The organism is Curtobacterium sp. NPDC088465, from assembly GCF_044753165.1.
GTDB lineage: Bacteria > Actinomycetota > Actinomycetes > Actinomycetales > Microbacteriaceae > Curtobacterium.
This window is the reverse complement of the sequence record NZ_JBIVMR010000001.1, coordinates 173,015-287,665: the sequence shown is the minus strand read 5'-3', so window position 1 is coordinate 287,665 and position 114,651 is coordinate 173,015. Positions and strand designations below refer to the sequence as shown.

Genomic DNA, 114,651 nt, shown 5'->3' with positions numbered 1-114,651 from the left:
CGTGATCCGCGCGCTGTTCTCGCGCTCCCAGGCGGTCATCCCCGCGAGCGCCGTCTACCCGGAGGGCACCACCACCGAGCAGGTGAACCAGCAGGACGAGGCCGACATGCGGTCGTCGCAGCAGTCCGCCGTCGCCGCCGCGCTCATCCACCAGGGCCACGACCTGCCGACCGAGCTCCGGGTCGGGACGGTGCAGGAGGGCTCCGCCGCGGACGGCACCATCCGCGAGGGCGACGTCATCACGGCCTTCGACGGGGAGCAGCTGACCGAGAACGTCGACGCCGGGTCGCTCCGCGCGGCGGTCGCGGAGCACGGGACCTCGTCGCCGGCGACCGTGACGCTGCTGCGCGACGGGAAGCGCGAGCAGGTCGAGGTCACCCCCCGCGAGGAGCAGGGGACCCCGCTCCTCGGGGTCGGCGTCACCGAACGGTACGACTTCCCCTTCGACGTGAAGATCGCGCTGCAGGACGTCGGCGGCCCGTCCGCCGGCATGATGTTCGCGCTCGGGATCATCGACGAGCTGACGCCGGGCGAGCTCAACGGCGGGAAGCACGTCGCGGGCACCGGCACGATCACCGCGGACGGCGAGGTCGGCCCGATCGGTGGCATCCGGCAGAAGCTCTACGGCGCGAAGGACGCCGGTGCGACCGTGTTCCTGGCGCCGGCCGACAACTGCGACGAGGTCGTCGGCCACGTGCCGGACGGACTCGACGTCTACAAGGTCGCCACGCTCGACCAGGCGGTCACCGACCTCGAGACGATCGCCGCGGGGAAGAGCACCGCCGGGCTCGCACGCTGCGGCTCCTGACCCGGCCACCCGCACGGCGCGACGTGCGCGCTCGACGCGATCCGCGCCTCCCGGCCGACCGGCCTGGAGGCTCGGCTCGCCTTCCTGAGTCCCCGTACAGTTTCACTGTCGGTCCGGACCAATAGGATCGGAGCACTGACGGCCCGGCGCGCCGGGCCCGCCGGTCCGACACGTCTGGAGCACATCAAGTGACGACAACCTCGTCCACCTCGGGCACTGCTGGGCGGCGTTCGCCGCGGGTCCCGATCGTGGTCACGATCATCGTGCTGGCCGCACTGGTGATCGGCTTCTTCATCTTCGCCAGCCTGTACACCGACTACGCGTGGTTCGCGCAGCTCGGGTTCCAGCAGGTCCTCACCACGCGTTGGATCGCGGGCACGCTCATGTTCGTGGCCGGGTTCCTCGGCATGGCGGTCCCGGTCTACGTGAGCATCGCGCTCGCCTTCCGCTTCCGCCCGGTCTACGCCAAGCTCAACTCGCAGCTCGACCGCTACCAGCAGGTCATCGAGCCCCTGCGCCGCGCGGTCATGATCGGCATCCCGGTCGTCCTCGGCCTGTTCGCCGGGCTCGCGACCGCCGGTCGCTGGAGCATGGTGCTCGAGTACTTCAACCGGACCCCGTTCGGCCAGAAGGACCCGCAGTTCGGGCTGGACATCGGGTTCTACGTGTTCGAGCTGCCGTTCTGGCGCTCGATCGTGGCGTACTCGTCGGCCGTCGTCCTCATCGCCGGCATCGCCGCGCTCGCCGCGACCTACCTCTACGGCGCGCTGCGCTTCGGCGGGCGCGAGGTCCGCATCTCGAAGGCCGCGCGCGTCCAGCTCGCCGTCACCGCAGCGGTCTACGTGGCGCTTCAGGCCGTCAGCCTGTGGCTCGACCAGTACGCCGCGCTGACGAAGGACAACCCGCTCATCACGGGTGCGCAGTACACCGACGTCAACGCCGTCATCCCGGGGCGCGAGATCATGGCGGGCATCGCGGCGATCGTCGCAATCCTCTTCATCGTCACCGCCGTCATCGGCCGCTGGCGCATCTCGATCGTCGGCACCGGGCTGCTGCTCGTCGCGGCGATCGTCATCGGCGGCATCTACCCCTGGATCGTCCAGCGCATCCAGGTGAAGCCGTCGGAGCGGACCTACGAGTCGGCCTTCATCGAGCGCAACATCAAGGCCACCCGCGACGCGTACGGCGTGAGCGGGGTGCAGGAGCAGAACTACGACGCCACGACCGAGGCGAGCTCCGGCGCGCTGGCGCAGGACGCCCAGACCACGGCGAACATCCGTCTGATCGACCCGAAGATCGTCTCGGACACGTTCAGCCAGCTGCAGCAGTACCGGCAGTACTACCAGTTCCCCGACCAGCTGGACGTCGACCGCTACGACATCGACGGCCAGACCGAGGACACCGTCATCGCGGTCCGCGACATCGACCTCGACGGGCTCAGCTCGCAGGCGAACACCCAGTACAACCGGACGTTCGTCTACACCCACGGCTTCGGCGTCACCGCGGCCTACGGCAACCAGCGCGCGAGCGACGGCAAGCCGGTGTTCCTCGAGTCCGGCATCCCGTCGAACGGGCAGCTCGGCAACTACCAGGAGCGTGTCTACTTCGGTGAGACCTCGCCGCCGTACTCCATCGTGGGCGGACCCGAGGGCTCGAAGAACATCGAGCTCGACTACCCGGCCGGCTCCGACGACAGCGACGGCGGCAACGCCACGACGACGTACCAGGGCAACGGCGGACCGAGCCTCGGTGGGTTCTTCAACCGCCTCGTCTACGCGGCGAAGTTCCAGTCGGAGCAGATCCTGCTGTCGGACGCGGTGAACCGCGACTCGCAGATCCTGTACGACCGCGACCCGATCCAGCGCGTGCAGAAGGTCGCTCCGTACCTGAAGCTCGACAGTGACGCGTACCCGGCGATCGTCGACCACCGTATCCAGTGGATCGTCGACGGCTACACGACGAGCGACGCCTACCCGTACTCCCAGAGCCAGAGCCTGTCGGACACGGTCGCCGGGACCGACTCGTCGGCGTTCCGCACGGACCAGGTGAACTACATCCGCAACTCGGTGAAGGCCACCGTCGACGCGTACACCGGCAAGGTGACGCTCTACGCGTGGGACACCGAGGACCCGGTGCTCAAGACGTGGCAGAAGATCTTCCCCACGTCGACGCAGCCGGTCTCGCAGATGAGCGCGGAACTCCTCGACCACGTGCGCTACCCGACCGACCTGTTCAAGGTGCAGCGCTCGATCCTCGGCACGTACCACGTGACGAACGCGAACTCGTTCTACTCGGGTGACGACGCGTGGAACACCCCGCAGGAGACCACCACGGGCACGACCGACTCCGAGGCCAACTCGGACACGGTGTCGCAGACGACGACGAACGCCCTCGGTACCAGGACCACGGCGTCGCAGGGCAACCTGCAGGACCCGTACTACCTGACGATGAAGGTGCCGGGGCAGGACACCGCCTACTCGCTGTACACGACCTACATCCCGCAGCAGTCGGCCGGAGCGAACAACCGCAACGTGCTGACCGGGTACCTGGCGGTGGACTCCGACGCGGGTGGTGCCGGCAAGGGCGAGAAGGCGTCGAACTACGGCAAGCTCACGCTGCTGACGATGCCGAAGACGGACAACATCCCGGGTCCGGCGCAGGTGCAGAGCCTCTTCAACGGTGACACCACCGTGTCGCAGGAGCTGAACATCCTGAAGCGGGGCAACTCGACCGTGAAGCAGGGCAACCTGCTGACGCTGCCGGTCGGCGGTGGGTTCCTCTACGTCCAGCCCGTCTACGTCCAGTCGACCTCGAGTGGCTCGTACCCGCTGCTGCAGAAGGTGCTCGTGGCCTTCGGCGACAAGATCGCGTTCGAGGACACCCTCGACCAGGCGCTCAACGAGCTGTTCGACGGTGACTCCGGTGCTGCCGCCGGTGACCAGGGCGCGGCGAACGGGTCGGGTTCGACCGGTTCGTCGGACTCGGGTTCGTCGGGCTCGGGTTCGTCGGGCGCAGGCTCGGCCGACTCGGGTTCGGGATCGTCCGACTCCTCGGGTGGCTCCGGTTCGTCGTCCGGAGGTTCCTCCTCCGGCGGCTCGGGCGGCTCGTCGAGCGACACCGGCAACCAGGCGCTCGACCGGGCCCTGGCCGACGCGCGCAGCGCGCTGCAGGACCGCCAGAAGGCCTACGCCGACAACGACCTGGTCGCTGCGGCCGAGGCGGACAAGCGCCTGCAGGACGCCATCGAGGCCGCGACCGAAGCCGAGAACGGCAACTGACACGCCGTGGCGGGGCACTCGATTTGTGCCCCGCCACCGGGGTGTGTAGGCTATTGGATGTGCCGCGGGGTGGAGCAGTTCGGTAGCTCGCTGGGCTCATAACCCAGAGGTCGTAGGTTCAAATCCTGCCCCCGCAACCAAGCGTCACAAGAAGGCCCCGGTCCACTCGGACCGGGGCCTTCGTCGTTCGCACCTCGCACGTGCGAGGCCTGCTGGTCGTGCACGGCGTGCTGGTCGTGCTGGTCGTGCTCGTCGTCCTCGCTGCTGCGTTCAGCGAGGACGTGCCGCGGCTACGCTCGGGCCATGGCAACCCTCACCGTCGCCGCCGCGCAGTTCGCTCCCGTCGACGACACGGCGGCCAACCTCCGCACCGTGCAGGCCGCTGCCGAGGACGCCGCCGCGCGCGGGGTCGACCTGCTCGTGACGCCCGAGTACACGTCGTACTTCAGCGCCGAGATCGACGACCGGTTCGTCGCCGCCGCCGAGCCGCTCGACGGGCCCTTCGTGACCGGGCTCCGGGCGATTGCGCGACAGCACGCCATCGCGCTCGTCGTGGGTGTGGCCGAGACCGCGGGGACGCCGGGACGGTTCCGGAACACCCTGGTCGCGGTGCTGCCCGACGGATCGATCGCGGCGACGTACCGGAAGGTGCACCTGTACGACGCGTTCGGGTCGAAGGAGTCCGACCGCATCGAGTCGGGTGATGCCGACCAGCTGCCGGTGTTCGAGCTCGGCGGGGTCCGCATCGGCCTCGAGACCTGCTACGACCTGCGTTTCCCCGAGGTCACCCGGCGCCTGGCCGCACCCGAGGTCGGCGCAGCCGACGCGGTGGTCCTGCCGGCCGAGTGGGTGCGCGGCCCCGGGAAGGAACACCACTGGCGCACACTGCTGACCGCCCGTGCGATCGAGAACACGGTCTGGGTCGTCGGGGTCGGTCAGACCGGGCCGATCGGTATCGGCGACTCCGTGGTGATCGACCCCGCCGGTGTCGCGGTCGCCGCCGGCGGAGCCCAGCCCGGCACCGTCGTCGCGACGATCGACACCGCGACCACCGAGGCGGTCCGTGCGGTCAACCCCTCGCTCGCGCTCCGTCGGTTCGACGTGCGCCCGCGCTGAGCGCACGCCCCGCACGGGCACGGACTGTGCCCACGCCCACGCCCGCGCCGCACAGGCTGCGCCCGCCCGCGCCTCTGCCGCACGTCTGTCTCCCCGAGCGGGCGGAACCGGCATCGCGGCGCGAGCTCCGCCCTCGATTCCGCCCGCTCGCACCCCCTGGTGCAGTCGTGGTCGCCCTCTGCTGCGAGCGGACGAACAGCGCGGACCAGCGCACGACGGCGAACGGGCGGAACCGGGAGGGCCGCGTGTCGAAGGATGCAGGAACGACCCGCTCGCGGGGACAGCCGGCGTCGGCCGGTGTCGGCACGACGAGCTGCGCTCCCCGGACGGGCGGAAACGGCGGCTCAGTGCGGGAAGACGTGCAGAGAACGCCCGCTCGCGGTGGCTGAGGGACCGGGTGGCCGGCGCTCGTCGAACGGGCGGAAACGGCGGCTGGGTGCGCCGAGACGTGCAGAAGAGGCCCGCTTGCGGTGGCTGGGGGACCGGGTGGCCGGCGCTCGCCGGACGGGCGGAAACGGCGGCTCCGTGCGGCGAGACGAGCAGAGAAGGCCCGCTCGCGGTGACTAAGGGACCGAGTGGCCGGGTGGCCGGGTGGCCGGGTGACCGGCGCTCGTCGAACGGGCGGAAACGGTGGCTCGGTGCGCCGAGACGTGCAGAAGAGGCCCGCTCGCGGTGGCTGGGGGACCGGGTGGCCGGGTGACCGGCGCTCGTCGGACGGGCGGAAACGGCGGCTCAGTGCGGCGAGACGAGCAGAGAAGGCCCGCTCGCGGTGACCGGGTGACCAGCGCTCACCGAGCGGGCGGTAACGGCGGCTCGGTGCGGCGAGAAGTGCAGAAGAGGCCCGCTCGGCTGGCCAGCGCGGGACGACGGCTGCGGACGTGCACGTCGGGTGCGGCGCGCCGGAGCACGGGGTGCGCCGTGGGGGAGGGTGGGGGCGCCTCCGGGTCAGCGGGTCGGGCCGAGGGCTGCGAGGCGGCTGACGGCCTCGGACAGGACGTCGCGGCGCTTGCAGAACGCGAAGCGCACGAGCGACCGGTAGCCCGCCGCGCGCTCCGGTCGGACGAACGCCGACACGGGGACGCCGACGACCCCGGCGAGTCCGGGGAGCCGCAGGCAGAACTCCCGGGCGTCGTCGTACCCGAGCGGTGCGGTGTCCGCGAGGACGAAGTACCCACCGTCCGGGTGCATCACCTCGAAGCCCGACGCGCGGAGTCCACCCGCGAGCAGTTCGTGCTTCTCGGACAGCTCCCGCGCGATGCCGTGGAACACCTCGTCGGGCAGACGGAGCCCGGCTGCGACCGCGGGCTGGAAGGGAGCCCCGTTCACGAACGTCAGGTACTGCTTGACCGAGACGACGGCCTCGACGAGTGCGGGTGCCGCCGTGAGCCAGCCGATCTTCCAGCCGGTGGTGCTGAAGGTCTTGCCAGCGCTGGAGATCGTGATCGTCCGGTCCGCTGCACCGGGCAGGGTCGCGACGGGGACGTGCGGTGCGCCGAAGGTGAGGTGCTCGTACACCTCGTCGGTGACGACCAGGGCGTCGTGCCGCTCGGCGAGCTCGAGGACGGTGGCCAGGACCTCGCGGGGGAGGACCCGCCCGGTCGGGTTGTGCGGTGTGTTCACCAGCACGACCCGCGTGCGGTCGGTGAACGCGGCACGCAGGGTGTCCTCGTCCGGCAGGAAGTCCGGTGCCGTCAGGGGAACCGTGACGTGGGTGCCGCCGGCGAGACGGATCAGCGCCCCGTACGCGTCGTAGAAGGGCTCGAAGGTGACGACCTCGTCGCCCGGCTCGACGAACGCGAGCAGCGTCGCGGCGAGGGCCTCGGTCGCGCCGGCGGTGACGAGGACCTCGCGGTCCGGGTCGACCGTCAGCCCGTACCAGTGCGCCTGGTGCTCGGCGATCGCTTCCCGGAGCTCCGGCGCCCCGCGGCCGGGCGGGTACTGGTTCACACCGCGGCGGATCGCGTCGGCCGCGGCGTCGAGCACCTCGACCGGGCCGTCCTGGTCGGGGAAGCCCTGGCCGAGGTTGACGGCGCCGGTGGCGGCAGCGAGCGCGCTCATCTCGGCGAAGACGGTCGGCGCAGGGACGCCGTCGGGACCGAGCAGCATCGCTCCCTCGGCAGCTCGGAGCCAGGGTCCGGTGCGGTGCATGGTGGTCCCTCCGGTGCGCGCGGCGCGGGTCGACGGCCTGGAGGCCCCAACCTAGTCGGACGGATCGGCAGTGCGCGTCCTGCGGGTCACCCGGCGCCGCGAGACCGGGAACGCGTCCACAGCCCACGCATAAGATCGCCATAGGTCGCTTGCAGCGCCAGCAGGAGCACCGCTCAGGTGGGTCCGGAAGACTGCACGAGCTTGAAAGGAGCACGTCCAGCATGACCGACACCACGCCACACGGCCAGGGCGACGACAACCGCCCCGAGGAAACCGACCACCGGGCCGCAGCCGAGGACGCCTCGCGCGCCACCTCCGGCGAGGGCACGTCGACGCAGGACGTCTCCGGACAGCCCGCCGACCGCCGTACGGACCACGACCACACCGACGTCATCGACGACGCCCACGGGGCCGAGACCGACGTCATCGCTGCGGGGACCGACACCACGACGGACCGCTACACCGCGCCCTACCCGACCATCGACCGCGACCGCGACGGCAGCGATGCCGGGCAGCAGGCCAGCCCCTACGGCTCCGACAACGCTCACCACGGGCGGGGCGACGACCGGTACGGGCACAGCCAGTACGGCCAGGGTCAGAGCCAGTACGGCCAAGGCCAGTACGGCCAGGACCAGGACCAGGGCCAGTACGGCCAGGGCCAGTACGGACAGAGCCAGTACGGCCAGGGCCAGTACGGCCAGGACCAGAGCCAGTACGGCCAGAGCCAGTACGGCCAGGACCAGAACCAGTACGGCCAGAGCCAGAACCAGTACGGCCAGAGCCAGAACCAGTACGGCCAGAGCCAGTACGGCCAGGACGGCCAGAGCCAGTACGGCCAGACCCAGAACCCGACCCCGTACGGTCAGGACCAGTACGGCCGCTCCCAGGGCCAGCCCCGCTACGGCGAGTACGCCCAGGGCACGCCGCAGGTCGGCTCGCAGTACGGCGCACCGCAGAGCGCCTCGTACCCCGGCTCCGCCCAGGCCCCCTCGTCCGCCAGCGCCTTCGGCGACGTGGACGGCTCGAACCAGCGCAACGGCCACTACTTCGGCGGCGCTGCCGCGGGTGCGGCGACCGGGACCGCCGCGGGTGCCGCAACGGGCACGACCGCGAACGGGAAGGGCGGCCGCAACAAGCTCGTCCTGCCGATCGTCGCGGGTCTGGTGCTCGCCGGCCTGGTGGGCGGCGGCGCCGGTTGGGCGGCCGGTGCAGCCCAGGGCGGCGGCACCACCGTGATCGGCTCCGGCTCGTCGCAGAACGGCGGCAACCTCACGGTCAACGACTACAACAACGCCACCGTCGTGACCGCGGTCGCCGCGCAGGCGACGCCGTCCGTCGTCACGATCAACGTCTCCTCGGGCTCCGCGGGCGGCACCGGCTCCGGTGTCTTCTTCACGAAGGACGGGTACATCGTCACGAACACCCACGTGGTGACCCTCGACGGTGACAGCTCGAACGGCACGATCACGGTCACGACGTCCGACGGCAGGATCTACCCGGCGAAGCTCGTCGGCACCGACCCGACGGTCGACCTCGCGGTCATCAAGATCGACGCGACCGGCACCAAGCCGATCTCCTTCGCGAACTCCTCCGAGCTCAACGTCGGTGACACCGCCGTCGCGATCGGCGCGCCGCTCGGCCTGTCGAACACCGTCACCGACGGCATCGTCTCGACCCTGAACCGCAGCATCCAGGTCGCCTCGAGCGCCCCCAGCCAGGGCGGCGACTCGAACGAGGGCGGCAACGGCGACAGCCCGTTCGAGTTCCCGGGCAACGGCGGATCCTCCACCAAGACGACCGTCTCGCTGCCGGTCATCCAGACCGACGCGTCGATCAACCCCGGCAACTCGGGCGGCGCCTTGCTCGACTCGAAGGGCAAGCTGATCGGCATCAACGTCGCGATCGCGAGCGCGGGCAGCTCCCAGTCCTCCGACGCACAGTCGGGCAGCATCGGGGTCGGCTTCGCCATCCCGGCGAACCTGGTCCAGCGCGTCGCGAACGAGATCCGTGAGAACGGGTCCGCGACGCACGGTCTGCTCGGCGCGACGGTCGGCGACGCCTCCGAGGACGCGAACGCCACGCAGATGGGTGCGCTCATCAAGTCGGTGTCGTCCGGCGGAGCGGCGGCGGACGCCGGCCTGCAGAAGGGCGACGTCGTGACGAAGATCGGCTCGGCATCGGTGGCGGACGCCACCGACCTGACCGCGCAGGTCCGCTTCTTCGCCGGCGGTGCGAAGACGACGATCACCTACGTCCGCGACGGTCAGACGCGCGAGGCCGACGTCACGCTCGGGACCTACAAGAGCTGACGCGACCAGCGACGGACGGGAGGCGCGGTGCCGGCTGGCACCGCGCCTCCCGTCCGTCGTCCGGCCACGCCGCGGCTCGTGGTGCGGTCCGCCGGTCGGCGCCCTGGCGGGTCCGACGCAGGTGGGTGCTCCGGCCGCTTGATAGGCTCATGGCTGCTCTCCGGGGCGGTACCGGTCCACGGTGCGCTCCGCGCGTCAGCCACGACCCCGAGGACCGCATGCAGACAGACGGACAGCCCCTGCCGGGGGTCTCGTACGTGATGCCGGTGCTCAACGAGGTCACCGAGGTCCGTGCCGCGGTCGGGAGCCTGCTGGAGCAGGACTACGAGGGTCCGTTCGAGGTGATCCTCGCGCTCGGACCGTCGATCGACGGGACGAACGAACTCGTCGCCGAGATGAGCGCCGCCGATCCTCGTGTCCGGGCCATCGAGAACCCCGTCGGCTCCACACCCGCCGGGCTCAACGTCGCCATCCGAGCATCGGTGCACCCGATCGTGATCAGGGTCGACGCCCACTCGGTGCTGCCGTCGGACTACACCCGGATCGCCGTCCGCGTGCTGCTCGAGTCGGGTGCGGACAACGTCGGTGGCATCATGCACGCCGAGGGCCGCACGCCGTTCGAGCGTGCCGTCGCCCTCGCCTACGGCAGCCGGGTCGGCCTCGGTGGGACACCGCACCACGTCGGTGGCAAGGCCGGTCCGGCCGAGACCGCCTACCTCGGGGTGTTCCGACGCGACCGGCTGTTCGAGGTCGGACTCTTCGACGAGGGCATCAAGCGCGGCCAGGACTGGGAACTCAACCGGCGGTTGCGCCAGACCGGTGGCACGGTGTGGTTCACCCCGGAACTCGTGGTGACCTACCGGCCGCGGCCGAGCCTCCGACGACTGGTGCGCCAGTTCGTCGCGACGGGCCTGTGGCGCGGCGAGCTCGCCCGACGCTTCCCGGCGAACAACGGCCTGCGGTACTTCGCGCCCCCGGCGATGGTCGTGGCGATGGCGCTCGGGATCGTCGCCGGACTCGTCGGCATCGTCGGTGCCGTGCTCGGGTCGCCCGTCGTCTGGGCGGCGCTGGGCTTCGTCGTCCCCGCCGTCTACCTGCTCTTCGTCGTGCTCGGCGCCGTCCTCGTGGCGCGGCGTTCCGGGCTGCCCACGATGCTCTGGCTGATCGTCGTGCTGCCCTGCATCCACGTCGGTTGGGGCATCGGTTTCATCATCGGGTTCCTGACCCGGACCTCCGAGCTGACCACGCACACGGGACGGTGACCTGACCCCTTGACCGACGACACCACCGGCCGCGGCAGCGCCCGCCCGACCTCGATCGCCGAACTCCGTGCGGTCGCCCAACCCGACGAGGTCCGCTCGCGGGCGAACGCCGAGCACTGGACGGCGTCGCTCTACCTGCGCGACGTGTCGCCGTACCTGACCTGGGTGCTGCTCAGGACGCGGGTCTCGGCGAACCAGGTGACCGGCCTGATGATCCTGGTGGGGTGGAGCGTCGCCGCCGCGCTGCTGATCCCGGGCATCTGGGGTGCACTGCTCGCACTCGTGCTCGGTCAGCTGCAGATGCTCGTGGACTGCTGTGACGGTGAGGTCGCCCGGTGGCGCGGCACCCGGTCGCCCGCCGGGGTGTTCCTCGACAAGGTCGGGCACTACACGACCGAGGGACTCATCCCGATCGCGCTCGGCGTCCGCGCCGCGACCTGGCCGGTCCACGGCGCGGACTGGATGTGGACGACGATCGGGTGCGCGCTCGGCCTGGTGATCGTGCTCAACAAGGCGCTCAACGACATGGTCCACGTCGCCCGCGCGAACGCCGGGCTCGAGAAGCTCGTCGACCGCCGGGACGCCGGCACGGCCCCGTCCGGGCGGCGCTTGGCGACGCTCCGTCGCTTCGCACGCTTCCTGCCCTTCCACCGCCTGTACCACTCGGTCGAGCTGACCATCCTGGCGTTCGTGTTCGCACTGCTCGGGCTCGTCGTCGGCAGCCCGCTGGTCGACCGGGTCCTGGTCGGGGCGCTGTTGCCGCTCGCCGTCCTCGCCACGGCCGGTCACTTCGTCGCCATCATCTCGTCGAAGCGGGTGCGGGCATGACCTCGGGAGCGACGACGGGCGCCACACCGGATGCGTTGCCCGGGACCCAGCGACGGACCGCCGTCCCGCACCGGCAGCGCCCGCGCATCGCCGTCGTGAGCCTGTCCCAGGGCACCCGTCCGGACGACCTCCGCCGTGGGCTGACGAGCGTGCTCGCGCAGCAGGACGTCGAGCTCGACGTCGTGTGCGTCGGCAACGGCTGGGAGCCGACGGGGTTGCCCGAGGGCGTCCGTGCGCTCGCACTGCCCGAGAACGTCGGGATCCCCGCCGGTCGCAACGCCGGAGCAGCAGTCGTCGACGGCGACTACGTGTTCTTCCTCGACGACGACGCGTCGATCCCGTCGCCGACCTTCCTGCGTGACGCCGTGGCACTGCTCGAACGCGACCCGTCGCTCGGCCTGGTGCAACCGCGGGTGGTCGACCCGACCGGATCGGCGAACCCCCGTCGCTGGGTGCCGCGCATCCGCAAGGGCGCTGCGACCGACTCGTCGCCGGTCTTCTCGGTGTGGGAGGGGGCCGTGCTCCTGCCGATGGACGTCCACCGCGCCGTCGGCGGGTGGGGTGCACCGTACTTCTACGCGCACGAGGGCATCGAGCTGGCGTGGCGTGTGTGGGACGCCGGTCGACGCGCCTGGTACGCCGGTGACCTGGTCGCGCACCACCCGGCGATCGACCCCGCCCGGCACACCGAGTACGTCCGGCTGAACGCCCGCAACCGCGTGTTCCTGGCACGCCGCAACCTGCCGGCGGCACTGCGACCCGTCTACGTCGGGTCGTGGGCCGCGATCCAGGTGGCGCGCTGGTGGCGACACCCCGTGCGCCTGCGGACGTGGTTCGCGGGGATCCGGGAGGGCTGGACGGCGGACTGCGGACCGTCGCGGCCCATGGGGTGGTTGACCATCGCCCGGATGACGCTGGCCGGTCGGCCACCCGTCGTCTGACACCGCCGCCCGGACGTCCCGGCGCCCCGACCGGGTGTCCGCGGTCGAGCACCCCGTCGCTGCCCGCACCACACCCTTCGTCACTGCCGTCGTCGCCGAGCACACCGCCCAGCAACCGCCCGTAGCCTGAGGACCACCATGCCGATCACCAAGGACGTCCGGACCGCGATCCGTCTCGCCCGCCGCCTGCTGCGTGCCCGTCAGAACCGGCGGGAGCTCGCCCGCCGGCTCCCGGAGGTCCCGGAGCTCGCACCGCGCTCGATCGAGGTCGCGGTCTACTTCGCCGACGGCAAGGTGAACATGTACCAGCTCCGGCAGTGGTACGCGCCGTTGGCGGAACTCGCCCGCGAGCACCCCGTCGCGATCATCTCCCGCAGCCCCGGCACGATGACGACCCTGCTCGACGAGTCGCCCGTCCCGGCGGTGTACGCCCGCCAGGTCGTCGACCTCGAGCGGTTCGTCGAGGAGCAGGCACCGAAGATCGTCCTGTACGTCAACCAGAACGCCCGCAACTTCCAGATGATGCGGTACGGGCGCATGTGGCACGTCTTCGTCAACCACGGCGAGAGCGACAAGATGTACATGACCACCAACCAGTTCAAGGCGTACGACTACGCCCTGATCGCGGGAGACGCCGCCCGGGACCGCCTGCGTGCCGCCCTGTGGGACTACGACGTGGACCACCGCACCATCGCCATCGGACGCCCGCAGGCCGACCACTTCGCCGGCGCGGTGCCGTACCCCCACGACGACCGGACCGTGGTGCTCTACGCGCCCACGTGGGAGGGCGACCGCGCCGCCGCCGCGTACGGCTCGATCGCGTCGCACGGGGTCGAGCTCGCCGAGCGCCTGCTCGCGACCGGTCGACACCGGCTGGTGTACCGGCCGCACCCGCGCAGCGGCGTGCTCGACCAGGACTACCGTGCTGCCCACGAGCGCATCGTCGCCGCGATCACCGCCGCGAACGCCGCCGACCCGTCTGCGCACCACGTGTACGACGACGGCCCGCAGCTCGGGTGGCAACTGGCGGACGCGGACGTCGCCGTGACCGACATCAGCGCGATGATCTACGACCGACTGGCCGTCGGCAAGCCGCTGCTCGTGACGCGTCCGGCGGCACCCGAGGCCGACGTGGACGAGCGCGGGTACCTCGGCGCCGCGAACTGGCTGCTCGCCGAGGACGCCGCCGACGTGGTCGCGCGGGTGGACGCCGCCGCGAACGACGCCGAGGAGCTCGCGACGCTGCAGCACTGGGTCGAGCGGTACTTCGGCGACACCACACCCGGCGTCGCGACGCGCCGGCTGCACGCTGCTGTCGACCGTCTCGTGGCGCGCTGGCACGAGGTCGCCCGGGAGCGCGGCGAGGGCTGACCCTGCGGTCGTCACGACGCGAGGCCGACCAGACGGTCGCCCACGAGTGACATCCGCCACAGGTACTCGGAACGGTCCGGGCGCCGCCACCGGACGACCACGATGCCGGTCTGCGCGGGGTCGGCGCCGAACACCGCGATCGACAGGGATCGACCCGGGTCGAGACGGTTGACCGCCAGCGGCGGGCAGTACCCGCTGCCGAGGTGCGTGAGGGAGATCGCGTGGAGCGGCTCCGGCCCGGTGTTCACCAGGTCGTAGCGACGTGGTGCCCAGGATCGGTCGACGGTGAACGGGACTGCGTAGGCCGTGGGTGGGTGGTGCATGCGGGCCACGGTAGGGGGAGGGGCCGACGTCGGGAGCCCGGGGGAGCGCGCTGGTGCCTCGGCCTGTGGACGAGGGGACGGCGGGGCCCGGGTGTGGAGGAGCGGAGCTCAGGCCCCGTGGTCGGCCGCGTACCGCGCCAGGGCTGCCTCGATCGTGTCGTCGAGCTGCAGACGCCCCTTGTCGAGGTAGAGCCCCCGGTCGCAGAAGCGACGCAGGTCCTTGTCGTTGTGCGAGACGAAGAACAGCGTCCGGCCCCCGGCCAGCAGCTCCTCGATGCGCTTGTAGCACTTCTCGCGGAAGCTCTTGTCACCCACCGCCAGGACCTCGTCCACCAGGATCACCGGTTCGTCCAACCGCGAGATCACCGCGAACGCGATGCGCACCTTCATGCCGCTCGACAGGTGCTTGTAGGGGGTGTCGACGAAGTCGCCGATCTCGGCGAAGTCGATGATCTCGTCGAAGGCGTCCCGGATCTCGGCCCGGGACATCCCGTGCAGACCCGCTGTCAGGTACACGTTGTCCCGGACGGTGAGGTCGCCGACGAAGCCGCCGGTGATCTCGATGAGCGGAGCGACACCCGCGTCGACACGGACCCGTCCCTCGTCCGGCAGCATGACCTGCGCGACGAGCTTGAGCAGGGTCGACTTCCCCTGACCGTTGCGTCCGACGACGCCGATGGCCTCGCCCGGTCGGACGTCGAACGACACGTTGCGGAGCGCCCAGAACTCGTCCGCGCGCTTGCGGCGGTTGCTCCCGGCGAACAGGTCCTTGAAGCTCCGGCTCGCGCGGCGGTTGCGCTTGAACCGGATGCCGGCGTCGCGCACGGAGATCACGGGCGCCACGCTCGTGGACGGCGCGGTCCGGTCGGTCGCGGTCATCACAGCTCCTTCAGGACGCGGTGCTCGCTCCGGCGGAACACGACGAGACCGACGGCGAGGACCACGGCGGTGACCACCACCGACACGCCGACCTCGAGCCAGTCGAGCTGGCCGGGGAAGAACGCGGAGCGGTACAGGCCGAAGATGCCGCTGAGCGGGTTCAGTGCGGCGATGTCGTGCAGCCGGTCGGGCAGAGCCTGCGTGCCGTAGATGATCGGCGACGCGTAGAACAGGAACCGCAGGACGAGCTTCACGGCGCGTTCCAGGTCACGGAAGAAGACGACCAGGGGTGCGACGATCAGCCCGATCCCGTAGACCAGGGCGCACTGCAGCACGATGGCCAGCGGGTACAGCGCCAGTTCCCAGTGCAGGTGCGCACCGGCGGCGATCGCGAAGACCGCGAGCACCGGCAGGCTCAGCAGGAACTCGATGCCCTTCGAGGCGTTCACCCGGGCGACCCAGATGCTCCGGGGGATCGTCGTCGACCGGATCAGCTTCGCCTCCTTCGTGAAGGCCCGCGTCGAGTCCGACACCGCTCCGGTGAACCACATCCACGGCAGCAACGCCGACAGCAGGAAGACGATGTACGGTTCCTCGCCCACCGATCCCCGGTGGAAGACCTGGGTGAAGACGAACCAGTAGATCGCCGACATCACCAGCGGGTCGAGGATCGACCACAGGTACCCGAGCGCGGACGTCGAGTACCGGACGCGCAGGTCCCGCACGGTCAGCAGCCAGAGTGCCTGGCGGTACCGCCGACCGGCGCTCCGGGACGACGTCGATGCGGTCGTCGCGGGCGCGGTCGGCGCACTCGCTGTGGTCACGCGGCTTCCCTCCGGGCGGAACCGCCGAGGGGGTCCTGACGGTGGTTCAGGCGAACAGGTCGTTCGCGCGCTGGAGGTCCTCGGCGAAGTCGATCTCGACCGCGTACAGGTCGGAGATGTCGATCGGCGACCAGCGTAGCCCGTCCTCGGCGATGGCAGCCTCGATGCCGCCCTCGAAGTACTCCTGGTCGTCGACGCGGCCGAGCTGGCGGATGAGCGCCTGCTTGTCGCGCGAGGAGACGTAGTTGATGCCCACGGCCTCGCCCAGTCCGCCCACGACCCGCTTCGAGAGCTCCTTGATGCAGCCGTCCGCGTCGACCGTGTACTTGACCTCCTCGTCGGAGACCTTCTCGGTGTTGACGCTGACGAACGAGCGGTCCTGGTCCATCATGTCCGCGGCACGGACGAGGGCGCGCGGGTCGAAGACGACGTCGCCGTTCATCCACAGGACGCCGCTCTTGCCGGTCGCCTTGAGCGCGCGCAGCAGGCTCTTCGACGTGTTCGTCGAGTCGTAGGACTCGTTGTAGACGAAGTTCGCCTCGGGGAACGCCTCGACGATGTACTCGGACTTGTAGCCGACGACGATCGTGACGCGGGCGCTCGAGCCGAAGGCGGCTCGGATGTTGTCGAACTGCTGCTGCATGATGGTGCGGCCGTCGCTGAGTTCGGTCAGCGGCTTCGGCAGGCTCCGACCGAGTCGGCTGCCCATCCCCGCTGCGAGGATGACGATCTGCGTGGTCATGCTGGTCCCTTCTGGTGTCCGCCCGCGCGCCGCGTGGGGCACGGGCGGGCCTCGTCGAGTGTGCCCGCTCCGGGTCCGAGTTCGCCGTGAGCGTGCGCTTCCTGCACCTTCGTGCGGGGGACGAGCGGCCACGGGCGCCCGTCCGGGCAGGTTTCCATGTGGTGAACACTCCGTCGTGCCCTGGTGAATGATACGGAACGAGTGCGCTCCGGGGTACACCCCCGCGTGCTTCGTGCTCATTTCGTGATCCTGTGACCGGTTCGGTACCGAGGCCCTCGCGGACGCGCCGCCGGTCGGGGTCGGCCGCGTCCGGCGCGTTGGTACGGTGGGGCGGTGGCTGCAGCTGATGACGACGACGTGTACGCGACGTCCGACGCCGCCTGGCTGGCGGACGCGGACGGACCGTCCGGTGACGCGGCCGACGACGACACGGGGGACGAGGATGCGCGCGACGACGCCTCCGATGATGACGAGATGACCGACGACACGACGGGTGCGGCCGTCGCGGTCGGCCACGACGAAGGTGCACCCGACCAGGGCGCCGACCCGGAGACCGCCGTCGCCGCGCGACCGGCAGCTGCTGCGACGAGCGCACCCGCCACCGCTGCTGCGGCGACCGGCGCACCGACGGCCACAGCCGCCGCGTCGGACCGCACTCCCCGCAAGGGCAAGGGCAAGGGCAAGGGCAAGGGGCGTGCCGCACGACCCTCGGGCCCCGCGACGCCCGCACAGCCCACCGACACGACCGCCACCGGCTCCGGCGCGGCCGGGGACGACGCGTCGAGCACGGGGACGACCCAGCGTGCGGGCACGCCGAAGACCGCTGCGGCCGGCTCCACGGCGAAGGAGAAGCGCGCTCCCGGACGCCAGCCGACCGCCACCGCCGCCGCGACGCAGACCGCACAGGCGCAGCAGCCCGTCGTGCTCCGCGCGAGCGGCCTCGTGAAGCGGTACGGCCAGACCCTCGCCGCGGACGAGGTCGACCTCGAGATCCGCCAGGGTTCGATCTTCGGCGTCGTCGGACCGAACGGCGCCGGCAAGACCACCACGCTCTCGATGGTCACCGGTCTCCTCCGGCCCGACGCGGGCACCGTGACCGTCCTCGACCACGACGTCTGGTCCGACCCGACGGCGGCCAAGCGCGCCCTCGGTGTGCTGCCCGACCGGCTCCGGCTGTTCGACCGGCTCACCGGCGCGCAGCTGCTGCACTACTCGGCCACGCTCCGTGGGCTCGACGGTGCGACCGCACGGAAGCGCAGCACCGACCTGGCCGAGGCGTTCGGTCTCGGCGAGGCGCTCGGGCGCCAGGTCGCCGACTACTCGGTCGGCATGGCGAAGAAGATCGCGCTCGCCGCGACCCTGATCCACTCGCCGCGCGTCCTCGTGCTCGACGAGCCGTTCGAGTCGGTCGACCCGGTGAGCGCGGCGACGATCACGGACATCCTGCGGCGGTACACCCGCGGCGGCGGCACCGTGGTGCTCTCCAGCCACTCCATGGAGCTCGTGCAGCGCACGTGCGACTCCGTCGCGATCATCGTCGGCGGCAAGGTCCTCGCCTCCGGCACGATGGCGCAGGTCCGCGGGCGCAAGAGCCTCGAGGACAAGTTCGTCGAACTCGCGGGCGGCCGCGTCGTGGCAGAGAGCATGGAATGGTTGCACAGCTTCTCCGACTGAGGGTCGACCTGCTCGCGGGCGAGGTCCGTGGGGGAGCCCGACGGTCGGTCCTCGTGGTGCTCGGGTCCCTGCTCGGCCTGGTCGCCGCCGTGGTGGTGGCCGGCGAGCTCCTCGCGCTGCGGCAGGCACCCGTCGAGGTCGCGCGGTCGGTCGCGGTCCCCGTCGGCACGTTCGTCGCCCTCGCACTCACGCTGGTGCCGCTCGTCGTCGGCCGCAGCGACCAGTTCGACCCGCGCCGCTTCGCCGTGTACGGGATCGACCGCCGTCACCTCGCCGTCGGTCTCGGCGTCGCCGGACTCGTGGGCGTCCCGGTGCTCGCCGTCGCGGTCGTCGCGGTCGGGCAGGTCGGAGCGTGGTCGCGCAGCGGCGGCACCGCGGTGCTGGCCGTCGTCGCCGCACTGCTCGGCACCCTGACCTGCGCCCTGCTGCTGCGGGTCGGCAGCGCCGTCGGTGCGACCTTCGTCGGACCGCACCGGTCGCGCGACGCCGGCTGGCTCGCCGCCCTCGTGATCGTCGTGCTGGGACTGCCGGTGGCGTCGCTGCTGTTCCGCAGCGACTGGCTCGACCCCGCCAGCACCGAGCTCCAGCGGATCGCCGACGTCGCCGGGTGGACGCCGTGGGGTGCCGCCTGGGCGGTCCCGGCGGACGTGGCGAGCGGTCGCGTCGGCGAGGGGCTCCTGAAGCTGCTGGTCGCCCTGGTCACCGTCGCACTGCTCGCGTGGGCCTGGTGGGCGCTGGTCGGCGCCGCACTCGAGGCCGCGGACGGACGCGCCGGCACCCGCCGCTACCGCGGGCTCGGCTGGTTCGCCGGCCTGGGCTCGACGCCGGTCGGCGCGGTCGCCGCTCGGGCGCTGACGTACTGGGGCCGTGACCCGCGCTACCGGATGTCCTACCTGGTCATCCTGTTCGTGCCGCTCGTGGTGCTCCCGCTCGGGGTCGCCGGCGTGCCGTGGCACTGGACCGCGCTGGTCCCGCTGCCGCTCATGGCACTCATCGCCGGGTTCCTGCCCCACAACGACGTCTCCTACGACAACACCGCGGTCTGGCTGCACGTGGCGTCGGGCGCTCCCGGTTGGACCGACCGGCTCGGGCGACTCGTGCCCCTGCTCGTCGTCGGACTGCCGCTCGTCGTGGCGGGCGCCGCCGTGTCCGCCGCGCTCTTCGGGGACCCCTCGGCCTTCCCGGTGCTCACCGGCATCGCAGTGGGTGCACTGCTCGCCGGGCTCGGGCTGTCGAGCGTCGTCTCCGTCCTGCTGCCGTACCCGACCGTCCGCCCCGGCGACCACCCGTTCCAGCAGCCGCAGGCCGCCGGGACGACGGCCGCGGTCGCGCAGACGACGATGATCGTCGGCATCCTGGCGTCGCTCGTCCCCGCGGGCTGGCTGGCGGTGCTCACCGCGGTCGAGGGTCCGGAACCCTGGGCACTCGCGACGCTCCTCGTCGGCATCGCCGTCGGTGTCGTCGTGCTCGTGACCGGCGTGGCCGTCGGCGGTCGGCTCTTCGACCGGCGCGGTCCCGACCTGCTCGCTGCGGCGCAGCGGAACTGAGCGACTGCCGGCCGGGAGGCACGCTGTGGCCCGACGCCGTGCCTCCCGTCGGCACGCACCGTCGGACGGGAGGCGCGTGGCGGGACCGTCCCGTGCCTCCCGTCCGTCCTCGGTGCAGGTGAGCCGCGTGGCGGGGCGGACCCGTGCCTCCCGTCCGTCGCGGCGTCGGCCGCATCGTCGTACCCTGGACCCATGAGCATGACGGAACCCGGCGGCGGCCTCGACGTGATGGACCGCGAGCTCGAGAAGCTCCTCGAGGAAGAGGCGATCGAGCCCGGCGACCACGAGCGGTTCTCGCACTACGTGAAGAAGGACAAGATCCTGCAGTCCGCACTCTCCGGCAAGCCGGTCAAGGCGCTCTGCGGCAAGAAGTGGGTGCCGGGCCGCGACCCGGAGAAGTTCCCGGTGTGCCCGGACTGCAAGGCCATCTACGAGAAGATGAAGTCCGAGTAGTCAGCTAGACCACCAGGGTGGGGATCGCCGGGTCGCCGCGTCCGATGCGGGACGCGTCCACCGGGAGCTCCGCCTTGGCGCGCTCGTGGTGCGTCCGAGCCGCCTCGACGCCGGCGACCCCGAGGAACGCCGGGTCGACCTCGCCGTGGTCCACCACGGGGACGAGCAGGGGTCGCTCGTCGGGGCCGAGGCGACCGGAGGTCAGGACGACCTCGGCGGTGGCGATGCCGTTGCGGAGGCGTCGGCCGGCCTCCTTGCGGCCACCGGTCGAGGCCTTGTCCGCGGACTTCTTCGCGACGGGGACCCACTCGTCGCCCGCCGGGGTCTGGTGCGCGACGAGCTTGAACACCATGCCGGCCGCCGGGTGGCCCGAACCGGACACGACGCTCGTGCCGACACCGTAGGAGTCGACCGGCGCGGCCCGGAGCGCGGCGATCGTGTACTCGTCCAGGTCGTTCGTCACGGTGATCTTCGTCGCCGGGGCACCGAGCCGGTCGAGCTGCGCGCGGACCGCGGCGACGACGCTCGGCAGGTCACCACTGTCGATGCGGACCGCGCCGAGCCGGCCGTCGGTGAGCCGGACGGCGGTCTCCACCGCTGCCTCGATGTCGTACGTGTCGACGAGCAGCGTGGTGCCGTCGCCGAGGGCGTCGAGCTGCGAGCGGAACGCGGCCTCCTCGGAGTCGTGCAGGAGCGTGAACGCGTGCGCGGCGGTGCCCATCGTCGGGATGCCCCAGGTGCGGCCGGCCTCGAGGTTGCTCGTCGCGCCGAAGCCCGCGATGTACGCGGCGCGGGCGGCGGCGACGGCGTTCCACTCGCCGGTGCGTCGCGAGCCCATCTCGGCGAGCGGACGGCCGTCGGCGGCGGACACCATGCGGGCGGCTGCGCCGGCGATGGCGGAGTCGGCGTTGAAGATGCTGAGCGCGAGGGTCTCGAGGACCACCGACTCGGCGAACGTCCCCTCGACCTGCAGCACGGGGGAGTTGGGGAAGAAGACCTCGCCCTCGCGGTAGGCGCGGACGTCCCCGGTGAACCGGTAGTCCGCGAGCCACCGAGCCGTCCCCTCGTCGATCACGCCGCGGTCGCGGAGGAAACCGATCTCCTCGTCGCCGAAACGGAACTCCGTGAGCGCCGTGAGGAAGCGCCCGAGACCGGCGGCGACACCGTAGCGGCGGCCGTCGGGGAGGCGGCGGGCGAACACCTCGAACACGCAGCGTCGATCGGCGGTGCCGTCCTTGAGGGCGGCGTCCACCATGGTGAGTTCGTACTGGTCCGTGAGGAGCGCGCTGGTCACGCGTCCGACACTAGTGACCTCCCGGTGCCGAGGTGACGTCGGTGTGCCACGGTGACGTCGCGGAGCCGGGGCGACGTCGCGGAGCCGGGGCGACGTCGCGGTGCCGAGGCGCGGGGCGCGCGTGGTCGGGCGCCGGGCGGGTGCGGCTCGGTACGCTGGGCGCGTGACGGATGCACCGATCGGAGTCTTCGACAGCGGGGTCGGTGGACTGACGGTCGCGCGGGCGATCATCGACCAGCTGCCGCGCGAGAGCATCCGCTACGTCGGGGACACCGTGCACTCGCCCTACGGCCCGAAGCCGATCGCCGACGTCCGGCGGTACGCGCTCGAGGTGATGGACGACCTCGTCGACCAGGGCGTGAAGGCGCTGGTGATCGCGTGCAACACCGCGTCCTCCGCCGTGCTCCGCGATGCTCGGGAACGCTACGAGCAGGCGTACGGCATCCCCGTCGTCGAGGTGATCCAGCCGGCCGCCCGTGCCGCCGTGAAGCAGACCCGGACCGGTCGGGTCGGGGTGATCGGGACGGTGGGGACCATCGCCTCGCGGGCGTACGAGGACGCGTTCGCCGTGGCTGCCGACGTCACCCTGTCCCTCGCGGCGTGCCCGCGCTTCGTCGAGTTCGTCGAGGCCGGGGACACCTCGTCGCCGGCGCTCCGTGAGGTGGCGGCGCAGTACCTCGCGCCGATCCGCGCCGCCGACGTCGACACGCTCGTGCTCGGGTGCACCCACTACCCGCTGATGTCCGCGGCGATCCAGTACGTGATGGGCCCGGACGTCACGCTCGTGTCGAGCGCCGAGGAGACCGCGAACGACGTCTACCGTCGGCTCGTCGAGCACGGGCTCGAACGCACCACCCCGGAACCGCCGACCTACGCGTTCGAGGCCACCGGCGACGACAAGAACGGCTTCATCCGGCTCGCCCGGCGCTTCCTCGGTCCCGAGGTCTCGAGCGTCGGACACCTCCAGACCGGGGCCATCACGCTGCCCCGAACCGAAAGGACCCCATGAGCACCCGCATCGACGGCCGCAGTGCCACCGACCACCGTCCGGTCAGCATCGAGCGGGGGTGGAGTTCGCAGGCCGAGGGCAGCGCACTCATCTCGTTCGGCAACACGAAGGTGCTGTGCACGGCGTCCTTCACGAACGGTGTGCCGCGCTGGATGGCCGGCAAGGGCACCGGCTGGGTCACCGCCGAGTACTCGATGCTGCCGCGGTCGACGAACGAGCGCATGCAGCGCGAGTCGATCAAGGGCAAGGTCGGTGGACGGACGCACGAGATCTCGCGGCTCATCGGGCGGTCGCTCCGAGCGGTCGTGGACATGAAGGGCCTCGGCGAGAACACCCTCGTCCTCGACTGCGACGTGCTCCAGGCCGACGGCGGGACCCGCACCGCGTCGATCACCGGCGCCTACGTGGCGATGGTGGACGCGATCGAGTGGGGCCGCGACAAGGGCTTCATCGCCAAGAAGGCGACGCCGCTGACCGACAGCGTGCAGGCGATCTCGGTCGGCATCGTCGGGGGGGAGCCGATGCTCGACCTCGCCTACACCGAGGACTCCGCAGCCGACACCGACATGAACATCGTGACGACCGGCTCCGGCAAGTTCATCGAGGTGCAGGGCACGGCGGAGCACGCGCCGTTCGACCGCGACGAGCTGGACACGCTGCTCGACCTCGGCCTCGCGGGCAACCGGTCGCTGGCGGCGATCCAGCGCGACGTGCTGGGCCTCGCGTGACCGGCCACACCGTCGTCCTGGCGACGCACAACCAGGGCAAGGTCGTCGAGCTGCGCGGGATCCTCGGCGAGGCCCTCGGCGCGGGCGTCGAGCTCGTCGGGTACGACGGTCCGGAGCCCGTCGAGGACGGCGACACGTACGCGGCGAACGCGCTCATCAAGGCGCGTGCGGCGGTGGCGCACACCGGGCTGCCGGCGCTCGCCGACGACTCCGGGATCGCCGTCGACGCGCTCGGCGGGGCACCCGGCATCCACTCCGCCCGGTACGCCGGGACGCGCGTGGACGCGGACAACATCGCGCTGTTGCTCCGGAACCTCGAGGGGGTCGTGGAGCGGACCGCTGCGTTCGTGTGTGCCGCCGCCTTCGTCACCCCGGACGGCACGGAGCACCTGTTCGAGGCGGTGTGGAACGGCGAGGTCCTGACCGAGCCGGTCGGGGACGGCGGACACGGGTACGACCCGGTGTTCCAGCCGGACGACGCCGACCGTTCGGCAGCACAGCTGACGCGCGACGAGAAGAACGCACTGTCGCACCGGTCGAAGGCGTTCCGGGGGATCGCACCGATCGTCCGCGAGTACTTCGGGGTCTGACCACACCGGTCGGAGGGCTCCGCGGGACGCCGGCGTCAGCGCGGCGTTCCGTGCCCAGGCACAACGAGCGACACCTCGCGCCACGGGTTCCCGTGGCGCGAGGTGTCTTCGGTTGTGCGACGCCGCCGCTGCAGCGCCGTGTGCGGACGGTCAGCGCCGCCAGGCCGCCGGAGCGCCGACGGCCCGCCGACTACTGCTCGGCCGGGCGACCCGCGCCGTCGGCGGTACCCCGCTCGGCGCCACCGCGCTGGGCTGCCTCCTCGGCCTCGGCGGCGTGCTTCGCCTTGCGCGCGGTCCGCCAGTAGTGCAGCCCCGCGGGGACGACCGTGACGAGCACCGCGAGGATGAGGATCACGTCGATGTAGTTCCGCACGACGTACGCGATCGGCGGGATGTACCCGAGGAAGTACCCGAGGAAGGTCACGCCGACACCCCAGACGACCGCACCGACGGCGTTGTACAACGAGTACTTCTTGTAGTTCATGCGCCCGACCCCGGCCGCGATCGGCAGGAAGGTGCGGACCACGGGGACGAAGCGGGCGAGGATGACCGCGAGCGGGCCGAAGCGGTGGAAGAACGCGTTCGTGCGGTCGACGTTCTCCTTCGAGAAGAGTCCGCTCTCCTTGCGCTCGAAGATCGGGGGCCCGGCCTTCTTGCCGATGTAGTACCCGAGCTCACCGCCCAGGAACGCCGCCGCGCCGATCATCAGCGCCGCCGCCCAGATGGGGATGCCGCCGATCTGGCCGCCGCGGTCGAAGGCGAAGAGCCCCGTGATGACGAGCAGGCTGTCGCCGGGGAAGACGAAGCCGATCAGCAGGCCCGTCTCGGCGAAGACGATGGCGCAGACGATGAGCACGGCGATGGCCCCGAAGTGGTCGAGGATGTACTGCGGGTCGAGCCACGGGATCAGGGCGAGTGCGACGGAGTGCATGGTTGTTCCGGTCGTGTCGGGGCGGGGCACGGGGAAGCTCCCGCCTGACGAGGGTACCGCCCGGCGGTGACCGCCCCATCCTCCTGTGGTGTGACTCCACCCGGCGAGCCGACCATCGTGCGGAAGGAGGGACTCGAACCCTCACGCCAGGGGCACAGGAACCTAAATCCTGCGTGTCTACCGATTCCACCACTCCCGCGAGCAGCGGCAGTCTACCGAGGCGTGGACGCGGGGCGGGCGGGAGCCGCGCCTCCAGGCCGTCCGCTCAGCGCACCCGACGAGGCAGGTACCGCGGCACGTACCGCAGCAGCACCCCCGCACCGACCAGGCCGAGCACCCCCATCACCCCGCTCGCCAACGCGAGCGAGGCGACCGCGGTGACGCCCGAGATCAGCAGTGGCGCCGCAGCCGACCCGAAGTCCCCCGTGAAGCGCCACGCACCGAGGAACGGTGCCGGGTTCCCCCGCGGCGCGAGGTCCGCACCGAGCGTCATGAGGATGCCGCTGCCGACACCGTTGGCGAGGGACATGCCGATCGCGATGCCGACGAACCACCCGACCCTCGCGTCGAGGTGCCCGCTCCAGGCGAGCAGGAAGTAGCTCACGGCGAGCCCGAGCATGCACGGCAGGGCGCTCGCGAGTCGACCCCAGCGGTCCATGATCTGCCCGCTCGTGTAGAAGAGCGCGAAGTCGACGGCGCCCGCGATGCCGATGACGAGCGCGGCCGAGGCGTCGTCGAGACCGACGCTGACCGCCCAGAGCGGCAGGATCACCTGCCGTCCGGCGCGGAGCGCGCCGATGAGCGCCGCTCCGCTGCCGAGCCGTGCCAGGACGGCGCGGTTCTCGCGGATGGTGCGGAAGAGGCCGTGTGCCTCGCGTTCGACGAACTGCGCGCCCGTGTCGGTGGGCGGCTCGTCGGGGTGCCGCGCGGGTGCCGTGCGCCGTGCCGCGTCGGCCGCGTCCGGTCCGCGGGTCGCGTCCGTCCCGTCGGTCGCGCTCGTCGTGTCCGGCCTGGAGGCCCTGCTCGGCAACCGCAGACCGCGTGCGCCCGTCGCGGGGTCGCGCAGGACGAGGAGCACGACCGCCGCCGCGAGGCAGCACACCACGTGGATCCAGAAGGCGCTCTGCGTGGTGCCGGTCAGGTGGACGACGCCGGCCGAGAGGAAGGGACCGACGAAGTAGCCGAAGCGGAACACGCCGCCGAGGCTCGACAGGGCGCGGGCCCGGATCCGCAAGGGGATCGCGGTCGTCATGTAGGCGTGCCGGGCGAGGGCGAAGACGGCGGTCGAGACACCGACCAGGAACACCCCGACGGCGAGCACCCAGGGGCTCGGTGAGACGACGCAGACGAGCAGCCCGACGACGGACACCACCGCGGCGCCGATCATCGCGTTCCGTTCACCGATCCGCCCGACCACGACGCCGGAGGGCACGTCACCGATGAGCTCGCCGACGAGGATGAGCGCGGCGACGAACCCGGCGAACGCGAGGCTCGCGCCGAGGGAGTCGGCGGCGATCGGGATGATCGGGATGATCGCTCCCTCGCCGATCGCGAAGAGCGCCGCGGGCAGGAAGCCGGACAGCAGGACGCCGCGGCGGTCGAAGGCGTCGTTCGTGGTGCTGGTCATCGTCGAGCAACGGTACGCCTGGACTCGTCGGGGGATGCGCTTACCCTGGATGCATGCGTGTACTTGCGGCGATGAGCGGTGGGGTCGACTCGGCGGTGGCCGCGGCGCGGGCCGTCGACGCCGGGCACGACGTGGTCGGTGTGCACCTGGCGCTGAGCCGGATGCCGGGCACGCTCCGCACGGGGAGCCGTGGCTGCTGCACGATCGAGGACTCGATGGACGCGCAGCGGGCAGCCTCGGCACTCGGGATCCCGTACTACGTGTGGGACTTCTCGGCGCGCTTCAAGGAGGACGTCGTCGACGACTTCGTCGCGGAGTACCAGGCCGGCCGCACCCCGAACCCCTGCATGCGGTGCAACGAGCGCATCAAGTTCGCCGCCCTGCTCGAGAAGGCGCTCGCCCTGGGCTTCGACGCCGTGTGCACCGGCCACTACGCCTCGGTCGTGACCGGGTCGGACGGCGCCCGTGAGCTGCACCGTTCGGCGGCGTGGGCGAAGGACCAGTCGTACGTGCTCGGCGTGCTGACGGCCGAGCAGCTGGAGCACGCGATGTTCCCGCTCGGTGCGACACCGTCGAAGGACGAGGTCCGTGCCGAGGCGGCGGCGCGCGGGCTGACCGTCGCGCAGAAGCCCGACTCCTACGACATCTGCTTCATCCCGGACGGGGACACCCGCGGGTGGCTGGCCGACCGCGTGGGGACCGCGCCGGGCTCGGTCGTGGAGCGCGACGGCACCGTGGTCGGCGAGCACGAGGGTGCCACGGGCTACACCGTCGGGCAGCGCCGCGGACTGCACCTCGGACGCCCGGCACCGGACGGCAAGCCGCGCTTCGTGCTCGAGATCCGGCCGAAGGACAACACCGTCGTCGTCGGACCGAAGGAGGCGCTCGACGTCCGGTCGATGGCCGGCTCGCGGTTCACCTGGGCCGGGACCGCTCCGGCCGACCCGTCGACGCCGTTCGCGTGCGACGTGCAGATCCGGGCGCACGCCGATCCGGTCCCGGCGACGGCGCGGGTGACGGACGGCGAACTCGTGATCGACGTCGACGAGCCGCTGTCCGGTGTGGCTCCCGGTCAGACTGCGGTGGTCTACGTCGGCACCCGGGTGCTCGGGCAGTGCACGATCGACCGCACCGTCTCGGCGGTGCCCGCGACCGTCTGAGCCTGCGGCCCGGGGCCGGGCAGCCCGCTGCTGCCGGGGCCGGGCAGCGGGGTGCTGCCGGGGCCGGGCGGCTGGGGTCGGGGAGCCGGCTGCGGCCGGGGTCGGCGGTGCACGGTAGAACTGAGGCATGAGCGACACGACCCCCGACTCGGCCGACTCGACGTTCGAGACGCTGGCCCCGGCCGACCTCGACGCCGCGCAGGCCCAGCGGGAGGTCGACCGGCTCCGGGTGCGCATCGGCGAGCTGCGCGACCAGTACTACGAGGGCAACGGCTCGACGGTGTCGGACGGCGACTACGACGCGATGGTCCGTCGCCTCGACGCGATCGAGCAGCGCTTCCCGGACCTGCGCACCCCGGACAGCCCGACCCAGACCGTCGGCGGCCAGGCGCAGACGGTGCAGTTCGCGCCGGTCGAGCACGCCGAGCGCATGCTGAGCCTCGACAACGTGTTCAGCCCCGAGGAGCTGACCGAGTGGGCCGACAAGGTGCAGCGCGACGCCGGCTCCGAACGGGTCCGGTTCCTCACCGAGCTGAAGATCGACGGGCTCGCGATCAACCTGCGGTACGAGCACGGTCGCCTCGTGTCGGCGGCGACCCGTGGTGACGGCGTGGTGGGCGAGGACGTCACCGGCAACGTGCGCACCATGGGCACGATCCCCGACCGGTTGTCCGGCGAGGGACACCCGGCCATCGTCGAGGTCCGCGGCGAGATCTTCTTCCCCGTCGCGCAGTTCGACGAGCTGAACGCCCGGCAGCGCGAGGCGGGGGAGCGGGTGTTCGCGAACCCGCGCAACGCGGCTGCCGGATCGCTCCGCCAGAAGGAGGAGGGCAAGTCCGAGGCGAAGCGCGCGCTCATGGTCGACCGCCTGCGACGCCTCCGCATGCTCGTGCACGGCATCGGCGCGTGGCCGGTGCGCGAGCTCGAGCGCGACACCGAGGTGCACTCCCAGTCCGAGGTCTACGAGCTGCTGCAGACCTGGGGCCTGCCGACGAGTTCGCACTACCGGGTGTTCGACACCGTGGACGAGGTCATCGGCTTCGTGCGGACGACCGGCGAGCGTCGTGCGTCGGTCGAGCACCAGATCGACGGCGTCGTGGTGAAGGTCGACGACCTGGCCCTGCACGAGGAACTCGGCTCGACCTCCCGTGCACCGCGCTGGGCCATCGCGTACAAGTACCCGCCGGAGGAGGTCCACACGAAGCTCCTCGACGTCGTGGTCAGCGTCGGGCGGACCGGACGTGCGACGCCCTTCGCGGTGATGCAGCCGGCCGAGGTCGCGGGGTCCGTGGTGCGGCAGGCGACCCTGCACAACCAGGACGTCGTGAAGGCGAAGGGCGTCCTGATCGGCGACACCGTCGTGCTCCGCAAGGCCGGCGACGTCATCCCCGAGGTGCTCGGCCCGGTCGTCGAGCTGCGCGACGGCACCGAGCGCGAGTTCGTCATGCCCGCCGCGTGCCCGGAGTGCGGGACGCCCCTCGCACCGGCGAAGGAGGGCGACAAGGACCTCCGCTGCCCGAACGCCCGGAGCTGCCCCGCCCAGGTCCGTGGCCGGGTCGAGCACATCGCCTCGCGCGGCTCGCTCGACATCGAGGGCCTGGGCGAGGTCGCCGCCGCGGCGCTCACGCAGCCGCTGCACCCCGAGCAGCCGCCGCTCGTCACCGAGGCCGGGCTGTTCGACCTGACGATGGAGGACATCGTCCCCATCGAGGTGATCGTCCGCGACGCCGAGACGGGCATGGAGAAGTCCGACGACGACGGCACACCGAAGCGCGTCACGCCGTTCAGCCGTGCCCGCAAGAAGACCGATCCGCCGTTCGACCCCGACGCGCGCGGAGCCGACCACACGGGTGAGCCGAGCCGCTACCCGTCGAAGAACGCCTTCGAGATGCTGGCGAACATCGAGGCCGCGAAGACCAAGCCGCTCTGGCGCATCATGGTCGGGCTCAGCATCCGGCACGTCGGCCCGGTCGCCGCACGGGCACTCGCGAACCACTTCGGGTCGCTCGACCGCATCCGGGAGGCGTCGCGCGAGGAGCTCGCGGCGGTCGACGGGGTCGGCGGGATCATCGCGGACGCCCTGCTCGACTGGTTCGCCGTGGACTGGCACCGCGAGATCATCGACCGCTGGACGGCCGCGGGGGTGCAGTTCACCACGCCGGACCACCCCGGTCCCGGCGCCGCCGTCGAGGGGGGCGTCCTCAGCGGGGTCACCGTCGTCGCGACGGGCTCGCTCGAGGGGTACACCCGTGAGGGCGCGCAGGAGGCGATCATCGCCGCCGGCGGCAAGGCTGCGTCGAGCGTCAGCAAGAAGACGGACTTCGTCGCCGCCGGTCCCGGTGCCGGGTCGAAGCTCACGAAGGCCGAGCAGCTCGGGCTCCGCATCATCGACGCGGAGCAGTTCCGCCTGCTCGTGACCGAGGGGCCCGGCGCCCTGGAACCGGACCGGGCGGACGGACGGGAGCCGTCCGACGGCGCCGACGGCCAGGCGACCGACGACGCGGACGCAGGGAGCTGAGCAGCACGGCGGAGCGCGGCTCGCCGTGAGCGACGCGCCGTCTTCCGCGGGGGACCGTCGACGATCCGCACCCAGTTCGAGGGGCAAGTTGCACCGCGCACCCCCTCGTGAGCGCATTCTCCTTACACTCGAGAGGGCATCAATCGTCGGCTGAGGGGGTCGACGACACGGCCTTCCCGGGGAGACCTGATTGCTGCTCATCGCCGCGGCCCTGCTACTCACCGCCTCGATGCACTCGCTGGGAGTGGTCGAGGCCCCTGCCGTGCCCGTCCCGGGAGCGTCCGGCGTGGGCGTCCCGGCAGCGGCCGAGGCGCCCGTCGCGGAGGTGTCCGGGGTCCGGGACCCCGTGGCACGCGACGCTCCGCCCGACGCCCCGACGACCGCTGCCGGCGGTCACGTCGACCTCGAGCGGTTGGCGCAGGCGCGCGGCACGGCGTTCCTCGACGCACTCGTCGCGGTCGGTCCCGGCGACCTGGCACGCGCCGACGAGGACGATCGGGTGCTCGCGACCGCCCAGGACCGGCCACCCACCGCGGCCGCCGTCGCACGGTGGTGGGACGCGCTCGGCACCGCCGCACAGGAGCGCCTGGTCGCCCTCGCCCCCGCGGTCGTCGGCAACCTGGACGGGGTGCCGTACGACGTCCGTGACCGCGCCAACCGGACCACCCTCGCCGACGGGGTCGGCACCGACGACCAGGACTCCGACGACCAGGACTCCGATGCCCAGGACTCCGGCGCCGGGTCCGACCGTGCCGCCGCCCGCACCGCGTTGCTCGCGCAGGTCCGGGACTCCCTGCACCGCGAGTCGGGCCAGGCCCCCCGGCGCCTGATCGTCCTCGACACCCGGGGCTCGGGCCGCGCGGCGATCGCGGTGGGGGACCTCGCGACCGCCCGGGACGTGACGGTGGTCGTCCCGGGGATGTTCTTCACCGTGACCGGGCAGATGCACGACTTCACCGACACCGCGAGCGACCTGTACGACGAGCAGACCACCGTGTCGGCGCTCGCCACGACGCAGACCGCCCGAGGCGTCGCGGACCACGCGTCGAGCGGCACCGCCGTGCTCGCGTGGATGGGCTACCGGACGCCCGACATGTCCAACATCCTGTCGCTCGGACTCGCCCGCACCGGTGCCGAGCGGCTCGAACGGGTGGTCGACGGTCTCGACGCCGTCCGCGGCGACGACCGGCCCCGGTTGAACGTCGTCGCGCACTCCTACGGGTCGACGACGGCGCTGATGGCGCTGTCGTCCGGCCGCATGCAGGCGGACTCGCTCACCGTGCTCGGCTCGCCGGGCAGTGCGGTGCAGACCGCCTCCGAGCTCGCGGTGGGTCCTGGCCAGGTGTACGTCGGCGACGCGCACAGCGACCCGATCGCGGGCTCCGGGTACTTCGGGACCGACCCGGGTTCGGCGGGGTTCGGGTCGACGCTCCTCGACCTCTCCACGGACACCGTCGAACCGGACGCGGGCGTGTTCCGCCGACCGGTGGGTCACAACGACTACCTCAAGCCGGGGACGGCGTCGCTGCACGACGTCGCCCTCATCGGGGTCGGTCGCGGTGACCTCGTCCGGCACCAGGCCCGGCGCGGCCAGGGTGGCGGCGGGACCGCGCAACCGGTGCCCGACATGTACCTCCTGCGACCCCAGGACCTGCAGCCCCGCGACTGAGCGGACCCGCCCCGTGGGCGATGCACGACCCTCCCTGTGGGTGATCCTGTGCGCCGCCGCAGCCCCTGACCTCCGCACGGCAGAAGCACCCCAGTCCGGGCCCGTACCGTGCCGCCATGCGTGCGATGCGGTGGTCCGGTGCCCTCACGACCTTCCTCGCCATGTCCGGCCTCGCAGGACTGCTGGTGGCGGTCGCGGTGACCCCGGCCGTGGCGGTGGCGGGCGAGGCGACGTCCGGAGCGGTGTCGTTCTTCGAGGACCTGCCGAGCTACCTCGACATCCAGACCCCGCAGCAGGTGTCGTCGGTCTACGCCACGAAGGACGGCCAGCAGGTCAAGATCGCGTCGTTCTACGCCGAGAACCGGACCGACGTCGCCTCGGACGCCATGGCGGAGTCGCTCAAGCGCGCGGCGATCGACACCGAGGACCCCCGCTTCGAGGACGAGGGCGGCATCGACGTGCTCGGGACCGTCCGCGGCGTCGCGGCGACCGTCGTCGGGGGCGACGTGCAGGGCGGTTCGAGCATCACGCAGCAGTACGTGAAGAACGTCCTCGTGCAGCAGTGCGAGCAGCTCACCGGCGCGACCGCGGCCGCCACCCAGGCCAAGGTCGCGGCGTGCTACCAGGACGCCGCCGGGGTGACACCGCAACGCAAGCTGCAGGAGATGCGCTACGCCATCGCGGTCGACAAGAAGTACACGAAGGACCAGATCCTCACCGGCTACCTGAACCTCGTCGGGCTCGGCGGCCGCGTCTACGGCGCCGAGGCGGGTGCCGAGTACTACTTCGGCGTGCACGCGAAGGACCTGTCGCTCCCGCAGTCCGCGACGCTCGTCGCCATCCTCAACAACCCGGCGAACCTGCGCATCGACGAGCCGGACGACGAGGACAACGGCGCGGCGAACGGCTACGCGGCGACGAAGACGCGGCGCGACTACGTCCTGCAGCGGATGTACGTGCACCACGACATCTCGAAGGCGCAGCTCGACCAGGCGGAGGCCACCCCGGTCACGCCGCGGATCACCGACACCGCGAACGGCTGCTCGGCCGCGGCGAGTGCGTACGACGCGGGGTACTTCTGCGACTACGTCCGCGACCAGGTGCTGCAGGACCCGGCGTTCGGCAAGACCGCCGCGGAGCGCATCGAGACCCTCGACACGAAGGGCCTCGAGATCCACACGTCGCTCGACCTCGACCTGCAGGCCCAGGCCCAGTCCGCACTCTCGTCCTACGTGCCCGCGACGATGACCGGTGTCGACCTCGGCGGCACGAACGTCACCGTCCAGCCCGGCACCGGACGTGTGCTGTCGATGGTGCAGAACACGACGTACACGCAGCGCGACAACGCCGGCCCCGGTGCGACGGCCATCGACTACAACGCGGACACGGCCTACGGCAACTCCGGGGGGTTCCAGACCGGCTCGACCTACAAGGTCTTCACCCTGGCCGAGTGGCTGGCGTCCGGGCACACGCTGTCGGAGTCGGTGCCGACTGGCGAGCACCTGTTCCAGCAGTCCGAGTTCACGAACTCGTGCGAGGCACTCGGCGGGTCCCCCTGGCCCGTCTCGAACGCCGAAACCGTCCCGGCGAGCATGAGCGTCCAGGCGGCGACCTCGGAGTCGATCAACACCGCGTTCGGCGCGATGGCGAAGCAGCTCGACCTCTGCAAGATCAAGGACCTCGCGCAGGCCATGGGCATCCACCAGGCGGACGGCTCGGCCCCGGCGTCGAACCCGGCGTCCGTGCTCGGCACGAACCCGCTCTCGCCGATCGACCTGGCCGAGGCGTACGCCGGCTTCGCGAACGGCGGCGTCGTGTGCACGCCGACCGTCATCGACTCGGTGCGCGAGGCCGACGGCGCGACGGTCACGCCCACGCCGTCCAGCTGCACCCGGGGCGTCTCCGCCGAGGTCGCCGGGACGGTCGACCACGCACTGCAGGGCGTCCTGACCGGCAGCGGCACCGCGGCCTCGGCGAACCCCGGTGACAGCACCCCGAAGTTCGCCAAGACCGGCACGACCGACGCCGACACGCAGAACTGGCTCGTCACGTCGAGCACGAAGTACACCAACGCGACGTGGATCGGCAACGTCAGGGGGCTCGTCGGTCTCGCGAACACGTCCTTCCCGCAGGGCACGACCGGGTACAGCGCGAAGTTCGGCGTCGGCCGCTCGATGATGTCGTGGCTCGACCAGCGCTACGGCGGGGGAGCGCTGCCCGAGCCCGACCCGGCGATGATCGGCTCGACGCCGCGGTCCGTCGACGGTTCGGCCTCGGACGCGGCGACGGGCGGGGACCAGGCGACGCCGGGGACGAGCGCCCAGGCGCCCGCCGCGCCGGGATCGTCCACCGCGGACACGACCGGCGGCACGACGACGGGCGCGCCCGCACCGGGCGGGGCAGCCGGGGCCGGCTCGCAGCCGGGCGCGGGTGCCGACGCGACGTCGACCGGGACGGGCACCGGCGGCGGCGCGCAGGGCACCGGAACGGGCGAGGCGACCCAGCAGCCACCGTCGCACGGGTAGGCGGCGACGGCGAGCACGCGACGGGCTGGAGGCCCGGTGCCGGTCCGCCGGACCGGCACCGGGCCTGGCGTACCGGTTCTCCACAGCCCCGGTGACCGTGGTGCCGCCGCTGGACGCGGCCAATAGACTGGTGCGCATTCCACGAACCGATCGACGGAGCACCATGCCTGACATCACGAGCGAGCAGGTCGCCCACCTGGCGAACCTCGCACGTATCGCACTCACGCCCGACGAGATCGAGAAGCTGACCGGGGAGCTGTCGCACATCGTCGAGAGCGTCGCCAAGGTCGCCGAGGTCGCGACCGACGACGTCCCGGCGACGAGCCACCCGGTGCCGCTCGGCAACGTCACCCGACCCGACGTGGTGGGGCAGACGCTGACCCAGGAGCAGGCGCTCTCCGGCGCGCCCGACTCCGACGGCGAACGGTTCCGCGTGACGGCAATCCTGGGAGAAGAGCAGTGACCGACGACCTGACCCGCCTCAGCGCGGCCGCCCTCGCCGACGCCCTGGTGGCGCGCGACGTCTCGAGCGTCGAGGCCACGCAGGCCCACCTCGACCGGATCGCAGCGGTCGACGGCGACGTGCACGCGTTCCTGCACGTCAACGAGAACGCCCTGGCGGCAGCGCGGTCGATCGACTCGCGTCGCGCCGCGGGCGACGACCTCGGCGCGCTCGCCGGTGTGCCGATCGCGATCAAGGACGTCCTGTGCACGCAGGACATGCCGACCACCTCGGGGTCGAAGATCCTCGAGGGCTGGCGGCCGCCCTACGACGCCACCCCGGTCGCGAAGCTCCGCGCCGCCGGCCTCGTGCCGCTCGGCAAGACCAACATGGACGAGTTCGCGATGGGCTCGACGACCGAGTTCTCGGCGTACGGTCCGACGCGCAACCCGTGGGACCTCGACCGGATCCCGGGCGGCTCCGGCGGGGGATCGGCGGCAGCGGTCGCCGCGCACGAGGCACCCTTCGCCCTCGGCTCCGACACCGGTGGCTCGATCCGCCAGCCGGGTGCCGTCACGGGCACGGTCGGTGTGAAGCCGACCTACGGCGGGGTCAGCCGGTACGGCGCGATCGCACTCGCGTCGTCGCTCGACCAGATCGGTCCGGTGTCCCGCACGGTCCTCGACGCCGCGCTGCTGCACGACGTCATCGGCGGGCACGACCCGAAGGACTCGACGTCGATCCCTGACGCCTGGCCGTCGATGGCCGCCGCTGCGCGCGAGGGCCTGCAGGCCGACACGCTCCGCGGGCTCAAGGTCGGCGTCGTCAAGGAGCTCGCGGGGGGCGAGGGCTTCCAGGCCGGCGTCACGCAGCGCTTCCAGGAGACGGTCGCGATCCTCGAGCAGGCGGGCGCCGAGGTCGTCGAGATCGACGCGCCGTCGTTCGCGTACGCGATCAGCGCGTACTACCTGATCCTGCCGGCCGAGGCGTCGTCGAACCTCGCGAAGTTCGACTCGGTGCGCTTCGGCCTGCGCGTCACGCCCGAGAACGGTGCGACCGTCGAGGACGTCATGGCCGCGACGCGTGAAGCGGGCTTCGGCCCCGAGGTCAAGCGCCGCATCATCCTCGGCACCTACGCGCTGAGCGCCGGCTACTACGACGCCTACTACGGGTCCGCGCAGAAGGTCCGCACCCTGGTGCAGCGCGACTTCGCGGCGGCGTTCGACCAGGTCGACCTGCTCATCAGCCCGTCGGCGCCGACGACCGCCTTCCCGCTGGGGGAGCGCCTCGACGACCCGCTGTCGATGTACCTCAACGACCTCACGACGATCCCGGCGAACCTCGCCGGCGTGCCCGGCATGAGCATCCCGAACGGCCTCGCGCCCGAGGACTCGCTGCCGACCGGTGTGCAGCTCATGGCGCCGCAGCGCGAGGACGCCCGCCTCTACCGGTACGGCGCCGCGCTCGAGCGCCTGCTCGAGCAGCAGCGGGGCCGCCCGCTCATCGACAGCATCCCGGACCTCGACCAGTCTCAGCAGTCCGCTGCGCAGGAAGGTGTGATCTGATGGCGCAGAAGGACGCGCTGATGGACTTCGACGAGGCGCTCGAGCGCTTCGAGCCGGTGCTCGGCTTCGAGGTCCACGTCGAACTCGCGACGAAGACCAAGATGTTCTCGGACGCCCCGAACTTCTTCGGTGGCGAGCCCAACACGAACGTGACCCCGGTCGACCTCGGGCTGCCCGGGTCGCTGCCGGTCGTCAACGAGCAGGCCGTGCGCTACTCGATCCAGCTCGGGCTCGCGCTCGGCTGCTCGATCGCGGAGTCCTCGCGGTTCGCCCGGAAGAACTACTACTACCCGGACAACCCGAAGAACTACCAGATCTCGCAGTACGACGAGCCGATCGCGTTCGAGGGTGAGGTCGAGGTCGAGCTCGCCGACGGCACCATCTTCCAGGTGCCGATCGAGCGCGCCCACATGGAGGAGGACGCGGGCAAGCTGACGCACGTCGGTGGTGCCACCGGTCGCATCCAGGGCGCCGAGTACTCGCTCGTCGACTACAACCGCGCCGGCGTCCCGCTCGTCGAGATCGTCACCAAGCCGATCTTCGGCGCGAAGGACCGTGCTCCCGAGCTCGGCGCCGCGTACGTCCAGGTCATCCGTGACCTGGTCCGCGCGCTCGGCGTCTCCGAGGCCCGCATGGAGCGCGGCAACCTGCGCTGCGACGCGAACATCTCGCTGCGCCCCTGGGGTCAGGAGAAGCTGGGTACCCGCACCGAGACGAAGAACGTCAACTCGTTCCGCGCCGTCGAGCGCGCCATCCGCTACGAGATCCAGCGCCAGGCCGCGATCCTCGCCGCGGGTGGCACGATCACGCAGGAGACGCGGCACTGGCACGAGGACACCGGGCGCACCTCGGCCGGCCGCCCGAAGTCGGACGCCGACGACTACCGCTACTTCCCGGAGCCCGACCTGCTGCCGGTCGTGCCGGACCCCGCGGTCATCGAGGAACTCCGGGCATCCCTGCCCGAGGCGCCCGTCGCACGTCGCCGCCGTCTCAAGGGGGACTGGGGCTTCAGCGACCTCGAGTTCCAGGACGTCGTCAACGGCGGGCTGCTCGACGAGGTCGAGGCGACGGTCGCCGCCGGTGCCTCCCCGCAGGCCGCGCGCAAGTGGTGGACGGGCGAGATCAGCCGCGTCGCGAACGCGCAGGACGCCGCAGCGGGTGACCTCGTGTCGCCGCAGCACGTCGCCGAGACGATCGCGCTCGTCGAGTCCGGTGACCTGACCGACCGTCTGGCGCGCCAGGTGCTCGAGGGGGTCATCGCGGGCGAGGGGTCGCCGGCGCAGGTCGTCGAGGCCCGTGGGCTCAAGGTCGTCTCCGACGACTCGGCCCTCACCGCAGCGGTCGACCAGGCGCTCGCCGCCCAGCCGGACGTCCTCGCCAAGATCCAGGACGGCAAGGTCCAGGCAGCCGGCGCGATCATCGGCGCGGTCATGAAGGCGATGCAGGGACAGGCCGACGCGGCCCGCGTCCGCGAGCTGGTCCTGGAGCGCGCGCAGCAGTCGTAGCGTCCGGCCGCGACGGACGGGAGGCACGGGGCCGGCTGGCACCGTGCCTCCCGTCCGTCGCGGCACCGACCGGACCGGACCAACCTGGGGACGTGTCAGCGACCCGGTGACAGGATGGGTCGTGACCGCAACGATCCGCGCCATCGGGACCGCCGTCCCCGACACCACCCTCGACCAGGGTTCGGTGCGTGACCTGTTCGCCGGGCAGCCCGGCCTCGGCCGCCTCGGCGCACGGATCGTGCCCGCGGCGTTCGACGCATCCGCCGTGGAGCACCGGCACACGGTGATCGAGGAGCTCGACGCCTCGCGGCCCGGCGGCCTCTTCCGACAGGACTCCGGAACGCTCGTCTCACCGTCCACCGGCACACGCAACGACCGCTACCGGGACCTCGCTCCGGCGCTCTTCGTCGCGGCCGCCCGTGACGCCGTCGAGCGCGCCGGGGTGGCACCGGACCACGTCACCCACCTGGTGACCGTCTCGTGCACGGGGTTCACGCAGCCCGGACCGGACATCGACGTCGTCGACCAGCTCGGACTGCCCGCCGGGGTGTTCCGACACCACATCGGCTTCATGGGGTGCTGCGCCGCCTTCCCGGCGCTGCGGATCGCGGCGGCCTTCGCCGAGGCGGACCCCGACGCGGTCGTGCTCGTCGTCTGCGCGGAACTCTGCACCCTGCACGTCCGCGCGTCGGACGACCCGGACCAGATCGTCGCGAACAGCGTCTTCGGCGACGGCGCGGCGGCAGCGGTCGTCGCGGCGGGCGGGCCGGGCCTGCGCATCGAGCGGTTCGCGACGGCGACGGTGCCCGAGGGTGCGTCCGAGATGGCGTGGAACATCGGTGACGAGGGCTTCGAGATGGTGCTCTCCACCGCCGTCCCGAAGCTCGTCGGTGTGCACGTGCCGGCTGCCGTCACCGCGCTGCTCGGCGAGGGCGAGACCTTCGCCGACGTGCCGGTGTGGGCGGTGCACCCCGGTGGACGGGCGATCCTGGACCGGGCGCAGGACGCCCTCGAGCTGCCCGACGGCGCGGTCGCGTCGAGCCGCGCCGTGCTCCGCGACCACGGCAACATGTCGAGCGCGACGGTGCTCTTCGTGCTCCGCGACGCCGTCGAGCAGGGCCTCGCGCCCGGATCGCCGGTCGCGGCCGTCGCGTTCGGTCCCGGGCTGACGGTGGAGAGCGCGAGGCTCACGGCGGTCGAGGCGTGACGGACCGGCCACGGACCGTGCGCGGCACGGACGGCGGACGTGAGCCCGGCGCCCGAGCGGTCGACCTCCGACAGCGGGACACGGTCCTGCAGGAGCTGATGGACGACCCCGGGTGCGACCCGCGGGTGCTCGACCTGACGTTCCGGCGGTTCGCCGTGGTGAACGCGCTGGTCAGCGGGTGGCGGGCGGTCTGGCGGACGCACGTCGTCCCCGCGCTGCCACCGAGCGGTCGTGCGCGGGTGCTCGACCTCGGCTGCGGTGGCGGCGACCTGGCACGCTCGCTCGTGCGGTGGGCGGGCAGTGACGGGCTCTCGCTCGAGGTCGTCGGGGTCGACCCGGACGACCGCGCCATCGCTGCAGCCCGACGATCGACAGCGCGCGGGGTGACCTTCCGGCAGGCGTCGAGCACGGACCTCGTCGCCGCGGGGGAGCGGTTCGACGTCGTCGTGTCGAACCACGTGCTGCACCACCTGGACGACGACGCCCGAGCGGCCTTCCTGTCGGACTCCGAGCAGCTGGCCACCGGTCGGAGCCTCCACTCGGACATCCGTCGGTCGCGGCAGGCCTACCGCGCGTACGCGCTGGCATCCCCGCTCGTGTCCGCCGGGACGTTCGTCCGGGTGGACGGGCTCCGCTCCATCCGCCGGTCGTTCACCGTGCCGGAGCTGCAGGAGGCGCTCCCCGCGGGGTGGAGGGCCGAGCGGGCGGCGCCGCACCGTGTGCTCGCGGTCCGCGACGCGTAACGCTCGCGAAACAGCCGCTGCGGGACGCTCGACCCGTGACTCCCTCGCTGTTCCGCCGCGCTGCGCGCGACGCCGTCCTGCTGACCTCGATCATCGCGGCGTCGGCCGCACTGACCGCGTGTGCGGGCACTGCCCCGCCGCCGGACGATCGCGCGACCGCCGGGGCCGGTGAACGGTGGTCCGCCTGCATGCGCGGGAAGGGCTACGACGTCGAGGACGTCACCGACCGTCAGGCCGAGTCCGGTCTGTCGAAGGTACCCTCGGGAGCCGACGAAGCGGCGTTCTCGGAGGCAGCGGGAGCCTGCTCGACGGCAGTGGGGATCCCGCGTGCGGACGAGGCGCAGCTGCGGGAGTGGGATCGCCAGTACGAGGCCGCGGACGCCTGCATCCGCGAGCGCGGCTACCCGGACTTCCCCGGACAGCACGGCAGCGGCCGGTTCGACCGTGAGGACGAGCCGGAGTTCACGGAGGTGGCATCGGCGTGCCTCCGGGAGTTCGCGCCGGACGTCCAGCAGATCACGGTCCCGCCGCCCGGCGACTGAGCACCGAGCGGCGGGACCGGACCTGCGACGCGGCCGGTGCTACGGACGCAGCAGCACCTTGATCGCGCGCCGCTCGTCCATCGCCGCGTACGCCTCGGCGGCCTGGTCGAGGGGCAGCTCGAGGTCGAACACCCGGCCCGGCTCGATCGTCCGCGAGAGCACGTCGGGCAGCAGCTCCTCGATGTACGCGCGGGCGGGGGCCATCCCGCCACCCACGGTGATGTTCTTCGCGAACAGGAAGGGCATCGGCAGTTCGGGTGCACCCGCGGGGACCCCGACGTAGCCGACGTTGCCGCCGGGGCGGACGACCCGCAGCGCCTGGTCCATGCTCTCCGCGGTACCGACGGCCTCGAGGGCGCAGTCGGCGAGCTCCCCGCCGAGCAGTTCGCGCACGGCGGCGATGCCCTCCTCGCCGCGGGTCTCGACGACGTCGGTCGCCCCGAACTCCCGCGCCAGTGCCTGGCGGTCCGCGTGCCGGCTCATCGCGATGATGCGCTCGGCGCCCAGGCGCGCGGCGGCGAGCACCGCGGACAGGCCGACCGCGCCGTCGCCGACGACCACGACGGTCTTCCCCGGGCCGACCTCGGCCGACACGGCGGCGTGGTGTCCCGTCGAGAAGACGTCGGAGAGTGTGAGGAGCGACGGCACGAGGTCGTCGTCCACCGGGCCCGGGACCTTCACGAGCGTCGCCGCGGCGTCGGGCACCCGGACGTACTCCGACTGGGCGCCGCCGATCGGGTGGCCGTAGGCGTCGGTCGTGCCGCCGAAGATCGAGCTGTGCTCGCAGCCGCTCGTCATGCCGTGCGTGCACGCCTGGCAGGTGCCGTCGTTCGTCGTGAACGGCGCGATGACGAAGTCGCCGGCGGACAGGCCCGTGACGTCGGCGCCGACGGACTCGACGACGCCCACGAACTCGTGCCCGATGGTGTGGGCCTGCTCGGTCCCGCGGACGCCGCGGTACGGCCAGAGGTCCGATCCGCAGACGCAGGACGCGGTCACCTTGACGACGGCGTCGGTGGGCTCGATGAGGACGGGGGTGTCGCGCTCCTCGACGCGGATGTCGCGAGGGGCGTGGATGACGGTTGCGCGCACGGTGTGGCCTTCCGATCGGGGGTGGGCGCGGCGCGTACCGTGACGCGCCAGGGTGCCGGCGCCGTTGCGGGACCCGTCGACACTACGCTTCCCGGGTGGACGACGACCGGTACGGCAGTGACGTGCTCTCGGGCGACTGGCGCTCGAAGGGCGTCAAGAAGGTGCGGCAGGTGCCGCTCGAACGCGACATGGTGCTCGAGGACCCCGACTCCGGGTGGGCGGGCGCCGTCGTCGGGCTCGAGGCGGGCAACGTCGCCCTGGAGGACTGGAAGGGTCGCACCCGCGCCTTCCCCTTCACCGGGCAGTTCCTGCTCGAGGGCGAACTCGTCACCCTCGGTCGTCCGCAGGCGCCGGTCGGTCGTTCCGCCGCGGCTGCACCCCCGGCTCGCGCCGCCGGTGCGGACGGGAGGCCCGGGGCCGCGCCCGCCGTGCGGCACACGACCGACGGTGGTCGCCTCCGGACCGCGTCGGGTTCGTTCGCCGTCGAGCAGCAGCGGGCACGAGTGGCGCTGCCCTCGCGGATCATGGTCGAGGGCAGGCACGACGCCGAGCTCGTGGAGAAGGTCTGGGGCGCCGACCTGCGTGTCGAGGGTGTCGTCGTCGAGTACCTGGAGGGCGTCGACAACCTGGCCGACGTGCTCGACGAGTTCCGGCCCACCCGCGAGCGTCGCGTCGGGGTGCTCGTCGACCACCTCGTCCCGGGGTCGAAGGAGTCCCGGTTCGCCGACGCGGTGATGCGCGGGAAGTGGGGCGCGCACGTCCTCGTCGTCGGGCACCCGTTCGTCGACGTCTGGCAGTCGGTGAAGCCGGCGCGCCTCGGGCTCGAGGCGTGGCCGACGATCCCGCGCTCGATCGAGTGGAAGAAGGGCATCCTGCAGCACCTCGGGTGGCCCGCGGCGGAGCAGGCCGACGTCGCCCGTGCATGGCAGCGGATCCTCGGGCAGGTCCGGACCTTCAACGACCTGGAGCCACAGCTGCTCGGGCGCGTCGAGGAGCTCATCGACTTCGTGACCGAGCCGCGGGCCTGAGCACGGCACCACCCGGGGCCGGATCGACCGAGGCGGGGCCGACCCGCGCCTCCCGTCCGTCCCGTTCGCCGAGCGGGCGGAACCGGCGGGGGGCGGACCACCTCTGCTGCCGTTCCTTCCCGCTCGCCGGCCCCCGCGTCCGGCGACCATCGCGAGCGGGCGGATCGCGTACTCCCGCGCCCGGCCCGGTCGCCGGTTCCGCCCGTTCGCCGGCCCCCGCGTCTGGCGGCCATCGCGAGCGGGCGGATCGCGTACTCCCGCGCCCGGTCCGGTCGCCGGTTCCGCCCGCTCGCCGGCCCCCGCGTCCGGCGACCATCGCGAGCGGGCGGATCGCGTACTCCCGCGCCCGGTCCGGTCGCCGGTCCCGCCCGCTCGCGCGACGTGTCCGCTCGCGCGTCCGGTACCGAGCGCGAGAGGGCGGAACGCGCAGGTCCGCGCAGGGCTGCTCGGCCGTTCCGCCCGCTCGCCGGGTGGTGCCGGACGCTCACCCGAGCGGGCGGAACTCGCACCTGCGCGACCGGTCCGGCAGGCGTTTCCGCCCGCTCGCGGCACACCTGGCCGCTCGCCGCACCGCGCCGGGCCGACGAGGGGGCGGAACGTGCGGGCCGCTCGGCGAGCGCGGCGCGTTTCCGCCCGCTCGGGCGCGCTCCGGGGGCAACCGCGCCGCGCGGCCTACTGTTGAGGGATGGACGGCATCGACGGTCGCGTGCGGAGCGCGGTCGACGTGTGGTTGCGCTGGCTGCCGCGCTGGCAGATCGGGACCGCCCGCCCGCGGACGCGGATCTGCCGGAAGTGCACCGGTTCTCCGATCGCCTCGGCAGCGGGCTTCGGCCCGGACGTGCCGCACGCCGTCCAGCACGCGTTGATCGGTCGGATCTCGACCATCGTCGAGGACGCCGTCGACGAGTACACCGCGAAGAACCTCCCGCTGCTGCACCGTGAGCTCGAACGGGCCGCCGCGCGGAAGCGGCACGCGGGCTACCAGCCGACCGAGGGCCTGTCGCCGGAGTTCCAGGGACTCGACGTGGACCCGGAGCCGTCGCCCGGGGAGCCGTTCCTGTTCACCCTCGACGAGATGACCGGCACGGGGGCGGGGGAACAGACGCCGCGCGAACCGCTGTCCGACGAGGCGAAGGCCGCACTGCGGCACGAGATCGCCCTGTCCGACGAGTGTGCGCGCGCCACGGGGACGGCCGTGTGCCTGGCCCTCGTCGAGCACCGTCCGCGGATCGCCGAGGCCGTCGAACGCCTGGTCGAACCGCAGATCGCGGCGCTCGTGTCCGACATGTTCCGCGGGTTCGACCTGCCGGAGGAGAACGGTCGCCCCGGGCTGTTCTGAGCGCGGGCCCCGGCAGGACTGGGTCACGACGGGCAGCGTCACGACGGACTGGGTCACGACGGGCAGGGCAACGACGGCGCAGGGTCACGACGGGGTGGGTGCGACGACCGGGCGGGGGTCACGAGCAGCGCTCCGACCGCGCGAGAATGGTCGGGTGACTCGCACCTGGGGCTGGCTCGCAGCCGTCGTCGACATCGTCCTCATCGTCGCCTTCGCGCTCATCGGGCGGTCCTCCCACGCCGAGGCCTCGTCGCTCACCGGACTGTGGACGACGGCGTACCCGTTCCTGGCCGGCTGGCTCGTCGGGTACCTGGTCGTGCGCGGTTGGCGGCGTCCGCTCAGGGTGTGGCCGACCGGTGTGGTGGTGTGGGTGGCGACGGTCGCGATCGGGATGCTGCTCCGCGTGCTGACCGGGCAGGGCGACGTCGCGGGGGATCCGCTGCCCCTGTCGTTCGTCATCGTCGCGACGATCTCGCTCGCGGTCTTCCTGCTGGGGTGGCGGCTGCTCGTCGGGCTCGTCCTCCGCACCGGGCGGCGGGGTCGCGGGCGCGCCTGAGCAGTCGCCGGCGCTCGTGGCCGTGGCGGGAGCCCCGTCCTCGTCGCCCGCCCGGGTGCCGCCGACGCGCGCTCCACGGCCGGGTCGACGGCGCTCGGCGCGCGCTGACACCGCTCTCGGCCAGTTCTGTGCGGTCGCACAGTCAGCGGTCGCCGGCGCTCCCTAGGGTGGCACCGACGGACCCTCCCGACCGGGGCGGACCGCACCGAAGGAGCAACGACATGGGATTCCTCGACCGACTGCTCGGCCGTCCCGAGCGCGACCGCGACCAGCAGGGCGGGTGGGGCCAGCAGCAGCCGCAGCAGCAGGGCTACCGGTACGGACAGCAGTCGTACCAGGTGCCGCCCGTCCAGCAGGGACAGCAGGACGGCGACCAGCAGTACGGAGCCCCGCAGTACGGGACCCAGCAGGGCCAGCAGTACGGCGGCCAGCAGTACGGGACCCCGCAGTGGGGCGGTCCCGCTCAGCCCAGCGGACAGCAGTACGGCGGCCAGCAGTACGGCGGACAGCAGCCGGGCGGACCGCAGGGTGCGGCGTCCACCGACGACGAGCGCGCCGTCGAGCGCTACCGCTACCTGCTCCGCACGGCGCCACCGGAGCGCATCGAGGAGGTCCACGCCGAGGCCTTCGCGACCCTGACGCCCGAGCAGCGTCGGATGGTCTACGACGAGTTCACCCGCAGCGCCCCGGACGGCGAGGCCCCCCGCGGGGACGACCCGCGGTCCCTCGCCCAGGCGGCGACCCGCTCGGAGATCCGGCAGCCCGGCTTCATGGAGCGCTCGCTCGGCGGCATGAACGGCGGCGCGGGAGCGACGGGCCAGCGCGGTGGTCCGTCGTTCGGCCGGATGATCGGCGCCTCGATCCTCGGCACGGTCGCCGGGTACGTCATCGGCTCGGCGATCATGAGCGCCTTCCTGCCCGACGCCGGATCGTTCGACGGCGGTACCGATGCTGCGGGCGACGGCGGTTCGGAGGACACTGGTGCCGACTCCGGTGACGGCGGGGCGTCCGATGCGGGCGCGTCCGACGGCGGCGGGTACGAGAACGCGGGCTGGGACGACGGCGGCGGAGACTTCGGCGGCGGCTTCGGCGACTTCGGTGGTGACTTCGACGTCTGAGTGACGTCGTCGCCCCCTCCGACCCCACACCACACCGACGTGGCCGACGAGGGAGCGACATGGCCATCATCGAAGCCTCCGGGCTGACCAAGACCTACCGATCGCGCTCGGGTCCGGTGCACGCGCTGGCCGGGCTCGACCTGTCCGTCCCCGAGGGCACCGTCACGGCGCTGCTCGGACCGAACGGCGCGGGCAAGACCACCACTGTGAAGGTCCTCACGACGCTCGTCACCCCGGATTCCGGCCGGGCGACGATCGACGGCATCGACGTGGTCGCCGATCCGCAGGCCACCCGGCGGTCCATCGGTGTCTCGGGGCAGTACGCCGCGGTCGACGAGAACCTCACCGGGGCCGAGAACCTCGAGATGATCGGCCGGCTGTACCACCTCGGTCGACGGGCAGCGCGGCAGCGGGCGCGCGAACTCATCGAGGTGTTCGACCTGTCCGAGGCCGGAGACCGCCCCGTGAAGGGCTTCTCCGGCGGCATGCGTCGGCGCATCGACCTCGCCGGTGCGCTCGTCACGAACCCGCGCGTGCTGTTCCTCGACGAGCCGACCACCGGACTGGACCCCCGGAGTCGCCTGGCCCTCTGGGCGATCATCGAGGGCCTGGTCGGCGACGGCGCCACCGTGCTGCTCACGACGCAGTACCTCGAGGAGGCCGACCAGCTCGCCGACGACATCGCCGTGATCGACGACGGACGGGTGATCGCCGAGGGCACCGCCGACCAGCTGAAGGCGCAGGTCGGTGGACACCGTGTGGTGGTCACCCTGGTGGACGAGGACGACCGGGAGGCCGTGGTCACCGCCCTGCGCCGCCACGGCGTCGGGGACGTGGAGACGTCGGCCGACGGGCGCACCTCCGGCATCGCGGTCGAGGCCGGACCGCAGGCGCTCCAGCGGGTCCTCGCGGACCTGGGCGAGGCGGGCATCCGGCTGCACGACGCCGGCATGCGACGCCCGACGCTGGACGACGTCTTCCTGCGCCTGACGGGACACGCCGCCACGGCGGACGAGGAGGACGCGTCGGACGGTGGCGGCGGGGCGGGGGCGGGACGTGCCTCCCGGCCGGCGCGACGCGACGCGGTGGGAGCCGCGGGGGAGACGAACGACAGCACCCCGGAGCGTGTCCGGTGACCGCCGTCGGCGCGTCGCGGCAGCAGCTGCCGGTGGTCGTGACCTCGCCCGTCGCGATCTGGTTCGAGGACGGCTGGACCGTCACGCGACGGAACCTGACGAAGATCAAGCGGTCCCCGGACATGCTCGTCTTCGCGGTGCTGCAGCCGATCATGTTCGTGCTGCTCTTCAGCCAGGTCTACGGCGGGGCGATCCAGGTGCGGGGGACCGACTACACGCAGTTCCTGATGGCGGGGATCTTCGCGCAGACCGTCGTGTTCGGGGCGACCTTCTCGGGGTCGGCGATGGCGCAGGACCTCAAGGAGGGCCTGATCGACCGCTTCCGGACCCTGCCGATGTCGGCGTCGGCGGTGCTCGTCGGGCGCACGAACTCGGACCTGGTGCTCAACGCGATCTCGATGGTGATCATGATGCTGACCGGGCTGGCGGTCGGGTGGCGGGTCGGGTCCGCACCGCACGAGTTCCTCGCCGGGGTCGGGCTGCTCCTGCTCTTCAGCTACGCGTTCAGCTGGGTGATGGCGCTGCTCGGGATGAGCGTCCGGACGCCGGAGGTCATCAACAACGCGTCCTTCATGGTGCTGTTCCCCCTGACGTTCATCTCGAACGCCTTCGTGCCGAGCGAGACGATGCCGCTCGTGCTGCGGGTGTTCGCCGAGTGGAACCCCGTGTCGTCACTCGTGCAGGCCGCACGGGAGCTGTTCGGCAACGTCGGCACGGCTCCCGTCCCCGACGTCTGGACGATGCAGCACCCGGTCGTGACGGTGCTGATCGGGATCGTGGTGCTGCTCGTGGTGTTCGTGCCGCTGTCGGTGCGGAAGTACACCAGGATCAGCGCGGGCTGAGGCGCCGTCCACAGACCCGGTCGTGGGGTGCCCGAGGGTCGTCGGGACCGCTTACCATCGACTCTCGTGACCGCGACCGAAGCCGAGCGTGCCGCCCAGGGCGGCGCCACCGGGCGACCCTCCGACCGCAGCGTGCGGCTGCGCCGCTGGATGCTGCACGGAGCCGACCAGGGTGCCTCGCACCAGGGCCCCCACCAGGTCGAGGTCGAGAAGACCCACTCGTGGTGGCGGGTCATGTGTCTGACCGGGGTCGACTACTTCTCGACGCTCGGCTACCAGCCCGCCATCGCGGCGCTCGCCGCCGGGCTGCTGTCGCCCGTCGCGACGATCGTGCTCGTGCTCGTGACCCTGTTCGGCGCCCTGCCCGTGTACCGACGGGTCGCGTCGGACAGCTTCAAGGGTGCCGGCTCGATCATGATGCTCGAGAAGCTGCTGCCGTGGTGGGCCGGGAAGCTCTTCGTGCTCGTGCTGCTCGGGTTCGCCGTGACCGACTTCATGATCACGATGACGCTCTCGGCCGCCGACGCCACCGCGCACATCGCCGAGAACCCCTTCACGCCGCACTGGTTCACCGAGATCCCGGTGCCGATCACGCTCGTGCTGCTGCTCCTGCTCGGCGTCGTGTTCCTCCGCGGGTTCAAGGAGGCCATCGGCATCGCCGTCGGGCTCGTCGCGGTGTTCCTCCTGCTCAACGCGGTCGTCGTCGTCGTGGCGCTGTGGCACGTGTTCGAGCGTCCCGTCGTCGCGAGCGACTGGTGGTCGAACCTCACCGCGCAGCACAGCAACCCGCTCGTGATGATCGGGATCGCGCTGGTCGTGTTCCCGAAGCTGGCGCTCGGCCTCTCCGGCTTCGAGACGGGCGTGGCGGTGATGCCGCAGGTGCGCGGCGGGGCCGGTGACGACCCGGACGGCCGCCCCGAGGGACGGATCCGCGGCACGAAGCGCCTGCTGACGACCGCCGCGATCATCATGAGCACGTTCCTCATCACGTCCTCGATCGCCACGACCTTCCTCATCCCGCAGCAGGAGTTCCAGCCGGGCGGCGGCGCGAACGGTCGCGCCCTGGCGTTCCTGGCGCACGAGTACCTCGGCAACGTCTTCGGGTCGGTCTACGACGTGTCGACGGTGGCGATCCTGTGGTTCGCGGGCGCGAGCGCGATGGCCGGTCTGCTCAACCTCGTGCCGCGCTTCCTGCCCCGCTACGGCATGGCGCCGCAGTGGGCGCGTGCGACCCGGCCGCTCGTGATCATCTTCACGCTCATCGCCTTCGCGATCACGATCATCTTCGAGGCGAACGTCGACGCGCAGGGCGGCGCCTACGCCACGGGTGTCCTCGTGCTCATCACCAGCGCGGCCGTCGCGGTGACGCTGTCGGCTCGGCGGCGGCAGCAGAAGAAGCGGACGATCGGCTTCGGGGTCATCGCGGTGGTGTTCGTCTACACCACGGTCGCGAACGTCATCGAACGTCCGGACGGTGTCCGCATCGCCGCGGTCTTCATCATCGCCATCGTCGTCGTGTCGCTGGTGTCCCGTGTGCGGCGGTCGTTCGAGCTCCGGGCGTCGTCGATCGAGCTGGACGCGACCGCCCGGCAGTTCATCGAGGCCGACGCCGACCAGTTCAGCTCCGTCTGCATCATCGCCAACGAGCCGGGCGCCGGGACCGCCGAGGCCTACCGGTCGAAGGGGCGCGAGGAACGCCGCGACTCGGGCATCCCCGCGCGCGTGCCGACGATGTTCCTCGAGGTGCTGCCAGCCGACTCGTCCGACTTCGAGGAGGACCTGGTCGTCGAGGGACACGTCGTGCAGGGCCACCGTGTCCTGCGCGTCCGGTCCGGCAACGTGCCGAACACCATCGCGTCGACGCTGCTCGCCGTGCGGGACATCGCCGGCGTCGTGCCGAGCATCTACTTCGAGTGGAACGAGGGCAGTCCGATCCAGAACGCCCTGCGCTTCGTGTTCACCGGGGTCGGCGACGTCGCCCCGGTGACGCGCGAGGTCCTGCGCGAGGCGGAGCCGGACGTGCACCGGCGGCCGACCGTCCACGTGTCGTGACCGACCCGGCGGCGGCCGACGGTCCACGTGTCGTGACCGACCCGGCGGCGGTGGGTCGTGCCTCCCGTCCGGTGGGCGGCCCCGTGGCGGTCCTCGTCGCCGCCGCCGTGTGGGGGACGACGGGGACCGCGACCCACTTCGCACCCGGCGTTCCCGCGTTCGTCTTCGGTGCGGTCACGTTCGGTCTCGGCGGGCTCGTCCTCGCCGCGACGACGGGTCGCTCCGCGCTGCGCGCGGTCGTCCGACCCGGTGCACGGAGCTGGGTGCTGCTCGGCGCGGTCTCGCTCGTCGTGTACGCGGTCGCGTTCTACGCAGCGCTCGCGGACGCGGGGGTCGCGCTCGGCACGACGGTGGCCATCGGGTCGTCGCCGCTCTTCGCGGGCATCGTGGAGTGGGCGGCGGACGGGAGGCGCGTCACCGGTCGCTGGGTCGTCGCCACCCTGGTGGGCGTGGTCGGCATGGTCGTCGTGACGCTCGCGAGGACGGCGGCGCCGGGCGACGGGTCCCTGCTGCTCGGGCTCGGCAGCGCACTGCTCGCCGGACTGACGTACGCCACCTACTCGTGGGCGGTCGCGCGGGGGATGCACGCGGCGACCCGGCCGGCCCCGGTGCCGCCGGCACTGCCGACCGCCGTGTCGGGCAGTGCGGCCGGTGCCGGCGGGCGCGGGGTGGTCGGCGCCGTGTTCGGGCTGGCTGCCGTCCCGCTCGTGGTGCTCGCGGCGGTCGCGGGACGTGACGCGCTCGTCGTCGGGGCGAACTGGCCCGTGTTCGTGTACCTCGCGCTCGTGCCGACGGTGCTCGGACACTCGCTGTACGCGGTCGGGCTGCGGCGGGTCAGCGCCTCGGTCGCGACACTGCTGTCGCTGTTCGAGCCCGTGGTCGCCGCGGTGCTCGCCGTGCTCGTGGTCGGCGAACACCTCGGCGGTGCCGGGTGGCTCGGGGTCGCGCTCGTCGTCGTCGGCCTCGCGCTGCTCGCGGTCCCGCGACGGAGCGGCCCGCCTACTTCGCGGTGATCTGGTCCCGCACCTTGCGGCGGAGCACCTTGCCGATCATCGAGCGCGGCAGGTCATCCACCACGACGATGCGCCGCGGCACCTTGTAGGCCGCGAGCTGCTCGCGCGACCACGCACGGAGCGCCTCGGCGTCGAACGACTCCCGGTCCTTCGGCACGACCGCCGCGACGACCTGCTCGTTGCCGCCCTGCGTGATGCCGACGACGGCGACCTCGCGCACGCTGGGGTGCTTGAGCAGGGCGTCCTCGACCTCGGACGGCGAGACGTTGAAGCCGCCGGTGATGATGAGCTCCTTGAGCCGGTCGACGATGCTGACGAAGCCGTCCGCGTCGATCGACACGACGTCACCGGTGCGGAACCAGCCGTCGGGCGTGAAGACCTCGTCGGTGGCCTCGGCCTTGCCCCAGTAGCCGCGGAACACCTGCGGGCCCCTGACCTGCAGCTCGCCGGCCTCGCCCGTGCCGAGCACCTTCGTCTGGTCGTCCGGGTCGACCACGCGGGCCTCGGTGGACGACAGCGGCAGTCCGATCGCGCCGAGGCGACGCTCCGGGGAGACCGGGTTGGCCATGAGGACGGGGGAGCACTCGGACAGGCCGTAGCCCTCGACGAGGTAGCCGCCGGTCCGGGCCTCCCACGGCTCGACGACGCTCTGCGACAACGGCATGGCGCCCGAGATGCCGATCTCGATGCCCTGCAGGGACACCTTCGCCGAGTCCGCCGCGTGCTGCAGTCGGGTGTAGATCGGCGGCACGGCCGGCAGGAACGTCGGCGGGTGCTTCTTCATCGCCTTGAGGACGAGTGCCGGGTCGAACGCCGGGAAGAGCACCAGCCGCGAGGCCATGCTCATGGCGAAGGTCAGGCAGAGCGTCAGACCGTAGGCGTGGAACATCGGCAGCACCGCGTACACCGTGTTGTCGCCCCGGCGGATCGTCGGGACCCACGCCCGTGCCTGCGCGGCGTTGGCGAGCAGGTTCCGGTGGCTCAGCACCGCACCCTTCGGCACCCCCGTGGTGCCGGACGTGTACTGGATGAGCGCGACGTCGGTGGTGCCCGGGCGCGGGTGACGCTTCGACAGCTTGCGCGTCGCGACGAGGTCGTCCCACTTCGTCGTGCCACGCACGCTCGTGGTGAGCTTCGCGCGCGACTCGCGGGCCTTGGCCACCGGCAGCGACAGGGCGATGCGGGTCGCACGGGGCATCGCGCGCGTCAGGTCGACGGAGACGATCGCGTCGAGGCGCAGGTCCGCGGGGAAGTCCTGGAGCGTGGAGACCGACTTGTCCCACGCGATCGCGACCTTCGCGCCGTGGTCCTCGAACTGGTGCCGGAGCTCGCGCGCCGTGTAGAGCGGGTTGTGCTCGACGACGATCGCCCCGAGCCGGAGCACCGCGTAGAACGCCACCACGTGCTGCGGGCAGTTCGGCAGCACGATCGCCACCCGGTCGCCGGCGCCGACGCCGAGCTTCCGCAGGCCGTTCGCGGCCCGCAGGATCTGCTCCTGCAGGTCGGCGTACGACGTCGTCCTGCCGAAGAACTCGAGCGCCACCTTCCCCGGGAAGCGGTCCGCGGACTGCTCCACGATGTCGGAGAGCGAGCCCGTGGGCTCGTCGATGTCGTGCGGGACCCCCGGGGCGTACGAGGCAAGCCAGGGACGAGGCGTGTCGATGCTCACTCGGCCAACCTACCGGCGGAGCCGTGCTCGTTGTCAGGGGCACGACGGACGATGGGTGCATGGCTTCCGTGTCCGACGCGTTCCGCTCCCGCCTCAACGACACCTTCACCAACGGCGCGACCGAGCGTCCCGCCTGGATCGACGAGCTCGAACAGGGCTCCGACGCGGGCTTCTTCGGCCCGGGCTCCGCGACCTGGGCCGTGCACGGCGGCAACCACACCGTGCTCGCGGGGGTCCGGGCGCTGCTCGTGCAGGCGCTGCACCCCGGGGCCCTCGCCGGGGTGGCCGACCACTCGCGCTACCGCGAGGACCCGTTGGGCCGCCTCGCCGGCACCATCCGGTGGATCTACACGGTCTCGCACGGCGACACGCAGCAGGCCACGCACGCCAGCCAGTGGGTGCGGAAGCTCCACGAGCGGGTGGTCGGCGAGTACGTGGACGGCCACGGCGTGACGAAGCCGTACGCCGCGAACGACCCCGACCTGGCGCGGTGGGTGCACCTCGCCTTCACCGATGCCTTCCTGCGGAGCGCCCAGGTGTGGGGCAAGCCCATCCCGGGTGGTGCCGACGCCTACGTGCGCGAGTGGGCGGTCGCCGGGCGACTGATGGGGGTGGAGGACGCTCCGGAGTCGGACGCCGAACTCCGAGCACAGATGAACGGGTACCTCGACCGCGGCGAGCTCAAGGCCGACGCCCGGACGCACGACGTGGTCCGGTTCATCAAGGACCCCCCGCTCGCCAGGCTCCTCCGACCGGGCTACCGGGCGTTGTTCGACGGAGCGGTCGCGTCGCTCGACCCGCGACACCGGTCGATGCTCGCGCTGCGGACGCCCGGGGTCGGGCCCGTGCAGCTGCCGGTGCGGCAGGTCGCCGGCGTGGTGCTCGACGGCATCGGCGCGGTGCTGGGGACGACCCCGGGCACCGAGCGCGCGGCGCTCGTGCGGATCGCCCGGTTGGAGCAGGAGTCGCGTCAGGACGCGACCGCCTGAGCGGTGCGCCGTCCGTGCGGCGTTGCCGGACTGACTGACCTGACGGACGGGAGGCGCGGTGCCAGCTGGCACCGCGCCTCCCGTCCGTCGTCGGGTCGCGTCAGAAACCGGACGGCACCCGCGGGGTGTAGGCGGACTCGAGTCGCGACACCTCATCGGGCGTCAGCTCCATCGCGACCGCCGCCACCGCGTCGTCGATGTGGTGCTCCTTCGTCGCGCCGATGATCGGCGCGGTGATGGCGGGCTTGCCGGCCACCCACGCCAGGGCGACCTGCGCCATGCTCGCGCCGCGGGCCTCGGCGACCTGCTGGACCGCGTCGACGACGGCACGGTTCGCGTCCTCGTCCTGGCGGTACAGCGTCTTGCCGAACTCGTCCGTGTCCGAGCGGCTGCCCGAACCCTGGGCGTCCCACGGGCGGGTCACCTTGCCGCGGGCCAGTGGGCTCCACGGGATGACGCCGACGCCGGTCGCCTGCGCGAACGGGTGCATCTCGCGCTCCTCCTCACGCTCGAGGAGGTTGTACTGGTCCTGCATGCTGACGAACTTCGTCCACCCGTGCAGCTCGGCGGTGTGCTGCATCTGCGCGAACTGCCACGCCCACATGCTGCTCGCGCCGATGTAGCGCGCCTTGCCGGCCTTGACGACGTCGTGGAGCGCCTCCATGGTCTCCTCGATCGGCGTGTGCGGGTCGAACCGGTGGATCTGGTACAGGTCCACGTAGTCCGTGCCGAGCCGGGTCAGCGAGGCGTCGATCTCGTGCATGATCGCGGCTCGGGAGAGCCCGGCGCCGTTCGGACCGGGGCGCATGCGGTTGAAGACCTTGGTGAAGACCTGGACCTCCTCCCGCGGGGCGATCTCCTTGAGGAGCTGGCCGGTGATCTCCTCGCTCGAGCCGGCCGAGTAGACGTTGGCGGTGTCGAACGAGGTGATGCCGGCCTCGTAGGCACGGCGGACGAACGGGCGGGCGTCGTCGATGTCGACGCTCCACGGGTGGGCACCCTGGTCCGGCTTGCCGTAGGACATCATGCCGAGGACGACGCGGCTGATCTCGAGGCCCGTGCGCCCGAGGCGGGTCGTGCGCACCGAGGACCCGGCGGCGTCGGGGGCGGTGGTGTTTCCGGTGGTTCCGGTGGTTCCGGTGGTTCCGGCGGTTCCGGCGGTTCCGGTCGTTCCGGTCGTTCCGGGGGTTGCGGTGGTTCCGGTCGTTCCGGGGGTTGCGGTCTCTTCGGCGGCTCCGTGGCGTCCGTGGGCGTCGGTCGAGGCGGTCGAGCGGGCGTTGTCTGCTGCGTTCGTGATGGCTCCTTCGTCGATTCCGCCCGCCGGGTGTCCGGCGGGCGGTTCCTGTTGGATGAGTGCTGTCATCGTCGTCGTGTCGGGCTGCCAGGCGTCAGGCGTCAGGCCTGCCGAACGACGAGCGGGCGGATATTCCTCGCGTGCGCTCACGCTGCCGCTGGTTCCGCCCACTGGCGTGCTGCCGCCGATTCCGTCCCTCGGTGTCGAACGGGCGGAAAGACGCGTCAGGCGTTCACCCTGGCATCGCGACCTGTGACCGCGAGCAGGCGGATCTGCAGCGGCGCATCCTCGTCGACCTCGACCGGCGCGGCGTACAGCCCGGTCGCCGCGAGGTCCTGGATCTGCGGCTCGAAGTACTCCCACACAGCGCGGACGAGTTCATCGGGCAACGCTTCGTCGGTCCCCGTCGCGCGCGCGAGGTCCCACGTGTGGATGGTGATGTCGCTGGTCTGCTCGGTCAGGTACTCGTCTGCACGGACCACGTCGGTGCTGAGGTGCACGGGAGTGTCAGCGGGCGCGTTCTGCCATGCGCTCGAAGCTGCCGCCGCGAACTTCGCCCACTCGTCGACGAGGTCCTGCCCGATGGGTTCGAGGTCCGCCTCGGCCTGCGCGTAGTCGCACCCCGTCAGGAGCTTGGGGATCCATCGCTGTTCGTCGATGACGTGCGTCACCAGGTCGCGCGTGGTCCACTCCGAGTCGGGAGTGGACGCTTCCCAGTCGGTCACTGCAGCGACGCGGCGTCCGAACTCGGCTGCGGCGAGGGACTGCAGCGCGATCCAGTCGGTGGCCATGGTGGTGCTCCTCTTCGGTCGGGGCGGGTGCGAGGTGCAACGGGACCGACGGACGGGCGATTCCCGCGCTGAACAGGCGACACGCTACGCCCGCTCGCTAGCTCTGTGCGCGTGCGGGGCAGCGCTCGGTGTCGTCTGCGGGCCGAAAGCGGTCGGTCATCGCGACGGTCGGGCTAATCCGGCGTCGAGGTCGAGCCGGCAGCGACGGAAACACCCGCTCGTGCTCGGGCGGGCGGAATCGGTACGCGGCGGCGGGGACGGCTGCGGGAATGGCCCGCTCGTGCCTGAGCGGACGGGATCGGCGCATGCAGGGCAACGGTGGTCACAGGAATGGCCCGCTCGAGTTCACGGGCGGGCGTCCGGCCGGCTCACCGATCACGGACCGGGCCATCGGGAACGCGGAACGGCCCGGCTCCGTGGGGGAGGAGCCGGGCCGTTCGCCGGGTACTGCAGGTACTTCGTTCGGTGTCCGCGGCCGTCGTCCCCGCGCTCGGGCGGGGCGACAGCCGTGGTTCAGTGACCCGGAGGTCAGGCCGCCTGGAGGACGAACTGCACGTCGAGGTTGATGGTGACGTCGTTGCCGAGCGTGAAGCCGCCGGCCTCGAGCGCCGCGTTCCAGTTCACGCCGAACTCGGTGCGGTCGATCTTCGTGGTCGCCTCGGCGCCGAGCTTGACCTGGCCGTAGCCGTCGGTGGTCACGCCACCGAACTCGGTCTTCAGCGTGACGTTCTTGGTCACGCCGCGGAGCGAGAGCTCACCGTCGATGAGCATGTCGTCGCCGTCCTCGCGGATGCCGGTCGACTTGAAGGTCATCTGCGGGTGCTCCTCGGTGAGGAAGAAGTCACCGGTGGCGAGGTGCTGATCGCGCTGCGCCTGGTTCGTGTTGATGCTCGCGACATCGATCGAGGCCTCGAGGGTCGTGTCGAGCGGGTTCTCGGCGGTGACGAGCGTCGCGTCGAAGCGCTCGAAGGAGCCCTTGACCTTGCTGATCGCGAGGTGGCGAACGGAGAAGGTGACCTCGGAGTGGGTCGGGTCGATCTTCCAGGTACCGGTCTGGTAGCCCGGGATGGCGGAGGCGTTGAGCGTCATGGTGACTCCTTACGAGAGCGTTGGTCTGCGGTTCCCGACCAGGCGAGCATCTTCATGCGCCTGCATCGATTCGAACTGTAGCCCATTGTGCACCTGTTTGGTTGAAGCGTCAACCAATGTTCACGTGAACGTCGCAACGGGATGTCGGGACCGCGTGTCGTGCCTCCCGGCCGTGCCCGTCGTGAGCAGCCGCCGGATGCGCTCCACGAAGTCGTCGGCGAGCGGACCGACGTCATCCGCTGTGGCCCGGATCAGCCACCAGTCGACGTCCTTCAGTCGCTCGCCGCGTGTCAGGTCCTTGCGGAACACCTGCGGGTCGGATCGGTGGAGGTCGCTCTCGTACTCGATCGCGACCCTCGCGTCCGGGTAGGCCAGGTCCACGCAGGCGACCCATCTGCCTCCGACGACGACGTCGTGGTTGAGCGACGGAAGGGGGAGTCCGCGCCGGACCAGGACCAGTCGGAGACGTGTCTCGCCCGGGCTCCGCGAGCCCGGGCGCACCTCGGCGAGCGCGGCGCGTGCCTTGCGGACGTGCCGCCCGCCGCGGTGGCGGCGGACGACGGCCCTGAGTTCGTCGACCGTGCACCAGTTCAGCCATCCGACCAACGCGTCGCCGGCGATGACGAGTTCGTCGACCGTGAGGAACGCTGCCAGCACGACGAAGGTGGTGGCCGGGTCCACGATCGGGGTGGTCCCGGAACGGACGACGTTCGCGAGGTGTGCCCTGGTTCGGTGGCCGACGGTCCCGCGCACGCGGATGGCCTGGTCCTTGCCGATGGTGGTCACGTGGATGCGTCGGTCTGCCTCGAGTCTGCGTGGGAGCGGTATGCCGAGGAGGTGCGCTGCGGTCGTGTGACTGAACGCCTGGTCGTACCGGAGCCGTGGAGCGACCGCGCGTGCACGGTCCGCGTGGGAGGTGGGTGGGGTCCAGCACCGTGTGCCGTGGAAGGGGCGGCAGAGCCGTCGTGAGCGGAGTCGGCTCGCCGGGACACCGCGGTGCAGTGCCTCGCGGACGCGGAAGGGGCGTCCGCGGAGCGGCGGCGGGAAGTGGTCGGCGAGGGACATGCGGGCAGCGTGCCTGATCGTCCAGGTCGGCCGTGGCGGGTGCTGTCGAGCTGTGGATGGGCGCCGGACGGAGCGAGGTGTGCAGGACTCGTGCCTTGCCGAGGACCGGTGCGTGCGGCCCGGAGCGGGCGGATCCGGTCTGTTGCTGCTCTCACCCCGAGCGGGCGGATCCGGATGAGGTCGGGAGGCGCGCGTCGCGTGTTCCGCCCACTCGCGCCAGCACCCGATCCGATTCCACCCGACCACACCGCGTCGCGTGTTCCGCCCGCCCACGCATGCGGCGCCCACGCCGGCGGCGCCCGTGCCGGCGGCGCCCGTGCCGGCGGCGCCCGTGCCGGCGGCGCCCGCGCCGGCGGCGCCCGTGCCGGCGGCGCCCGTGCCTCTCCACAGGTACTCGCACACCCCCTCACGAGAGCGCTCACTCCACTAGCGTCAGGAGCATGGAATTCAGGTACCTGGGCAACTCCGGACTCAAGATCTCCGAGATCACCTACGGCAACTGGCTGACGCACGGCTCGCAGGTCGAGAACGACGTCGCCACCCAGTGCGTGCGGGCAGCGCTCGACGCCGGCATCACCACGTTCGACACCGCCGACACGTACGCCAACACCGCGGCGGAGACGGTCCTCGGCGAGGCGCTCAAGGCCGAGCGTCGCCAGTCGCTCGAGATCTTCACGAAGGTCTACTGGCCGACCGGGCCGAAGGGGCACAACGACGTCGGCCTCTCCCGCAAGCACGTCATGGAGTCGATCGACGGCTCGCTCGAGCGCCTGCAGACCGACTACGTCGACCTCTACCAGGCGCACCGCTACGACCACGAGACGCCGCTCGAGGAGACCATGCAGGCCTTCGCGGACGTCGTCCGTCAGGGCAAGGCGCTCTACATCGGCGTCAGCGAGTGGAACGCGGAGCAGATCTGCGCCGGTGCCGCGCTGGCGAAGGAGCTCGGCTTCCAGCTCATCTCGAACCAGCCGCAGTACTCGATGCTGTGGCGCGTCATCGAGGGCGAGGTCGTCCCCGCCTCGAAGCAGCTCGGTCTCAGCCAGATCGTCTGGTCCCCGATCGCACAGGGTGTCCTCACCGGCAAGTACAAGCCGGGTCAGCCGGCCCCCGAGGGGTCCCGCGCCACGGACGAGAAGGGCGGCGCGGACATGATCAAGCGGTTCATGCGCGACGAGGTCCTCGAAGCCGTGCAGCGCCTGCAGCCCGTCGCCGACCAGGCCGGCCTCACGCTGGCCCAGCTCGCGATCGCGTGGACGCTGCAGAACCCGAACGTCGCCTCGGCGATCGTCGGCGCGTCCCGCCCCGAGCAGGTCACCGACAACGTGAAGGCCGCGGGCGTGACGCTCGACGCTGACGCGCTCGCCGCCATCGACGAGGCGCTCGGCGACATCCCGGAGCGCGATGCCAGCAAGACGGTCAGCCCGGAGCAGCGCCCCGCGTAGCGCGCGACCGACCGACGGACGGGAGGCACGGTGCCAGCTGGCACCGTGCCTCCCGTCCGTCGTACAGCAAGCTCACGACGAGCGCGACCGTCCGGACGGACTGCCCTTCTGGCACCTGATCAGCAAAAACGCTGAAGGATGTTCACTGATGAACGGCAGGTGTCGCGGAACTGGCAGAGTCCTGGCAGGGGCTGTACCCCGACCAAACCACTCCGCAACGTGCCCCCGAAGAGGGGGCATGACCCGAATCGTCACCCCCGTTCTGGTGCCACCAGGCACAGGCTCGGTGCCGACCTCCACCGCCTCGACCGCCCACCCAGCGGCGACCGGCGTCCCTGCGGCGAGCGTCGCACGACCGGCCCTAGGCCCGCGGCTCCGCGCCACCATGACGCAGCTCGCGTCGTTCGGCGCCATCGGAGCGATCTGCTTCCTCATCGACCTCGGCGTCTACAACCTCCTGCGCGCGACCGTCCTGCCCGACGGTCCGATCGCCGCGAAGATCGTCTCCGCCGTCATCGCCACGGTGGTCGCGTGGCTCGCGAACCGCTCGATCACGTTCCGTTCGCAGCGGCAGGTCGGCCGGAAGGAGACCCTCCGCGAGGGACTCCTCTTCGCCGTCACGAACGTCATCGGTCTCGGCATCGCCGCGGCCTGCCTGTTCGTCTCGCACTACGTCCTCGGCTTCACCTCGACCCTCGCCGACAACGTCGCCGGCAACGGGGTGGGTCTCGTCCTCGGCACCGTCTTCCGGTTCGCCGCGTACAAGGCCCTCGTCTTCCGTTCCACCGACGCTCACGCGAAGGAGCACGCCGCATGACCATCACCACCACGCTGCTGACGGCCGCCGGGCCGCTGCTGCAGCCGAACGAGGGGACCGGTCCCGCCTGGGACCTCCCGAACCGCGGGACCACGGACGTCCCGACGGGAGGCTCGGGGCAGGCTCCGCAGGTCGCTTGGTCGCTGGGCGAGTGGGTCGGCTACTCGGCGCTCATCGCGGTCTCCGTGCTGCTCACGGTGATCGCGCTCACCACGCTGTGGTGGATGCTGCACGCCTGGCGCTCACGTGACGCGCTGAAGTCGACGAGCTTCAGCCAGACCCCGCTGCCGGCCGCCCACCGCTTCACCCTGCTGGTGCCCGGTCGGCACGAGCAGGACGTGATGGGCGAGACGCTCGACATGCTCGCGACGCAGGACCACCCGGACTTCGAGATCATCGCGATCGTCGGCGAGGACGACCCGGAGACGGACGCCGTCGTGCGCGCGGCTGCGGAGCGTCATCCGGGACTGATCCGCGTGGTCGTCGACGACACCGCACCGAAGAACAAGCCGAAGGCGATGAACCTCGCGCTGCAGTACGCGACGGGCGACATCGTCGGGGTGTTCGACGCCGAGGACGAGGTCTACCCGAAGCTGCTGTCGCTCGTCGACTCGCGCTTCCAGGAGACCGGCGCTGACGTCGTGCAGGGCGGCGTCCAGCTGATGAACTTCAAGTCGAGTTGGTGGTCGCTCCGCAACGTGCTCGAGTACTACTTCTGGTTCCGCTCGCGACTGCACTTCCACGCGGGCTCGAAGTTCATCCCGCTCGGCGGCAACACCGTCTTCGTGACGAAGGAGCGCCTCGAGTGGTCGGACGGCTGGGATGCGCACTGCCTCGCCGAGGACTGCGAGCTCGGCGTCCGGCTCTCCGCCGACGGCGCGAAGGTCGTCGTCGCCTACAGCCCCGAGGCCGTCACCCGCGAGGAGACGCCGCCCACGTTCGCGTCCCTGCTCAAGCAGCGGACCCGTTGGAACCAGGGCTTCCTGCAGGTGCTCGGCAAGGGGGAGTGGAAGAAGCTGCCGTCCTTCCGCCAGCGCTTCTTCGCCCGCTACATGCTGACCATGCCGTTCATCCAGGCGGCGACCGGTCTGCTCATTCCGCTCAGCGTCCTGATGATCCTCTTCGTCAAGGTGCCGACGGCGATCGCCCTCGTCTCGTTCATCCCGGTGGCGCCCACGCTCATGCTGCTCGCCGTCGAGGTCGTCGGACTCAACGAGTTCGGTCGCATCTACAAGGAGAAGGTCCGCATCCGCGACTACGTGAAGCTCGTCCTCGGCCTGGTGCCGTACCAGGTGTTCCTCGCCGCAGCGGCGGTCCGTGCCGTCGTCCGCCACGTCAAGGGGCAGAACGGGTGGGAGAAGACCGAGCACACGGGCCAGCACCGCACCGGTGGCGCCCAGCCCGAGGTCGTCGGGTTCGCGTCCGAGCTGACCGGCTGGGGTGCGTCCGCATCATCGGCTGCGTCCTCGTCCTCGTCCTCGTCTGAGCGTGCGCTCGCCGGTTCGTCTGCAGGAGGTGCCCGATGACCGCCACCATCACCCACACCACCGGGATCCCCGTCCGGGGTGCCGCCTCCCTGTCCGGCGTGCGCGGTTGGTTCCGTGTCCACGCGGCGAGCATCGGTTGGCTGGTGCCCGTCCTCATCGTGACCGTCGTGGTGCAGGCGTGGAACATGACCGGTACCCCGCAGCGCATCGACGACGAGGGGACCTACACCGCCCAGGCGTGGGCGATCGCCAACCTCGGGGAGATCACCCACTACACCTACTGGTACGACCACCCGCCGCTGGGGTGGATCCAGATCGCGGCGTACACGTCGCTGACCGGGGCGTTCGCGCGCTACCCGTTCGCCGTCGAGGCCGCCCGCGAGGCGATGGTCTTTTTCGCCGCCGTCTCCAGCGTCCTGCTCTTCGTCCTCGCGCGTCGACTGGGCGCAGGTCGCGTCACGGCCGCGGTCGCGGGGCTCGTCTTCGCCCTCTCGCCGCTGGCCCTGCAGTACCACCGCACGGTCTACATCGACAACGTCGCGACGCCGTGGCTCCTCGCCGCGTTCGTGCTGGCGCTCAGCCGACGCCAGCAGCTCGCCGGGTTCGCCGGAGCCGCCGCGTGCCTCGGCGTCGCGGTGCTCTCCAAGGAGACGTACCTGCTCGCGCTGCCGTTCCTGATCTGGATCGCGGTCCGCCGGGCCGACAGGAGCACCCGTCGGTACACGCTGAGCGTCGCCGGGGCCGTCCTGGTCGTCATCGGTGGCGGCTACCTGCTGCTCGCCGCGGTCAAGGGTGAGCTCCTGCCCGGCGCCGGCCGGGTGAGCCTCTTCGAGGGCATCACCTACCAGCTCGGTTCGCGCACCGCGTCGGGATCGATCTTCGACGGAGGCAGCCTGGCGAACCAGGCCGCCGCACAGTGGTGGGCGCTCGACCCCGTCTTCATCGTGCTCGGTTCGGCCGCCGCGGTCGTCGGGCTCTTCCTGCGCCGGGTCCGCCCGATCGCCGCGATGCTCGTCTTCCTGCTCGCGATGATGTTCCGCCCGAACGGGTACCTGCCGGTGCCGTACGTCATCGTGCTCGTGCCCTTCGCAGCGCTGCTCGTCGCGTACACCGCCGAGCGAGCGGTCCTCGCGCTCGCCGGACGGATCCGGTCCAACGCCCGGACCCGGGTGCACGGAATCGCTCGACGTGGCTTCGGTGCCGCCTGGGCCGTGGTCACCGCAGCGGCCGTCGTCGTGGCGGTGCCGCTCTGGGGCACGCAGCTGCGCGGGTTCACGTCGGCGAACCTCGATCTGCCGATGCAGCAGGCCGAGCAGTGGGTCGGCGACAACGTCCCGAAGTCCTCGCGGCTGCTCGTGGACGACGCCATGTGGGTCGACCTGGTCCGCGACGGGTACGCCCGCAACAACGTCATCTGGTACTACAAGCTCGACACCGACGCCGCCGTCCAGCGCCAGTCGCCGAACGGGTGGAAGGACTCCGACTACGTGGTCACGACGGACTCGATGCGCACCGGCGGGAACTCCTCGCAGGACGTGTCGCTCGCCATCCGGAACTCGACGAGCGTGGCCACGTTCGGCACCGGCGACCAGCAGGTCGACGTCCGTCGCATCCACTCCGAGGGCGAGGCGGCCGCGAACGACGCGATCACCGCCGCGACGAACGGGCGGAAGACGATGGGGACCGAGCTCGCGCAGAACCCGGCGCTCCGTGCCGACGCCGGCACGAAGTCGCAGTTCCGAGCGGGTCAGGTCGACTCGCGCGCGATGCTCGCCCTCGGTCAGGTGCTCGCTGACCAGTCGGTGGCGGTCGAACGATTCCGCCCGCTCACGGGGGAGGACGGGCAGCCCTTCCGCCGGCTCGTCGTGCAGACCGCCGACCGGGCGGATGCTGCTCGTGCCGTCGCCACCTTCGATGCCATGAGCGACGGGATCCGCCCGGCCGACGTCGAGCGCGACGGGGAGCGGGTCGTCGTGACCTACACCCCGGCCGATCCCACGACGACGCCGACGAGCGCCTCCTGACCCCGGCCCCGTCGTGAGCGGGCGGAACCGGTAGCCGAACCGGCAGCCCCCGAGCAGGATCCGCCCGCTCGCGGAACGGCGAGCGCCTCCCGACCCCGGCCCCGTCGTGAGCGGGCGGAACCGGTAGCCGAACCGGCAGCCCCGAGCAGGATCCGCCCGCTCGCGCACCGCCACCGGCCACCAGCCCCGCTCCCCACCTCCACCCCCCCACACGCTGCCCAGCCCCACGGTCCGCCCACACCCACACCCGCACCTGCTCCCCAGCCCCAGCCCCAGCCCCAGCCCCAGCACCAGCCCCAGCACCAGCACCTGTACCACCCGAACCGAAGGAGCACCACGATGCACGCACGCACCTCCGCGCCCACCGTCACCCGCCGCGCCACCCGCCGCCCGGTCGTCGTCGCCGGGATCGCCGCCGCCGTCGTCGCCGCCACCGTCGGCCTCGCCGCACCGCAGACCGCCTCGGCCGCGACCGGCTCCGACGAGGGCTGGCTCCGCGTCGGCCACCTCTCCCCGGACACCAAGGGCGTCGACGTCGAGCTGACCAGCCTGTCCGGCGGCAAGACGGTGTTCGAGCTCGACGACGTCACGTACGGCCAGGTCAGCCCCTACCAGGAGCTCCCCGTCGGCACCTACGTCCTCTCGATGCGCGCTGCCGACGCCCCCGACTCCACCCCGGTGATCTCGACCGATGTCCAGGTCCAGCAGGGCGACGCGAACACCGTCGTCGCCTACGGCAAGAACGACGACCTGCAGACCAAGGCGTTCACCGACGACCTGCAGCAGCCCGGTGACGGCAAGGCCAAGCTCCGTCTCGTCCAGGCCGCGACCACGGCGAAGGAGGTCGACGTCAGCACGACCGACGGCACCGCCATCGCCGAGGACGCCTCCTTCGGCACGGCCACCCGGTACGCGACGGTCGGCGCCGGCAAGTGGTCGCTCGACGTCTCCGGCAGCGGCCAGCGCGGGACCGCCGAGGTCGACCTCGCCGGCAACACCGTCTCGACGCTCTTCGTCCTCGACGACAGCAAGGGCGACCTGACCGTCGTGCCCGTCACCGACGCGGCCGCCACGGCAACGACCCCGTCCGGTGGGGTCCAGACCGGTGGTGGCGGCGCAGCCGCCGACCGCCCCGTCACCGAGTTCACGCACGCGATCGTCGCGGCGTTCCGCTCGCTGTTCCACTGACCGACGGGCAGCCGACGGGTCGCGTGACCCGTCGGGCCCGGCCTGGAGGCGCGGATCACCGCAGCCCGAGCGCCCACCTGGTGCGCGCCTCCCGTCCGACCGTCCCCGACCACCCCGGAAGAGGTGCCGGCATGACCCGCAGGACCTGGATCCCCATCACCGCCGCAGCGGCGGTCGTCGTCGCCGTCGGCGTCGCCCTCGTCGCCGTCCGTCCGTGGAGCGACGCCGTGCCGCAGGCAGGAGCGACCTCGAGCGTGACCTCGTCGCCCGCCCCGGACGTCGACCGCAGCGCCGCCGAGCTGCGGCAGGACTTCCTCGACGACTACGTGCAGGACGGCCGGGTCGTCCGCACCGACCAGGGCGGCGACACCGTCAGCGAGGGGCAGGCCTACGGTCTGCTCATCGCCTTCGCGGACGACGACCGTGAGACCTTCGGCGACATCTGGTCGTGGACGAAGCGGCACCTGGTGACCGACGACGACCTGCTCGCGTGGCGGTGGACGCCGGAGGACGGGGTCGTCGACGGCCAGTCCGCGAGCGATGCCGACCTCGACGCCGCCCGGGCACTCGTGCTCGCCGGCGACCGGTGGGGCGACGAGCGGTACACCGCCGCGGGCAGGGCGATGGCGTCGGCGATCCTCGAGCACGAGACGGCGGAGACCGACCTCGGGACGATCCTGCTGCCGGGGCCGTGGGCGGACACCGAGCCGTACCGGTACAACGCGTCCTACGCGTCACCCGCCGCGTTCCGGGTCCTGGAGCGGGCGACCGGCGACCGCCGCTGGGCGGAGCTCACCGAGGGCTCTCGTGCGGTGACCGCCGCCGTGCTCGACGTCAGCGACCTGCCGAGCGACTGGTCCCAGGTACACACCGACGGCACGGTCGAACCGATGCCCGCGAACGGCGACCAGGGCAGCGTGGTCTACGGGTGGGACGCGATGCGGCTGCCGCTGCGCTACGCAGAGGCGTGCTCGGCCGAGGACCGCACGCTCGCCGGGTCGATCGCGCCGACCCTGCGCCGGAGCACCGAGCTCGCGGCCCAGCTCGACCTCGGAGGCACGGCCGTCACCGGGGACACCAGCGCGCTCGCCTACGCCGCACGGGCAGCGGCCGAGCACGCGGCCGGCTCGTCGTCGGCGGCGTCGGCCGACCTGCGGCGGATGGACCGGATCTCGGCGACCACCCCGACCTACTACGGCGACGCGTGGGCAGCGCTCGGCGCGACCATGCTCACGTCGGACGTCCTCGGTGGCTGCGCGACCGACGCGGGAGGCGCCTCGTGACCGGGCGTCGGACCGCGACCGGACCGAGCCGGTGGTGGTCCGGCCGCCGCGGCGTGCTCGTCGGTGGAGCGGTGGCGGCGGTCCTCGTCGGCGGCGGCATCGCCGGGGTGGCCGTCGCCACCACGGGGACCGACGCCGCGGGGACCCGGACGGCGGCGACCAGCAGCCCGTCCGCGAGGACGGACCCGGGTGCGGCGGCGAACGGCTCCGGGGCCGGCGACACGTCGGGCTTCCAGGACCCGGCGGCACCGGCCGCGCGCTCGACCGCCACGCCGGTGCGGGTGGAGATCCCGGCGATCGGTGTGTCCTCGGGCCTCGAGGACCTCGGCCGCGGTGCCGCTGGGGAGCTCGACCCGCCGGAGGACTGGGACAGCGCGGGCTGGTTCGCCGACGGCATCGTGCCGGGGCAGGTCGGGCCGGCCGTGATCGCCGGGCACGTCGACAGCCCGACGAGCGCAGCCGTCTTCTTCCGGCTCGACGAACTCGTGGCCGGGGACGAGATCCACGTGGCGATGTCCGACGGCACGACCCGCACCTTCACGGTCGACCGTTCGGAGCGCGCCGCGAAGTCGGCCTTCCCGACGAGTGACGTGTACGGCAGCGCACCGACCCCGCAGCTCCGGCTGATCACGTGCGACGGTACGTTCGACACCGCGACCGGGCACTACACGGACAATCTGATCGTGTTCGCAGACCTGACGTCGGGCTGACGCAGGGCGACCCGATACCCTTCGATGCGAACCGCGAGGAGCACCATGAGCACGTCCCTGGTCATCATCCCGACCTACGACGAGGCGGAGAACGTCCGCCCGATCGTCGCCCGCACCCTGGCCGCGACCGACGACAGCGTCCACGTGCTCGTCGTCGACGACAACTCCCCGGACGGCACCGGCGACATCGCGGACGAGATCGCGCGTGAGACCGACCGGGTCCACGTGATGCACCGGACGGTGAAGGACGGCCTCGGCGGCGCGTACCTCGCGGGGTTCGCCTGGGGCCTCGAGCACGGCTACGACAAGCTCGTCGAGATGGACGCGGACGGCTCGCACCACCCGGAGTACCTCCCGTGGATGCTCGAGCTCGCCGACTCGAACGACCTCGTGCTCGGCTCCCGCTGGATCAAGGGTGGCGAGGTCGAGAACTGGCCGTGGTACCGCGAACTGCTGTCCCGCGGCGGGAACCTCTACACGCGGATGGCGCTCGGCATCGCGGTGCGTGACGCGACCGGCGGCTTCCGGGTGTTCACGTCGAAGGCGTTCGAGCGGATCGACCTGGCCGGGGTCGCGTCGAAGGGGTACTGCTTCCAGGTCGACCTGTGCTGGCGTGCGCTCGAGGCCGGGTTGCGGGTCGTCGAGACGCCGATCACCTTCACCGAGCGCGAGTTCGGCGTCTCGAAGATGAGCGGCAACATCGTCCGTGAGAGCCTGACGCTCGTGACGAAGTGGGGCATCGACCGGCGGGTGCGCGAGGTGCGCTCTGTCGTGAAGGACCACCGCCGACTGCCCTCGGTGCGCAAGAACGCGCACGCGGTCGGAGACCAGTCCGCCTGACCCGCAACGGCCCGGGACCGGTGCCGGTGATGGCCCGGTACCGGTAGCGGTTCTGCCGCGCCGTGCCCGGCCGGTGTCGTGGCCACTCTGCTCCGCGCAAGCGACAGTCCCCCGTGGGGGTTCCACGGGGGACTGTCGCTCACGCAGATCGGTCAGGGGACGTCCGTCAGCGCAGGACCACCACGCCGCGCGACGCGAACCGGACCACACCGGCGTCGACGCTCGCCTCACCGAAGCGGTAGAGCTCCTCACTGGTCGCGTCCGGGACGGACACCTCGGCAGCGTCGTCGGCGAAGTTCACCACGACGTGCACCGGCGCCGCGTCGGGCCCGAGCAGACCGCGGGTCAGCACGAGCCAGCGGTCGTCCCCGTCGAAGCGGACGGCGTTCGCCTCGTAGCGGTGGTCGACGAAGGCCTGCTCGGTGCGGCGCAGCGCGACGAGCACGCGGTAGGCCCGGAGGATCCGCGCACCCCGCTCCGAGGTGACGTCGGCCCAGTCGAGCTTCGAGTTCGAGAACGTCGTCGGGTCCTGCGGGTCCGGGACGACCGATTCGTCCCAACCGTGCTCCGCGAACTCGGCGATCCGACCCTTCGCCGTGATCTCGCCCAGCGCCTTCTCCGGGTGGGAGGTGAAGAACTGCCACGGCGTGGTCGCGGCGAACTCCTCGCCCATGAACAGCATCGGCGTGAACGGGCCGAGCAGCGTCAGCGCCGCGGCGATGACGAGCGACTCGTCGTCGAGTGACGCCGCGAGCCGGTCGCCCGCGGCGCGGTTGCCGATCTGGTCGTGGTTCTGGTTCGCGACGACCAGCGCCGTCGCGGGCGACGTCCCGCGGTCGATCGGTCGACCGTGCCGCTTCCCGCGGAACGACGACCAGGTGCCGTCGTGGAAGAACCCGTGCTCCAGGACCTTCGCCAGCGCCGAGAGCGGTGCGAAGTCGGCGTAGTAGCCGTTCGTCTCGCCGGTGAGCGCCACGTGGACGGCGTGGTGGAAGTCGTCCGACCACTGTCCGGTCAGGCCGTACCCGGAGGCCTCCTGCGGACGGAACATGACCGGGTCGTTGAGGTCCGACTCGGCGATGAGCGAGAGCGGGCGCCCGACGAACTCCGAGTACGACTCGGTCTCGGAGGCCATGACCTGCAGCACGTGCGGGCGCGTGGTGTCCCGGATCGCGTGCACCGCGTCGAGCCGGAGTCCGTCGACGTGGTGGTCGCGGAACCACATCCGCACGTTGTCCAGCACGTACCGGCGGACCTCGGGGTGCTCGACGTTGACCGAGTCGCCCCAGGTGTTCCCGAGCCCCTGCAGCAGGTACGGACCGTACAGCGGCAGGTAGTTCCCGCTCGGGCCGAGGTGGTTGTAGACGACGTCCTGGATGACCCCGAGGCCCAGCGCGTGGGCGGTGTCGACGAAGCGGTCGTAGGCGTCGGGACCGCCGTAGGGGTGGTGCACGGCGAACCAGCCGACCCCGTCGTAGCCCCAGTTCCACTCGCCGTTGACGGCGTTGACGGGGAGCAGCTCGACGAACTCCACGCCGAGCTCGACGAGGTGGTCGAGCTTCGCGGCCGCAGCGTCGAGGGTGCCCTCGGGCGTGTAGGTGCCGATGTGCATCTCGTAGATCACACCGCCGCGGGCGGGACGGCCCGTCCAGGCCTCGTCGGTCCACGCGAAGCGCTCCGGGTCCACGACCTCGGACGTGCCGTGCACCCCGTCCGGCTGGTACCGGCTGCGGGGGTCCGGGCGGACGTCCTCGTCGTCGTCGATACGGAAGCCGTAGCGCGCGCCGACGACCGGGGCGACCTCGTCGGTGCTCCACCAGTCGTCGTCACCGCGGGTCAGGGCGTACTCGACGTCGTCGACGACCAGGCGCACGCGCTCGGGGTTCGGCGCCCAGACGGCGTAGCGGGCGGGAACGGTCATGCGTGACCCTCCAGGATCTCGATCTCGGCCTGCTGGTCGGAGACGGCGGTGCCGTCCGACCCGGAGGCCGCGGGGGTGGTCGTCGACGTGGACGAGGAGGCAGCGGCCGCCCCGGCGTCGGCGAGGTCGGCGGGCACGAGGAGCGCAACCGGCAGGTCCGTGAGCAGCTCGGCGAGCGCGATGCCGCGGGACGCGGGGAACCGTCGACCGGTGAGCAGGTCGACCCGGTCGAGCGGCACCGGGTGCACCAGGGTGTCGCCCCAGCCCCCGACCCGCTCGAGTCCGACGGGCAGGCGTGTCGCGACGGTCACGGCACCGCCACGGTCGAACGCCAGGACGTGGTCGGCGGCGCTGCCCGTGGCCTCGAGCCCCAGGTAGCGGGTGAACAGCTCGGGGTGGTCGCGGCGCAGGCGCAGGGCCCGGCTGACGACGAGGGTCTTCACGGCACCGTCGAGTCCGACGGCCGGCAGCCGCTCGGGGCCGTCGTCCTCGGGGCCGTCGAGCCCGGCGAGCACGTGCCGGAGCTCGGCGTAGTCGACCGGTCGGCGGTTGTCGGGGTCGACGAGCGACCGGTCCCAGCCCTCGGTGCCCTGGTAGACGTCCGGCACGCCGGGCATCGTCAGCTGCACGAGCTTCTGGGCCAGCCCGTTCGACCACCCGGCAGCGTTGATGACCTGGTCGAGCTCGTCGAGCACGGCCACGACCTGCGGATCGTCGAACGACGCGTCGACGAGCGCGTGCATCTGCTCCTCGAACGCCTCGTCCGGCTCGGTCCACGTCGTGCTGTCGCCGGCCTCGCGCGACGCCTTCTCGGCGTAGGCGTGCAGGCGATCGCGGCTCGCAGGACGTGCACCGACGATGGCCTGCCACAACAGGTCCGCCATCACGGCGTCGTCGAGCGGGGCCAGGGATCGCAGCCGCGCGAGCGCGTCGGCCCACTCGGAGCCGAGCTCGGCGAGCACGCTGATGCGCGCACGGGTGTCCTCGCTGCGCTTCGTGTCGTGCGTGGTGAGCGTCGTCATGGTGTGCGGCCAGCTGCCCTGGCGGTCGCGCTGGGCCTGGTGGAAGTCCTCCACCGAGACGGCGAACAGGCTCGGGTCTGCGCCGACCTCGCTCAGGGTGGTCAGGCGCGACGTGCGGTAGAACGCGGTGTCCTCGACGCCCTTCGCCATCACCATGCCCGACGTCTGCTGCAGCCGGACGGCCGCGGCGTGACCGGGGTCGACGAGCGCCGGTGCGATGCGGTCGATCACGTCGTCGAGGTCCGGGCGGGCCTCGGCGGCGCGTTCGAGGGCGTCGATGAGGTGGTGGACGCCCTCGGGCAGGTACGTCCGGTAGACCTCGAAGGACGCGACGATCTCGGCGACGGCGTCGACGACGCGGTCCTCGGGCACGTCGGGTGCCACGGGGGCGAGGAGCCGTGCGAGCCGGCGGACCTCGCTGCCGAGGATGCCGTCGGCGATCCCGCGCCGGGTGTCGTGCGTGAGCTGCTGCCAGTCGGCGGGCTCGGCACCGGACGCGGCGGTGAGCGCCGGTTCACCCGCGGGGTCGACGAAGACACGGTCGACCACGGCGAGGGCGTCGTAGCCGGTGGTTCCGTCGACCGGCCACGACGACGGGAGCTGCTCGCCGGGCTCGAGGATCTTCTCGACGAGCGTGTACGCGCCGCCGGTGAGGTCGTGCAGGTCCTGCAGGTACCCGGCGGGGTCGTACAGGCCGTCCGGGTGGTCGATGCGCAGGCCGTCCACGAGCCCGTCGCGGAACCAGCCGCCGATCGTCGCGTGGGACGAGGCGAACACCTCGGGCTCCTCGACGCGGATCGCCGCGAGGGTGTTGACCGCGAAGAAGCGACGGTAGTTGAGGTCGTGGTCCGCGCGCTTCCAGTGCACGAACTCGTAGTGCTGACGGGCGTGCACGGCTGCGACGTCGTCACCGTCCTGCACGGTGCCCTCGGCCGTCGGGTAGGCGGTCTCGCCGACGTACAGCCGGCCGTCCCGCAGCTCGACCGCGTCGAGCAGCCGGTCGTCGAGCACCGGGATCCGGATGCGCCCGTCCCCGGCCTGCCAGTCCACGTCGAAGGCCCACGCGACGGGGGAGCCCTGTCCGGACTCGAGCAGGGACCACCACCACGGGTTCGCCTCGGGGGTGGCGACGCCGACGTGGTTCGGCACGATGTCGACGAGGACACCCAGCCCGGCGGCGTGCGCGGCCTCGGCGAGGGCTCGGAGCGCTGCGTCGCCGCCGCGCTCGGTGTCGACGTGCGAGTGGTCGACGACGTCGTAGCCGTGCTGCGACCCGGGCTCGGCCTGCAGCACGGGGGAGAGGTAGACCCAGTCCGCACCGAGGGTGCGGATGTGGTCGACCACGCCCTGGGCGGCGTCGAGGTCGAAGTCTGCGGTGACCTGCAGCCGGTAGGTGGACGTGGGGACGCGGCGAGCGCTCACGCGGTGGCTCCTGTGGGATCGGGTTCGGGTTCGGTGTCAGGGGAGTCTGGGTCGGCGTCGGTGTCGCTGACCGGGTCCGTTGCGGACGTGCCCTCGGCCGACGCCGTGGGCTGTTCCGCCCCGGACTGAGCAGCGTCGGACGGTTCCGCGCCGGACGGTTCCGCCCCGGTCGGTTCCGGGTCGGTGGCGGACGCCGCCGTCGACGCCGCGGGGTTGGTCGGGGTGGACTGCCGCCCGCCCTCGACCGACTCCACCTGCGTGGTGGTGACCTCGTGGTCGGGCTCGGCGCGGAGCACGATCATCGAGCGCGCCGGCACGTCGAGCGGGGTCCCGGCGTCGAGGACCGTCTCGCGGGCGCCGGGTTCGGCCGTGTCGATCCGGACGGTCCACCCGGGCGAGTACTCCTCGGGCGGCAGGGTGAAGGTCACGACGTCGTCGTGTGCGTTGTAGTACGTCAGGAACGCCACGTCGGTCACACGTTCGCCCCAGCGGTCGCGGCCGCGGATGCCCTCGCCGTTCAGGTACATGCCGACGCTCTTGCCGAAGCCGGAGTCCCAGTCCTCGGGGTCCATCGCGTCGCCGGACGGGGTCAGCCACACGACGTCGGGCAGTGGCTCGCCCTCGCCCCGGCGCACCGGACGACCGTTGAAGTACCGGGTGCGGCGGAAGGTCGGGTGGTCGTGCCGGAGCTTCACGACGTCGGCGGTGAACTGCACGAGTTCGTCGTCGGCGTGCTCCCAGTCGATCCAGCTGATCGCGGAGTCCTGCGCGTACACGTTGTTGTTGCCGTGCTGGGTGCGGCCGAGCTCGTCGCCGTGGGCGATCATCGGCACGCCCTGGCTGAGCAGCAGGGTGGCGAGGAAGTTCCGCCGGCGCTGCAGTCGGAGCGCGGCGACCTCCGGGTCGTCCGTCGGCCCCTCGACGCCGGAGTTCCAGGACCGGTTGTGGCTCTCGCCGTCGTTGTTGTCCTCGCCGTTGGCGTCGTTGTGCTTCTCGTTGTACGCGACCAGGTCGTACAGCGTGAAGCCGTCGTGGGCGGTGATGAAGTTGATGCTCGCCTTGGGCGTCCGGCCGTCGTGCTCGTACAGGTCGGCCGACCCGGAGATGCGCGAGGCGAACTCGCCGAGCGTCGAGGGCTCGCCCCGCCAGAAGTCACGCACGGTGTCGCGGTACTTGCCGTTCCACTCGGACCACTGCGGCGGGAAGTTGCCGACCTGGTACCCGCCGGGCCCGACGTCCCACGGCTCGGCGATGAGCTTGACCTGGGACACGATCGGGTCCTGCTGGACCAGTTCGAAGAAGGCCGCGAGCCGGTCGACCTCGTAGAACTCGCGGGCCAGGGCCGCGGCGAGGTCGAAGCGGAACCCGTCGACGTGCATCTCGGTGACCCAGTACCGCAGCGAGTCCATGATGAGCTGCAGCGAGTGCGGGTGCCCGACGTTGAGCGAGTTCCCGGTGCCCGTGGTGTCCATGTAGTACCGCTTGTCGTCCTCGACCAGGCGGTAGTACGCCGCGTTGTCGATGCCGCGGAACGACAGGGTCGGTCCGAGGTGGTTGCCCTCTGCCGTGTGGTTGTAGACGACGTCGAGGACGACCTCGATGCCGGCACGGTGGAGCTCGCGCACCATCGCCTTGAACTCCTGCACCTGCTGCCCGCGGTCGCCGGACGACGAGTAGTGCGAGTGCGGCGCGAAGAAGCCGATCGTGTTGTAGCCCCAGTAGTTCGACAGCCCCTTCTCCTGCAGCGTGGAGTCGTTGACGAACTGGTGCACCGGCATGAGCTCGAGCGTCGTGATCCCCAGGCGCTTGAGGTGCTCGATGACCGCCGGGTGCGCGACACCGGCGTAGGTGCCCCGTTGCTCCTCGGGCACGTCGGGGTGCGTCTCGGTGAGGCCCTTGACGTGCGCCTCGTAGATCACCGTCTCGCCGTAGGGGACCCGGGGAGCCCGGTCACCCTGCCAGTCGAAGAACGGGTTGATGACGACGCCCTTCATCATGTGGGACGCCGAGTCCTGGTCGTCGGTCGAGTCCGGGTCGCCGAACGTGTACGAGAACAGCGCCTGGTCCCAGTCGATGTCGCCGCTGGTCGCCTTGGCGTACGGGTCGAGGAGCAGCTTGTGCGGGTTGCCGCGCAGTCCGTTCGCCGGGTCGTACGGGGCGTGCACGCGGAAGCCGTACTCCTGCCCCGGGGCGACGTTCGGCAGGTAGGCGTGCCAGACGTGTGCGTCCACCTCGACCAGGTCGACGCACTCCTCGTTCCCCGCGTCGTCGAAGAGGCACAGTTCCACGCGGTCGGCGACCTCGCTGAACAGGGCGAAGTTCGTGCCGCTGCCGTCGTAGGTCGCCCCGAGGGGGTACGGGTTGCCGGGCCAGGTGTGCAAACAGTCCTCCAGGTGTGGGTTCCGCCACGGTATCGGCGCGGGCCGTCCGCGTCCGCAGACAAGCCCCAGGGGCGGACGGCCGCCGGTGCTCGCCGACCTGTGGAGGAACCGCCGAGTAGCCTCGCGCGCATGGCCAACATCGTGAGTCAGATCGCAGACAAGGTGCGCCCCGTGGGCGTCTCGACCAACTACGGCGAACCGGTCGAGGTCGGGGACCAGACCCTCATCCCGGTGTCCATCGGCTGGTTCGGCTTCGGCGCCGGCGGGGACGACGAGAACGGCGGCGGCGGTGGCGGCGGGGCGTCGATCCCCGTCGGTGCGTACGTGCGTCGCCCGGGGCAGGACCTGCAGTTCGAGCCGAACCTGATCTCGCTGCTCGCGGTGAGCATCCCCACCATCTGGGTGACCGGCAAGGCCCTGAGCAAGGTGATCCGCGCCCTCAAGAAGTGACCCACCGGACGGGAGGCCCGTGGCGACGTCGCCACGGGCCTCCCGTCCGTCACGCGGTCGCGACCGCGTCTAGACTGCTGCCACACACACGGGAGTCCGGGACCGCCGGGCTGAGAGGGAGCGAACGGCGCTCCGACCGTCGAACCTGATCCGGGTCATGCCGGCGCAGGGAGGAGTCAGCAACCATGCCTGCAACCACGCAGTCCGCAGCACCGTCCACCACCGTCAGGCGCTCGTTGCGCTGGCGGGTCGTCGACATCGTCGTCGCGAGCGTCCTCGCCGTCGCGATCGGTGTCGTCTTCAAGCTCTGGGAGTTCGGCTACGAGCCGATCAGCGCCGTCGCCGCCCTGGTCCTCCCCGGCACCCAGGCACTCTTCGGCGGGGTCTGGCTGCTCGCCGGGCCGCTCGTCGCCATCGTCGTCCGGAAGCCCGGGGCCGCGCTCTACGCCGAGATGGTCGCCGCCAGCGTCGAGGCACTGCTCGGCACCCAGTGGGGGTGGCTGACGCTCGAGGCCGGTCTCGTGCAGGGCCTCGGGGCCGAGGTCGTGCTCGCACTGTTCCTCTACCGGGCCTACCGGCTGCCGGTCGTCGTGCTCGCCGGTGCCGCCGCGGGGCTCGCCCTCGGCATCAACGACACCGTGCTCTGGTACCCGGGGCTCGACGCGGCCTTCAAGACCGTCTACGTCGTGTCCGCCGTGGTGTCCGGGGCCGTGATCGCCGGGCTCGGTTCGTGGCTGCTCGTGCGGGCGCTCGCCGCGACCGGCGTGCTGTCCTCGTTCGCCGCAGGGCGTGAGCACGCCCGACGGACGCACGCGACGACCCCGCAGCAGTCGTCCGCCCCGACCGGCGCGACCGTTCCGCTCGACGGAGCGCAGTCCGGCACCGCGACGCCCGCCGCCGAGCAGGCCGAGCGCGGGTCCCGCGCCGCCCGGTGACGGCCGTGTCGTCCTCGGGGGCGGCGCGGATCGCCTTCCGTGACTGGGGCTGGCGGTACGCCGGGCGCGACGCGTGGGCGGTGCGCGGTCTCGACCTCGTCGTCGAGCCGGGTGAGCGCGTCGCGGTCGTCGGCCCCTCGGGCGCCGGCAAGTCGACGGTGCTCCGCGCGGTCGCAGCGGTGCTGGCGGACGAGCCGGACCCCGACGACGACACCGCCGCAGCCGTGCAGGGCTCGGTCCTGGTCGACGGCGCCGACCCCCGCGCGGTCCGCGGGCGCGTCGGCCTCGTCATGCAGGATCCCGAGGCCCACACGGTGATGTCGCGCATCGGCGACGACGTGGCCTTCGGATGCGAGAACACCGGCGTCCCGCGGGCCGAGACGTGGGAACGCGTCCGGCACGCGCTCGGGGTCGTCGGCCTCGACCTGCCGCTCGACCGGTCGACGAGCCGGCTCTCCGGCGGGCAGCGGCAGCGTCTGGCGCTCGCGGGCGTGCTCGCGATGCGCCCCGGCGTGCTCGTGCTCGACGAACCGTGCGCGAACCTCGACCCCGAGGGCGTGGCGCAGGTCCACGACGCCGTGCGGGCGCTGCTCGACACCAGCGGTGCGACGATGCTCGTGGTCGAGCACCGGATCGGCACCTGGCTCGACCTGGTCGATCGACTCGTGCTCCTCGAACCCGGGGGCGGGGTCGTCGCGGACGGGACCCCCGCGTCGGTGCTCGCCGAGCACGGTCCGGCGCTGACGGCGGCCGGCGTGTGGGTGCCCGGTGCCGAGCCGGCGCGGGGATCGTCCCGGGCCGGCGGCGGACGTCCGGTCGCGCCGTCGACCGGTGCCGGCCGTCCGGTCGCGCCGTCGACCGAGCGAGCGGGCGGATCAGCACCGGGAGCGCCGGTGGCCGGGGGCGCCTTCCGCCCGCGCGACGAGGAGACGGCGCTGCTCGAGGCGCGGGGACTCGCGACCGCGCGCGGGGGCATCCTCGGACGTGCCGGCGGGACCCGTGTCGGCAGCGGGATCGACCTCGGGGTCCGTCGCGGTCGGGTCCTCGCGGTCACCGGTCCGAACGGCGTCGGCAAGTCGACGCTCGGCCTCACCCTCGCCGGGCTCCTGCGGCCGTCCGGAGGGACACTCCTCGCGACGCCCGACCTGGCCGGGGACGCCGGTGACGCGCCGATCCGGTGGACGAGCCGGCAGCTCGCCGCCCGGATCGGGTCGGTGTTCCAGGACCCCGGACACCAGTTCGTGGCGCGCAGTGTCCGCGAGGAGCTCGGTGCCGGACCGCGCGCGCTCGGGCTGTCGGACGCCGACGCGCGGGTGGAGGAACTCCTCGACGCGTTCGGGCTCCGGCACCTCGCCGACGCCAACCCCTTCACCCTGTCCGGCGGTGAGCAGCGGCGGCTCGCGATCGGTGCCGTCGTCGCCTCGCGGCCGCCCGTGGTCGTGCTGGACGAACCCACCTCGGGCCAGGACCGTGCGACCTGGCAGGCCGTGGTCGACCTGCTCGGGGCGCTGGCGGAGGCGGGGACGGCGCTCGTCGTGGTGACGCACGACCGTGACCTCGTCCGTGCGCTCGACGCCGACGAGGTCGTGCTCGCCGCCGACGGTGCGAGGGCCGTGCCGCCGGCCGGAACCGCCGTCCCGCCGGACGGACGCAGTGGCCCCTCGGCCGGACCCGGCGCCCCGTCGGCCGGACCGGACGCCCCGTCGACCGGACCCGGCAGACCCCGACCGACCACGGAGGTGCACCGGTGACCACCCCGACGACCCGCGCCGGTGCGGGCGGGCGAGCCGAGCCTCCCGGCCGGACGCGCCGCGGTGTCGCCGGCGTCCAGCCCGTCGCCGCGATGCTCGGCGTGCTCGCACTCGGCCTGTGCCTCGTGACGAGTCTCGACGTCGTCTCCGCGGCCGTCGCGCTCGCGCTGGAGCTGCTGCTCCTCCCGGTGCTCCGGATCCCGCCGCGGATCCTGCTGCTGCGGGCGTCACCGGTGCTCGTCGCCGTGCCCCTGACGGCGCTGAGCATCGCGCTGTACGGGCGGCCCTCCGGGCGGGAGTGGTTCGACCTCGGCTTCGTCCACGTCACCGACGGGTCGCTGACGCTCGCGCTGGCGACCGCGCTGCGGGTCCTCGCGGTCGGGCTGCCGGCCGTCGTGCTCTTCGTCGGGGTCGACCCGACCGACCTGGCCGACGGGCTCGCACAGCTGCTGCGGCTGCCGGCCCGCTTCGTGCTCGGGGCCCTGGCTGCGGTGCGGATGACGACCCTGCTCGGCGAGGACTGGCGCCAGCTCGCCATGGCACGCCGCGCACGGGGGCTCGCCGACCACGGGCGGCTGCGGCGCGGAGCGTCGATGGCCTTCGCGCTGCTCGTGCTCGCACTCCGCCGGGCGACCACGCTGGCGGTGGCGATGGAGTCGCGCGGCTTCGGCGCTCCCGGTCCCCGGACGTGGGCGCGGCAGGCGCGGTTCGCGGGACCGGAGTGGGCGATGGTCGCCGTGCTGGTGGGGATCGGTGTCGCGTCGATCGGGGTGGCCGTGGCTGCGGGGACGTGGCGTGCCTGAGCGCGCGCGGCCGGACGCGACCGCCTCGGGTGCGGTCGCCGGGGGAGCGGTGCCGGACGTGACCGACGGAGGTGCGCGGCCGGACGTGACCGCCGGGGGAGCGGCACCGGACGCGGCGCTCGTCGAGGGGATCGCCGCGGCCGCGGCCGGCGCTGCTGCCGCTACCGGACGACGGCTCGTCGTGCTGGTCGACGGGCGCTCGGGCACCGGGAAGACCACGCTGGGCGACGCCGTGGCGGCACGGCTCGGCGCACGGGTCGTGCACCTCGACGACGTCTACCCCGGGTGGGACGGCCTGCGCGCGGCCGCCGACGCGGTCGTGTCCGACGTGCTCGGGACACCGTCGGGGTACCGGCGCTGGGACTGGGAGCGGTCCGAGCCGGCGGAGTGGGTGTCGATCGAGTCGCACGTGCCGCTGGTGGTCGAGGGGTGCGGGGCGCTCTCCCGGGGGTCCGCTCCACATGCGACCCTCCGGGTGTGGCTCGAGGCGGACGACGACGTCCGACGCGACCGGGCGATCGGCCGCGACGGCGAGGTGTTCGCCCGCGAGTGGGAGCGCTGGGCTGCCCAGGAGCGTGCCTTCATCGCCGCCGAGGCGCCCGCGGAGCTCGCGGACCTGGTGCTCAGGACGTAGTCGGTGTGGTCGCCGGTGAGACCCGGGCTGACCGACGTCCCTCGCGGCCCGGAGCCCGAGCCCCGTCGCTCAGCCCGAGACTGGCCCACCGGCGCCGGCACCGGCACCGGCACCGGCACCGGCACCGGCACCGGCCGCCCGGGCGTCCGCCCGCCGCGCGTCGCGCACCGGGTCGACCGCGAACACCGCGGCCACGACCGACAGCACCGCGTACACGCCGAGGTACGCGCACAGGATCCACGGCGAGCCCCCGCCCACCTCGACGAACACCGCCGCGAGCAACGGCGTCAGTCCCACCGAGAAGATCGACCCGATCTGGTACCCGAGGCTCATGCCCGAGTAGCGCCGCCCGGTCGGGAACTGCTCCGCGAACCACGCCGCCTGCGGACCGTAGATGCTGTCGTGGAACACGCTCATGCCGATCAACGCCACGAACGGCAGCAGCACCAGGGGCCCGGCGTCGAGGAACGCGAAGAACGGCCAGATCAGCACGCCGATCCCGATCGCCGACCCGATCGCGAGCGGCCGGCGCCCGACCCGGTCGGACAGCCACCCCCAGAACGGCGTCGACACGAGCGACACCGCCGAGATCACGAGCACCGCCTGGAGCCCGGCGGCCGAGCCCTCCTCGCCGCGCTTCGCCCCGAGGTAGGTCAGCGAGTACGTCGTCAGGATCGAGTAGAGCGCCGGCTGGACGAGCCGCAGCCCTGCGGTGACGAGGATCGACCGCGGGTGCCGACGGACCGCCTGCCACACCGGGAACCGCTCGACACCGCCGGACGCGCGCAGCGCCTGGAACACCGGGGCGTCCTGCACGCCGAGCCGGATGACGAGTCCGACCGCGACGATGACCGCGGAGAACAGGAACGGCAGGCGCCACCCCCAGGCCAGGAACGCCTCGTTGCCGAGCAGGGTCCGTACGAGCGTGAATACCCCGGTCGCCAGCAGCATGCCGCCCGCGGACCCCATCTGCGTGAACGCCCCGAACAGTCCCCGGTGCCGCGTCGGCGCGTGCTCGACCGACAGCAGCGCCGACCCGCCCCACTCCGCTCCGGCTGCGACGCCCTGGAGCAGTCGCAGCACCACGAGTGCGACCACCGCACCGACCCCGATCGTCGCCGCCGAGGGGATCACCCCGATGAGCGTCGACGCGATGCCCATCAGCACCAGGGACGCCACGAGCAGCTTCTTCCGCCCGATCCGGTCGCCCAGGTGCCCGGCCACGATGCCGCCGAGCGGCCGCGCGACGAAGCCGACACCGTAGGTCGCGAAGGACGCGATCACACCGACGGCCGGCGTGACGGACGGGAAGAACGTCGGGGCGAACACGAGCGCCGAGGCCGTCGCGTACAGGTAGAAGTCGTAGTACTCGACGGTCGTCCCGACGAACGACGCGAGCGCGACGCGACGTCGGGTCGCGTTCGTGGACGGAGACGGGGGACGGACGGGAGGCGCGGCTGCGGTCGTCTGGGTCGGCATGCCTCAGGAGCATGGTCGCCGCCCGGCCGCCGCGGAACCGCGCCCGTAACGCGAGGTCACGTCATGACCGTCGGCGGCGGCTCCCCGGACACCATGGGGGCATGAGCGATGCACCGACCCGTCCGCTGCGCTTCGCGGCCTTCGTCATGAACACGACGTCGCACATCCAGCACGGCCTCTGGCGGCACCCGGACGCCCGGCAGGCGGACTTCGACGACGTCACGCTGTGGACCGACCTCGCCCGGACGCTCGAGCGCGGGAAGTTCGACGCGATGTTCTTCGCGGACGTCGTCGGCACGTACGGCCCCGCCCGCGGCGACTACGCGACGAACCTCCGCGAGGGGCTGCAGATCCCCTCGAACGACCCGTCCGTGCTGCTCTCCGCGCTCGCCGTGTCGACCGAGCACCTCGGCCTGGCGTTCACCTCGAGCGTCATCCAGGCGCACCCGTTCGACTTCGCCCGCAAGGTGTCGACGCTCGACCACATCACCCGCGGCCGCATCGGGTGGAACGTCGTGACGAGCGCCCTCGACAGCGCCGCCCGGAACTTCGGCGCCGACCGGCTCGAGGAGCACGACGAGCGCTACGCCTGGGCCGAGGAGTACCTCGAGGTCTGCGCCAAGCTGTGGGAGGGGTCGTGGGAGGACGGCGCCGTGCTCAAGGACCCGGTGCGCGGCTACGCGGACCCGGAGCTGGTGCACCGCATCGACCACCACGGCAAGCGGTACGACGTGCAGGGGCCGCACCTCAGCGCGCCCTCGCCCCAGCGGACGCCCGTGCTGTTCCAGGCCGGGTCCTCGCCGGCCGGCCGGGCCTTCGCCGCGCGGAACGCCGAGGCGCAGTTCATCCTCACCTCGAACCGGGACGCCACCGAGCAGCTGATCCGCGAGACCCGAGACCTCGCCGCCGCCGTCGGCCGACGCCGCGAGGACATCGCGTTCTTCCTCGGCCTGACCTTCGTCACGGGATCCACCGAGGCCGAGGCGAAGGCGAAGGAAGCGGAGATCGACGAGTACCTGGCCGCCGACGGCTTCCTCGTGCACTCGAACCTCGGCTTCGACCCGGACACCGGCGAGCCGCTCGACCCGGCGACGCCGCTGTCCGAGGTCCGGACCCAGGCCGGGCAGTCGCACCTGCAGTGGCTCCGCGAGGCCGCCGGCGACCGCGAGCCGACCATCGCCGACCTCGCCCGGCTCTCCGCCAAGCTCCGCGCCCGGGTCGTCGGGACGCCCGAGCAGATCGCGGACGAGCTCGCCGCGTGGCAGCGGGTCGGGGTCGACGGCGTGAACGTCATCAACTGGACGCTGCCCGGCTCGTACGAGGAGTTCGTCGACCACATCGCGCCGACCCTGCAGGAGCGCGGACTCATGCAGTCGGAGTACCGGGAGGGCACCCTCCGCGAGAAGCTCTTCGGCCACGCGCAGCTGCCCGACTCACACCCGGCGAGGCGGTGGCGCGGCGCGTTCTCCGGCGGTGCGGCCGGGACCGGCGGGGACCAGGCGCGCGACGCCGTGGGGGTGACCGCATGACGGACGCGACGACGAGCACCGGGGGTGAGCCGGGCCTCCCGAGCGACCGTCCGGACGACGTGCCAGCGAGCGCCGGGGGTGCGCCGTGCCTCCCGGCCGACCGTCTCGCAGTCCTGCGTGCGCGCTTCGCGCCGGTCGTCGAGGCGATCCGCGAGGGCGCGGTCGCGCGCGAGCTGGCGTCCGGCACCCCTGGCGACCGCGACCTCCCGCACGCCGAGGTGCGCGCGCTGGCGGACGCGGGCTTCGGGCGGCTGCGCGTGCCCGAGCAACGCGGTGGCTTCGGCGTGACGCTCGTCGAGCTCGCGCACCTGGTGGCGGACCTCGCGGCGGCGGACTCGAACATCGCGCACCTGTGGCGGGGACACTTCGGGTACACGGAGCTCGTGCTCCTGCGTCCGGACTCGCCCGCTCGGGACGAGTGGCTCCAGCGCATCGTCGGCGGGGCGATCGTGGGGAACGCGACCTCGGAGCGGACCGGCACGACGCTGGCGGACATCTCGACGACCGTCGCTGCCGACGACTCCGGCACGTGGCGGCTCGACGGGCGGAAGTTCTACTCGACCGGCACGCTCTACGCCGACTGGATCTACCTGGCGGCCGACCGCGACGGCGAGCGGGTGACCTTCGCCGTGCCGACCGGTGCACCGGGTGTGACCGGCGTCGACGACTGGGACGGCTTCGGGCAGCGCCTCACCGCTTCGGGGACGACCGTCTTCGACGGCGTCGCGGTCGACCCGGCGGTGGTCTCGGCCTACCGGGACGCGCCGCTCTCGCACATCCAGGCCTTCTACCAGCTGTACCTGCTGGCGGTCCTCGCCGGCATCGGACAGGCCGTCGTCGACGACGCCGTGGCGTTCGTCCGGCCGCGGACCCGCACGTACATCCACGCGAACGCCGCCGTACCGGGGGAGGACCCGCAGGTGCTGGCCGTGCTCGGACGGCTGTCGGCGGGGGCGTTCACCGCGCGGTCGCTCGTCGTCGCGGCGGCAGGGCTGCTCGACGGGGTCGTGGCGACGAACGAGCCCGGGGTGGGCGTCGACCACGCACTGCTCGATGCCGCCGAGAACGCCGTCTACCAGGCGCAGGTCGAGGTCGGGCCGCGGGTGCTGCAGGCGGCCACGGAGTTGTTCGAGGTCGGTGGGGCCTCGGCGGCCGACCGGACGCGGGCGCTCGACCGGCACTGGCGGAACGCCCGGGTGGTGGCGTCGCACAACCCTGCCGTCTACAAGGAGCGACTCGTGGGGGAGTACGTGCTGCACGGGCGGGGGCCGGTGGACGCGTGGGAGGTACCACGAGGTGGGGCCGACGCGGTTCTGAGGGCGCCGCGCGCGGCGCGTGCGCGCGGCGCGCCGCGCGCGGCGCGTGCCGCCAGCGCGAGTCTCGGCCCCGCGGACACGTTCGCGTCTTCGGAGCCGCGAAACCGTCCGCCAGCGCGAGTCTCGGCTCAGCGGGAGCCGGAGCCGACAGCCGGCAGCGGGGCGCCTCTACGCCCAGCCGAGCTCGTGCAACCGAGCGTCGTCGATGCCGTAGAAGTGCCCGATCTCGTGGACGAGCGTGGTGTGCACCTCGTCCCGGAGATCCTCGACGGTGTCGCACTCCTCGAGGTGCTGCTTCCGGAACACCACGATCCGGTCGGGGAGCTCACCGAACCCGTACTGCCCGCGCTCGGTCGCGGCGACCCCGTCGTAGTACCCGAACAGGTCGGAGCCGTCCTCCGGCTCGTCCTCGACGACGAACACCACGTTGTCCAGCCCGTCGACCATCTCGTCGGGCAGCCGGTCGAGCTCGTCGGTCACGAGCTGCTCGAACTCGTCGGCGGACATCTCCATCACGGACTCGATGGTGGCACACGACCATCCGAGAACTGCGAAGGCCCCGTCCTTCGGGACGGGGCCTTCGACTTCTGGGGTGAATAACGGGTCTCGAACCCGCGACCTCCTAGACCACAACCAGGCGCTCTACCAACTGAGCTATATCCACCACGTCCGAACCGGCTGACCGGCGCGACCACTCAATAGTAGTACATGCCGGAGGCCGCGACGACCACGCGTGTCGCTACTCCGCCGTGGGCTGCCCGAGCCGCGGTTCCCACTTCTCGACCACCTCGGCCGCGACGGCGCGGACGTCCTCGGTCGTCGGGCCGGGCTCCGGGATGAAGCCGGCGCGACGGTAGTACTCGAGCTCGCGGATCGACTCGAGGATGTCCGCGAGGGCACGGTGGCCGCCGTGCTTCTCCGGCGCGTTGAAGTACACGCGCGGGAACCAGCGGCGGCAGAGCTCCTTGATGCTCGACACGTCGACGCTGCGGTAGTGCAGGTGCCCGTCGACGCGGGGCATGTACTTCGACAGGAAGGCGCGGTCCGTGCCGATCGTGTTGCCGGCCAGCGGCGCGCTGCCCTCGGCCGGGACGTGCTGGAGGATGTACTCGAGCACCTGGTACTCGGCGTCCGCCAGCGAGACACCGTCCGGGATCGCCTCGGCGAGGCCCGAAGTCGCGTGCATGTTCGTGACGAACTCGTTCATGTTGTCGAGCGCCGACTGGTCGGGCTTGATCACGATGTCGAACCCGGGGTGCACGGGGACGAGGTCGAAGTCCGTGACGACGACGGCCACCTCGACGAGTTGGTCGACCTCGACGTCGAGGCCGGTCATCTCGCAGTCGATCCAGACGAGGCGGTCGTTCGCAGTTGCCATGTCCTCGATCCTATTCCGCACGGGTGACGCTCCCGCGCCCGGACCCGAGGCTGTGGAGCGATCCAGGTCGGCACCGTGCCGGCTCCGCTCGAGGCGACACCGGGACGCCGTGGACACACGGCTGCCCCTGGCCGAGCGGGCGGAACCGGCAGCCGCGATCCGGAACGGCGGCAGGATCCGCCCGCTCGCGCCGCGCGCGGTCCGGATCCAGGTGGGCCGTGCCTCCCGGTCGGTCCGTGAGCGGGCGGAACCCGCACTCGCGATCCGGAACGGCGGCAGGATCCGCCCGCTCGCGGCGCGAGCGGTCCGGATCGACGTGGACCGTGCCTCCCGGTCGGTCCGTGAGCGGGCGGAACCCGCACTCGCGATCCGGAATGACGGCAGGATCCGCCCGCTGGCGACCGGGCTGTCCCTGCAGTGTCGCGTCGTGCCTCCCGGTCGGCCGTTCCAGGCGGGCGGGCGGAATCGTCGATCGGGCGACCACCACGGCGCGCCTTCCGCCCGCTCGCACTCGCGCGGTGCCCTCACCACCGGTCTGGAGGCTCGTCCCGCGTCCGCCGGTCCGCTCCGGCCCGTCATCCGGTTGGCCAGCGGGCGGAACCGGTCGGGCGGACCGCTCGGCCCGTCCTCCGGTTGCCCAGTGGGCGGAAGCGGTCGGGCGGACGGCGCCGGCCCGGCGCATCCTGCCCGCTCGCGCGGCTCGCGCGGCCTGCCGAGCGCACTCGGCCCCGAGGGCCCCCAGTGCGCCCGAGGGGTCCACCCCTGGATCTCCATCCACTCGCCCACGCGCGTCCGCACATGACGAACGGGCGAGACCCGCGACCGGACCGGAGTCCCGACCGCAGCCCTCGCCCGCAGCGAAGCGCACCGAGCGCGAGCAGGCTCATCGCCCACCCGCGCTCGCACCGAGCGCGAGCGGGCTCATCGCCCACCCGCGCTCGCACCGAGCGCGAGCGGGCTCACCGCCCACCCGCGCTCGTGTCGACTCAGACCATCTCGCCCGCCGAGATCGCCTCTGCCTCGACACGCTCCGGCTCGGCCCCGTCGTCGACCCGCCGCAGCACCTTGGTGGTCAGCACCACGACCACGAACGCGACCGCCACCGAGACCCCGGCGAACACGTAGGCCGCCGACGGCGAGAACGAGTCGGCGAGCAGCGTCGCGACGGGCGGGGCGATCGCACCGCCGATGAAGCGCACCGCGGAGTACGCGCTCGATGCCACCGAGCGGGGGAGGTCCGTCGCCTCCATCACGCACTCGGTGAGCACCGTGTTGAGGACACCGAGCACGAGGCCGCCGATGACCACGCAGATGATGAGCCCGGCCTGCGAGGTCACGACGACCGCCGCGGCGAACAGGTCGAGGGCGAGGAGCGGCAGCGCGATCTTCAGCACGGTCGTGCGGCGCATGCGCGCGGTCAGCATCGGGGCGACCCACACGGAGGTGATCGCGAGCCCGACACCCCACCCGAAGAAGGTGAAACCGATGCCGAGTGCGCCGAAGCCGAGCGGGAACGGCGTGTACGCGAGCAGCACGAAGAAGCCGATGTTGTAGAAGAGCGCGGTCACCGCGAGGGCCGCGAGCGCCGGCTGTCCGAGGGCGCGGAACGGTGCCGAGAGCTTCGTCGGCGTGGGCTTCTCGAGTCCGGAGGTCTTGAGCAGCGCGACGACGGCGATGAACGCGATCGCCATCAGGGTGGTGACGCCGAAGAAGGGACCGCGCCAGCTCACCGACCCGAGCAGTCCGCCGACCAGGGGCCCGACGGCGATGCCGAGGCCGAGCGCTGCCTCGTAGAGGATGATCGCCGACGCGGTGCCGCCGGACGCTGCACCGACGATGGTCGCGAGTGCGGTGGAGATGAAGAGCGCGTTGCCGAGACCCCAACCGGCGCGGAAGCCGATGATGTTCCAGACGCTGCCCGAGGTCGCTGCGAGCACCGAGAAGACCACGATGAGCGCGAGCCCGATGAGCAGGGTGTTCTTCGCACCGATGCGGCTCGACACCCAGCTGGTGAAGAACATGGCGACGCCGGTGACCGCGAGGTAGCTCGTGAAGAGCAGTTCGGTCTGCGCGGCGGTGGCGTGCAGCGACGTCGCGATCGCGGGGAGGATCGGGTCGACCAGGCCGATGCCCATGAAGGCGACGACGCAGGCGAACGCGATCGCCCAGACGGCGGACGACTGCTTGAGGATGCTGCCGGACGCAGCGGGTGCGTGGGCGTTCACGCGTGGATCTCCGTTCTGGTGGGGTTCGTGGTGGTGCGCGAGGCGATGATGGCGGCGGCGTCGCGCAGGACGTCCCAGTCGTCGTCGTCGAGGTCGGCGAAGACCGGCCCGACGGAGTCGGCGATCGTCGCGCGCCAGGTGGCGAGCCGCTCGCGCCCCGCATCGGTGAGCTCGATGAGCTGCCCGCGTGAGTCGTCGGGGTCGACGGTGCGCGAGAGCAGACCGTCGGCGAGCATGCCGGCGACGATCCGGGTCATCGTGGGTTGTGCCACACGGGACGCGGCGGCGAGCTCACCGAGGCGCAGCGGCTGCTCGGTCTCGAGGATGCCGAGCGTGCGCCAGACCGCGGCCGAGGTGGCGTCGCCGGAGGCCTGCGCCGCAGCACGGACCAAGCGGTTGACCGAGATGATCAGCGTCTCCAGCGCCTGCGCCCGCGATGCTTCCATGTCTGAACTATATAGCGGTGCTATACATCCGTCAACAGGGCACCCCTGGTAGAAGGGACGCATGAGCGACATCACCATCCACGAGGGCGACGAGTACACCGCGATCTTCCACGGCGGTCCCTTCGACGGCACGACCGACACCCGCACCGCCACGAGCGACGCGGTCGACGACGAGGTCACGGTGTACGCGGACGTCGAGGGCCTGCAGACGGCCTTCGCCTACAAGGCCACCAAGACCCGTCAGGTGCTCGACCAGACCTCGGTCGAGTACGAGTACGACGCCGCGGACTCCGACCCGGTCGACGACCTGCAGGACCGCGGGGACCGCAGCGGCGAGTTCGACCGGGAGTAGATCGCGCGCCGCGCACGTTGCACCGTCCCGTGCAGCTCGACCTCTGGACCTCCGCCTTCTGCGCCCCGTGCGCAGCCGCCCGCCGTGTGAGCGGTGAGGCAGCGGCGCTCGTCCCCGGGCTCCGGGTCACCGAACGCGACGTCGCGGCACACCCTGACACTGCAGAGGACCTCGGTATCCGTTCGACCCCCACGATCATCGTGCGTCGGGACGACGGTGCCGAGGTCTTCCGTTCGCCGGGCGTCCCCTCACGGGACCAGCTGCTGGTGGCGGTCGCGAAGGCGCTCTGAGCGGACCCGGTCGGGAGGCACGGGGTACGTCCGCCTCGTCCGGTCACCGTGCAGGCGTGCTCGGCCAGGAGGCGCGGTGCATGTCCGCCACGTCGGTCGCGCCGGCAGCGCGTGCCCTCACGCGAGCGGGCGTTCCCTGCTGTCCGGCGGTGCTGCGCGGACCGTTTCCGCCCGCTCGGTGCGCCGGTCGTCCGGGCTGCCGGGCTTCTCCGCGCGAGCGGGCGTTCCCTGCTGACCGGCGGTGCTGCGCGGACCGTTTCCGCCCGCTCGGTGCGCCGGTCGTCCGGGCTGACCGGTGCGACCCCGGCGGGCGGGCTCTTCGTGCTCACCGGCGGCACGCGCCGCACCCCTTCCGCCCGCTCGGGACTAACGGAGCAGTCGGGCGCGATCGCCGAGCACCGGCCTCGTGCGTGGCAGTGCAGCGCCCCGACGACCGACGGCGGTAGAATCGTCGCCGCTCGCCTCCGTAGCTCAGTGGATAGAGCAGGTGGTTTCTACCCTCCGTGTCGCGGGTTCGATTCCTGCCGGGGGCACACGCGACGAGAGGCCGCCATCCGTCGGGATGGCGGCCTCTCGTCGAACGGGGGAGGTCTCAGTCGTCCTCGGCTGCTCGGCGTCGCAGCTCGCTCGCGCTGATGGGCTGGGTGTACGGCGAGGCGTCGTCGTCCTCTCGAGCACCCGGCGTCGCGTTCGCCGCCCCGGGCCGGTCGAGCCCGGTCGCTGACGCTGCGGCACGATTCACGTGGGCGTCAGCCGACGTCGGGCTCGCGACCCGGGGCGCGGAGGTCGGCCGGTCGTCGGAGCGGGCATCACCGCCACGATCGGTCACGTCGACCTCGCCGGAGTCCGAGGAGTCGTCGCTGCGAGAGCCGAGGTCGTTCCGAGCGCTCGGAGTCGTGCCGTTGCCCGGACGCGCCGACGCGATCGGCGACCCGAGCGGAGGGCGGACCGGCGTGCCGTCGAGCTGGACCGTCTCGCGGTCGCCGTAGGGGCGCGTCCGGTTGTCGGCAGCACCTCGGACGTCGTCGATGGGGGTGGTGGCGTCCTGGTCGACCGCCGGCGCAACGGTCGGACCCGAGGTGCGGCCCGCCGACGTCGCGGCCGCAGGGGAACCGACGGGAGACTGCTGCGGCGCAGGACGGAGCGAGGTGGTGGTCGGCGTCGGGCGCGACGGGGCCGTGCCGGCGTCTGCCTCGGCCGAACGTTGCTGCTGCTGACCGGCGTTCCAGTCCTGCTGGCGGGCGATGAGGTCGGCGTCGGGGTCCGGGGAGTCGAACTTCCAGCGTTCGAGATCGGCCTTGAACAGCTTCTTCGCGCGTCCTGGCTTGCCGTTCCACTCGAGCAGACGGTCGCGGAGTTCGCCGAGCGACTGGTCCGCCTGCGAGGTGAAGGTCGAGGAGTTCCGCTTGATGTCGGCGATCTCGTGCTGCACCCAGTCGGCGGCCAGCGGAGCACCGCTCACCGGCAGGAGGCGCAGCCGCACGTCGGCGTCCTCGGCGAGGTGGTCGGCGTAGGCACGTTCCTCGTGTCCGAGTGCTCCCCAGCGTGAGGCCTTGCGCGCCGCGGTGACCACGCCCGCCACCGCTGCGTTCCGGCTCTCGCGGTCGTGGAGCGCGACGACGCGCTTCGTTGCCGCGCGTCCGATCAGCGCGGCGATCACTCCGGCGACGACGATCGCGACGAAGGGGATGATCGCGCCGGACAGCACGCGCCATCCCTCGTCGGATGCCGTCCAGTCGGTCAGGTCGTTCCACCAGTCCATGGGCGAACCCTACGCAGCGTGCGACGCAGAACCGCGGAGGTCGGACGGCGTTCCGTCGAGCCGGGCTGCGCTCCGTCGAGCCGGGCTGCGCTCCGTCGATCGGGGCGGCGTTCGCTCACGCGCAGCGGTGTTCCTTCGAGCGGCGCGGTCGAAGTGCGCGGGCGGCTGGTCAGCCCCAGCGCAGGCAGTCGACGGCGTCGTCCGCCGACCACACGTTCGGCAGCTCGACGAACCGTCGCTCGACCGCCACGTAGCGACGGGCGCGGTAGGCCGTGCCGCCCGCGACGTCCACGCGGTCGACGTACCCGACGATCTCGCCGTTGGTGCGGGTGACCCGGCTGAGGTCGTCCCGCACGTCGAGCACGCGCAGGTCGCCACGGCTGCGTGCGACCGGCGTGGAACGGATCCGGAACGCTGGTTCGGTGCTGGTCTGCACGGGTGCCTCCTGCTGGTTCGTCGTGGTCTTCGTTGCCTCGACGGTACGGCTGACCACCGACACTCCACGGCCGTGCAGTGGCGTCAGGGGAGCGCTCACGGCGAGGGCGATGCTGTGCAGGAGACGTACCCCGGCCCCGTGTTCCGTGAGCGCAGGAGGGTACGGTGGCGCGCATGACGACGTTCGTGCTCGCAGGTGGATGCTTCTGGTGCCTCGACGCGGTGTACCGCACGTTGCAGGGTGTGCAGGACGTGGTGTCGGGCTACACCGGCGGCGTGGTCGAGGACCCGACGTACGAAGCGGTCTGCACCGGTGCGACCGGTCACGCCGAGGCGGTCGCGGTGACCTTCGACGAGTCGGTCATCCCCGCCGACGTCGTCCTCGACGTCTTCTTCACGCTCCACGACCCGCGGCAGCTGAACCGCCAGGGCGCGGACGTCGGCACCCAGTACCGCTCGGCGATGTTCCCGGCGGACGACGAGCAGCGAGCGCTGTTCGAGCACGCGGTGCAGCGCGCTGCGGACATCTGGGACGGCGGGATCGTGACGACGATCGAGCCGCTCGGTACGTTCTTCCGTGCGGAGGAGCACCACCAGGACTTCTTCGCGAAGAACCCCGGTCAGGGCTACTGCCTCGCGGTCGCGCTGCCCAAGGTGAACAAGGTCCGCAAGGCCTACAGTCAGTACATCCTGGCGTCCTGAGGCACGGACGTCGGGGCCACGAGGAGGTGGTCGAACGATGATGGACAACACCGGGACCTGGGTGGCCGTCGGTCCGGCGGGCGCGGTCGGGAGCATCCGCCGCGCGTCGGACGGCTTCCACGTCGAGCTCTACGGTCGACGGGGCCGAGGCGGGACCTACCCGTCGCTGGAGACCGCGAAGGGTGCGGTCCACGCGGCGCTCGGGCCTCTCGCCGACCGACCCGAGTTCCGCGCGCACTGACCCGCCAGCCCGGAGGTTCGGGGGAGTCTTCCTCCACAGCCCACCTCGACGAGTCGGCTGCTCACAGATCGAGCCCCGGGTCGCAAGTGCGGCCCGGGGCTCGCAGACGATCGAGTCATGAACGACACGATCACCGTCTGCGGCATCGTCGCGACCGAACCCCGGCACCTCGTCACCGACACCGGCATCGCCATCTCGAGCATGCGCCTGGCGTCCCCCTCCCGTCGTTGGGACCGCAGCACGTCGTCATGGACGAACGGTCCGACGAACTGGTACACGGTCACCGCCTTCCGGTCCCTCGCGGCGAACGTCCACAAGTCGCTGAAGAAGGGCGATCGCATCCTCGTGACCGGACGCGTCCGGATCCGCACCTGGGAGCGTGACGGACGGAACGGGACCGCGGTCGAGATCGACGCCGACGGCATCGGGCACGACCTCGCCTGGGGCATCAGCAACTGGATCCGCGTCCCGCGGCACGTCGGCGACTCCAACGCGGGTCCCGGGGTGCCGCCGGGGGTGCCGACGGTGGACCCGGACACCGGCGAGGTGACGGGCACGGTGCCCGAGGACGACCACGCGACGCCCGTGCTCGGCGGGGACGGCGACGATGCGCTGCCCGGGGCAGCAGACGGGACCGTGCTGGCGCGCCACGGCGTCCGGGACGGCGGCGTCCTGCGCGACGGCATCCCGGGCGACGGCGTCGCGCACGGCGGCGACCCGGGCGACAGCGGCGCGCGGGCAGCCGGAGGGGTCGCCCCGGTCGTGCCCGGATCCCGAGAGCCCGAGCCGGGAGCAGACGCCGACGCCGACGCCCGTGCCGTCGCATGAGTCGTCGCACGGTTCATCACCGGGACCGTCGGCGGCGCACGACAACCGCACCCTGCCCATGCCGGCCGTCCCGGCGCGAGGCACACGCGTCCTGCCGGTGCCGGCCGCCTCGGCGCGCGCCCCACCGTGGTCCTGTCGGCGCCGCCGACCCGCGAGCCCTGCGCCGCGGCGCAGGGGGGAGCGGTGACGTGCCCGGGTCAGTAGACTTGCGCCGATATGGCTGAGTACATCTACCAGATGGTCCGCGCCCGCAAGACGGTCGGCGACAAGCTGATCCTCGACGACGTCACGATGTCGTTCATCCCCGGCGCCAAGATCGGCGTCGTGGGGCCGAACGGCGCGGGCAAGTCGACGATCCTGAAGATCATGGCGGGTCTCGACCAGCCGTCCAACGGCGAGGCGAAGCTCACGCCGGGCTTCTCCGTCGGCATCCTCATGCAGGAGCCCGAGCTCGACGAGTCCAAGACCGTGCTCGAGAACGTCCAGATGGGCGTCGGTGCGATCAAGGGCAAGCTCGACCGCTTCAACGAGATCTCCGCGCTGATGGCGGAGCCGGACGCCGACTTCGACGCCCTCCTGGCCGAGATGGGCACCCTGCAGGAGGAGATCGACGCGGCCGACGCGTGGGACCTCGACTCCCAGCTCGAGCAGGCCATGGACGCGCTGCAGTGCCCGCCGGCTGACGCGCAGATCGCCAACCTCTCGGGTGGCGAGAAGCGCCGCGTGGCGCTCTGCAAGCTGCTCCTCGAGAAGCCCGACCTGCTCCTCCTCGACGAGCCCACCAACCACCTCGACGCCGAGTCCGTGCTGTGGCTCGAGCAGCACCTGTCGAAGTACCCCGGTGCAGTGCTCGCCGTCACGCACGACCGGTACTTCCTCGACCACGTCGCACAGTGGATCGCCGAGGTCGACCGCGGCCGCCTGTACCCGTACGAGGGCAACTACTCGACCTACCTCGAGAAGAAGCGCGAGCGTCTCGAGGTCCAGGGCAAGAAGGACGCCAAGCTCGCCAAGCGTCTGTCCAGCGAACTCGAGTGGGTCCGGAGCAACTCGAAGGGCCGCCAGGCGAAGTCGAAGGCCCGTCTCGCCCGGTACGAGGAGATGGCTGCCGAGGCCGAGCGCACGCGGAAGCTCGACTTCGAGGAGATCGTCATCCCCGTGGGCCCGCGTCTGGGCTCGCAGGTGATCGACGCCGAGAAGCTCCAGAAGCAGTTCGGTGAGCGCGTCATCATCGACGGCCTGTCCTTCACGCTGCCCCGCAACGGCATCGTCGGGGTCATCGGCCCGAACGGCGTCGGCAAGACCACGCTGTTCAAGACCATCGTCGGCCTCGAGCCGCTCGACGGCGGCCAGCTGCGGATCGGCGACACGGTGGACATCTCGTACGTCGACCAGAGCCGCGGCGGCATCGACCCGAACAAGAACCTGTGGGAGGTCGTCTCCGACGGCCTGGACTTCATCCAGGTCGGCAAGACCGAGATCCCGTCCCGCGCCTACGTCTCGCAGTTCGGGTTCAAGGGCCCGGACCAGCAGAAGAAGGCCGGTGTGCTCTCCGGTGGTGAGCGGAACCGCCTGAACCTGGCGCTCACGCTCAAGCAGGGCGGCAACCTCCTGCTCCTCGACGAGCCGACCAACGACCTCGACGTCGAGACCCTCGGCAGCCTCGAGAACGCCCTGCTCGAGTTCCCCGGCTGTGCCGTGGTCATCACCCACGACCGGTGGTTCCTCGACCGCATCGCGACGCACATCCTCGCGTGGGAGGGCGTGAACGAGGACGGCACCCCGAACTGGTACTGGTTCGAGGGCAACTTCGAGGCCTACGAGGAGAACAAGGTCGTGCGCCTCGGCCCGGACGCGAACAAGCCCGGTCGCTCGACGTACCGCAAGCTCACCCGCGACTGACCCGTGGCGAGGCTGCACGCTCCCGTCCGCATCCGGTGGAGCGACATCGACGCGTACGGCCACGTCAACAACTCCGCGATGCTGCGCCTCCTCGAGGAGGCGCGCATCGCGGGGTTCTGGGGCCACGACCCCGCCGACGTCGCGCCGGAGGACGACCTGCCGGACCCGATCATCGACGGCCGGCCCGGCTCCGGGACGATGACGGTCATCGCTGCACAACGTCTCGAGTACCTCGCATCGATCCCGTACCTGCGCCGGCCCCTCGACGTGCAGATGTGGATCGGACGCATCGGTGGCGCGAGCATCGACGTGTCGTACGAGATCTGGTCACCCGTCGGTGTCGAGCCGCAGGTGCTCTACACGCGCGCCACGACCGCCCTGGTGATGGTCGACGCGGCCTCGAACCGGCCTCGGCGCCTGTCCGAGGCCGAGCGCGCCGCCTGTGCGCCGTTCGTCGAAGCGCCCGTGCAGTTCTCCCGCCCGTAGCGGCGGGACCCCCGGCGCAGTTCTCGAGCCCGTAGCCGGCTGGACCGCCGGCGCAGTTCTCGAGCCCGTGGCGGCCAGGACGGGCGGCACCGTGTGTCCGCCAGGAGCGGGCAGGGCAGCCGTCAGCGCGGCACGCGCAGCATCCCCTCCTGCGCCACCGAGGCCAGCAGCCGACCGTCGCGCGCGAACATCCGCCCGAACGCCAGTCCCCGGCCGCCCTGGGCGCTCGGGGACTCCTGTGCGTACAGGACCCAGTCGTCGGCACGGCCGTCGCGGTGCCACCACATCGCGTGGTCGAGGCTCGCGCTCTTCACTCCCGGCGTGCCCCAGGCGACGCCGTGCCGCCGCATGATCGGCTCCAGGATCGACATGTCGCTCGCGTAGCCGAGCACGGCCCGGTGCAGCGACGGGTCCTCCGGCAGGTCACCGTCGACGCGGAACCACACCGCCTGGTGCGGGACGCGCTCGCCCTGTACGTCGACGAACACCGGGCCCTCGACGTGCCGCAGGTCGATCGAGCGTTCCGCCCAGGCCTGCGCCACGGGGTGGTCGATCGCGGACAGGATCGACGCAGCCGAGGGCAACGACTCGGGATCGGGGGTACCGACGGGGAACGGGTCCTGGTGCTCGAGTCCGTCGTCCGGTCGCTGGAAGGAGGCGATCATCGAGAAGATCGGCACACCGCGTTGGTAGGCCTGGACACGGCGCGTGGCGAACGAGCGGCCGTCGTGGATGCGCTCGACGGCGAAGGTGATGGGCACGTCGATGTCACCGGGACGCAGGAAGTACCCGTGCATCGAGTGGATGTCGCGGTCCTCGATCGTGTGCTGCGCGGCAACGATGCACTGCGCGAGCACCTGTCCGCCGAAGACCCGGCCGCCGGGCGACCAGTGGCTGGCACCGGTGAGGATCGTCTCGCCCGTGCTCGCGCCGGTGTCCTGCAGGCGGAGGGTGCTGAGGAAGTCGGGTTCGCCGTTCACCCCCGCAGTCTACGAACCCGTCGCCGGTAGGATCGGTGTCGACATGGGCACCTCGTTCACGCTTCCCGACGCCGCTTCGCTCGGCGACCTCCGCACCTACCTCGGACGCGCTGCCCGGATCGAGGACGGCTCCGTGCGGCTCATCGCCGACTCCGGCGTCCTCGCCGTCTACGCCGCGATCCTCTACCCGGTCGGGCTCCTCGACGAGCTGCCGACCGTGCTCGGTCTCCGCACCTTCTCGCTGACCGAGCCAGCGACGATCGACGCGGTCGTCCCGCTCGCCTCCCTGCGGGAGCGGCTCCGTGTGCTGGCCGAGGAACAGGACGCCGCCGGTGCCGACGGTGCCGACCCGACGCGACCGACCCCGATCGAGGTCGGGCTGCCGCACGAGGTGAACACCGTGACGTGGGCCGCGATCTCGCCGCCCCGCGGGGGATGGGTGCCGCTGCCCGATGTCTCGCCGGAGCTGCTCCGCCGCGCTGCCCGCGACGGGATCGCCGAGGTCGCGGACGCCGTCCCGTCGAACGCCGGTGACGCCATCGTCCGCCGCATCCGCGCCGAGGTCTGGGGCCGTCCCGTCCCCGGGATCGAGCACGTCCCCGCAGCAGCCGGGTTCGCGGGGGAGAGCCTCGGCTTCCTCGGGCACGATCCGGTCCGGCTGTTCGAGACCGGCCCCTGGAGCCGCTTGACGACGTCGCGCGGGCACATCCTGGTGAAGCGACGCGCCTGGAGCCTCGACCACTAGTGCCGCCGCGGCACTGCCGATCCCTGCACGGTCGCGCACGAGCCCTCGTCCGTCCACACCTCCGACGGGCACCCGGTCAACGCCGTGAGCGGCATGGTTGGGTTGCGTCATGCACGTCTTCCTCACCGGCGCATCCGGGTACATCGGGTCATCAGTCCTCCGCGCACTCCTCGCCCACGGGCACCAGGTCACCGCGGTCGTCCGTTCCGACCAGAAGGCGCAGGCGGTCCGTGACGCCGGCGGCCAGGCGGTCGTCGGCGACCTGTCGGACACCGAGCTCGTGCGCCGACTCGCGCACGAGAGCGATGCCGTCGTCCACACCGCGTCGGCCGAGTCGGTGGACCCGGACTTCACGGCGACGGTGACCGAGGCGTTCTCGGGGACGTCGAAGCCGTTCGTGCACACGGGCGGCATCTTCACGTTCGGCGACTCGACCGACATCTCGGAGCAGTCGCCCGTCGACCCGCCGGAGCTCACGGCGTGGCGCGCCCCGATCGAGGCGCGGGTTCGCGCGAGCGACGCACGGACGACGATCGTCGCACCGGGCATCGTGTACGGCCGTGGCGCGGGCATCCCGGCGATGTTCGTCGGCGACGGGGAGCACGAGGTCCGGCTGGTGGGCGACGGGTCACAGCGGTGGACGACGGTGCACGTCGACGACCTCGGCGAACTGTACGTCCTCGCCGTGCAGCGCGGGGAGCAGGACGGCTACGTCGTCGCCGCGACCGGTGACAACCCGACCGTGCGCGAGATCGCCGAAGCGGGCGCGCACGGGTCGCCGGTCGTCGCCGAGAGTGCCGACGACAGTCGGGAGCGGCTCGGTCGCGCGTACGCGGACGCCCTGCTGCTGCACCAGGAGGCGTCGGGCGCGCACGCGCGCGCCGCCTTCGGCTGGAACCCGACCCGACCGACACTGGTCGAGGACCTCGCCAGCGGGTCCTCCGCCCGCTGAACCCAGGTGCGGGGCGGACGGGAGGCCCGTGGCGGCCCCGCCACGGGCCTCCCGTCCGCGTCCCGCCCGGCAGCGACCGCCACAGGACGAACCCGCTGTCCGGCTCGGCATCGAGCGGACCAGCCGGACACCGAGCGGACCGGCCGGATACCGAGCGGACCGGCCGGCTACCGAGCGGACCGGCCGGCTACCGAGCGGACCGGCCCGGGTTCGAGCGGACCGGCTCGGCATCGAGCGGCGAGGACGCTCAGTCGAACGTGTTCGTCATCGCGTGTGCCGCCCGGTCGAGGTACGCCCACAGTTCGGCCTCGTCGAGGGGCGCCAACCCCAGCGACTCGACGGCCTCGTGCATGTGGTGGAGCCAGCGTTCCCGGGCTTCGGAGGTGATGCGGAACGGGTTGTGGCGCATCCGAAGCCGGGGGTGCCCGCGCTCTTCGCTGTACGTGCCGGGGCCGCCCCAGTACTGCTGCAGGAACGCCGACAGCCGCCAGATCGCACCGTCGAGATCGTCAGCCGGGTACATCGGCCAGATGACCTCGTCCTGCTGCACCCCCTCGTAGAAGCGTCGGACCAGCCGGTCGAAGGTGGGAGCACCGCCGATGCGTTCGTACAGGGAGCCGGTCGCGCTGGCGCCGTGCTCGCCGACGCGGAGCGTGATCGGCTGCGCCGGTACGCCGCCCCGGTCCGGAGGGGTGAGGTCGCTCACTGGTGGTCCTTCCCGGGGTCCTGGCCGCGGCCGGTGTCGTCGGTGCGGATCGCCCGTCCGAACAGGTTCCCACGCTTCCCACCGCGCGACTTCGTCGGTGCGGGCGTCGGCTGCGTCCGGACCGACCGGAGGCCGTTGATCGAGGTGGCGTTCTCCCACCCCTCGGGCATGATCATCGCCATGGCGGGCAGTGTGACGCCGAGCTCGTCGACGGCGCGCTTCAGCCGCACGCGCATCTCGCGCCCGACGACGTCGAGCTCGGACGCGCGGGTCTTGACGACGAGACGGAACACCATCCCGGCGTCGGAGATCGACTGGAGACCCCAGATCTCCGGCTTCTCGACGATCCGCTGACGCCAGCGCGGCTCCTGGGACATCGTCACCGCGGCACGGAGGAGGGCGTCCTGCACGGCGTCGATGTCGGTGTCGTACGGGACGGTGATGTCGACCAGCACGCGCGACCAGCCCTGGGAAAGGTTGCCGACGCGCAGGATCTGCCCGTTCGGGACGAACCACAGGATGCCGTTCACGTCGCGGATCTGCATGACGCGGAGTCCCACGTTCTCGACCACGCCGGTGGCCTGCCCGGTGTCGACGACGTCCCCGACGCCGGCCTGGTCCTCGAGGATCATGAAGACGCCGGAGAGCAGGTCCTTCACGATGCTCTGCGCACCGACGGCGAGGCCCGCGGCGATCAGCGAGGCGCCACCGACGATCCCGACGGCCGCGCCCTGCCACACGGCGGTGACGATGACGATCAGCGCGATGACCACGACGACGACGGTCGCCAGGTTCTCGAGCACACTGCCGAGGGTCCGGGTCCGTTGCACGACGCGGGCGGTCTGCACCGGCGAGGCGATGAGCGCCTGGGTGTCGTCGACGTTCTGGCGGCGCTTCGCCCCGTTGACCACCTGGTCGACGACGCCCTTGATCACGCGCCGGAGGATCAGCCGCAGGACGATCGCCGCGATCACCGTGATGACGATCGTGATCGGTGCTTGCCAGGTGTCGACGAACTGGGTGAATGCGTTCGACGCCCACTTCGAGACGTCGTCGGTCGTGTTCGCTGCCGAGTTCATCATCCGGACGATGCTAGAGGGCGAGGCCTCGGCGACCCTTGAGGATCACCGAGGCCCCGCCCCTGCACTGCCGTCGGACGACGATCAGGCGTCGGCCGCCTGGACCCGCAGCGCGCGCTCGGTACCCGCGAGGTTCTCGGACACGATGCGGCGGAGCGCCGGGGTCTCCGGGTGTGCCTCGAGCCACGCGTTCGCGGCGTCGCGGAGCTCGACCGACGCGAGCGGCGCCGGGTAGAGGCCGCTGACGATCGTGTCGGCGATGTGGTAGCTCCGCTCGGCCCAGATGCGGGTCAGCACGTCGAAGTACCGCGACACGAGCCCCTCGAGGACGACCGGGCTGTTGGTGTGCTGGAAGCCGACGGTCGTCTGGCGGACGATGGCGTTCGGCGCCTCGGACGAGTCGACGAGCGACGAGAACGCCGCGAGCTTGCCCTCGGCGGTCGGGATCGTCGCCCGCGCCCGCGCGGCGGCCTGCTCGCCCGAGGCCGTCTTGTCGGCGGCGAGCTCGGCGTCGACCTCGGCGTCACCGGCAGCACCTGCGAGGACGAGGCCCTCGAGCAGCTCCCAGCGCAGGTCGGTGTCGATCTCCAGGCCCTGCAGTGTGACGGACCCGTCGCGCAGGCCCTGCAGGGTCGTGACGTGCTCCGGCGTCGAGGCGATCTGCGCGAAGAACTTCACGAACTGGAACTGGGCGTCGGACCCGGCCTCGGCCGAGGAGGCCAGCTGCCAGAGGGTGTCGCCCACGGTGCGGACGGTGGCGTCGACCTTCGCCGGTGCCACGTAGCTCCGGGCGGTCAGCAGCAGCTGCGAGAGCGTGGTGCGGATCGTCGTCGACTCGGTCTCGGTCGCGATGTTGCCGAGCACCAGGCGGACGTAGTCGCTCGCGGGCGACTCGGCGTCGCGCGTAGCGTCCCACATCGCGCCCCAGACGATGGAGCGGGCGAGCGGGTTCGCGATCGCGGCGAGGTGCTCGATCGCGGTGCGGCGGGACTGCTCGTCGAGACGGATCTTGGCGTACGCCAGGTCGTCGTCGTTGAGGAGCACGAGGTCGCCGCGGTGCACGCCGACGAGCTCGGGGACCTCGGTGCGGGCACCGTCGACGTCGATCTCGACGCGGTGCGTGCGCTCGAGCTTGCCGCCGCCCGACGCGGTGTCGGCACCGAAGGGCGCCGACTCGTCCGTCGTGAAGCCGTAGACGCCGATCGCCAGGCGGTGCGGGCGGAGCGTCGGGTGGTCGGCCGGAGCCTCCTGCAGCACGGCGAAGGACGTGATCACGCCGGACTCGTCGACCTCGATCTCGGGGCGCAGCGTGTTCACGCCGGCGGTCTCGAGCCACAGCTGCGACCACTCGGACAGGTCGCGGCCGCTGGTCGCCTCGAGCTCGACGAGCAGGTCGCGGAGCTCGGTGTTGCCGTGGTGGTGCTTCGTGAAGTAGGCCGAGACGCCCGCGAAGAACGCGTCGATGCCGACCCACGCCACGAGCTGCTTGAGGACGGAACCGCCCTTGGCGTAGGTGATGCCGTCGAAGTTGACCTGGACGTCCTCGAGGTCGTTGATCGTCGCGACGATCGGGTGCGTCGAGGGGAGCTGGTCCTGGCGGTAGGCCCAGGACTTCTCCATCGCCTGGAAGGTGGTCCACGCCTCGGTCCACTCGGTGGCCTCGGCGGTGGCGATGGTCGACGCCCACTCGGCGAACGACTCGTTCAGCCACAGGTCGTTCCACCACTTCATGGTGACGAGGTCGCCGAACCACATGTGCGCGAGCTCGTGCAGGATCGTGACGACCCGGCGCTCCTTGATGGCGTCGGTGACCTTCGAGCGGAAGACGTAGGTCTCGGTGAAGGTCACGCAGCCCGCGTTCTCCATCGCGCCGGCGTTGAACTCCGGCACGAAGAGCTGGTCGTACTTCTCGAACGGGTACGGGACGTCGAACTTCTCCTCGTAGTAGGCGAAGCCCTTCTTGGTCGTCTCGAACACGTACTCGGGGTCGAGGTACTCGGCGAGCGAGCGCCGCGCGAAGACGCCGAGCGGGATGGTCCGACCGTCGCGGCTCGTGAGCTCGTCGCGGACGACCTCGTACGGGCCGGCGACGAGCGCGGTGATGTAGCTCGAGATCGTCGCGGTCGGGCTGAACGCCCACGTGGCGATCTCGCCGTCGACGTGGGGCTCGGGCGTCGGGGAGTTCGAGACGACCTGCCAGCGCGACGGTGCCGTGACGGTGAAGGAGAACTCGGCCTTGAGGTCGGGCTGCTCGAACACCGCGAACATCCGGCGCGAGTCCGGGACCTCGAACTGGGAGTACAGGTAGACCTCGTCGTCGACCGGGTCGACGAAGCGGTGCAGGCCCTCGCCCGTGTTCGTGTACATCGCGTCGGCGACGACCACGAGCTCGTTCTGCTCCTGCAGGTCGTCGAGCTGGATGCGCACGCCGTCGTTCACCGCGGCGACGTCGAGCGCCGAGCCGTTCAGGGTGATCGAGTGCACGGTCTTCGTGATCGCGTCGATGAAGGTCGAGGCGCCGGGCGTCGCGGTGAACCGGACGCGCGTGGTGCTGCCGAAGGTCTCGGCCCCGCGGGTCAGGTCCAGCTCGACGTCGTACGTCTGCACGTCGACGATCGCGGCGCGTTCCTGGGCTTCGGTTCTGGTGAGGTTCTCTCCGGGCACGGACGCTCCAACTTCGCTTGCGGCGCGGACGATCGATGTCCGCGGTGAGGGGATCCCGGCAGGCGTCGTGCGCCGTCGGGACGATGGGATCAGCCTAGCGAGCGCGCGTACGCTCGCAGCGTGACCGAGACGACTGTGGACAACACCGAGACCGCCCGCACCGCCGTGGAGTTCTGGTTCGACCCGAACTGCCCGTGGGCCTGGATGACGAGCCGCTGGGTCGGCGAGGTCGAGCGCCAGCGCCCGATCGACGTGACCTGGAAGGTGATGAGCCTCTTCGTCCTCAACGAGGACCAGGACATCCCGGACGATTACCGGGAGCGCATCCACACGGGACAGCTCTACCCGCGCATCGTCACCGCCGCGCTGCTCCGTCACGGCCAGGACGTCGTCAAGCCGCTGTACGACGCGCTCGGCGAGCACGTCCACCACCGCCAGGAGTCCGACCCCGACCAGGTCGTGCCCGCCGTGCTCCGCGAGCTCGACCTCGACGAGGACCTGCTCGAGTACGCGTGGACCGACGAGGTCGACCAGGCCGTCCGTGCGAGCCACCAGGACGGCATCGACCGGGTCGGTCAGGACGTCGGCACCCCGGTCATCGCCGTCGAGGGCACCGCGTTCTTCGGCCCGGTCATCTCCCCGGCGCCGAAGGGCCAGGAGGCGCTCGACCTGTGGGACGGCGTCGTCGCCGTCGCGAAGGTCCCCGGCTTCTTCGAGCTCAAGCGTTCGCGGACGGTCGGTCCGATCTTCGACACCGTCGAGTAGCCCGGCCGGCGTCCACGACGCGACCGGTGGACGGACGGACGGGAGGCGCGGTGCGGCTCCGCCCCGCGCCTGCCGTCCGTCCGACGCCCCGTCAGGACAGGGGCAACCGCATCAGGGTCAGGTCGAGCCACCGGTCGAACTTCCGCCCGACCTCGGGCAGCACGCCGACGGTGGTGAAGCCGAGTCGCTCGTGGAGGGCGATCGAGCCGGTGTTCGTCGAGCAGATGCCCGCCATCAGGACGTGCACGCCGGCCGAGCGGGCGTGCGCGACGAGCGCGTCCATGAGCACGGTGGCGATGCGCCGACCGCGGAACGCCGGGACGACGTAGACGCTGTGCTCCACGGTGTGCCGGTACCCCTGGTGCGGCCGGAAGGCGCTGTAGGTGACGTACCCGGCGACGGCGCCGTCGACCTCGGCGACCAGGACGGGCAGCCCGGCAGCCCGGCGCTCCGCGAGCCAGCCGTCGAAGTACTCCCGCGGGTGCGGCTCCTCCTGCCAGATCGCGGTCGAGTGCAGCACGGCGTCGACGTGCAGGGCGTGGACGACGTCGAGGTCACGCGGCTCGCAGTCGCGGACCGTGACCGAAGACGCCGACCCCGTCGCATATGCTATCGCCATGTCTCAGATCGTAGACGACTTCTCGGCGACGGTGGAACCGGTCACCGAGCACCCGGACGACGCCGACCAGCGTCGCCTGGGGGAGCGACTGCAGCGCCTCCGCACCGAGCGGAAGTGGAGCCTGACCGAGCTCGCCGAGGAGTCCGGTGTCTCCCGCGCGATGATCAACCGCGTCGAGCGCGGGGTGTCCAGTCCGACGGCGACGATCCTCGGGCGGCTGTCCGGGGCGTTCGGACTCACGATCTCGCAGCTCCTCGACGAGGCACTCGACCACGAGGTGCCCAGGGCGACCGACCCGGACGAGGCGCGTGGCGTCCAGCGCGGGGTGACCGCCGACTCCTGGACCGATCCCGAGACCGGGTACCGCCGTCGTCCGGTCTCGAGTGCCGACTTCCCCGCGGACGTCACCGAGGTGCGCCTCCCGGCCGGTGAACAGGTGGCGTACCCGGCGTCCGCCTACGCGTTCCTCCGGCACTGCATCTGGGTGGTCGACGGCGTGCTCGAGGTCGTCGTCGGCGACGAGCCCACCCGGCTCGGTGCCGGCGACCGCATCGAGCTCGGTGAGCCCGCCGACGTGGTCTACCGGAACCCCGGCGCGGAGCCCGTGCGGTACGTCGTCGTGGTGGTCCGGGCCCCTCGGGGCCGGGAATAGGATCGGAGCCATGCGCATCCACCTCGGAACGGACCACGCCGGCCTCGAGTTCACCAAGACCCTCGCCCAGCACCTCACCGAGGCGGGGCACGAGGTCGTCGACCACGGGCCGACCGAGTACGACGCGCTGGACGACTACCCGTCGTTCTGCATCAACGCCGCGCACGCGGTCGTGCAGGACCAGCGCGCGGGCGTCGAGGCGCTCGGCGTCGTCTTCGGCGGGTCGGGCAACGGCGAGCAGATCGCCGCGAACAAGGTGGAGGGCATCCGCGCCGCGCTGGTCTGGAACGAGTCGACCGCGCTCCTCGCCCGCCAGCACAACGACGCGAACGTCATCTCGATCGGCGCGCGCCAGCACACCGAGGAGGAAGCGATGCGCTTCGTCGACCTCTTCGTCGCCGAGCCCTTCTCGGGCGAGGAGCGTCACGCTCGCCGCATCGCGCAGCTGGCCGAGTACGAGACGACGGGGCACATCGCCGGTCGGCAGATCGACGAGTAGTCCGGGTAGACAGGACCGATGCCAGAGGGTCACTCCGTCCACCGCATCGCGAACCAGTTCTCCCGGCACTTCGTCGGCAAGCGCTGCGAGGTCTCCAGCCCGCAGGGGCGGTTCGCCGCCGGTGCCGCCCAGCTCGACGGCAAGCGCATGGTCGCCGCCCGGGCCGTGGCGAAGCAGATGTTCCTCGAGTTCGAGGACGACCTGTTCCTCCGGGTCCACCTCGGGCTCTACGGGGCGTGGGACTTCGCGGGCGTGATCTCGTCGGCCGAGGCGCTGTCCGAGGACGGCGACGGCGAGGAGTCGCTGTCGTCGATCGGCGCCCCGCGGCTCGCCCGGTACCGGATGGCCGAGCAGGAGAAGTCGGAGGACCCGATCGAGTCCTTCCCACCGGACCCGGTCGGGCAGGTGCGCGTCCGCATCCTGACCGAGGACACCGTCGCCGACCTCCGCGGTCCGACGGCCTGCGTCGTCGAGGACCCGGCCGGGGTGCAGCGCGCGCTCGACAAGCTCGGGCCGGACCCGATCAACGACGACGGCCCGGAGGCCGAGCAGACCTTCGTCGACAACGTCCGGAAGCGGAACGTCGCGATCGGGCAGCTGCTCATGGACCAGGCCGTCGTCGCGGGCATCGGCAACATCTACCGGGCCGAGCTGCTCTTCCGGCAGCGCATCGACCCGTACAAGCCCGGCAGGAAGATCACCGTCGAGCAGGCGAAGGCGCTCTGGCAGGACTGGTCGAAGCTGCTGCACGCGGGGGTCCGTGACGGCCTCATGCTGACGATGGACGACCTGTCCGAGGCCGACCACGCCAAGGCGGTGCGCTCGCGGAAGGACCGCCACTGGGTGTACCACCGCGAGGGGGAGCCCTGCCGGGTGTGCGGCACCGAGATCCGGATGGCGGACATGGCCGGACGCAAGCTCTACTGGTGCCCGAAGGACCAGGAGTAACGCCGGGGACCAGGAGGAGCCAGGGGACGAGGAGGCGCCGGGGCCGCTACAGGTCGCGGTGCGTGAACCGTCCCGCGATCGCGGTCCCGAGCACCTCGGCGTGCCGCAGCGACGCCGAGTCGGCGACCGCCAGCGGGTCCGCGGCGAGCAGCACCAGGTCGGCGACGTCGCCGACGGACACCCCGACCCGACCGCCCTCGGTCGAGCCGCGCCACGCGGTCAGCGCCGCCAGCCGCTCGGACGGGTGCCACGGTGTGCGTCCGTCGCGGTCCCGCCCGACCGCGGCCGCCATCGACACCCACGGGTCGAGCGGCGCGACGGGAGCATCCGACCCGAGCCGGAGCTCCGCACCGGCCCGGTGCAGCGACGCGAACGGGAAGGCCCGGTCGGTCATGCCCGCCCAGTACCGGTCCGCGATGTCCCGATCGTCCATCGCGTGCTCGGGCTGGACGGACGCAGCGACCCCGAGCCGGGCGAACCGGTCGACGTCGGTGTCGACGAGCAGCTGGGCGTGCTCGATGCTGCCCCGCGCGCCCACGGCCTCGAACACGTCGAGCGCCAGGGTGTTCGCCCGGTCGCCGATCGCGTGCACGGCGGGGACGAGTCCGGCGTCGACCGCGCGCCGGACCATCGCGACGAGATCCTCGAACGGGTACGCGAGCACCCCCTCGCCCGATGTCAACGCGGCGGTCCGGGTGCCGAGCGAGCCGTCGGTGATCACCTTGAACGGACCCGTCCGGACCAGGCCACGGGTACCGTCCACGACGTCGCCGGTCCGGAGGCCACGGGCGATCGCCGCGTCGAGGCCGCCCGGGTACACCCCGCAGTCCACCCGCAGGCCGTCGGTGCCGGCGCGGACCCGTCGCGTCCAGCGGTCGAGTCCGGACACCATCTCGAGGTCGACGACACGCGTCACGCCGCGGGCGGCCGCTGCGTCGACCGCCTCCGCCGCCCAGTCGTCGAGCACGTCGTCCGGCACCCGGGACAGCACCGCGGTCACGTCGAAGGCGTCCTGCTCGCGCAGGACCCCGTCGTCCCCGGCGGCGAGCGGCCGTCCGACGAGCGCCGAGCAGTGGGCGAGCGCGAGCGCGTTGCACCACACGGCGTGCAGGTCGGCGCTGATGACGACGACCGGGAGGCCCGGTGCGGCACCGTCGAGCAGCTCGCGTCGTGCGGGGCGCGGCCAGGTCCCGTCGCGGTAGCCGTGGCCGACGAGCACCAGGTCCGACACCCCGGTGCGCGCGACCGCGGCGAGCGCCTCGGCCGTCGCCTCCGCCGACGTGCAGGCGGACACGTCGACGCGCCGGCGGACCAGGGCCCACTGGTCGAAGTGCACGTGGTGGTCGACGAGCCCCGGACCGAGCCACGCGCCGTCGGTCTCGACGACGTCGGTGTCGGCGCCCGTGGGCGGGTCGAGCGTGCCGGCGGGGGCGACCGCGTCGACGCGGCCGCCGACGATGCGGACGTCGCACGGCGCGCCGGAGGTGCCCACCCGGCGGACGGTGCGGAGCAGGACGTCGGTCACGATGCCTCCCGGTCGTCCCGGCGCGCCACCTGGGCGCGCTCGACGGCGTCGGCGAGCGCTGGCGAGGCGTACGGGCCGTCGCCGCGGAGCCCGGCGACGATCCGCTCGACGACCTCGGGAGCCTTGTTCTGCGAGAGCTTCGCGCGGGCGTCGAACCGGGTGACCCGGATGCGGATGCCGACGGTGCCCTTCGCCGCGCGGCGGGCGGTCGCGGGGTCGACGTCGAGGGACACCGGCTCGGGCATCACGCGCTCGAAGTGGTCGACCAGCTCGCCGAGCACCCGGAAGTTCTCCTCGTCGGACAGGATCTCCGGCGTGCCCCAGCAGTGCGCCGTCACGTGGTCCCAGGTCGGGACGAACTGCTCCGGTGGGTACCAGGCGGGGGAGACGTAGCCGTGCGGGCCCTGGAACACGACGAGGACCTCGTGCTGGCCGAGCTCGTGCGCGACCTCGTCCGGTCGGCCGACGTGCGACACGAGGACGAGCGCGTCGGGATCGTCGTCCGGTCCCGGCGCCTCGAGCAGGAACGGGTAGTGCGAGGCGACGAGCCCCTGGGCGGTGTGCGACACGATCGTCGCCCACGGGTGCCCGTCGATCAGACGTCGCACCTCGTCGACGTCGGTCATGAGGAAGTGGGGTGTGTGCCGCATGCGACGAGCGTGGCACATGCGAGGCTGGTCGGCATGGAGAAGCGCGCCGCGTACGAGTCCGTCCTGCCCTACGTCCGTGAGTGGATCGACTACAAGGTGTGGCAGCTCCGGCTCCCGGGCGTGCAGGTCGCGATCGGATTCGAGGACGAGGTGCTGTTCTCCGAGGCCTGGGGTCACGCGGACGTCGAGGCCGGACGGCGCCTGACGACCACGGACCTGTTCCGGATCGCGTCGCACTCGAAGACCTTCACCGCGACCGCGCTGCTGCAGCTCGCCGACGCCGGCGCGCTGCGGCTCGACGACACCGTCGGGTCGTTCGTGCCCGCCCTCGTCGACGCCGGGTCGCCGATCGCCGACGCGACGGTGCGCGAGCTCATGGAGATGGGCGGCGGTGTCGTGCGTGACGGTGCCGACGGCGACCACTGGGCGCTCGACCACCCGTTCCCGGACGCCGACCAGCTCGTCGCGCTCGTGGTCGAGGGCGGCGCGAAGGTCCCCGTCGGCTCGGCCTTCAACTACTCGAACCTCGGCTACGGCCTGCTCGGACTCGTCATCGAGGCCGTCACCGGCACGACCTACGCCGAGCACGTCCGGCGTGCGATCGTCGAGCCGCTCGGACTCACCGGCACCGGGCCGGAGTACGACCCGGCGCGCGAGGACGAGTTCGTCGTCGGCTACACGGGCCTGCACACCGCCCGCACCCGCCAGCGTGTCCCGCACGTCACGACCGGGGCGCTCGCCGCGGCGACGGGCTTCCACGGCACCGCGTCCGACCTCGTCCGGTACTTCTCGGCGCACGTGCCCGGCCGGGGTTCCCTGCTGTCCGACCACGCGAAGCGCCTGGCGCAGCGGAAGGCCTGGAGCGCGCTCGACACCGATCCGGCCGCGCGCGGCTACGGCGCGGGCTTCATCGTCGACCGGATCGGCGGGCGCGAGGTCCGTGGGCACTCCGGCGGCTTCCCCGGACAGATCACCCAGACGGTGTTCGACCCGGCGTCGTCGCTCGTCGTCTCCGTCCTGACGAGCAGCGCGACCGGCCCGGCGGGGATGCTCGCGACGGGCATCGTGCACCTGCTCGACGCCGCGGCCGACGAGCACGCCCCCGGCCCGGAGCTGCCCGCAGATGTCGACACCACGCGGTACACCGGACGGTTCACGACCTTCGAGGGGATCACCGACGTCGCACGGGTGGGGGACCGGTTGCTCGCGATCGACCCGACGCAGCCGGTGCCGACCGAGTCCCCGGTGCGCCTGGCCGTCGTCGACGAGGACACGCTCCTGATGGCGTCGGGGAACCGCTTCGGCTCGGTGGACGAGCGCATCACCTACGCGCGCGGCGAGGACGGCACCGTCGTGTCGTTCCGCGGGGACAGCGGCATGACGCACCGCCCGTGGTCGGTCCCCGAGGAGTCCCCGGAGGTCGCCGCCGCCCTCGTCTGACGGCGCGACGGGCACAGGGGGTGGGGACAACCCCACCCCCGATCCGGGAGACGGCAGGATGGGACGCGGGGACGGGCTCCGTGAGGCTGGACCCATGACCGACACCGACCGCCTCGACCAGGCCGAGACCGTCCCGCTGGACGACCACGCCGCCGATCGTGCACAGACCGTCCCGCTCGACGGAGCCGTGCCCGAGGGAGCCACGAAGCCGATGCCCGAACAGCCCCGCACGCCCGACGGCGGCCCGTCCTCGGCGCCCTCGGGATGGGGTGCGACACCGACCACGGGGCGGGCGTCCGCTCCGGGGGAGCAGCCCTTCGCCGCCGCGGGTGCAGCGGGGCAGCAACCCTTCGCCGCCGCGGGTGCGCCGGGCAACGGGGGTGGTGCCGGCTCCGGCATGACCGCCGGTCGCTTCTACCGCGAGGCCTGGCGTCGCCTGCCGCGCGACTTCGGCTACATGGCGCTGACGGCCGTGCTGCTCTGCACGCTGTACGCGGCGTTCCCCGCGGCGCTGTTCGGACGGGGCCTGCGCGACCTGTTCAACCCGTTCGTGCTCCTGATGTTCTTCATCGCGCTGTTCGTGGCGCGGTGGCTCGGCCAGTTCGAGAAGACCCGCATCGGGTGGGCAGACCCCCGGCCGATCCGTCCGGTGGACTGGACGCCGCGGTGGCAGCAGAACTGGTGGACGCGCACCGGGTCCGCGGTGGCGAACCCGCACTACTGGCTGTACCTGCTGCACGCGGCCGTGGTCTACCCGCTCGCGGCACTCGTGACCGTGGGAGCCGGTGTCGTGCTCCTCGCCGGGTTCGCCTGGCCGTTCGTGGTCGCCGTCGCATGGGGCTTCCTCGGCGTGGGCGGCATGTACCTGCCCAGCTCGGACAGTGGTGCGCTGCTCGCGATCGGACTCCTCGGCCTGCTGTCGATGGCCGCGTCGGTGGCGCTCCTGCCCCTCTGGGCACGTGGCTCCGTGCTCGCCCACTACTGGATCGACCTCGGTCTGCTCGGTGGCTTCCGTGCCGAGCAGCTCGAGCAGCGCGTCGCCGGGCTGCAGGCCTCCCGCGCGGGTGCCGTGACGGCCGAGGGCCAGGCTCTGCGCCAGATCGAGCGCGACCTGCACGACGGTCCGCAGCAGCGGCTCGTCCGGCTCCGCATGGACCTCGCCGCTGCCGAGCGCGCCTTCGACCGCGACCCGGAGAAGGCGAAGCGGCTCATCGGCGAGGCGACCGAGCACGCGCAGGACGCCCTCGACGAGCTCCGCGCCCTGTCCCGCGGCTTCGCACCGCCGATCCTGCTCGACCGCGGACTCGTGGCAGCGCTCGAGGCACTGGTCGCCCGGACGCCGATCCCCGTCGGGCTCGACGTCCGCCTGCCCGAGGGGCTCGAGCTCGCGACGGAGATCCAGCGCAACGTCTACTTCACGGTGAGCGAGCTCCTGACGAACACGACGAAGCACGCCGGTGCCTCGACGGCCGGCGTGTACCTCGGGCTCATCGTCGACGCCTCGGGCCTCTGGTACCTGACGGTCAGCGTCACCGACGACGGCCGTGGTGGCGCACGACCGCAGGAGGGCCACGGCATCGAGGGCCTGATGGGTCGGATGCGCGCCCTCGACGGCGAACTCGTCGTGAACAGCCCCGAGGGTGGTCCGACCGAGGCCACCGCCCGGATCCCGCTCGGAGCCCTGAACGGCGTCCCCGTCGTCCGCGGGTGACGGCGTCGGGAGCGGCCCGGCGCCACCGTCGGCGCACCCGCTCCCACTAGGCTGGTCGGCATGAGCGACGGCCCGGGTGCAGCACGCATCCGGGCCGTCGTCGTCGACGACGCGGTGCTCCTGCGCGAGGGGCTCGCCCGCGTGCTCGACGAGGCCGGCATCGACGTCGTCGGCCAGTACGCCGACGCGGACGCCTTCCTCGCCACGCTGCCCGACGGTGCCCCCGACGTGGTCGTCATGGACGTGCGGATGCCGCCGACCTTCACCGACGAGGGTGTGCGCGCCGCCGTCGCCACCCGCCGCCTCGCACCCCGCACCGGGGTCCTGCTGCTGTCCCAGTACGTCGAGGCCACCTACGCCGAGGACGTCCTGGCCGCCGGGGCGACCGGCATCGGGTACCTGCTCAAGGACCGCGTGACCCGGCTCGAGGAGATCGACGACGCCGTCCGGCGCATCGCCGCGGGTGGCACCGTGCTCGACCCCGAGGTCGTCACGCAGCTCATGGGTCGCCGGCGGGACCCGCTCGCCGCCCTGACGCCCCGCGAGCGCGAGGTCCTCGGGCTGATGGCCGAGGGGCGCACGAACGCCGCCATCGCCCGTGCGCTCGTGATCGGCACCGGAGCCGTCGAGAAGCACGTGTCGAGCATCTTCGGCAAGCTCGCCCTGGAGGACACCGGTGAGGACCACCGCCGCGTCCTCGCCGTGCTCGCGTACCTCGGCTGACCCGACGCATGGCGACCGCACCGTGACCCGCGTCCCCGCACCGGTGCTCGCCCTCGCCGCGATGCTCTCGGTGCAGATCGGTGCCGCGCTGGCGAAGACCCGCTTCGACGAGGTCGGGTCGGTCGGTGCCGCTGCGCTCCGGCTCGTCATCGGTGCGCTCGTGCTCCTGCTCGTCGTGCGCCCGCGCGTCCGGCACTGGACCCGCGGGCAGTGGACGGCCGCGCTGCTGCTCGGCCTCGCGCTCGGCGGGATGAACGTCTTCATCTACGTGGCCTTCGCGAGCATCCCGATCGGCGTCGCCGTGACGATCGAGTTCCTCGGGCCGCTCACCCTGTCGCTCGCGCACACCCGACGGTGGCGGGACGTCACGTGGGCGGCCCTCGCGCTCGCCGGGGTCGTGCTGCTCGGTGTCGGTCCGGCCGCGGTCACCGCGGTCGGGGGCGTCGTCGCCGCGATCGCCGCTGCCGCGTGCTGGGCGGGCTACATCGTGATGAACCGGCGGGTCGGTGCCGCCATCCCCGGGGTCGACGGGCTGGCGGTGTCGATGGTCGTCGCGATGCTCGTGTCGCTGCCGACCGGACTCCGTCCGGCCGTCGACGGCGTGGTCGGGGACCCGTCGCTGCTGCTCGTGTTCGCGGGTGTCGCGCTGCTCTCCACCGTGCTGCCGTACGCCCTCGAGATGCTCGCGCTCCGCCGGATGCCCACCCGGGTGTTCGGTGTGCTGCAGAGCCTCGGTCCGGCGATCGCGGCCCTGGCGGGCCTCGTGGTGCTGCACGAGGAGCTCGCGGTGCAGGAGGTCGTCGCCCTGGCCTGCGTGAGCGTCGCCAGCGTCGGGGTCACCCTGTCGGCGCGACGCGGTCGCGCGCGACCGGACGCGGGTCGGACGGGAGGCGCGGGGCAGGTTCCCTGACGTCGGGGACGTCCGTCGTGCCTCCCGGCCGACCGCCTACTCGGCGCGCAGGAAGTCCGCGTACGTGGGTTCCGACTGCACACCCGACAGCAGGGCCGGATCGTTGATCCGGCGCTCGACGTAGGCCGCGATGACCTCCGGCGGGGTGAGCACGTGGGCGACCCAGGACGGCACCTCGTTCCTCTTCACAGTGCCTCCTCTCGTCGGGTCGTGGCCGTCGAACTTCTCGATGATCGTGTAGTTCGACGAAGCGGTACGGGCAGAACGATCCTCGTGATGCGGGTGGAAGTCAATGCGGTGCGTTCCCCGGATGCCGTGGGTCGGCGCGGAGCGTGCGGTGCTTCACGGCCGACCGCCAGACCCAGGCGTCGGCCTGCTGCCCGAACTGCGCCCACTCGACGAGCACGGCGTCACGGGTCCAGCTCTTCGCGAAGCCCTTCACGCGGATGTGGAACGTGGGGAACTGGATCCACGCCCACACGGGTGCGGGGGTGACCGCGTGGCAGACGTCGGGCCCGCGGGCATCCTCCGACAGGGAGTAGGCGCGCGGGCGTTCGACCTCCGGGTGTTCCGGGGGCTGCCACCGGTTCTCGCGACGCCGTCCCACAGGGGTATTCGAACGTGTGTTCGAACCGGCGTCAAGTCAGCCGCGCGGTCAGCGTGGGGATCGGCCGCCGTGCGGGCGTGTCGGTGCGCGACCGGTGGAGTCGCGCACGCTCAGGGTCAGCGAGGGGCCGGGGCGTGAGGGCAGGACCGCGCCCGAGTCGATCTGCTCGCGCAGGAGCACGGCGGCCCGCTGCCCGAGCTCGACCGTGTCGCGGGTCAGGGACGTGATCGCGGGGCGCACGAGGCGGATCATCGCGGAGTCGTCGAACGAGACGATCGACACCGCGCGGGGGACCGCGATCCCCATCTCGCTCGTGACGCCGAGGCCGGCGACGGCGAGCACGTCGTTGTCGTACACGATCGCGGTCGGCCGGTCGGTGCCGGACAGCAGCGTCCGCGTCGCACGGGCGCCGGCCTCCGCGGAGTAGTCCGTCGGGATCGACACCGTCCGCTCGAGCCCCTCGGTCGCGGCGAACGTCTCGAGGCGCGCCGTGCGCATCGCCGTGTGCTCGAACTCCGGAGGACCGGCGACGTGGGCGATGCGGCGGTGACCGAGGGCGTGCAGGTAGCGCAGGACGGTCTCGGTGGCGTCGGAGTCGTCGATCCAGACGCTCGGCGCCGCACCCGCCGGTGACGGGTGGGACCCGACGACGACGGCCGGCATCCCGAGCTCGGCGAGCAGGGCCAGGCGGTCGTCGTCCTGTCTCGGGTCGATCACGACGACGCCGTCGACCCGGTGGCCTCGCCACCAGTCCCGGTACGTCTGGAGCTCCTCGTCCGCATCCCGCGCCACGAGCAGGGTCATGCCGACGTGGGTGCCCGCGAGACCGAGCTGGATCCCGGAGATCAGGTCGCCGAAGAACGACTCCGTCCCGAGGGTGCGTGCGGGCCGGTTCAGCACGAACCCGATCGAGCCCGCCCGGGCTCCACCGAGCGCGCGCGCCGCGGTGTGCGGCTGCCAGTCGAGCTCGCGCGCGATCTCCTGCACCCGTCGACGGGTCTCCGGGGAGACGCCCGGTCGGTCGTTGAGCGCGAACGACACCGCGCTGATGGACACGCCGGCTCGGGCGGCGATGTCGGCGATCGTCGTCCGACGCTTCGGTTGCACGGGGTTGACTATAACGCTTTAGTCCCGCACAGTGGCACGCAACCCGGTTGCAGCACACGACGGCTGAACCGCTTGAGCAGGATGACGAAGGAGTCACAACGCCATGAGGACCACACCACGACCGACGAGGGGCCGCGCGGCAGCGCTGCTCGCGACCGCGGCGGCCACCGCCCTCGTCCTGACCGGCTGCTCGAGCGGCAGCAGCGGCGCGACCGGCGGAGGGAACGGCAAGGTCGAGGGCACCATCACCCTGCAGACCTGGGCGCTCACGCCGACCTACACGGACTACCTGCAGGGCGTCATCGACGGCTTCGAGCAGGAACACCCCGACGCGAAGGTGAAGCTGCAGGACCAGCCGGGCGACGGCTACGCGGACAAGGTGCTCAGCCAGGCGTCGTCGAACTCGCTGCCGGACGTCATCAACCTGCCGCCGGACATCGCGCTGCCGCTCGCGAAGCGCGGGTTCCTGCAGGACGTCTCGAAGGACGACAGCACGCTGAGCAGCACGTACGTCGCCGGCGCGTTGGACTCGTACGAGTACAAGGGACTCGACGGCACCTACGGCTACCCCTGGTACCTCAACACCGACGTCGACTACTGGAACTCGACGATGTTCGCGAAGTGCGGGCTCGACGCGAACGACCCGCCGAAGACCACCGACGAGCTGTTCACGCAGGCGAAGACCATGCACGAGAACTGCCCGGACGACTACCTGATGAGCCGGAAGCCCGGGCTCGGTGACTTCACGCTCGCCGGCGTCAAGGTGGTCAACGGGGACGGGACGAAGTTCACGTTCGCGGACTCGTCGAAGGCCGCCGACCTGATCGACCGGTACAGGACGGCGTACCAGGACGGCTACATGCCGTCGAACGTCCTCAACAGCGACTACCTCGGCAACTCGACGCTCTTCACCCAGGGCAAGGTCGCCTGGACCACCGGTGGTGCGACCGCGCTCGCCGACATGGAGAAGAGCAACCCGTCGCTCACGGGCAACGTCACCGTCAGCCCGGCGCTCGACACCCCGCCGCTGTACGTGCAGGGCCTGTCGGTGTCCAGCAAGTCGAAGCACCTCGCCACCGCCGAGGCGTTCGCGCAGTACATGACGAACGCGAAGAACCAGGAGGCGTTCGCCCACCAGGTGAACATCTTCCCGTCGACCGTCTCGTCGCAGGCCGACCCGTACTTCTCGAAGGACGACGGCACCGTGAACGGCAAGGCCCGCGTGCTCGCGAACGAGGCGCTCAAGGAGGCGAA

Annotated in this window: 99 protein-coding genes, 4 tRNA genes, 1 pseudogene and 1 riboswitch (2 of these 105 only partly in view); of the genes and pseudogenes, 68 read left to right on the top strand and 36 right to left on the bottom strand. The window is 72.0% G+C overall.

The window, feature by feature from the left end; translation table 11 throughout:
* The 4 genes from ACIP6W_RS01275 to ACIP6W_RS01260 form a co-directional block, all read left to right on the top strand.
* Positions 1 to 808, top strand: the 3' portion of a protein-coding gene (locus ACIP6W_RS01275; protein WP_400427767.1) for a PDZ domain-containing protein. It extends 302 nt beyond the left edge of the window; only the last 808 of its 1,110 coding nucleotides appear in the window; its start codon lies off the left edge, out of view; its stop codon occupies positions 806 to 808.
* Positions 809 to 1,056: 248 nt separating this feature from the next.
* On the top strand, positions 1,057 to 4,086 hold the full coding sequence (locus tag ACIP6W_RS01270) for a UPF0182 family protein (protein WP_251154722.1): 3,030 nt from the start codon (positions 1,057 to 1,059) through the stop codon (positions 4,084 to 4,086).
* A gap of 63 nt (positions 4,087 to 4,149) precedes the next feature.
* Positions 4,150 to 4,226: transfer RNA gene (locus ACIP6W_RS01265), tRNA-Met, on the top strand.
* A 163-nt stretch (positions 4,227 to 4,389) separates the two neighbouring features.
* The gene (locus tag ACIP6W_RS01260; RefSeq protein WP_209683607.1) at positions 4,390 to 5,202 is read left to right on the top strand and encodes a carbon-nitrogen hydrolase family protein; all 813 of its coding nucleotides are present in this window, start codon (positions 4,390 to 4,392) and stop codon (positions 5,200 to 5,202) included.
* Positions 5,203 to 6,147: 945 nt separating this feature from the next.
* Here ACIP6W_RS01260 and ACIP6W_RS01255 read toward each other — a convergent pair.
* Positions 6,148 to 7,350, bottom strand: a complete 1,203-nt coding sequence (locus tag ACIP6W_RS01255) for an aminotransferase class I/II-fold pyridoxal phosphate-dependent enzyme (RefSeq protein WP_400427763.1) — start codon at positions 7,348 to 7,350, stop codon at positions 6,148 to 6,150.
* A 221-nt stretch (positions 7,351 to 7,571) separates the two neighbouring features.
* Between ACIP6W_RS01255 and ACIP6W_RS01250 the strand changes: the two genes are divergently transcribed.
* From ACIP6W_RS01250 to ACIP6W_RS01230, 5 genes are all read left to right on the top strand, one after another.
* Positions 7,572 to 9,659 carry a S1C family serine protease gene (locus ACIP6W_RS01250; protein ID WP_400427760.1) on the top strand — a complete coding sequence of 696 codons (2,088 nt, stop codon included), beginning with the start codon at positions 7,572 to 7,574 and terminating at the stop codon, positions 9,657 to 9,659.
* Positions 9,660 to 9,877: 218 nt separating this feature from the next.
* Positions 9,878 to 10,921 carry a glycosyltransferase family 2 protein gene (locus ACIP6W_RS01245; protein WP_066652903.1) on the top strand — a complete coding sequence of 348 codons (1,044 nt, stop codon included), beginning with the start codon at positions 9,878 to 9,880 and terminating at the stop codon, positions 10,919 to 10,921.
* A 9-nt stretch (positions 10,922 to 10,930) separates the two neighbouring features.
* Positions 10,931 to 11,749, top strand: a complete 819-nt coding sequence (locus tag ACIP6W_RS01240; RefSeq protein ID WP_209683599.1) for a CDP-alcohol phosphatidyltransferase family protein — start codon at positions 10,931 to 10,933, stop codon at positions 11,747 to 11,749.
* Positions 11,746 to 12,690 carry a glycosyltransferase family 2 protein gene (locus ACIP6W_RS01235; RefSeq protein WP_400427757.1) on the top strand — a complete coding sequence of 315 codons (945 nt, stop codon included), beginning with the start codon at positions 11,746 to 11,748 and terminating at the stop codon, positions 12,688 to 12,690. The genes ACIP6W_RS01240 and ACIP6W_RS01235 overlap by 4 nt, the downstream gene beginning before the upstream one ends.
* Positions 12,691 to 12,828: 138 nt before the next feature.
* Positions 12,829 to 14,061: a CDP-glycerol glycerophosphotransferase family protein gene (locus ACIP6W_RS01230; RefSeq protein ID WP_400427755.1), complete on the top strand. Its 1,233-nt coding sequence runs from the start codon at positions 12,829 to 12,831 to the stop codon at positions 14,059 to 14,061.
* 11 nt (positions 14,062 to 14,072) lie between these two features.
* On the opposite strand, the gene ACIP6W_RS01225 is transcribed toward ACIP6W_RS01230, so the two are convergent.
* The 4 genes from ACIP6W_RS01225 to ACIP6W_RS01210 form a co-directional block, all read right to left on the bottom strand.
* Positions 14,073 to 14,384, bottom strand: coding sequence for a hypothetical protein (locus ACIP6W_RS01225; RefSeq protein WP_400427753.1), 312 nt, complete (start codon positions 14,382 to 14,384; stop codon positions 14,073 to 14,075).
* A 108-nt stretch (positions 14,385 to 14,492) separates the two neighbouring features.
* The gene (locus ACIP6W_RS01220) at positions 14,493 to 15,263 is read right to left on the bottom strand and encodes an ABC transporter ATP-binding protein (protein WP_251154729.1); all 771 of its coding nucleotides are present in this window, start codon (positions 15,261 to 15,263) and stop codon (positions 14,493 to 14,495) included.
* On the bottom strand, positions 15,263 to 16,087 hold the full coding sequence (locus ACIP6W_RS01215; protein ID WP_251154730.1) for an ABC transporter permease: 825 nt from the start codon (positions 16,085 to 16,087) through the stop codon (positions 15,263 to 15,265). Before ACIP6W_RS01215 ends, ACIP6W_RS01220 begins: the two co-directional genes overlap by 1 nt.
* A 46-nt stretch (positions 16,088 to 16,133) precedes the next feature.
* A complete protein-coding gene (locus ACIP6W_RS01210; protein ID WP_066652912.1) occupies positions 16,134 to 16,829 on the bottom strand; it encodes an NTP transferase domain-containing protein in 696 nt (231 codons plus the stop codon).
* A 333-nt stretch (positions 16,830 to 17,162) separates the two neighbouring features.
* On the opposite strand from ACIP6W_RS01210, the gene ACIP6W_RS01205 reads away from it, so the two are divergent.
* The 3 genes from ACIP6W_RS01205 (at position 17,163) to ACIP6W_RS01195 (ending at position 20,503) form a co-directional block, all read left to right on the top strand.
* A complete protein-coding gene (locus tag ACIP6W_RS01205; RefSeq protein ID WP_271825986.1) occupies positions 17,163 to 18,503 on the top strand; it encodes an ABC transporter ATP-binding protein in 1,341 nt (446 codons plus the stop codon).
* Positions 18,479 to 20,050, top strand: coding sequence for an ABC transporter permease (locus ACIP6W_RS01200; RefSeq protein WP_400427750.1), 1,572 nt, complete (start codon positions 18,479 to 18,481; stop codon positions 20,048 to 20,050). The genes ACIP6W_RS01205 and ACIP6W_RS01200 overlap by 25 nt, the downstream gene beginning before the upstream one ends.
* A 192-nt stretch (positions 20,051 to 20,242) precedes the next feature.
* Positions 20,243 to 20,503 (top strand): DUF3039 domain-containing protein, encoded by a 261-nt coding sequence (locus ACIP6W_RS01195; protein WP_144411249.1) that lies wholly within the window; start codon positions 20,243 to 20,245, stop codon positions 20,501 to 20,503.
* 4 nt (positions 20,504 to 20,507) lie between these two features.
* Here the strand turns inward: ACIP6W_RS01195 and ACIP6W_RS01190 are convergent, their stop codons facing one another.
* Positions 20,508 to 21,977: a nicotinate phosphoribosyltransferase gene (locus tag ACIP6W_RS01190; RefSeq protein ID WP_400428858.1), complete on the bottom strand. Its 1,470-nt coding sequence runs from the start codon at positions 21,975 to 21,977 to the stop codon at positions 20,508 to 20,510.
* On the opposite strand from ACIP6W_RS01190, the gene murI reads away from it, so the two are divergent.
* From murI to rdgB, 3 genes are read left to right on the top strand one after another with little or no spacing between them, the layout of a single operon-like run.
* The gene (gene murI, locus ACIP6W_RS01185) at positions 21,961 to 22,806 is read left to right on the top strand and encodes a glutamate racemase (protein ID WP_066652917.1); all 846 of its coding nucleotides are present in this window, start codon (positions 21,961 to 21,963) and stop codon (positions 22,804 to 22,806) included. The genes ACIP6W_RS01190 and murI overlap by 17 nt on opposite strands.
* Positions 22,803 to 23,534 (top strand): ribonuclease PH, encoded by a 732-nt coding sequence (gene rph, locus ACIP6W_RS01180; RefSeq protein ID WP_066652919.1) that lies wholly within the window; start codon positions 22,803 to 22,805, stop codon positions 23,532 to 23,534. The genes murI and rph overlap by 4 nt, the downstream gene beginning before the upstream one ends.
* A complete protein-coding gene (gene rdgB / locus ACIP6W_RS01175; protein WP_066652922.1) occupies positions 23,531 to 24,124 on the top strand; it encodes an RdgB/HAM1 family non-canonical purine NTP pyrophosphatase in 594 nt (197 codons plus the stop codon). Before rph ends, rdgB begins: the two co-directional genes overlap by 4 nt.
* A gap of 190 nt (positions 24,125 to 24,314) precedes the next feature.
* On the opposite strand, the gene ACIP6W_RS01170 is transcribed toward rdgB, so the two are convergent.
* The 3 genes from ACIP6W_RS01170 to ACIP6W_RS01160 all read right to left on the bottom strand — a co-directional run bounded on the left by ACIP6W_RS01170 (position 24,315) and on the right by ACIP6W_RS01160 (position 26,682).
* Complete coding sequence (locus tag ACIP6W_RS01170) at positions 24,315 to 25,055, bottom strand: DedA family protein (protein ID WP_209683580.1); 741 nt, start codon at positions 25,053 to 25,055, stop codon at positions 24,315 to 24,317.
* A 118-nt stretch (positions 25,056 to 25,173) separates the two neighbouring features.
* Positions 25,174 to 25,254, bottom strand: a tRNA-Leu gene (locus tag ACIP6W_RS01165).
* Between the two features lie 66 nt (positions 25,255 to 25,320).
* Entirely contained in the window at positions 25,321 to 26,682 is a 1,362-nt protein-coding gene (locus ACIP6W_RS01160) for an MFS transporter (RefSeq protein ID WP_209683576.1), read from the bottom strand.
* 53 nt (positions 26,683 to 26,735) lie between these two features.
* On the opposite strand from ACIP6W_RS01160, the gene mnmA reads away from it, so the two are divergent.
* The 10 genes from mnmA to ACIP6W_RS01110 all read left to right on the top strand — a co-directional run bounded on the left by mnmA (position 26,736) and on the right by ACIP6W_RS01110 (position 40,558).
* Positions 26,736 to 27,842, top strand: a complete 1,107-nt coding sequence (gene mnmA / locus ACIP6W_RS01155) for a tRNA 2-thiouridine(34) synthase MnmA (protein ID WP_251154733.1) — start codon at positions 26,736 to 26,738, stop codon at positions 27,840 to 27,842.
* 127 nt (positions 27,843 to 27,969) lie between these two features.
* Positions 27,970 to 30,360: an NAD-dependent DNA ligase LigA gene (gene ligA / locus ACIP6W_RS01150; RefSeq protein ID WP_209683570.1), complete on the top strand. Its 2,391-nt coding sequence runs from the start codon at positions 27,970 to 27,972 to the stop codon at positions 30,358 to 30,360.
* Between the two features lie 229 nt (positions 30,361 to 30,589).
* Positions 30,590 to 32,029, top strand: a complete 1,440-nt coding sequence (locus ACIP6W_RS01145) for an alpha/beta hydrolase (RefSeq protein WP_209683567.1) — start codon at positions 30,590 to 30,592, stop codon at positions 32,027 to 32,029.
* Between the two features lie 116 nt (positions 32,030 to 32,145).
* Positions 32,146 to 34,554 carry a transglycosylase domain-containing protein gene (locus ACIP6W_RS01140; protein WP_209683564.1) on the top strand — a complete coding sequence of 803 codons (2,409 nt, stop codon included), beginning with the start codon at positions 32,146 to 32,148 and terminating at the stop codon, positions 34,552 to 34,554.
* Between the two features lie 163 nt (positions 34,555 to 34,717).
* Positions 34,718 to 35,017: an Asp-tRNA(Asn)/Glu-tRNA(Gln) amidotransferase subunit GatC gene (gene gatC, locus ACIP6W_RS01135; protein WP_058728900.1), complete on the top strand. Its 300-nt coding sequence runs from the start codon at positions 34,718 to 34,720 to the stop codon at positions 35,015 to 35,017.
* Positions 35,014 to 36,561, top strand: a complete 1,548-nt coding sequence (gatA, locus tag ACIP6W_RS01130) for an Asp-tRNA(Asn)/Glu-tRNA(Gln) amidotransferase subunit GatA (protein ID WP_400427745.1) — start codon at positions 35,014 to 35,016, stop codon at positions 36,559 to 36,561. The genes gatC and gatA overlap by 4 nt, the downstream gene beginning before the upstream one ends.
* Positions 36,561 to 38,066: an Asp-tRNA(Asn)/Glu-tRNA(Gln) amidotransferase subunit GatB gene (gene gatB / locus ACIP6W_RS01125; protein WP_066652943.1), complete on the top strand. Its 1,506-nt coding sequence runs from the start codon at positions 36,561 to 36,563 to the stop codon at positions 38,064 to 38,066. The genes gatA and gatB overlap by 1 nt, the downstream gene beginning before the upstream one ends.
* Before the next feature lie 121 nt (positions 38,067 to 38,187).
* Positions 38,188 to 39,273 (top strand): type III polyketide synthase, encoded by a 1,086-nt coding sequence (locus ACIP6W_RS01120; RefSeq protein ID WP_066652945.1) that lies wholly within the window; start codon positions 38,188 to 38,190, stop codon positions 39,271 to 39,273.
* Complete coding sequence (locus ACIP6W_RS01115) at positions 39,270 to 40,016, top strand: methyltransferase domain-containing protein (RefSeq protein ID WP_400427743.1); 747 nt, start codon at positions 39,270 to 39,272, stop codon at positions 40,014 to 40,016. Before ACIP6W_RS01120 ends, ACIP6W_RS01115 begins: the two co-directional genes overlap by 4 nt.
* Positions 40,017 to 40,051: 35 nt before the next feature.
* Positions 40,052 to 40,558, top strand: a complete 507-nt coding sequence (locus ACIP6W_RS01110) for a hypothetical protein (protein ID WP_066652955.1) — start codon at positions 40,052 to 40,054, stop codon at positions 40,556 to 40,558.
* A 39-nt stretch (positions 40,559 to 40,597) separates the two neighbouring features.
* Here the strand turns inward: ACIP6W_RS01110 and ACIP6W_RS01105 are convergent, their stop codons facing one another.
* Entirely contained in the window at positions 40,598 to 41,650 is a 1,053-nt protein-coding gene (locus tag ACIP6W_RS01105) for a zinc-dependent alcohol dehydrogenase family protein (RefSeq protein WP_066652958.1), read from the bottom strand.
* 95 nt (positions 41,651 to 41,745) lie between these two features.
* Here ACIP6W_RS01105 and ACIP6W_RS01100 point away from each other — a divergent pair, with 95 nt between their 5' ends.
* The 8 genes from ACIP6W_RS01100 (at position 41,746) to ACIP6W_RS01065 (ending at position 50,734) form a co-directional block, all read left to right on the top strand.
* Entirely contained in the window at positions 41,746 to 42,678 is a 933-nt protein-coding gene (locus ACIP6W_RS01100; RefSeq protein WP_251154738.1) for a DUF3097 domain-containing protein, read from the top strand.
* Positions 42,679 to 43,363: 685 nt separating this feature from the next.
* Entirely contained in the window at positions 43,364 to 44,017 is a 654-nt protein-coding gene (locus ACIP6W_RS01095) for a spermidine/putrescine ABC transporter substrate-binding protein (RefSeq protein ID WP_066652971.1), read from the top strand.
* A gap of 154 nt (positions 44,018 to 44,171) precedes the next feature.
* A complete protein-coding gene (locus ACIP6W_RS01090) occupies positions 44,172 to 44,573 on the top strand; it encodes a DUF3054 domain-containing protein (protein ID WP_209683558.1) in 402 nt (133 codons plus the stop codon).
* Between the two features lie 221 nt (positions 44,574 to 44,794).
* Entirely contained in the window at positions 44,795 to 45,691 is an 897-nt protein-coding gene (locus ACIP6W_RS01085) for a hypothetical protein (RefSeq protein ID WP_400427740.1), read from the top strand.
* Positions 45,692 to 45,750: 59 nt separating this feature from the next.
* Positions 45,751 to 46,827 (top strand): ATP-binding cassette domain-containing protein, encoded by a 1,077-nt coding sequence (locus tag ACIP6W_RS01080; RefSeq protein ID WP_400427738.1) that lies wholly within the window; start codon positions 45,751 to 45,753, stop codon positions 46,825 to 46,827.
* Positions 46,824 to 47,669 carry an ABC transporter permease gene (locus ACIP6W_RS01075; protein WP_066652975.1) on the top strand — a complete coding sequence of 282 codons (846 nt, stop codon included), beginning with the start codon at positions 46,824 to 46,826 and terminating at the stop codon, positions 47,667 to 47,669. The genes ACIP6W_RS01080 and ACIP6W_RS01075 overlap by 4 nt, the downstream gene beginning before the upstream one ends.
* Positions 47,670 to 47,735: 66 nt before the next feature.
* Entirely contained in the window at positions 47,736 to 49,721 is a 1,986-nt protein-coding gene (locus ACIP6W_RS01070; RefSeq protein ID WP_400427736.1) for an amino acid permease, read from the top strand.
* A 32-nt stretch (positions 49,722 to 49,753) separates the two neighbouring features.
* Complete coding sequence (locus ACIP6W_RS01065; protein WP_251154741.1) at positions 49,754 to 50,734, top strand: EamA family transporter; 981 nt, start codon at positions 49,754 to 49,756, stop codon at positions 50,732 to 50,734.
* Here the strand turns inward: ACIP6W_RS01065 and ACIP6W_RS01060 are convergent.
* Positions 50,721 to 52,403 carry a long-chain-fatty-acid--CoA ligase gene (locus ACIP6W_RS01060; protein ID WP_400427733.1) on the bottom strand — a complete coding sequence of 561 codons (1,683 nt, stop codon included), beginning with the start codon at positions 52,401 to 52,403 and terminating at the stop codon, positions 50,721 to 50,723. The genes ACIP6W_RS01065 and ACIP6W_RS01060 overlap by 14 nt on opposite strands.
* A 59-nt stretch (positions 52,404 to 52,462) precedes the next feature.
* Here ACIP6W_RS01060 and ACIP6W_RS01055 point away from each other — a divergent pair, with 59 nt between their 5' ends.
* On the top strand, positions 52,463 to 53,392 hold the full coding sequence (locus ACIP6W_RS01055) for an oxygenase MpaB family protein (RefSeq protein WP_400427730.1): 930 nt from the start codon (positions 52,463 to 52,465) through the stop codon (positions 53,390 to 53,392).
* 100 nt (positions 53,393 to 53,492) lie between these two features.
* Here the strand turns inward: ACIP6W_RS01055 and ACIP6W_RS01050 are convergent, their stop codons facing one another.
* The 4 genes from ACIP6W_RS01050 to ACIP6W_RS01035 all read right to left on the bottom strand — a co-directional run bounded on the left by ACIP6W_RS01050 (position 53,493) and on the right by ACIP6W_RS01035 (position 57,352).
* Positions 53,493 to 54,476, bottom strand: a complete 984-nt coding sequence (locus tag ACIP6W_RS01050; RefSeq protein ID WP_400427728.1) for an aldo/keto reductase — start codon at positions 54,474 to 54,476, stop codon at positions 53,493 to 53,495.
* A 434-nt stretch (positions 54,477 to 54,910) separates the two neighbouring features.
* Positions 54,911 to 55,477, bottom strand: a complete 567-nt coding sequence (locus ACIP6W_RS01045) for a TIGR03086 family metal-binding protein (RefSeq protein WP_251159844.1) — start codon at positions 55,475 to 55,477, stop codon at positions 54,911 to 54,913.
* A gap of 528 nt (positions 55,478 to 56,005) precedes the next feature.
* The gene (locus ACIP6W_RS01040) at positions 56,006 to 56,566 is read right to left on the bottom strand and encodes a YceI family protein (protein WP_066652989.1); all 561 of its coding nucleotides are present in this window, start codon (positions 56,564 to 56,566) and stop codon (positions 56,006 to 56,008) included.
* Positions 56,567 to 56,686: 120 nt separating this feature from the next.
* Complete coding sequence (locus tag ACIP6W_RS01035; protein WP_400427725.1) at positions 56,687 to 57,352, bottom strand: hypothetical protein; 666 nt, start codon at positions 57,350 to 57,352, stop codon at positions 56,687 to 56,689.
* Between the two features lie 719 nt (positions 57,353 to 58,071).
* Between ACIP6W_RS01035 and ACIP6W_RS01030 the strand changes: the two genes are divergently transcribed.
* The 8 genes from ACIP6W_RS01030 (at position 58,072) to ACIP6W_RS00995 (ending at position 67,425) form a co-directional block, all read left to right on the top strand.
* Positions 58,072 to 59,076, top strand: a complete 1,005-nt coding sequence (locus ACIP6W_RS01030) for an aldo/keto reductase family protein (protein WP_311205923.1) — start codon at positions 58,072 to 58,074, stop codon at positions 59,074 to 59,076.
* Positions 59,077 to 59,461: 385 nt separating this feature from the next.
* The gene (locus ACIP6W_RS01025) at positions 59,462 to 59,893 is read left to right on the top strand and encodes a GtrA family protein (RefSeq protein WP_066657890.1); all 432 of its coding nucleotides are present in this window, start codon (positions 59,462 to 59,464) and stop codon (positions 59,891 to 59,893) included.
* Positions 59,890 to 61,419, top strand: a complete 1,530-nt coding sequence (locus ACIP6W_RS01020; RefSeq protein WP_400427723.1) for a glycosyltransferase — start codon at positions 59,890 to 59,892, stop codon at positions 61,417 to 61,419. The genes ACIP6W_RS01025 and ACIP6W_RS01020 overlap by 4 nt, the downstream gene beginning before the upstream one ends.
* Positions 61,416 to 63,404: a glycosyltransferase family 39 protein gene (locus tag ACIP6W_RS01015; RefSeq protein WP_066652997.1), complete on the top strand. Its 1,989-nt coding sequence runs from the start codon at positions 61,416 to 61,418 to the stop codon at positions 63,402 to 63,404. The genes ACIP6W_RS01020 and ACIP6W_RS01015 overlap by 4 nt, the downstream gene beginning before the upstream one ends.
* Before the next feature lie 339 nt (positions 63,405 to 63,743).
* Positions 63,744 to 64,592 carry a DUF4397 domain-containing protein gene (locus ACIP6W_RS01010; protein ID WP_209683533.1) on the top strand — a complete coding sequence of 283 codons (849 nt, stop codon included), beginning with the start codon at positions 63,744 to 63,746 and terminating at the stop codon, positions 64,590 to 64,592.
* A 131-nt stretch (positions 64,593 to 64,723) separates the two neighbouring features.
* Positions 64,724 to 65,875 carry a glycosyl hydrolase family 8 gene (locus tag ACIP6W_RS01005; RefSeq protein WP_400427720.1) on the top strand — a complete coding sequence of 384 codons (1,152 nt, stop codon included), beginning with the start codon at positions 64,724 to 64,726 and terminating at the stop codon, positions 65,873 to 65,875.
* Positions 65,872 to 66,585, top strand: coding sequence for a class F sortase (locus ACIP6W_RS01000; protein ID WP_251154748.1), 714 nt, complete (start codon positions 65,872 to 65,874; stop codon positions 66,583 to 66,585). Before ACIP6W_RS01005 ends, ACIP6W_RS01000 begins: the two co-directional genes overlap by 4 nt.
* A 45-nt stretch (positions 66,586 to 66,630) precedes the next feature.
* Positions 66,631 to 67,425, top strand: a complete 795-nt coding sequence (locus tag ACIP6W_RS00995) for a polyprenol monophosphomannose synthase (RefSeq protein ID WP_200884134.1) — start codon at positions 66,631 to 66,633, stop codon at positions 67,423 to 67,425.
* A 166-nt stretch (positions 67,426 to 67,591) separates the two neighbouring features.
* On the opposite strand, the gene treZ is transcribed toward ACIP6W_RS00995, so the two are convergent.
* The 3 genes from treZ to glgX are packed head-to-tail and all read right to left on the bottom strand — an operon-like array spanning position 67,592 to position 74,171.
* A complete protein-coding gene (gene treZ / locus ACIP6W_RS00990; protein WP_400427717.1) occupies positions 67,592 to 69,346 on the bottom strand; it encodes a malto-oligosyltrehalose trehalohydrolase in 1,755 nt (584 codons plus the stop codon).
* Entirely contained in the window at positions 69,343 to 71,790 is a 2,448-nt protein-coding gene (gene treY, locus ACIP6W_RS00985; RefSeq protein ID WP_251154750.1) for a malto-oligosyltrehalose synthase, read from the bottom strand. Before treY ends, treZ begins: the two co-directional genes overlap by 4 nt.
* Positions 71,787 to 74,171 (bottom strand): glycogen debranching protein GlgX, encoded by a 2,385-nt coding sequence (gene glgX / locus ACIP6W_RS00980; RefSeq protein WP_400427714.1) that lies wholly within the window; start codon positions 74,169 to 74,171, stop codon positions 71,787 to 71,789. Before glgX ends, treY begins: the two co-directional genes overlap by 4 nt.
* 129 nt (positions 74,172 to 74,300) lie before the next feature.
* Between glgX and ACIP6W_RS00975 the strand changes: the two genes are divergently transcribed.
* From ACIP6W_RS00975 to ACIP6W_RS00955, 5 genes are all read left to right on the top strand, one after another.
* Complete coding sequence (locus ACIP6W_RS00975) at positions 74,301 to 74,621, top strand: hypothetical protein (RefSeq protein WP_058727630.1); 321 nt, start codon at positions 74,301 to 74,303, stop codon at positions 74,619 to 74,621.
* Positions 74,622 to 74,699: 78 nt separating this feature from the next.
* A riboswitch (TPP riboswitch) is annotated at positions 74,700 to 74,811 on the top strand.
* Positions 74,807 to 75,556, top strand: a complete 750-nt coding sequence (locus tag ACIP6W_RS00970) for an ECF transporter S component (RefSeq protein WP_326495765.1) — start codon at positions 74,807 to 74,809, stop codon at positions 75,554 to 75,556. Its footprint overlaps the riboswitch before it by 5 nt.
* Positions 75,557 to 75,561: 5 nt before the next feature.
* Complete coding sequence (locus ACIP6W_RS00965; RefSeq protein ID WP_400427712.1) at positions 75,562 to 77,307, top strand: ABC transporter ATP-binding protein; 1,746 nt, start codon at positions 75,562 to 75,564, stop codon at positions 77,305 to 77,307.
* Entirely contained in the window at positions 77,304 to 78,110 is an 807-nt protein-coding gene (locus tag ACIP6W_RS00960; protein WP_400427710.1) for an energy-coupling factor transporter transmembrane component T family protein, read from the top strand. The genes ACIP6W_RS00965 and ACIP6W_RS00960 overlap by 4 nt, the downstream gene beginning before the upstream one ends.
* Entirely contained in the window at positions 78,103 to 78,744 is a 642-nt protein-coding gene (locus ACIP6W_RS00955) for an ATP-binding protein (protein WP_400427708.1), read from the top strand. Before ACIP6W_RS00960 ends, ACIP6W_RS00955 begins: the two co-directional genes overlap by 8 nt.
* A gap of 69 nt (positions 78,745 to 78,813) precedes the next feature.
* Here ACIP6W_RS00955 and ACIP6W_RS00950 read toward each other — a convergent pair whose 3' ends face one another.
* Entirely contained in the window at positions 78,814 to 80,223 is a 1,410-nt protein-coding gene (locus ACIP6W_RS00950; RefSeq protein ID WP_271825961.1) for an MFS transporter, read from the bottom strand.
* Between the two features lie 101 nt (positions 80,224 to 80,324).
* On the opposite strand from ACIP6W_RS00950, the gene ACIP6W_RS00945 reads away from it, so the two are divergent.
* Both ACIP6W_RS00945 and ACIP6W_RS00940 read left to right on the top strand, forming a co-directional pair.
* A complete protein-coding gene (locus tag ACIP6W_RS00945; RefSeq protein WP_400427705.1) occupies positions 80,325 to 81,752 on the top strand; it encodes an LLM class flavin-dependent oxidoreductase in 1,428 nt (475 codons plus the stop codon).
* Positions 81,749 to 82,906, top strand: a pseudogene (locus ACIP6W_RS00940) (acyl-CoA dehydrogenase family protein); the annotation flags it as partial. The gene ACIP6W_RS00945 and the pseudogene ACIP6W_RS00940, both read left to right, overlap by 4 nt.
* A 330-nt stretch (positions 82,907 to 83,236) precedes the next feature.
* Here the strand turns inward: ACIP6W_RS00940 and ACIP6W_RS00935 are convergent.
* From ACIP6W_RS00935 to ACIP6W_RS00915, 5 genes are all read right to left on the bottom strand, one after another.
* Complete coding sequence (locus ACIP6W_RS00935; protein ID WP_251154855.1) at positions 83,237 to 83,581, bottom strand: metallopeptidase family protein; 345 nt, start codon at positions 83,579 to 83,581, stop codon at positions 83,237 to 83,239.
* Positions 83,582 to 83,656: 75 nt separating this feature from the next.
* A tRNA-His gene (locus ACIP6W_RS00930) sits at positions 83,657 to 83,732 on the bottom strand.
* 75 nt (positions 83,733 to 83,807) lie between these two features.
* Positions 83,808 to 84,446 (bottom strand): oligoribonuclease, encoded by a 639-nt coding sequence (gene orn / locus ACIP6W_RS00925; protein WP_066653036.1) that lies wholly within the window; start codon positions 84,444 to 84,446, stop codon positions 83,808 to 83,810.
* A gap of 986 nt (positions 84,447 to 85,432) precedes the next feature.
* Complete coding sequence (locus ACIP6W_RS00920) at positions 85,433 to 86,671, bottom strand: MFS transporter (RefSeq protein WP_066653039.1); 1,239 nt, start codon at positions 86,669 to 86,671, stop codon at positions 85,433 to 85,435.
* Entirely contained in the window at positions 86,668 to 87,117 is a 450-nt protein-coding gene (locus ACIP6W_RS00915; RefSeq protein ID WP_251159836.1) for a MarR family winged helix-turn-helix transcriptional regulator, read from the bottom strand. Before ACIP6W_RS00915 ends, ACIP6W_RS00920 begins: the two co-directional genes overlap by 4 nt.
* Positions 87,118 to 87,178: 61 nt before the next feature.
* On the opposite strand from ACIP6W_RS00915, the gene ACIP6W_RS00910 reads away from it, so the two are divergent.
* The 3 genes from ACIP6W_RS00910 (at position 87,179) to ACIP6W_RS00900 (ending at position 88,292) form a co-directional block, all read left to right on the top strand.
* Complete coding sequence (locus tag ACIP6W_RS00910; RefSeq protein WP_066653044.1) at positions 87,179 to 87,469, top strand: hypothetical protein; 291 nt, start codon at positions 87,179 to 87,181, stop codon at positions 87,467 to 87,469.
* A gap of 29 nt (positions 87,470 to 87,498) precedes the next feature.
* Positions 87,499 to 87,759, top strand: coding sequence for a co-chaperone YbbN (locus ACIP6W_RS00905; protein ID WP_066653047.1), 261 nt, complete (start codon positions 87,499 to 87,501; stop codon positions 87,757 to 87,759).
* Positions 87,760 to 88,219: 460 nt separating this feature from the next.
* Positions 88,220 to 88,292, top strand: a tRNA-Arg gene (locus ACIP6W_RS00900).
* 59 nt (positions 88,293 to 88,351) lie between these two features.
* Here ACIP6W_RS00900 and ACIP6W_RS00895 read toward each other — a convergent pair.
* Together ACIP6W_RS00895 and ACIP6W_RS00890 are read right to left on the bottom strand one after the other, a co-directional pair.
* The gene (locus ACIP6W_RS00895) at positions 88,352 to 89,521 is read right to left on the bottom strand and encodes a hypothetical protein (RefSeq protein ID WP_400427702.1); all 1,170 of its coding nucleotides are present in this window, start codon (positions 89,519 to 89,521) and stop codon (positions 88,352 to 88,354) included.
* A gap of 169 nt (positions 89,522 to 89,690) precedes the next feature.
* A complete protein-coding gene (locus ACIP6W_RS00890; RefSeq protein WP_209683505.1) occupies positions 89,691 to 90,056 on the bottom strand; it encodes a hypothetical protein in 366 nt (121 codons plus the stop codon).
* Between the two features lie 74 nt (positions 90,057 to 90,130).
* Between ACIP6W_RS00890 and msrA the strand changes: the two genes are divergently transcribed.
* The 5 genes from msrA to ACIP6W_RS00865 all read left to right on the top strand — a co-directional run bounded on the left by msrA (position 90,131) and on the right by ACIP6W_RS00865 (position 94,115).
* Entirely contained in the window at positions 90,131 to 90,658 is a 528-nt protein-coding gene (gene msrA, locus ACIP6W_RS00885; RefSeq protein WP_066653055.1) for a peptide-methionine (S)-S-oxide reductase MsrA, read from the top strand.
* Positions 90,659 to 90,695: 37 nt separating this feature from the next.
* Positions 90,696 to 90,899: a hypothetical protein gene (locus tag ACIP6W_RS00880; RefSeq protein WP_081984725.1), complete on the top strand. Its 204-nt coding sequence runs from the start codon at positions 90,696 to 90,698 to the stop codon at positions 90,897 to 90,899.
* A 117-nt stretch (positions 90,900 to 91,016) separates the two neighbouring features.
* Positions 91,017 to 91,727, top strand: coding sequence for a single-stranded DNA-binding protein (locus tag ACIP6W_RS00875; RefSeq protein WP_251154762.1), 711 nt, complete (start codon positions 91,017 to 91,019; stop codon positions 91,725 to 91,727).
* 216 nt (positions 91,728 to 91,943) lie between these two features.
* Complete coding sequence (gene ettA, locus ACIP6W_RS00870; protein WP_400427699.1) at positions 91,944 to 93,629, top strand: energy-dependent translational throttle protein EttA; 1,686 nt, start codon at positions 91,944 to 91,946, stop codon at positions 93,627 to 93,629.
* A gap of 3 nt (positions 93,630 to 93,632) precedes the next feature.
* Entirely contained in the window at positions 93,633 to 94,115 is a 483-nt protein-coding gene (locus tag ACIP6W_RS00865; RefSeq protein WP_251154763.1) for a thioesterase family protein, read from the top strand.
* A 122-nt stretch (positions 94,116 to 94,237) separates the two neighbouring features.
* Here the strand turns inward: ACIP6W_RS00865 and ACIP6W_RS00860 are convergent, their stop codons facing one another.
* The gene (locus ACIP6W_RS00860; RefSeq protein WP_209683497.1) at positions 94,238 to 95,095 is read right to left on the bottom strand and encodes an acyl-CoA thioesterase II; all 858 of its coding nucleotides are present in this window, start codon (positions 95,093 to 95,095) and stop codon (positions 94,238 to 94,240) included.
* A 43-nt stretch (positions 95,096 to 95,138) separates the two neighbouring features.
* Here ACIP6W_RS00860 and ACIP6W_RS00855 point away from each other — a divergent pair, with 43 nt between their 5' ends.
* Positions 95,139 to 95,840 (top strand): hypothetical protein, encoded by a 702-nt coding sequence (locus tag ACIP6W_RS00855; RefSeq protein ID WP_271825956.1) that lies wholly within the window; start codon positions 95,139 to 95,141, stop codon positions 95,838 to 95,840.
* 109 nt (positions 95,841 to 95,949) lie between these two features.
* Positions 95,950 to 96,792, top strand: coding sequence for an NAD(P)H-binding protein (locus tag ACIP6W_RS00850; protein ID WP_066653078.1), 843 nt, complete (start codon positions 95,950 to 95,952; stop codon positions 96,790 to 96,792).
* A 247-nt stretch (positions 96,793 to 97,039) separates the two neighbouring features.
* Here the strand turns inward: ACIP6W_RS00850 and ACIP6W_RS00845 are convergent, their stop codons facing one another.
* The 3 genes from ACIP6W_RS00845 to pepN all read right to left on the bottom strand — a co-directional run bounded on the left by ACIP6W_RS00845 (position 97,040) and on the right by pepN (position 101,241).
* Complete coding sequence (locus ACIP6W_RS00845) at positions 97,040 to 97,450, bottom strand: globin (RefSeq protein WP_066657907.1); 411 nt, start codon at positions 97,448 to 97,450, stop codon at positions 97,040 to 97,042.
* A gap of 44 nt (positions 97,451 to 97,494) precedes the next feature.
* Positions 97,495 to 98,580: a mechanosensitive ion channel family protein gene (locus ACIP6W_RS00840; RefSeq protein ID WP_245171570.1), complete on the bottom strand. Its 1,086-nt coding sequence runs from the start codon at positions 98,578 to 98,580 to the stop codon at positions 97,495 to 97,497.
* 81 nt (positions 98,581 to 98,661) lie between these two features.
* Positions 98,662 to 101,241: an aminopeptidase N gene (gene pepN / locus ACIP6W_RS00835; protein WP_400427696.1), complete on the bottom strand. Its 2,580-nt coding sequence runs from the start codon at positions 101,239 to 101,241 to the stop codon at positions 98,662 to 98,664.
* Positions 101,242 to 101,361: 120 nt separating this feature from the next.
* On the opposite strand from pepN, the gene ACIP6W_RS00830 reads away from it, so the two are divergent.
* Positions 101,362 to 102,006, top strand: a complete 645-nt coding sequence (locus tag ACIP6W_RS00830; RefSeq protein WP_066653084.1) for a DsbA family protein — start codon at positions 101,362 to 101,364, stop codon at positions 102,004 to 102,006.
* A gap of 91 nt (positions 102,007 to 102,097) precedes the next feature.
* On the opposite strand, the gene ACIP6W_RS00825 is transcribed toward ACIP6W_RS00830, so the two are convergent.
* Positions 102,098 to 102,625, bottom strand: a complete 528-nt coding sequence (locus tag ACIP6W_RS00825; protein WP_400427694.1) for a GNAT family N-acetyltransferase — start codon at positions 102,623 to 102,625, stop codon at positions 102,098 to 102,100.
* Between ACIP6W_RS00825 and ACIP6W_RS00820 the strand changes: the two genes are divergently transcribed.
* From ACIP6W_RS00820 to ACIP6W_RS00810, 3 genes are read left to right on the top strand one after another with little or no spacing between them, the layout of a single operon-like run.
* Positions 102,624 to 103,277, top strand: a complete 654-nt coding sequence (locus ACIP6W_RS00820; RefSeq protein ID WP_251154768.1) for a helix-turn-helix domain-containing protein — start codon at positions 102,624 to 102,626, stop codon at positions 103,275 to 103,277. The genes ACIP6W_RS00825 and ACIP6W_RS00820 overlap by 2 nt on opposite strands.
* A 10-nt stretch (positions 103,278 to 103,287) precedes the next feature.
* Positions 103,288 to 103,776 (top strand): ribose-5-phosphate isomerase, encoded by a 489-nt coding sequence (locus tag ACIP6W_RS00815; RefSeq protein WP_251154769.1) that lies wholly within the window; start codon positions 103,288 to 103,290, stop codon positions 103,774 to 103,776.
* A gap of 18 nt (positions 103,777 to 103,794) precedes the next feature.
* Positions 103,795 to 104,724 carry an Fpg/Nei family DNA glycosylase gene (locus tag ACIP6W_RS00810; protein ID WP_251154770.1) on the top strand — a complete coding sequence of 310 codons (930 nt, stop codon included), beginning with the start codon at positions 103,795 to 103,797 and terminating at the stop codon, positions 104,722 to 104,724.
* Positions 104,725 to 104,770: 46 nt separating this feature from the next.
* On the opposite strand, the gene ACIP6W_RS00805 is transcribed toward ACIP6W_RS00810, so the two are convergent.
* Both ACIP6W_RS00805 and ACIP6W_RS00800 read right to left on the bottom strand, forming a co-directional pair.
* Entirely contained in the window at positions 104,771 to 106,249 is a 1,479-nt protein-coding gene (locus tag ACIP6W_RS00805) for an amidohydrolase family protein (RefSeq protein WP_311205906.1), read from the bottom strand.
* Entirely contained in the window at positions 106,246 to 106,899 is a 654-nt protein-coding gene (locus tag ACIP6W_RS00800; protein WP_400427690.1) for an FMN-binding negative transcriptional regulator, read from the bottom strand. Before ACIP6W_RS00800 ends, ACIP6W_RS00805 begins: the two co-directional genes overlap by 4 nt.
* A 33-nt stretch (positions 106,900 to 106,932) precedes the next feature.
* Here ACIP6W_RS00800 and ACIP6W_RS00795 point away from each other — a divergent pair, with 33 nt between their 5' ends.
* The 4 genes from ACIP6W_RS00795 (at position 106,933) to ACIP6W_RS00780 (ending at position 111,683) form a co-directional block, all read left to right on the top strand.
* Complete coding sequence (locus tag ACIP6W_RS00795) at positions 106,933 to 108,339, top strand: serine hydrolase (RefSeq protein ID WP_271825948.1); 1,407 nt, start codon at positions 106,933 to 106,935, stop codon at positions 108,337 to 108,339.
* A gap of 94 nt (positions 108,340 to 108,433) precedes the next feature.
* Positions 108,434 to 110,050, top strand: coding sequence for a sensor histidine kinase (locus ACIP6W_RS00790; RefSeq protein WP_400427687.1), 1,617 nt, complete (start codon positions 108,434 to 108,436; stop codon positions 110,048 to 110,050).
* A 60-nt stretch (positions 110,051 to 110,110) separates the two neighbouring features.
* A complete protein-coding gene (locus ACIP6W_RS00785) occupies positions 110,111 to 110,773 on the top strand; it encodes a response regulator transcription factor (protein ID WP_271825946.1) in 663 nt (220 codons plus the stop codon).
* Positions 110,774 to 110,795: 22 nt separating this feature from the next.
* Positions 110,796 to 111,683: an EamA family transporter gene (locus ACIP6W_RS00780; RefSeq protein ID WP_400427685.1), complete on the top strand. Its 888-nt coding sequence runs from the start codon at positions 110,796 to 110,798 to the stop codon at positions 111,681 to 111,683.
* Between the two features lie 36 nt (positions 111,684 to 111,719).
* Here the strand turns inward: ACIP6W_RS00780 and ACIP6W_RS00775 are convergent, their stop codons facing one another.
* The 3 genes from ACIP6W_RS00775 to ACIP6W_RS00765 form a co-directional block, all read right to left on the bottom strand.
* Entirely contained in the window at positions 111,720 to 111,872 is a 153-nt protein-coding gene (locus tag ACIP6W_RS00775) for a hypothetical protein (protein ID WP_158407736.1), read from the bottom strand.
* A 100-nt stretch (positions 111,873 to 111,972) separates the two neighbouring features.
* Positions 111,973 to 112,290, bottom strand: a complete 318-nt coding sequence (locus ACIP6W_RS00770) for a hypothetical protein (protein ID WP_066653100.1) — start codon at positions 112,288 to 112,290, stop codon at positions 111,973 to 111,975.
* Positions 112,291 to 112,338: 48 nt separating this feature from the next.
* A complete protein-coding gene (locus ACIP6W_RS00765) occupies positions 112,339 to 113,397 on the bottom strand; it encodes a LacI family DNA-binding transcriptional regulator (RefSeq protein ID WP_400427683.1) in 1,059 nt (352 codons plus the stop codon).
* A 103-nt stretch (positions 113,398 to 113,500) separates the two neighbouring features.
* Between ACIP6W_RS00765 and ACIP6W_RS00760 the strand changes: the two genes are divergently transcribed.
* Positions 113,501 to 114,651, top strand: partial view of a sugar ABC transporter substrate-binding protein gene (locus ACIP6W_RS00760; protein WP_251159823.1) — the 5' portion only. 145 nt of this gene lie beyond the right edge of the window; the window shows 1,151 of its 1,296 coding nt (coding positions 1-1,151); it begins with the start codon at positions 113,501 to 113,503; its stop codon lies off the right edge, out of view.

What these genes read in the sequence shown, in the direction of transcription:
- ACIP6W_RS01030 (WP_311205923.1), top strand. Translation starts at nt 58,072, where the DNA reads ATGGAATTCAGGTACCTGGGCAACTCCGGACTCAAGATCTCCGAGATC.
- ACIP6W_RS00995 (WP_200884134.1), top strand. Translation starts at nt 66,631, where the DNA reads ATGAGCACGTCCCTGGTCATCATCCCGACCTACGACGAGGCGGAGAAC.
- ACIP6W_RS01260 (WP_209683607.1), top strand. Translation starts at nt 4,390, where the DNA reads ATGGCAACCCTCACCGTCGCCGCCGCGCAGTTCGCTCCCGTCGACGAC.
- ettA (WP_400427699.1), top strand. Translation starts at nt 91,944, where the DNA reads ATGGCTGAGTACATCTACCAGATGGTCCGCGCCCGCAAGACGGTCGGC.
- ACIP6W_RS01170 (WP_209683580.1), bottom strand. Translation starts at nt 25,055, where the DNA reads ATGCACTCCGTCGCACTCGCCCTGATCCCGTGGCTCGACCCGCAGTAC.
- ACIP6W_RS01235 (WP_400427757.1), top strand. Translation starts at nt 11,746, where the DNA reads ATGACCTCGGGAGCGACGACGGGCGCCACACCGGATGCGTTGCCCGGG.
- ACIP6W_RS00785 (WP_271825946.1), top strand. Translation starts at nt 110,111, where the DNA reads ATGAGCGACGGCCCGGGTGCAGCACGCATCCGGGCCGTCGTCGTCGAC.
- mnmA (WP_251154733.1), top strand. Translation starts at nt 26,736, where the DNA reads ATGCGTGTACTTGCGGCGATGAGCGGTGGGGTCGACTCGGCGGTGGCC.
- ACIP6W_RS00875 (WP_251154762.1), top strand. Translation starts at nt 91,017, where the DNA reads ATGAACGACACGATCACCGTCTGCGGCATCGTCGCGACCGAACCCCGG.
- ACIP6W_RS01055 (WP_400427730.1), top strand. Translation starts at nt 52,463, where the DNA reads ATGGCTTCCGTGTCCGACGCGTTCCGCTCCCGCCTCAACGACACCTTC.
- ACIP6W_RS01010 (WP_209683533.1), top strand. Translation starts at nt 63,744, where the DNA reads ATGCACGCACGCACCTCCGCGCCCACCGTCACCCGCCGCGCCACCCGC.
- ACIP6W_RS00820 (WP_251154768.1), top strand. Translation starts at nt 102,624, where the DNA reads ATGTCTCAGATCGTAGACGACTTCTCGGCGACGGTGGAACCGGTCACC.
- ACIP6W_RS00825 (WP_400427694.1), bottom strand. Translation starts at nt 102,625, where the DNA reads ATGGCGATAGCATATGCGACGGGGTCGGCGTCTTCGGTCACGGTCCGC.
- gatC (WP_058728900.1), top strand. Translation starts at nt 34,718, where the DNA reads ATGCCTGACATCACGAGCGAGCAGGTCGCCCACCTGGCGAACCTCGCA.
- ACIP6W_RS01025 (WP_066657890.1), top strand. Translation starts at nt 59,462, where the DNA reads ATGACGCAGCTCGCGTCGTTCGGCGCCATCGGAGCGATCTGCTTCCTC.
- ACIP6W_RS01245 (WP_066652903.1), top strand. Translation starts at nt 9,878, where the DNA reads ATGCAGACAGACGGACAGCCCCTGCCGGGGGTCTCGTACGTGATGCCG.
- rph (WP_066652919.1), top strand. Translation starts at nt 22,803, where the DNA reads ATGAGCACCCGCATCGACGGCCGCAGTGCCACCGACCACCGTCCGGTC.
- ACIP6W_RS00880 (WP_081984725.1), top strand. Translation starts at nt 90,696, where the DNA reads ATGATGGACAACACCGGGACCTGGGTGGCCGTCGGTCCGGCGGGCGCG.
- ACIP6W_RS01005 (WP_400427720.1), top strand. Translation starts at nt 64,724, where the DNA reads ATGACCCGCAGGACCTGGATCCCCATCACCGCCGCAGCGGCGGTCGTC.
- ACIP6W_RS01045 (WP_251159844.1), bottom strand. Translation starts at nt 55,477, where the DNA reads ATGGCCACCGACTGGATCGCGCTGCAGTCCCTCGCCGCAGCCGAGTTC.
- ACIP6W_RS01095 (WP_066652971.1), top strand. Translation starts at nt 43,364, where the DNA reads ATGGACGGCATCGACGGTCGCGTGCGGAGCGCGGTCGACGTGTGGTTG.
- ACIP6W_RS00950 (WP_271825961.1), bottom strand. Translation starts at nt 80,223, where the DNA reads ATGCCGACCCAGACGACCGCAGCCGCGCCTCCCGTCCGTCCCCCGTCT.
- ACIP6W_RS01080 (WP_400427738.1), top strand. Translation starts at nt 45,751, where the DNA reads ATGGCCATCATCGAAGCCTCCGGGCTGACCAAGACCTACCGATCGCGC.
- ACIP6W_RS01220 (WP_251154729.1), bottom strand. Translation starts at nt 15,263, where the DNA reads ATGACCGCGACCGACCGGACCGCGCCGTCCACGAGCGTGGCGCCCGTG.
- ACIP6W_RS00840 (WP_245171570.1), bottom strand. Translation starts at nt 98,580, where the DNA reads ATGATGAACTCGGCAGCGAACACGACCGACGACGTCTCGAAGTGGGCG.
- ACIP6W_RS01160 (WP_209683576.1), bottom strand. Translation starts at nt 26,682, where the DNA reads ATGACCAGCACCACGAACGACGCCTTCGACCGCCGCGGCGTCCTGCTG.
- msrA (WP_066653055.1), top strand. Translation starts at nt 90,131, where the DNA reads ATGACGACGTTCGTGCTCGCAGGTGGATGCTTCTGGTGCCTCGACGCG.
- ACIP6W_RS01250 (WP_400427760.1), top strand. Translation starts at nt 7,572, where the DNA reads ATGACCGACACCACGCCACACGGCCAGGGCGACGACAACCGCCCCGAG.
- ACIP6W_RS01195 (WP_144411249.1), top strand. Translation starts at nt 20,243, where the DNA reads ATGAGCATGACGGAACCCGGCGGCGGCCTCGACGTGATGGACCGCGAG.
- ACIP6W_RS01230 (WP_400427755.1), top strand. Translation starts at nt 12,829, where the DNA reads ATGCCGATCACCAAGGACGTCCGGACCGCGATCCGTCTCGCCCGCCGC.
- ACIP6W_RS00850 (WP_066653078.1), top strand. Translation starts at nt 95,950, where the DNA reads ATGCACGTCTTCCTCACCGGCGCATCCGGGTACATCGGGTCATCAGTC.
- ACIP6W_RS01200 (WP_400427750.1), top strand. Translation starts at nt 18,479, where the DNA reads ATGGTTGCACAGCTTCTCCGACTGAGGGTCGACCTGCTCGCGGGCGAG.
- ligA (WP_209683570.1), top strand. Translation starts at nt 27,970, where the DNA reads ATGAGCGACACGACCCCCGACTCGGCCGACTCGACGTTCGAGACGCTG.
- ACIP6W_RS01255 (WP_400427763.1), bottom strand. Translation starts at nt 7,350, where the DNA reads ATGCACCGCACCGGACCCTGGCTCCGAGCTGCCGAGGGAGCGATGCTG.
- ACIP6W_RS01015 (WP_066652997.1), top strand. Translation starts at nt 61,416, where the DNA reads ATGACCGCCACCATCACCCACACCACCGGGATCCCCGTCCGGGGTGCC.
- ACIP6W_RS00910 (WP_066653044.1), top strand. Translation starts at nt 87,179, where the DNA reads ATGAGCGACATCACCATCCACGAGGGCGACGAGTACACCGCGATCTTC.
- ACIP6W_RS01040 (WP_066652989.1), bottom strand. Translation starts at nt 56,566, where the DNA reads ATGACGCTCAACGCCTCCGCCATCCCGGGCTACCAGACCGGTACCTGG.
- ACIP6W_RS00915 (WP_251159836.1), bottom strand. Translation starts at nt 87,117, where the DNA reads ATGGAAGCATCGCGGGCGCAGGCGCTGGAGACGCTGATCATCTCGGTC.
- ACIP6W_RS01210 (WP_066652912.1), bottom strand. Translation starts at nt 16,829, where the DNA reads ATGACCACGCAGATCGTCATCCTCGCAGCGGGGATGGGCAGCCGACTC.
- ACIP6W_RS00975 (WP_058727630.1), top strand. Translation starts at nt 74,301, where the DNA reads ATGGCCAACATCGTGAGTCAGATCGCAGACAAGGTGCGCCCCGTGGGC.
- ACIP6W_RS00790 (WP_400427687.1), top strand. Translation starts at nt 108,434, where the DNA reads ATGACCGACACCGACCGCCTCGACCAGGCCGAGACCGTCCCGCTGGAC.
- ACIP6W_RS00945 (WP_400427705.1), top strand. Translation starts at nt 80,325, where the DNA reads ATGAGCGATGCACCGACCCGTCCGCTGCGCTTCGCGGCCTTCGTCATG.
- ACIP6W_RS00800 (WP_400427690.1), bottom strand. Translation starts at nt 106,899, where the DNA reads ATGCGGCACACACCCCACTTCCTCATGACCGACGTCGACGAGGTGCGA.
- ACIP6W_RS01145 (WP_209683567.1), top strand. Translation starts at nt 30,590, where the DNA reads ATGCACTCGCTGGGAGTGGTCGAGGCCCCTGCCGTGCCCGTCCCGGGA.
- ACIP6W_RS01225 (WP_400427753.1), bottom strand. Translation starts at nt 14,384, where the DNA reads ATGCACCACCCACCCACGGCCTACGCAGTCCCGTTCACCGTCGACCGA.
- ACIP6W_RS01140 (WP_209683564.1), top strand. Translation starts at nt 32,146, where the DNA reads ATGCGTGCGATGCGGTGGTCCGGTGCCCTCACGACCTTCCTCGCCATG.
- ACIP6W_RS00795 (WP_271825948.1), top strand. Translation starts at nt 106,933, where the DNA reads ATGGAGAAGCGCGCCGCGTACGAGTCCGTCCTGCCCTACGTCCGTGAG.
- ACIP6W_RS01085 (WP_400427740.1), top strand. Translation starts at nt 44,795, where the DNA reads ATGGGATTCCTCGACCGACTGCTCGGCCGTCCCGAGCGCGACCGCGAC.
- ACIP6W_RS00810 (WP_251154770.1), top strand. Translation starts at nt 103,795, where the DNA reads ATGCCAGAGGGTCACTCCGTCCACCGCATCGCGAACCAGTTCTCCCGG.
- ACIP6W_RS00855 (WP_271825956.1), top strand. Translation starts at nt 95,139, where the DNA reads ATGGGCACCTCGTTCACGCTTCCCGACGCCGCTTCGCTCGGCGACCTC.
- ACIP6W_RS00970 (WP_326495765.1), top strand. Translation starts at nt 74,807, where the DNA reads ATGCCTGCAACCACGCAGTCCGCAGCACCGTCCACCACCGTCAGGCGC.
- gatB (WP_066652943.1), top strand. Translation starts at nt 36,561, where the DNA reads ATGGCGCAGAAGGACGCGCTGATGGACTTCGACGAGGCGCTCGAGCGC.
- ACIP6W_RS00935 (WP_251154855.1), bottom strand. Translation starts at nt 83,581, where the DNA reads ATGGAGATGTCCGCCGACGAGTTCGAGCAGCTCGTGACCGACGAGCTC.
- ACIP6W_RS00815 (WP_251154769.1), top strand. Translation starts at nt 103,288, where the DNA reads ATGCGCATCCACCTCGGAACGGACCACGCCGGCCTCGAGTTCACCAAG.
- ACIP6W_RS00895 (WP_400427702.1), bottom strand. Translation starts at nt 89,521, where the DNA reads ATGGACTGGTGGAACGACCTGACCGACTGGACGGCATCCGACGAGGGA.
- orn (WP_066653036.1), bottom strand. Translation starts at nt 84,446, where the DNA reads ATGGCAACTGCGAACGACCGCCTCGTCTGGATCGACTGCGAGATGACC.
- treZ (WP_400427717.1), bottom strand. Translation starts at nt 69,346, where the DNA reads ATGACCGTTCCCGCCCGCTACGCCGTCTGGGCGCCGAACCCCGAGCGC.
- ACIP6W_RS01020 (WP_400427723.1), top strand. Translation starts at nt 59,890, where the DNA reads ATGACCATCACCACCACGCTGCTGACGGCCGCCGGGCCGCTGCTGCAG.